The following is a 113,203-nucleotide window of genomic DNA, read 5'->3' on the forward strand; positions in this document are numbered from 1 at the left end:
TTGCCGTTGGCGGTGCCGCGGCTGTAGATATATTGGGCGATGTCGGACGAGCCGACGAAGCTCACCGCCTTGATGTCGTCATGGTCGAGGATCGCGTCGACCATCTCCTTGTCGCCATGGACGACCTGGAGGATTCCGTCGGGAAGGCCCGCTTCCTTCATCAGCTCGGCGAGGCGCACCGGCACCGACGGATCGCGCTCCGAGGGCTTGAGGATGAAGGCGTTGCCCACCGCGATCGCGACCCCGAACATCCACATCGGGATCATCGCGGGGAAGTTGAACGGGGTGATGCCGGCGACGATGCCGAGCGGCTGGCGCATCGAATAGACGTCGATGCCGGGGCCTGCGCCCTGGGTATATTCGCCCTTGAGAGCATGGGGGATGCCGCAGGCGAACTCGATCACCTCGAGCCCGCGCTGGACGTCGCCGCGGGCGTCGGCGACGACCTTGCCGTGCTCGGAAGCGAGGAGGAGGGCAAGCTCCTCCATATGCTTCTCGACCAGCTCCTTATATTTGAACATCACGCGGGCGCGGCGCTGCGGATTGGTCGCCGCCCAGGCCGGAAAGGCCTCCCGCGCCGCGGCCACGGCGCGCTCGAGATCCGCCGCATTGCCCAGCCGCACCCGCGCCTGCACCCCGCCATTGTTGGGATCGAAGATGTCGCCCTGCCGCTCGCCCGCCGCATGACCTGCGCCGGCGATGAAATGGTCGATGTTACGCATGCAATCGTCCTCGGGATCGAAGCTGTCGATGATGTGTGGCCCCTAGACCGGGCGTCGGGGAAATGCCAGTTGCTCGAACCATGAAGCTAGCATCCTTGAAGGACGGCCGCGACGGGCGGCTGGTCGTCGTCAGCGACGATCTCGCCTGGTGCGCCGACGCGCGCCACATCGCTCCGACCCTGCAGTCGGCGCTCGATCACTGGGCCGCGGCGGAGCCGCAGCTGCGGCTGCTCGCTCTGGATCTCGCCCATCAGGCGATCCCGCGCGAGCGTTTCCACGAGCGCCAGGCCGATGCGCCGCTGCCCCGCGCCTATCAGTGGGCGGATGGCTCGGCCTATGTGAACCACGTCGCCCTGGTCCGCCAGGCGCGCGGCGCGGAGATGCCGGAAAGCTTCTGGACCGATCCGCTCATGTACCAGGGCGGCTCCGACGAGATGCTGGCGCCGCGCGATCCGATCCCGCTCGCCGACGAGAGCTGGGGCTGCGACCTCGAGGCGGAGGTGGTGGTCGTCACTGGCGACGTGCCCCGTGGCGTCTCGCGCGAGGAGGCGCTCGGCCACATCCGGCTGGTCGGGCTGGTCAACGACGTCTCGCTTCGCAACCTCATCCCCGGCGAGCTCGCCAAGGGGTTCGGTTTCCTCCAGTCCAAGCCCGCCTCGGCGCTGTCGCCGGTCTTCGTCACGCCCGACGCGCTCGGCGACGCCTGGCGCGACGGCAGGCTGCACGGCGTGCTCAAGGTCGACCTCAACGGGCAGCCGTTCGGCCGGGCCGATTCCGGCGAGGACATGACCTTCGATTTCGGGACCCTGATCGCGCACCTCGCCAAGACACGCAATATCGGCGCCGGCACGATCGTCGGTTCCGGGACCGTCTCCAATCGCGACGCCGATGGCGGTCCCGGCAAGCCGGTCGACCGCGGCGGCCGCGGCTATTCCTGCCTGGCCGAGGTGAGGACGGTGGAGACGATCCTCGACGGCAAGCCGGCGACGCCGTTCCTCAAGCCCGGCGACGCGGTCCGGATCTGGATGGACGACGGGCAGGGCCATCCGATCTTCGGCGTGATCGAGCAGGAGGTGGTCGCCGCCTGAGCGGCACCCGCCGGCGTCACTCGGCGATGTAGCGCCAGGGCTGGTCGGCGGCGTCGCGGCGCCAGATCGTGAAGAAGGGGATGCTCGCCGGCTGGCCCTCGGGCGGCGGGGCGTTGGCGTGGATGGTGCCGATGCTGACGCCGAGATCGCCGCTGGCCGCGACGAAGCTCATCTCGGTGCTCCAGCGCAGCGGGCTGCTGCTGCCCTCGGGCATGCCGGCGCTGATCGCCTCGCGGCCGATGCGGAAGCCCGCACCTCCGGACATGTTCATCGCGTCGTCGCGGCCGAACTCGAAGAAGGCGGTTCGCAGCCCGACTTCCTGCGCGCGGTCGGAAAAGGCCTGCTCGGCGGCGGCGAGGCTGCGGCGGTGCGTCTCGACGTCCACTTCGCCGGTGACCGCCATGTCGGTGAAGCCGGGCAACGAGGCCGGCATCATCTCCGTGGAGACCTCACCGGCGGCGCGCGGCACCTGGCGATAGGCGACCACGCGCCAGCCTTCAGGGCGGCGGATCCAGTAAGAGAGATACTTGCGCTCGCGCCGGGCCGGATCGCCGGCGGCGAGCGTCGCGAAGCCGTAGGTGAAGCCGTGCATGCCGTCCGCCGAGATGCCGGCGCGCACCGGTGTCCAGCGAAGCCGTCCCTCCCGCCAGCCGGGGACGTCGCGGTAGACGGCGAGCACGGTCTCCCGTCCCGACACCAGCCCGCGCCCGGGGACCGGCACGACCACGGCGGCGTCGAACATGGCGGACAAGGCGGCGAGGGCATCCGCCGATTGGGCCGCCGCAGCGGAAAAGCCGCGGTCGGCGGCGAGCAGCGACTCGACGGCGGCCTGTGCATCCGCCTGCGCTTGCGCGCGGCCGGCGCAAAGCGACGAGAGCGAGATCAGGGCCAGGGTAGCGATCAGGTAGCGGAGCATCTCTTCACCTCGTGTCGAAGAGGTGAGCTATTGCGCCGTCCCGCTCGCGGCTCGGCGCTTTCGACGAAGGCGAAAGGCTGATCGACCGGGCGAAGGGCGGGTCAGTAGATCAGGTGAGCCCGTCGCTCTTCTTCCCAGGCCGCCTCGTCCGCGCCGGCGACCCTGTCGAGATCGCCCGGCGCGGCTTCGGGATCGTCGACCCATTCGCGCAGCAAGGGGCTGCCATTGATGACGTCGATGGCGAGCTTGTCGAACTCATATTCGTAGGGGAAGTCGCGCCAGAGCGGATAGTCCGGGTCGAGGCGCCGGATCGCCTTGAAGGCGAGCGCCTGCAGCCGCCACGGGCGGAAGGCGGCGTGATCGTAGGCGGGATCGTCGGTGTGGATCTGGACGCCCCGGCAGAGCGTGCCGACATGCTTGTGGAAGGTCGGCTCGAACCAGCATTCGCGCAGCCGGCAGCCTTCGAGCCAGTGCGGGGCGAGCCGGCGCATCTCGGCGAGCACGGCCGTCGCATCGATGTCCGGGGCGCCGAACAGCTCGAGCGGACGGGTCGTGCCGCGGCCTTCCGACAAGGTGGTGCCTTCGAGCATGACGGTGCCGGCATAAGCGCGCGCCATGCCGAGCGTCGGCGCGTTGGGGCTCGGATTGATCCAGGCGCGTTCGCCCAGCGGCCAGCCGAAGCCGGGCGCGGCCTCGGGCGCCCAGCCCTCCATGGCGATGACGCGATAGTCGACGTCGAGCTTGAAGGTCTCGATGAACCAATGGCCCATCTCGCCCAGCGTCATGCCGTGCCGCATCGGCAGCGCGCCGGCGCCGACGAAGCTCTCCCAGCCGGGACGGAGGGTGAGCCCCTCGACGGGCCGCCCTGCCGGATTGGGGCGTTCCAGCACCCAGACCGACTTGCCGTGCTGCGCCGCCGCCTCGAGCATGTAGAGGAGGGTGGTGAGGAAGGTGTAGATCCGGCAGCCGAGGTCCTGGAGATCGATGAGCACGACGTCGAACGTGCTCATCATCTGTCCGCTGGGACGGCGGACCTCTCCGTAGAGGCTGAAGATCGGGATGCCGAGCGCCGGATCGTCATAGTCCGGCGATTCGACCATATTGTCCTGCTTGTCGCCCCTGAGGCCGTGCTGCGGCCCGAACGCGGCGCTCAGCCGCAGGTCGCCGAGCGCCGCCAGGGCATCGAGCGCGTGGGTGAGATCGCGCGTCACCGAAGCCGGATGGGCGACGAGCGCGACGCGTTTTCCGGCGAGCGGCGCCCGCAGCTTGGGCTCCTCGAGGAGCCGGTCGAGACCCGTCTTCATGCCGGCCTTGCTGGCGCGAGTTGGAGCGCGAAGCAATCGGCATGATGGAAATCGGGCTTTCCGGGCGGGTGGCGAAGCGCCCAGAAGGTCCGTCGGCCGTTGCGCTCCTCGACCACCGCCGACAAGCCGATGCGCCAGGGCTCATGCGCGGCGAGCGCTCCCAGCTGCCCGAGCGGAAGGATCGCCTTCACCGTTCGCGTGGGACCGAAGCCGTGCTGGTCGGCTTCGACTCGCGGCGGCCGGATCCGGGCTCGCTCCATCCCCTCGCGATAGGCGCTGAACCGATAGGCGGCCCACTCGCCGGAGGGAGACAGGTTGAACTCATGATATTCGCGGGCGTCCTCGACCTTGAGGAACGCCTCGAAGCAGGTGTGCCGCCACAGCTCGTCCCTGAACATGTCGCCCCTCGCTTCCGGCAAGGGCGGCCGCGGCCATTCGAGCTGGCGGAAGTTCGCGGCGATCCTGAATTCCAGGCCGAGCCGGTGCCCGCCCATCCGGCCTATGTCGACGTCGATCGCGGACACGGCGCCCTTTTCACTGTCGGGATGAGGGACAAGCGAGACGAGCATCGTTCGCCGGTAGGCCGATCGCCTCCGCCCGATCAACCCACCGGTGCGACATTGTCGTCTGAATTGCGGTCCACGTAGAAATTGTAGGGATCGACCCCGGCATGGCTTGGCCGAGTCGCCGTGACGAAGCGCAGGACCTGGCGACCTGAACGAAGCGGCCGCCGCTCCATCAATAGGACGTTCGAGCGGTCGAAGGCGCCGTGGCCGGGCAGGGCGGTGAACAAGCCGATCTCGACCGGCTCCGCCACCCTGGTCTCGGTCTCGACGCCCTCGCCGTCCGCATAATATTTGCGCGCGTCGACGGTGACGGTGACGTCCCAGCGGCCGTCGGCGCGCCGCGTCGCGGTCGGCTGGTCGACCTTCAGATCGTAGACGGTGATCCGTTCGAACAGGTCGGTGATGAGCGCCTGCTGCTCCGGGGTGCGCGCCTCCTCGCGCAGCAGCCGGATCAGGTCCACGGACCTGGGATAGGGTGCGCCGCGGAAGCGGTAGCGTTCCAGCAGCCGGCGCAGCGCCCGGTTGACCGCTTCCTCGCCAAGCCGTTCCTGCAGCAGGTACATGACCACCGAACCCTTGCGGTAGTGGATGTAACCCTGGTTCTCGACCCGGGCGAGCGGCAGTTCTTCCACGCCCTCCTGGCCGCGGCTGCGAAGGTAGTTGTCGAGCTCGAACTTGAGGAAGCGGCGGATCTTGTCCTCCCCATAGAGCCGCTTCATCACCATCAGCGCCGAATATTGCGCCAGCGTCTCGGACAGCATCGTCCCGCCCTGCATGTCGGCGCCGATCAGCTGGTGCGCCCACCATTGGTGGGCGAGCTCGTGCGCGGTCACGTAGGTGACGTAATCGATCTCTTCGGGATCGCGGTTGTCGGTGACGAAGCCGATCGCCTCGGAATAGGGCATGGTGTTGGCGAAGGCCTGGGCGAAGGTCGCGTATCCGGGGAATTCGATGATACGCGCCTGATCGAACTGATAGGGGCCGAAGCTCGCCTGACAATAATCCAGGCTGTGCTGCAGCGCATTCAGCATGCGATCGGCGTTCCAGCCGTGGTCGGGATGGTGGAAAACGGAAAGCGTGACGCCGTCATGGACCCTCTGTGCCTCCGCATAGCGCGCGGACTGGATCGAGAAGAAGGTCAGGATCGGCGCATCGGAGATGAATCGCGCGGTGCGGCGCCCGTTCGCGGTTCGGTCGCTGACCTTGCGGCCGGGCGCGATCGGAACCTGGTCTGCCGCGGTCGACAGGGTGATGTCCGCGGTCGACCAGCCGCCGCCGAAATAGGACCGCCGCGTCGCGGACATGTCCTCGAGCCGCGCCGGGCGCAGCTCCGGCGGCAGATCGTACTTGCGACGGGTCGTGCGGTCGCTCAGCAGCATGAAGCGGTCCATGCCGATGGCCGGCGCGATCTCCATATTGTTGAGGAACGTGCCGTTGGGGACGAGGCGGGTATCGTTCCCGGAGTTGCGGAACCCGACCTGCTGGCGTCGCGTGCGGAAGCCGATCTGTCGCGTCTCTCCCGGCGCCATCGGACGATCGAGCCGGTAGATGCGATAGCCATATTCCTCGTCGTTCGAGGCCAGACGCGCACCGGGGAAGTCGATCGCCAGAATCTGGAGGTTGATATCGGGCCTGCGCACGTGGACGTCGCGGATCGGCTGTCCGGTCAGGTTGCGCAGCAGGTAGCGCCCGCGCACCTCCGCGCGAATATCGGCCGGATAGAGATCCACGTCGAAGACCGCGTGGGCGATCGAAGGCTGCGGTAGGTTCTCGTACCGCAGATACCTCCGCTCATATTCGGCGGCCATGCGCTCCCCATGATCCGAGGTCAGATAGGGGTTGAGCACGTTCGTGTTGTAGAAGATCCAGCCGCCTGTCAGCGCGGCGACCATGATCGCGCCGCCGGCGATCAGGCCCGGCGTTCCGCGCAGCCGCGCCGGCATGCGCCTGAGCCGCGGCTTCAGGCGGGTCTCGGTGCCGCGGCGCCAGAGCAGGTGGGCGAGGACCAGCAGGACGATGGCGATGGCGCCCCAATAGAGCCGGAACCACCAGGCGCCCTTCCAGTAGATGCCGGCCCCGTTCATGTCCGACAGCGGCTCGTCCGGAGTCTCGCCGTAGAGATAGAGATTGTGCTCGAGGCCGAGGCCCGAGAAGATCATCCCTGCGACGAGCCAGAGCACCATGATGCCCCAGCCGACATATTTGTTCGGGCTGAGCGACTGGACGAAGATCGACAGGATGGCGAGCAGCATCATGTCGTAGCCGCTCGGCAGGATGTACCAGAGGAAGTATTTGCCGAGCTCGAAGTCCGTATAGCCCTTGAGCATCTGGACGAGCATGCCCGCGGCGACGCTGACCAGCACCGTCGCCACCAGCACGAGGGCGACCGCGAGCGCCTTCGGCAAGGCGAAGGCCCAGTTCGGGATCGGCGTCGCGTCGATGATCTCGTGGGTCTTGCGATCCCGTTCGCGCCAGACCAGCTCCCCGCCATAATAAATGGCGATGATGACGGGGATGATGGAGAAGGTCCCCTCGAGGATCGGGATCAAAGTGAACGTCGCCGGGTAGGTCGGCGTCCCGTACATGACGCTGCCGAACCAGAGGGCGGTGACCGAGTTGAACAGGCCTAAAGCGAGCAGGACGGGAAAGGCCGGGCTCCTGAACACCTGGCGCATCTCGAACCGCGTGCGCGCGAGAAAGCGCGCGCGTGCGCTCGCGCCATTCTCCGCCGGTGGCGGCAGCGTCCCGGCAAGCGGGGGAGGCTCGGCCGCCAGTGCGCGCTCGATCGCGGCTTCCTTGCGCGCCTTGCGCTGCTGACGCCGGGACAGGCCCTTCTCGGCGAAACGAAACGTCCAATAGGCGACGGCGAGGAAGAGGAGCGCGATCCCGGTCCAGACCAGCCGGTTCCACAGGATGAAGCCGGCAAAGTCCGGCACCAGCGCATTGCGCTCGGCGGCCGTCCAGTAACGCGCGACCTGAGCGTAGGCAGCGATCCCAAACGGCTCTGTGAACGCGCCGATCGCCCGATATTCCGGGTTCTGCGCGAGGCTGGAATTTACGATCAGCCAGATGATCAGGAAGGCGACGACGCCGACATAGGTGGTCATCATCGACCGGGTTGCCGTCGCCAGCGCGAAGAAGACGGCGGAGGTGATCAGGATGTTGGGAAGGGCGAGAGCGAGGAGCGGCCAGGCGTAATAAGAGGCGCGGTTCGGACCCAGCGTCTCCGGGTCCAGCCAGGGCATGAGCGAGCCGAGCCAGATGCCGAGGGGCACGGCGAGGAAGCCGATCGCCGCGACCAGAAAGGCGCCGGCGAAGCGGCCGAACAGATAATCGAACTTGGTCACCCGAGTCGCCCGGACGATCGGGCCGAATCCGGTATCGTCGTCACGCACGACGACGTTGGCGACGAAGGCGGTGGTCACGAACATGTAGAAGACCGAGAAGGTCAGCATCGCCTGCGCGATGGAGAAGGGGCCGTTCTCGTGGGTGTTTCCGCCGGCGCCGCCGATCTGTACCTGCTCGCTCGCGACCAGGCCGAAGGTGAACAGGAAGAAGAGTCCCGCGGCGACCCAGAGAACGGGATTCTTCAGCTGGTAGCGCAGCTCGAAGCCGGCGATCCGGAGGAACATGGCGAACCTCCTCAGGCGGCGCGGCGCGACTGGACGAGCGTCGAGAAATAGACGTCCTCGAGGCCGCCGGAAGTCGGCGCGAAGCCGTCGCCGGGATCGGTATCGGCGAGGACATGGATGACGGTGCGGCCGGCAAACAGGCGGGTCGAGATGACCTCGTATCGCTGGCGATGTTCGTCGAGGGCGTCGCGGTCGATCGTCTTGGTCCAGATCCGGCCGCGGGTGCGCTCGACCAGCTCGGTCGGAGCGCCCTCCAGCCGGATCCGCCCGTCGGCGATCACCGCCATGCGCGGGCACAAATCGTGGACGTCCTCGACGATGTGGGTGGAGAGGATGACGACGACATTCTCGCCGATCTCGGCGAGCAGGTTGAGGAAGCGGTTGCGCTCTTCGGGATCGAGGCCGGCGGTCGGCTCGTCGACGATGATCAGCTCGGGATTGCCGATCAGCGCCTGGGCGATGCCGAAGCGCTGGCGCATACCGCCGGAGAAGCCGGCCAAGGCCTTGCTTCGCACCGCCCAGAGATTGGTCTGGTGGAGCAGCGCCTCGACCGTGGCCTTGCGGTCGCTCTTCCCGGCGATTCCCTTGAGCACCGCCATGTGGTCGAGCATGTCGTAGGCGGAGACGCGCGGATAGACGCCGAAATCCTGCGGGAGATAGCCGAGGGTGCGGCGCAGCCTCTCCGGCTCGGCGATGACGTCGATGTCGCCGAACCGAATCCGGCCTTCGCTCGGAGTCTGCAGGGTGGCGACGGTCCGCATCAGGGTGGACTTGCCGGCGCCGTTCGGCCCGAGCAGCCCGAACATGCCGCGTGGGATGGACAAGGTCACATGGTCGAGCGCCCGCGTGCCGTTCGCATAGACATGGCTGACGTCGTCGAGCTCGAGCATTTTGAGGTCCCCCGTAGAATCAGGGATATAGGTTAGCGTGCGTGTTAGGCATGTAAAGCAGTGATCGGCTCGCTCGGGCGTTTCGCAAGCGCCGACAACCGGGACGGGCCGTCTTTCGAAGGCTGATGTCGGGAACAGGACGGGACGCCCATCTTGCACGGCGCGACCCGACGGCGCAGAGGTCTGCGTCATGACCAGGCTCTTCCTCGCATTCTCCGCCGCCCTGCTCCTGACTCCTGCCGCTGCCGCGCAACGCAGCCGGCAGGCCCCATCTCCCGCCCCGCTTCGCGCGATCGCAGACGATGTCTCCGAGTCGAACCTGCGCGCCATCGTCGAGCGGCTGGTCGGCTTCGGTACCCGCCACACTCTCTCCTCGCGCGATCATCCGACGCGTGGGATCGGCGCGGCGCTCGACTGGACCGAGGCCGAGTTCGGGCGCTTCTCGCGCGAGTGCGGCGGCTGTCTGGAGGTCGTCCGCACCGGCGACACCGTCACCGGCCGCCGCGTTCCCGAGCCGACCCTCGTCGAAAATGTCGTCGCCATCCAGCGCGGCGCCGAGCGGCCCGACCAGGTCGTCATCATCACCGGCCATATCGACAGCCGCGTCACCGACGTCATGAACGCCACCGCCGAGGCACCGGGCGCCAATGACGACGGCTCGGGTACCGCCGCCGTGATCGAGGCGGCGCGGGTGCTGTCGAAGCATCGCTTCCCCGCCACCATCGTCTACGCCGCGCTCTCGGGCGAGGAGCAGGGACTCTATGGTGGCCGCATCCTCGCCGACTATGCCCGGGCGCAAGGATGGCACGTGGTCGCCAATCTCAACAACGACATCATCGGCAACAGCTGCGGCTCCGACGGCGTCTGCGACGACGATCACGTCCGCGTCTTCTCGGAAGGGCTGCGCTGGCAGGGCGGCGACGCCCTGCGGCCGCTGGTTCGCAGCCAGGGGGGCGAGAATGATTCGCCCTCGCGCAACCTGTCGCGCTATCTTTCGTCGCTGGCGGATCATCTCAGCCTTGCGCTCGACGTGCGCCAGATCTGGCGCAACGACCGCTTCGGGCGCGGCGGCGATCATACCGAGTTCCTGAACGCGGGCTTCCCGGCCGTGCGCCTCTCGGTCGCGGTCGAGAATTACAACCACCAGCACCAGGATCTGCGGACCGAGAACGGCATCGAATATGGCGATACCATCGACAAGATGGATTTCCCCTATCTGCGGCGGGTGACGCAGCTGAACGTCGCGGCACTCGCAGCGTTGGCGCGTGCGCCGATGCCGCCGGCCCCGCGGGTGGAAGGGGCGGTCTCGCCGGACACGACGATCAGCTGGGAGCCGGTGGCGGGCGCCTCCGCCTATGTCATCCGCTGGCGCCCGACCGACGAGGCCAATTGGGTGCACAGCCTGCGCGTGCCCGGCCGCGATACGTCCCACGTCCTGCGACGGGTCCGCGTCGACGATTACGTGCTCGGCGTGTCCGCCGTCGCCGCCGACGGGACGGAAAGCCCCGTTGCATCCGCCGTGCCGGGTGGCGCGTTCGGGCCCTACACACCTCCACCGGCACAGTAGGATCGGATGGCGAAGAAACCGGCCAAAGGCGGCCTCCCGAGCCGCGAGCAGATCCTCGATTTCATCCAGAGCTCGGACGAGCCGGCGGGCAAGCGGGAGATCGCACGGGCCTTCGGGCTGAAGGCGCAGGACAAGATCGCCTTGAAGGCCCTGCTACGCGACATGGCGGACGAGGGGCTGATCGATTCCTCGCCTGGCCGCGCCTTCCACAAGATGGGCGGTATTCCCAAGGTGACGGTGCTGCGCGTCGTCGACGTGGACGAGATGGGCCGCGCCTGGGCCGTGCCCGAGCGCTGGGAGGCGGAAGGCGAACCGCCGCGCCTCCGGGTAATGGAAAGGAAGGGCCGCGGTCCCGCGCTTGGCGTGGGCGACCGGATCCTGTCGCGGACCGAGGAGGACAAGCAGGGCTGGCTCGCCCATCCGATGAAGAAATTGCTCAAGGGGAGCGAACTCGTCTTGGGCGTCGTCCACCAGGAGGGCACGAATTACTGGCTGCGGCCGGTCGAGAAGAAGGAAAGGCGCGAGCTGCCGATCTCGGAGCTCGGCGACGCCGAGGCCGGCGATCTCGTCCTCGCCGAAAAGGTCGGCCGCCCGCCGCGGCTGGCGGCGCGGGTCGACACCCGGCTCGGCGATCCGTTCGCACCGCGCAGTTTCAGCCTGATCGCCATCCACAAGCACGGCATCCCGCACGAATTCCCGGAAACGGTGATCGCGGAGGCCGAAAGGGTCGCGAAGCTGCCGCTGGAGCCGGGGGAGGCCGCCCGCGAGGATCTCACCCACATCCCGATCGTCGCCATCGATCCCGCCGACGCGCGCGACCATGACGATGCGGTGTGGGCGGCTCCGGACGACGATCCCGCCAATACCGGCGGCTGGAAGGCGATCGTCGCGATCGCCGACGTCTCCTTCTACGTCCGTCCCGGCTCGGCGCTCGACAAGGAGGCGAGGAAGCGCGGCAACAGCGTCTACTTCCCCGACCGGGTGGTGCCGATGCTACCGGAGACCCTCTCTGCGGAGATGTGCTCGCTCAAGGAAGGCGAGGACCGCGCCGCCTTGGTCTGCCATCTCCAGGTCGCCAAGGACGGTCAGCTGAAATCCTGGCGCTTCAGCCGCGCGCGAGTCAGGATCGCCGCCAACATCGCCTATGAGGATGCGCAGGCGGCGATCGATGCCGAGGAGCGCCGGCGGCCGCCGAGCGCGGAGGCGCTGGAGGAGGCGGTCGAGCTCTCGTCCAGCCCGTGCTCCCTCTCCGAGGCGGATATGAACCAGATGGAGACAGCAGTCCCTTCCGAACTGGTCGAGACGGTTCTGAAGCCGCTCTGGGCGTGCTGGCGCGCCCTCTTTGCCGCGCGCGAGAAAAGAGGACCGCTCGAGCTCGACCTGCCGGAGCGGCGGGTGATGCTCGACGAGACCGGCCGGATCCTGTCGGTGGCGCCGCGCGAGCGGCTCGACGCGCACAAGCTCATCGAGGATTACATGATCGCCGCCAACGTCGCCGCCGCCAAGGCGCTCGAGGCGAAGAAGGCGCCGGTCATGTACCGCGTGCACGAGCCGCCGAGCCGGGAGAAATTGGTCGCGCTCAAGGACTATCTCAAGACCTTCGAGATCGAGTTCGCGCTCGGCCAGGTGGTCCGTCCGGCGACCTTCAATCGCCTGATCGAGCGCGCGCGATCCATGCGAGGTCTGGACCAGGACGAGGGGGACGAGCCTGCCTTCCTGCCCCAGGTCATGGAGCAGGTGCTCCGCACTCAGACCCAGGCTTATTATGCGCCGGAAAATCACGGCCATTTCGGGCTGGCGCTGGGATCCTATGCGCATTTCACCTCGCCGATCCGGCGCTATGCCGACCTGCTCGTCCATCGGGCGCTGGTGCGGGCGTGGCGGCTCGAGCCGGAGGCGACGGCGACCGGCCTCAGCGACCAGGAAGCCGAATCGATGGAAGTGACGGGCGAGCTCATCTCCAATTACGAGCGCCGCGCCATGGAGGCCGAACGCGACACGCTCGACCGCTATGTCGCCGCCTATCTGTCCGAGCATGTAAGCGAGCTGGTGGCGTGCCGGATCACCGGCGTGCAGCCGTTCGGCTTCTTCGCGACCGTCGAAGGGCTGGGCGGGGACGGCCTCGTGCCGGTCTCCACGCTCGGACGGGAATATTTCCGTTACGACGAGGCCGCCCAGACCCTGATCGGCGAGGAGAGCGGCGAAGTCTATGCCTCCGGCCGCAAGCTTACCTTGCGCCTGGCCGAGGCGGATCCGGTGAGCGGGAGCCTGCGCTTCGAAGTGCCCGGCTCGCCCGGCGGCGGACGCGGCCCCGGTGAGCGCCGCGGGCGCGGCGCCGAGGACAAGCCCCAGCGGCGGATGCAGGGCCGACGCGGCCGGCCCGGCAATATCCGCCATCAGGGACGAAAAAGATGAGGTTGCGTCCGGTCTTCCGTCGTCACGCCGCCCTCCGCGACGATATCGGGGACCTCGTCACGCGGCGGCCGGTGCCGGGGCCGGCGCTCCGTCATCTCGACCCCTTTCTCTTCCTCAACCATCACGGCCCGCAGGTCTATCCGCCGGGGAATCGCGGCCTCCCATTCGGCCCGCATCCGCATCGCGGCTTCGAGACCGTGACCTTCATCCTCTCCGGTGAGCTCGCCCATCGCGACAGCGGCGGGCACGAGAGCATCATCCGTGCCGGCGGTGTCCAATGGATGACCGCCGGGCGCGGCCTCGTCCATGCCGAGCTCTCGCCGCAGGCCTTCAAGGAGAAAGGCGGGCCGCTCGAAATCCTCCAGCTCTGGGTCAACCTTCCGGCGCGGCTCAAGATGACCGATCCGGCCTACGTCGGACTGGAGGCAGCGGACATCCCGCAGATAGCGGTTGCCGACGGGAAGGCGGCGATTCACCTCGTGGCCGGAGCGATGAGCGGGGTGAAGGGGCCGGTGCAGCCGCTCACCGACATAGCCCTGATGTGGATCACGCTCCAGCCAAGCGCCCGGCTCGACTTGCCGGCGCCGGAGGGCAAGACCATCTTCCTCTATGTGGTCGACGGCAGCGTCCGGTCCGGGGGCAGCGACCTTCCCGAGCATCATCTCGCGGAGATGGGCGATGGCGACGCGGTGCGGATCGAGGCCGACGAAAAAGCGACGATCCTGTTCGGTCACGGCACGCCCTTCGATGAGCCGATTGTCGCGCACGGGCCGTTCGTCATGAACAGGCCCGAGGAGATCCGCCAGGCGATCGAGGACTATCAGCAGGGGCGCCTCGGTGCCCTCTGACCGGGCCCTCGCGGCGAAGGCCGCTCAAATTCGCAAGCGCGATCAATGCGCGTTGACGGCGGCAGTCGCACCGAATTAGGCAAGCAACACAGCCACGGGGGGGGACGGATGCGCACGACTTTGCTGATCGCGGCCGCAGCGGCGGCGCTGGCGGCAGCAGCCGCCCCGCCGGCCATCGCCCAGACCGCGCCCGCAGCCGCGCCGACCCAGGGGCTCCAGGTCGAGACGCGCGCCTTCACCCTTTCCAATGGCCTGAGGGTGGTGCTGTCGCGCGATGCGACGGTGCCGACGGCGACGGTCGCCGTCTATTATGGCATCGGATTCCGCATCGAGCCGCGCAACCGCACCGGCTTCGCCCATCTCTTCGAGCATCTCATGTTCATGGGCTCCGAGAATGTGCCCCGCGGCGCCTTCGACCGGAACCTCTACAATGCCGGCGGCGTCAACAACGGGTCCACCCGCTTCGATTTCACGAACTATTTCGAGGTGGCGCCGTCCAACGCGCTCGATCTCATCCTGTGGATGGAGGCGGACCGGATGGCGCGGCCGGTGATCGACCAGGCCGTGCTGACCAGTCAGCAGGGCGTGGTCGCGAACGAGGTCAGGGTCAATGTCCTGAACCAGCCTTATGGCGGCTGGCCATGGATCGATCTGCCGATGCTCGCCAATGAGAATTGGCACAACAGCCACAATTTCTACGGTGAGCTGAGCGATCTCGAGGCGGCGACGGTCGCCGATGCGCGCGACTTCTTCGACAACTTCTATCGGCCCAACAATGCCGTGCTCGTCGTCGCCGGCGACATCGACTATGACGCCACACGCGCGATGATCGAGCGCTATTTCGGCCCGATCCCGCGCGGCGAGCCGGTGGTGCTCCCCGACATCAGCGAGCCGCGCCAGACACGCGAGAAGTTCAGGGTGCGGCGCGATCCTCTGGCGCCCCGGCCGGCTTATTCGATCGCCTATCACGTGCCGCCGCGCGGCTCTCCCGAATGGTATGCGATGGGCCTGATCGACCAGATGCTGGTCCAGGGGCAGGACAGCCGGCTCCACCGCCGGCTGGTCCAGGAGACCGGCATCACCGGCGAGGTCGACGGCGGCATCAATATCGGCCTGGGCAACATGTTCAACTATCGCGGCCCGATGTTGTGGACGGTCGCCTTCGTCCACGATCCGGGCCGGACGCGCGAGGAGATCGAGACGGCGATGGGAGCGGAGATCGAGTCGCTGCGGACCCGCCCGGTGACGGCCGGCGAGCTGGAGCGGGCGCGGACCAAGATGCGCAGCTTCCTCTATGGCCAGGTCGACAGCGGCACCCGTTTCGGCCTCGTCGACCTGCTCGCTTCCTATGCCCTGTTCGACGACGATCCGGCGGCGGTGAACCGGATCGAGGCCGGCTTCGCCGCGGTGACGCCCGAGCTCATCCAGCGTACGGCGCAGGAATATCTGCGCCCCACGAACCGATCCGTGCTCCTCGTCGAGCCGGCGCCGGCCCAGCCTGGAACAACGACGGGAGGCCAGCCATGATCGCCCTCAGGCTTGCGGCCGCCTGTGCGGCCTTGATGCTCACGGCGGCGCCGGCGGCCGCGGCCCAGCAGCCCTTTCCGCCGCAACCCGCAATCGGAACGCCGCGTCCCTTCACGTTGCCGGCTGCCGAGACCTTCCGGCTCGCCAATGGCCTGCAGGTGACGCTGGTGCCCTACGGAATCGCGCCGAAGGCGACGGTGAGCCTCAGGATCGACGCCGGCAATCTCAACGAAGGCGAGGATGTCTGGCTGGCCGATCTTGCCGGCGAGATGCTGCGCGAAGGGGCGGGCGGGCGCTCGGCCGAGGCGATCGCCGAGGCGGCGGCGTCCATGGGCGGCGAGCTCGTCGTCGGCGTCGGGCAGCTCGAGACCCAGATCGGACTCGGAATCCTCTCCGAGCATGCGGCCGAGGCGGTCCGACTGGTCGCGGACGTGGCCCTGCGGCCGGACCTGCCGGAGTCGGAACTCGAGCGCGTCCGCCAGAACCTGGCCCGCAACGCGGCGGTTGCGCGGTCCCAGCCCCAGCCGGTCGCCGATGCCGTGTTCGCGCGGGCCTATTACGGCGCCCATCCCTATGGCCGCCTGCTGCCGAGCGACGCGCAGCTCGCCGGCTACACGATCGACCAGGTGCGGCGCTTCCACCGCGAGAATTTCGGTGCTCGCCGCGCCCGGCTCTACGTCGCCGGCCGCTTCGACGCCGCTGCGGTGCGGCAGGCGATCGAACAGGCCTTCGGAAGCTGGCAGCCCGGCCCGGAGCGGCTCGCGCTTCCGCCCGCCCCTCGGCAAGGGCCGCAGCTGCTGCTCGTCGACCGGCCCGATGCGCCGCAATCGACGATCCGAGTCGGCTTTCCGGCTCCGGCCGCCGGGGCCACGGGCGATATCGACATGCGGGTGATGAACGCGCTGCTCGGCGGCGCCTTCACCTCTCGGATCACCCAGAATATCCGCGAGGACAAGGGCTACACCTATTCGCCGGGTTCGGGAGTCCAATATCATGCAGGCGAGGCGCTGTGGACGTTCCAGGCGGACGTCACCACCAGCGATACCGGCGCCGCCTTGCGCGAGGTGATCGGCGAGGTCCGGCGGCTGCAGAACGAGGCGCCGCCGGCGGACGAGACGGGCGGCATGGGCCGCTGGCTCGCCGGGACCTTCGTCCTTCAGAATGCGAGCGCGTCGGGGCTCATCAACAGCCTCGCCCAGCGCGACCTGCACGGCCTGCCTCCCGAGTGGCTGGAAGGCTTCGTCCCCGCCGTCCTCGACATCGACTCCGACGAGGTGCGCCGGATCGCCGCCGAGCGGCTGCCGCTCGACCGGATGACGATCGTCATCGTCGGTGACCTCGACTCGGTCAGGCCCCAGCTCGAAACCGTTCCCGAACTTCGTGCGGTCGACGCGGCGGTCGCCGACCCGGTCTGAACGACGCGCGGCCGCCGGAGAATGTTCGTCCGTCAGGATTGGAACGGACCCGTTCCTGAGTGAGTTGAGGATCCAGGAACGGAGAATCGCGCATGAATCGGACGATCAGCATCAGCCTTGGCGGCCTCATCCTTCTCATCATCATCATCGCCATCATCTTCTGAGGGCGGCCCGCGGCCCGTCGGGGCCAACGCCTCTCCGACAGGAGAGGAGCCAGGCCGGTGCCTACAGCTTCGGCAGGGTAACGCCTCGCTGGCCCATATATTTGCCGGCGCGGTCGGCATAGCTCACCTCGCAGGGCTCGTTGCCCTGGAGGAAGAGGAACTGGCAGGCGCCTTCATTGGCGTAGACCTTGGCCGGAAGCGGCGTGGTGTTCGAGAATTCGAGCGTCACGTGGCCCTCCCAGCCCGGTTCGAGCGGGGTCACGTTCACGATGATGCCGCAGCGGGCATAGGTCGACTTGCCGAGGCAGATGACGAGCACGTCGCGCGGCACCCGGAAATATTCCACCGTGCGAGCAAGGGCGAAGCTGTTCGGCGGGATGATGCAGATATCGGTCTTGCGGTCGACGAAGCTGTTCTGCGCGAAATCCTTCGGGTCGACGATGGCATTGTCGACATTGGTGAAGATCTTGAACTCGTCCGCGACCCGCGCGTCATAGCCGTAGGAAGAGAGGCCGTAGCTGATGCAGGCCTCCCGGCGCTGCGCCTCGACGAACGGCTCGATCATCGCGTCGGTGATGGCGCGCTCGCGGATCCAACGGTCGGACATGATGCTCATGGCTGCGCTGGATGCGGGGGGCGCCACGGCAGTGTCAAGGCCGCCGCGGCCGTGCGGACGCTGCTCAGCCGCCGAACTGCATCAGGATCAGCCCGGCTGCGAGGACCATCGCCGCCGCGATCCGGCGGCCGCCCAAGCCTTCGCCGAGAAAGTGATGGCCGAGCAGGGCGGCGATCACGACCGACGTCTCGCGCAGCGCCGATACCTTCGCCGCCTCGGTGAGGCTGAAGGCGTAGACCGCGGCCCCAAACGAGGCCACCGACAGGGCGCCGGCACTGAAACCCTGCCGCGCCACCGCCTTCAGCCTCGCGGGCAGGCCGGGCCTGCGCAGGAGCGCGGTCAGCGTGATCGGAATGCAGTCGAGCAGGAACAGCCAGATGATGAAGGTGATCGGCTCCGGCGCGATCCGGACGCCGCGGGCGTCGGTGACGTTGTAGACGGCGATCGCCGCCGCCGTCGCCGCCGCCCAGGCGATGGCGGCGACATGGGGGTGCTCGCGAAAGCCCACGCCGCTGGGAGGCAGGACGAAGGCGATAACCGCGACGGTGGCAAGGATCAGTCCCATCCAGGCCAGTGGCGCCAGCGCCTCGTCGAGGACGACGAACGCGACCAAAGCGGTGAGCAGGGGCGCCGCGCCCCGCATCATCGGGAAGACCAGCGAAAGGTCGCCCCGGCCGAGCGCATTCACCAGGCAGAGCTGGTAGATGAAGTGGGCTGGGATGGTCAGCCCCAGAGCGAGCCACGTGGCACTGTTCGGCGCCGGGATCAGGAAGGCGACCGGCAGCACGATCAAAGCGGCGCTGCACGATACCGCGGCACGCGTGACCAGGATGTCCGAACCCATCTTCACCAACATGTTCGCGGCGGCGAGGGTCACCGCCGAGAACAGGCTGAGGATGATCGCAAGCAGGGTATCGTCCATCCGTCGACTCGATTGCTCCGGTGAGGATCCGCTGCCGAGGCGCACGGGCAGTTCGTCCGTGCCCGCCGTGGTCGGGAAAGCGGCGGGCCGTCAACCCGGAGCGATAGCGGGGTGCGGCGTTAACGATTTCGGCCGCGAGCGTCCGCCCGGCCTTCCGCCGCCACGCGGACAGGCAGATTGCCTTGTCAATGGCGACGGTGCGCGCGACTAGCGGAAGCTCACCGCCAAGCGGGTGATCAGCTACGCCCATGGCCTCGAGGACATCGACGAGGGCCGGTCGCCCGCATTGCCTGCTCCGGAGATCGCCAAGATCCCATGGAACCTGCCGGACGATACGACCTTGCGGAGGTCGTCCCGGCGGTCCCCGCCGAGGCCCATCATCGGGACGTCGATCGCGGCTTCGCCGACGAACTGGCCGGGCCGCCGCAGGACGGGTCGCGGCGAGCCCAGTCCACGTCGCCCTCGAGCCGAACCGCAAGCAGGCGGCTGAGCAGGACGGCCAACGGGCGCCCCTGTCCGCGCGACCTGCTCCTCGCCCAACTGCATCCGAGTGTCAGGAGCTCTGGCGGAGGGCGGGGTCCAGAGATTGCACGATCGCGCGCAGTTGATCGTTGGTGAGACGGTCGAGCTGCTCGAGCGGGCTGATCGAGGGATCGTAGCCGCTTATCTCCTGCGGATGGGCCGCGATCCAGTCGGCCAATTGCGTGGCCAGGCGGCGATTGGCGATTCCGTGGCCGGTCGAGCCGCCGAACAAGGGCGAGAAGATGCTCGAGAGCGCCAGGCGCGGACTCTCCGCGAGAGCGATCTCCGAGAGCTTGGCACGATATTCCAGCTCCTCGTTCGAGAGCGCGGCTTCTCCGGTGAACTGGAGCTGGTCCAGCGCATGGCGACCCTCATGTGCGCCGATCGAGCTGCCGATCACCGCGTCGCTGAACGCGCGGCGGAAGGCGGGCGCGAATTCCGATCCATCGCCTACCCGCACGCGGACCCGAGCGGCAATGTCGTCGATGCCGGCGAGGCGCAGCCGGTCGCGCACGCCGGGGAGGTAGGAAATCGGCGCCGCACGGGCGATTGCCCGGTCCGATTCCCGCTTGATCTCGATCGCCTGCCGGAAGCGGTCGCGTGCCTCGCCGGGGCGGGCGAGCGCCAGCGCATTCTCGACCGTCACCAGGTAGCGCGGACGGACCTGGACTATGGTGGTGCCGTCGGCCGCCCAGCCGCCGGGCCCGGACGCGCCGTCCGCCAGCCAACCGGAGAAACTGTTGTGGATCATGTTGTCGATGGCGATGAAGCCGATCGAGCCGCGCCTGTCGCCCTGCTCGACGTCCATGCGCTCGTCGACGACCACGTGCCCGAGATGCAGGCTGGCGACGCCGTTGGTCCGGCCGATCACGCCATAGAGGTTGAAGAGGCGGCGAAGCGCTGGCCGCGGATCCTCGGCCACTTCGCCCGCTGCCGCAGCCGCGGCGCGGAGCCGCTCCCGTAGCCTTGCCTCATAGGCCTCCTCGTCGCCTGCCCCCTGCCGGGCATAATGGCGGTCATGCGCGAGTATGTCGGCGCGAAGGTCCTCGACCAGATCGAGATAGACCGAGATCGCTCGCCGCCGCGGCTCGTCCGCCGCGCCTTCCAGCAGCCGACGGTCGGCGACGAAGCGGCGCAGGTCCTCCTCGAAGCCGGCCCGCATCAGCAGCTCGGCAAGCTCCAGTCTCGCCTCGACCGAGGCGTCCTGCGCCAAGCCTGCGTGGAAGAGGCGGCTACCATCCCGGTCTTCGCCCCGAAGCGCCTGAGGAAGGCTTTCCGTCGCGGCGAGTCCCAGATAATTGCGCCAGCCTTCGAGCGCATTCCGCGCATCCGCGCCGAGCAGCCCGAGGGAGAGCTGCAGCCCGGAGGCGGCCGGTCCGGTCCGGACATCGGCGGGCAAGGCGTTCCAGGCCGCCACGGCATGGGCGAGCGCCTCGTCGCGCGCCGTCGGCTGCAGGTCGGCAGCGGCGCTGACCAGCGCCCTGACGCGCTCGGTGGCGACCCCCGGCTCGATGGCCAGGCAGCGCTCGGCCAGCGCGTCGATACCGGGCGCGGGGACGTGCCGGGCCGCCTCATCGTTGAGGACGCGCGCCAGGAGGAAGGCAGCGGGGCAGGGATCGGGATCCTCCGCCAGGCTCGTGCTCAGCATCGCGACCGCGGCTTCGGCCTCTCCGTCGACGAGCCAGGCGATCCGGGCCAGTTCCCGCCGGGCGATGGCCCGCTCCCGCGGCGGGGTCGCCGAATCGGCGGCCGCGGCCCGGTAGAGCGTCTCGGCCCGGTTGACGTCGTGGATGCCGTAGGCGGCGGCGGCTTGCTCGACCAGAGCCGGCTGGGCGCGCAGCGGCGCACCCAGGCCGACGACGGCGAGGAGGAGGGGCGCGATACGTTTCGATCTCATCGCCGCCGAGTACCGGCGCAACGTCGGCGGGTCTTGAACTAATCGGACAAGGTGGCCCTGGTCCCGCGCCGCCACGCCTTGGGCGGCCGCCCCGTCAGCGCGCGCACCGACCGGGTCAGATGAGCCTGGTCGGAGAAGCCGAAGCTGGCGGCGACGGAGGCCAAGGGCTGGCTTTCGAGCAGGATGGCGCGCCAGGCGGCGAGTGTGCGGGCGCGCCAGCGGAAACGCGCGGGCGCCAGGCCGAAGCACTGGCGGAACTGCCGCGTCAGGGTTCGTGTCGAAATTCGGTGCGCGGCGGCCCAGTGAGCGAGGGAAAGACGCTCCTCCTGCCGCATCGCAAGCGCCAGCCGATCGGGCAGGTCGGCCTCCGCCGGCGTCGCCTCGACGACGGCCTCGGACAGGATCGCGCTCGCCGCCTCGGGAGCCTCGCGAAGCGAGCGGACGAGGCCTTCGGGATCCGCCGTCCTCCCGCTGCGGCAGGCCAGGGCCGCAGCCAGCGGAAGCGGCACGTTGACGATCCCGGCGCCCCGTCCGTCGATCCAGTCGGCATGGCCGGAGAAGGGGGAGTGGACGAGCACGTGTCCGGCGGTCACGCGAACCCGGCCGCCGTCTCCGGCTTCCATATAGCCACCTTCGAGTACGATGGCCGCATAGCCCTCGTCGTGACTGTGCCAGGGGAGCCGGCAAGAGGGCGCGAGGCGCTGGATGGCCGTCGGGTCCACTTCTCTATTCGCGATAGTCGGCGAGCAGCCGCCCGCCGCAGCCAGTGAGTTCGCGGCCGCTGAGGCGAACGCGGACATTGTCCTGGTAGCGGCGGCCACGCGCGCCGGTGCAGGGACCGGGACGGCTTTCGATGGCGATGACCCTCGTGCCCTCGCCCGATTCCCAGGTGCGGACGCCGTCGACGGTGCGGGGAAGGGTGCGCGGCCACACCGCTTCGTTCACCCCTTCGCCGGCTTCTCCGCCGAGGCGCAGCACGATCCGGTCGTCGCCGATCGTCACCATCCAGAACGGATCCTGTCCGATCGCGGCGTAACGGACATTTTCGACCGGGGCGTAGGCGGTCGTGCCCGTCCGGCACCCGGCGATCAGGACAGGCAGGGCCAGGATCAGGGCGGGGGCCAGAAGGGCCGTTCTTCCGCGCATCGGCAATTCCCCTCCGTCTTCAGCCCACCTTCGTCGAGTCCGGTCCATGCTGACCGACCGCAGTCGTCGCCTGCTTGATATGCAGCACGCAGATGAGCGTGAACAGCCGCCGCGCGGTATCGAAATCCATGTCGATCTTGCCCTGGAGGCAGTCCCTGAGCAGCTCGGCCGAATCGTTGTGGAGGCCGCGCCGGGCCATGTCGATCGCCTCGATGCCGCGCGGATGCGCCGAGCGCACCGCTTTGAAATAGCTGTCGCAGATCGCGAAATAGTCGCGAATGGGCCGCCGGAACCGGGCAAGGCCGACCCGGATCGTGTCGAGCGGCTGGCCGGCCGAGTCGCGAAGATCGATCGCCAGCCGGTTGTCCTCGACCCGCAGCCTCACCCGGTATGGGCCCTCGTAGCCGACCGGATCGAAATGGTTCTTCTCGAGCAGGTCGAAGATGGCGATCCGCCGCTCCTGCTCGATATCCTCGTGCCGCCGGAGGATTGAGCGCTCGTCGAGCTCGATGTCGATGATGCGCTTCGTCTCCATCCGGCCCTGTTAGCGGGTGCGGCAACCCGCTGTCACGCGAGACTTTCCTTGCGGATCGAGGACCATCCACAGGCTTTTGCCCGCATCCGCTCACGACAAGTTTCGGGTAGAGCTACCGGATCGGCGCCCGGTGGCGTAGGGTCGCGTCACCATGGTTCAGCCGCTTGCCCTCGTCGAGACTCCCGCCCCCAACGCCCAGGCGCTTCCCCAAAATGTCGAGGCCGAGGCCGCCCTGCTCGGCGCCTTGATGATCGACAATCGCCTCGCCGAGGACATCCAGCTCAAGCTGCGCCCCGACCATTTCCACGAACCGCTGCATGGCCGGATCTACGAGCAGATCCTGCGCCTGCTCGACCGCAACATGATCGCCAGTCCGGTCACCTTGCGGCCGCTGTTCGAGAATGACGAGGAGATGAAGGAGCTGGGCGGGCCCGCTTATCTGGCCCAGCTCACCGGCAGCGGCGCCGCAATCATCGGCGCGCGCGATTTCGCCGAGCAGATTTACGACCTCGCTCTGCTGCGCGCGCTCGTCGGCGTCGGCCGGGAGATGGTCGAGAAGGCGCTCGACACCAGCGAGGAGGTCGAGCCCAAGGGTCAGATCGAGGCGGCCGAGGCGGCGCTCTATCGGGTCGCCGAGGAAGGCGGCGGCGAGGGCGGCGTCAAGAGCTTCGCCCAGGCGACGCGCATGGCCGTGCAGATGGCCGAGAAGGCGCTCAATTCGGGTGGCGGGCTCTCCGGCGTCACCACCGGGCTCGATTCGATCAACGCCAAGACCGGCGGTCTCCACCATTCCGATCTCGTCATCCTCGCCGGGCGCCCGGGCATGGGCAAGACAGCGCTCGCCACCAACATCGCGTTCAACGCGGCGCGGCGCTACGTCCGCGACCTCGAGGACGGCATCGCGGCGGACAAGTCGGCCGGCGCGGCGGTCGCCTTCTTCAGCCTCGAAATGTCGGCCGACCAGCTCGCCACGCGTATCCTCGCCGAGCAGTCCGGGATCAGCTCCGAATCGCTGCGCATGGGCAAGATCGGCCAGCAGGATTTCCGCAACCTCGCCCGCGCCGCCGCCGAGCTGGAATCGCTGCCTTTCTACATCGACGACACGCCTGGCCTGACCATCGCGGCGCTGCGCACCCGCGCCCGCCGGCTGAAGCGCCAGAAGGGCATCGGCATGGTCGTCGTCGACTATCTCCAGCTGCTCCAGGGCACCGGACGCAACGCCAACGACAATCGCGTCAACGAGATCTCGGAGATCTCACGGGGTCTCAAGACCCTCGCCAAGGAGCTCAGCGTGCCGGTGCTGGCCTTGTCGCAGCTGAGCCGCGCCGTCGAGCAGCGCGAGGACAAGCGTCCGCAGCTTTCGGACCTTCGCGAATCCGGATCGATCGAACAGGATGCCGACATGGTCTGGTTCGTCTATCGCGAGGAATATTATCTGACGGCCAAGCAGCCGGCCGACGACCATCCCGACTTTCCCAAGTGGCAGGAGGACATGAACCGGGCCTACGGCACCGCCGAGATGATCGTCGCCAAGCAGCGCCATGGTTCCACCGGCAAGGTCAAGATGAAGTTCGAGGCGAAGATCACGCGCTTCTCCGACCATGTAGACGCGGACTATCTGCCGGAGATGCGCGGCTAGTCTCCCGCGCCTTGCGACTCGCCAGCACCGCGGCTACCCCTCCATCCACGGCGGTGGAGGGCAGAATGACATTTCGTCTCAAGCTTTTGGCGGGAGTATTGGCAGTGGCGGGCATGGCCTCGATCGGTGCGGCGCAGGGTATGGAAGGTGCGGCGAAGGCCGATGCGGCGGCGCCGGCCGACGATCCCCACGCGTGGCTCGAGGAAATTGAGGGCGAGCGCGCGCTGGCCTGGGCGCGGACCGAGAATGCGCGCACCCTGGGCGATCTGCAGGCCGATCCGCGCTACCAGCGGCTCCACGACCAGGCGCTCGAGATTTTGCAGGCGCGCGACCGTATCCCGTTCGTCACGATGCGGCCCAGCGGTCTTTACAATTTCTGGCAGGACGAGACCCACGTCCGTGGCATCCTTCGACGGACCAGCCTTGCAAGCTATCGCACCGACAATCCCCAGTGGGAGACGGTGCTCGACATCGACTCGCTCTCGCAGGCCGAGAATGCGAACTGGGTCTATAAGGGCATCCAATGCCTGCCGCCGGAGGAGCGACGCTGCCTGGTGATCCTCTCCGACGGCGGCCGCGACGCCGTCGTCGTTCGCGAATTCGACCTGGTCGATGGCCGATTCGTCGAAGGCGGCTTCAACCTTCCCGACGGCAAGCAGAGCGTCACCTGGCTGGATGCCGACACGATCCTTGTCGCCCGCGAATGGGGGCCGGGAACGATGACCGCCTCGGGCTATCCGTTCGTGGTCAAGCGCCTTCGGCGCGGCCAGCCGCTCGAGCAGGCCGAGGAGGTGTTCCGCGGCACGCCCGACGATGTCTCGGCGTCGGCCTTCGTGCTCCGTGATGCGGCCGGCACCGTCCATGCCGTTGGCGGCATGCGCGGAGTCAATTTCTTCGAGCGGGAATATACCCTGCTGACCGATGGCGGTCCGGTTCGGCTGAACCTGCCGCCCAAGTCGGCGCCGGTGGGGATCGTCGACGGTCGCCTGCTCGTCGCGCTGCAGGAGCCGTGGGAGGCGGCGCCCGGCCTCGCCTTCGTCACCGACTCGCTCATTTCCTACGATCTCGAGGCGTGGAAGGCCGACCCCAACGGCGCGCGGCCGGCTTTGGTTTGGGCGCCGGGACCGCGGCAGACGCTCGACGGCTATGCGACGACCCGCGACCAGCTCCTCCTCACCATCCTCGACAATGTCCGCGGCCGGGCACTGGCGATGGATTATGAAGGCGGCCAGTGGCGCACCCGCACGCTGGACCTTCCGCAGAATGCCAGCATCGGCGTCACCGCAGCCTCGGACGAGAACGGGCAGGCGATGTTCGCCGTCAACGATTATCTGACGCCGACGGCCCTCTGGTTCTATGACGGCGCCACGGGCGCCCTCGAGACGATCAAGACGACGCCGCCGCGGTTCGACGCGTCCGGCCACGTCGTCGAGCAGCTCGAGGCGACCTCGCGCGACGGCGCCCGCATCCCCTATTTCCTGGTCCGCCCGCGCGAGATGCGGATGGACGGTTCGACCCCGACCTTGCTCTACGGCTATGGCGGGTTCCAGGTCTCCATGACGCCGAGCTATCTCGGCACCACCGGACGCCTCTGGCTCGAGCAGGGCAATGCCTATGTCGTCGCCAATCTGCGCGGCGGCGGCGAGTTCGGCCCCGATTGGCACCAGGGCGCGCAGCGCGAGAACAAGCAGCGTACCTGGGACGATTATATCGCCGTGGCGGAGGACCTCGTCCGCCGCAGCATTACTAGTCCGCGCCGGCTCGGAATCGTCGGCGGCAGCCAGGGCGGGCTGCTCGTCGGCACCGCGATCACGCAGCGGCCCGAGCTCTTCAACGCGGCGATCATCCAGGTGCCGCTGTTCGACATGCTTCGCTATCACACCATGGGGGCGGGTGCGTCGTGGATCGGCGAATATGGCGATCCGCGCATTCCCGAGCAGCGCGCCTGGATCGAGGGTTATTCGCCCTACCAGCGGCTGGTTCCCGGTCGAGCCTACCCGATGCCGTTCGTGCTGACCTCGACCAAGGACGATCGCGTCCATCCCGGCCATGGCCGCAAGGCGGCCGCGCGCCTCGCCGAGATCGGCCAGCCTTATTATTATTACGAGAATATCGACGGCGGCCACAGCGCGGCGGCCAATCTGCGCGAGACCGCGCGGCGGCTGGCGCTCGAATATACCTATGCGAGCAAGCGGCTGGTCGACTGACCCTCGTTCCTCCCCGCCGCGGTGCGGCGGGGAGGGGCTCAGCCCTCGATATTCGCCGGCACGGTGGGATCGGCAAGGCCTATGCCGATGCTGGCCCGAGCCGAATCCGCTTCCGAGCTGGTCACCGGATAAGCGCAATAATCCGCCGCATAATAAGCGCTCGGCCGGTGGTTGCCCGACAGGCCGATGCCGCCGAACGGCGCCTTGGATGGTGCGCCGTTGGTCGGGCCGTTCCAGTTGATCACGCCGGCGCGCACGCCCGCCCAGAAGCGGTCGTACAGTTCCGGCGCACCGCCGACGAGCGAGGCCGACAGGCCGTAGCGGGTCGCATTCGCTTCGGCGATGGCGCTGTCGAAGTCGGGGACGCGGACGATCTGGAGGACCGGGCCGAACATCTCGGCGTCGGGCCGGCGCTCGACCTCGGTCACGTCGATCAGCGACGGCGTCAGGAACGGCCGGTCGTCCTGCTTGCGGTCGAGACGCCGGATGGCACGCCCGCCCCGGCCCATCAGCTCGAGAAAGGTTTCCTGGAGATGGTCCGCCGCGTCATTGTCGATCACGGGGCCCATGAACGGTGCCGGATTGGCGTGGGGATGGTCGACGATCAGCCGATCGAGCAGCTTGGTGATCGTCTCGATCAGCTCGGCATGATCGCCGTCGCGGACGATCAATCGCCGCGCGGCGGTGCAGCGCTGGCCGGCGCTCATATAGGCCGACTGGACGGCGATAGCCGCCGCGGCATGGAGATCCTTGGCGTCCCAGACGACGAGCGGGTTGTTGCCACCCATCTCGAGCGCGAGGATCTTGTGCGGCGTATCGGCGAACTGGCGGTGCAGGGCAAGGCCGGCGCGGGCCGAGCCGGTGAACAGCAGTCCGTCGAGGCCGGCCTGGGCGGCGAGCCCCTTGCCGACCTCCGGTCCGCCCTGGACGATCCGGACGACGCCCTCGGGAACACCCGCCTCGTGATAGAGGCGGACGAGGAACTCACCCACGGCTGGGGTCTTCTCGCTCGGCTTGAACACCACCGCATTGCCGGCGATCAGCGCCGGAACGATGTGTCCGTTGGGCAGGTGGGCCGGGAAATTGTAGGGACCCAGCACCGCGAGGACGCCGTGCGGCTTGTGCCGAACGGCGACGCGGGCGCCCATCGCGCCTTCGAGCCGCCGTTGCGCGGTACGTTCCGCATAGGCCGCGACCGAGATGTCGACCTTGTTGATCACCGCCTCGACCTCGGTGCGCGCCTCCCAGAGCGGCTTGCCGGTCTCGCGGGCGATGAGATCGGCGAAGGGCTCTATCTGGCTGCGCGCGAGATTGGCGAAGCGGCGCAGCGTCTCCACGCGCACGGTGAAGGGACGGGCGGCCCAGGCCGGCCAGGCGGCGCGGGCGGCGGAAACCTCGGTCGCCGGGTCGCCTGAAAGCCCCGTCCAGAGGGTCTCGCCGGTCGCGGGCTCGAGAGAGGTCAGCGTGTCAGCCATCGCCTCCTCATGACGGGCGCGAAAGAATTTTCAAGCATTTGGGAACGGACCGGATAATGGGGCGCCCTGTGTGGCGCGGGAATCGCGCGGGCACAAGGACATGGATCATCCCGACGCCCGCATCGCCTCGCCCATCCGCCTGAGCGCGGCGATCTTGGCTTCGAGCGCGGACCAGTCGTCCGCCTCGTCGATCCGGGCCCAGATCGCCTCGACCTCGTCTATGTGCATCGAGCAGGGCTCGCCATCCGACCAATAGGGAAAAGCGAGCGCGCCGGGCCGCGCCTCGTGCCTGGCGACGAGCCTGCGGAAGTCGTCGAAAGGCTCCTCGCGGTAAGCGGATGCTGCCGGGCCGTCCGCACGAAGCGCACCGCCTCGCCAGTCGAAGAAGAAGCGGTCGATCCCGACGGTGCGGCGCGCAAGGGCGGTCTCGATCGCTCCGACCAGCTCTAGATCGTGCGCGAGCTCGCCCGGCACCAAGGCGAGCCGCGCGAACAGGGCATCCCGCAGCGCCTCCTGGAATCGCGACGGGAAGGAATCGAGGACCGGCGTCAGCGCCTCGGGCGGTGCCAGCGCGGTGAGCGATCGGGCGAGCTGGAGCAGGTCCCAATGGATCGCCTCGGGCTGCCGCCCGAACGAATAGAGGCCGGCATGGTCGAAATAGGCGGCGGTGAAGTGGCCGTCCCAGAAGGGCGTCCATCGCCACGGACCGTAATCGAAGCTCTCGGCGCTGATCGCGATATTGTCGCTGTTGAGGACGCCGTGGACGAAGCCGGCCGCGATGTAGGATGCGGCGAGCCGCGCCACGCCGGCCGCGACCCGATCCAGCAAGCGGATCGCGTCCGCCTCGTCCTCGTCGTTCGGCTCTTCGCCATAGAGGAAATGGAGGCAGTAGCGAGTCAGCCGCGCCATCTCCTCGGCCTGCTTGAAGAAGGCCAGCCGCTGGAACGTGCCGATCCGGATATGGCCGTGGCCGAGCCTCACGAGGACGCAGGCGCGAGTGGGGGAGGGCTCGTCGTTGCGTTCCAGCGCCTCGCCGGTCTCGACGAGGGAGAAGGTCTTGCTCGTCTCGACCCCCAGCGCCTCGAGCATTTCGGTCGCGAGCACCTCGCGCACGCCGCCCTTCAGGGTCAGCCGGCCGTCGCCGAAGCGGCTGAAGGGGGTCTGCCCCGAACCCTTGGTGCCGAGATCGAGCAGCCGTCCGGCCCCGTCGCGCAGCTGGGCGAACAGGAAACCGCGGCCATCGCCTATGTCGGGATTGTACACGCGGAACTGGTGGCCGTGATAGCGCAGCGCCAGCGGCTGCTCGAGATTGTCGGGGAGGGGGTCGAAGCGGGCAAAATGCCGGACCCATTGCTCGTCGTCGAGGTCTCCGAGGCCGACCGCCGGCGCCCATCGATCGTTGCGGAACCGAAGGAGGGCTTGGGGAAAATCGGCAGCCTCGACCGGATCGTAAAAGGCGTCTCCGAGATCGAGAATCGCTTTCGCGGGGCGATAGGGGGCGGGTTGCGGAAGCGTCGCCATCAGTCGATAGGAACCGGAAAAGGCGGGGAAACGGGCATGGCTGACTGGTCCGATGGCTATTGGTGGTCGAACGACGGGCTGCGGCTCCACTATCGCGAATACGGCTCCGACACGAGCCGGCCGCCGATCCTGTGCATTCCGGGGCTGACCCGTAACGCCCGCGACTTCGAAGGGGTTGCCGATCGTCTCGCCGGAGAGTGGCGGGTGATCTGCGTCGATCTGCGCGGCCGCGGCGAGAGTGCCTATGCCAAGGATCCGATGAGTTACGTCCCGCTGACCTATCTGCAGGACATCGAGGCGCTCGTCCGCGAGCTCGCTCTGGAGCGCTTCGTCCTGTTCGGCACGTCGCTGGGCGGGCTCATCACGATGCTGCTGGCGATGAGCGACAGCGGCAGGATCGCCGCCGCCCTGCTCAACGATATCGGGCCGGCGATCGAACCGCGCGGGCTCGAGCATATCCGCTCCTACGTCGGCAAGGCGCAGAGCTGGCCCACCTGGCTCCATGCGGCGCGGTCGCTGTCGGAAGCGCAGCGTGACCGCTACCCCGATTGGGACATCGACGAATGGCTGGTCTTCGCCAAACGCGTCTGCAAGCTCACGCCGAAGGGTCGCATCGTCCTCGACTATGACCTGCGCCTCGCCGAGCCGTTCAAGCTCCCCGGCGGGGAGGCCGGGGTCGATCTCTGGCCGGCCTTCCGCAGCCTTGCCGAGGTGCCGACCCTGCTCGTGCGCGGCGCATTGTCGGACCTGCTCAGCGCCGAGACCGCCGCGCGGATGCAGGCCGAGCATCCGTACCTCGAGCTCGTCACCGTGCCGGGTGTCGGTCATGCGCCGACGCTGGACGAGCCCGAGGCCGTGGCCGGCATCGAGCGGCTTCTGCACCGCGTGCGCTAGTCGCCCTTCGGCCGCAGCGACTCGATCAGTTCCAAATTCACTTCGGTCGGCATGGCGTCCACGATCTGGCGGTGGCGGGCCTCGACGGCGTCTCGCCATTCGCCATGGGTGATGCAGTAGAGGCGGTTCTCGCGGATCGCCCGGACCACCATGCCGCCGACCACGTCCGGCTCCATCCACAGGTCCGACACCCGGCGCTGGCCGAGCCGCTCGGCCGCTTCGCTGAAGGCGCGGCTCGTCGGGAAGCGGTCGGGGCGATTGCGGCCGAGCTCGTGGATCCGGCTCTTGATCGGTCCGGGGCAGAGCACGGTGACGCCGATGCCGTCCGGGGCGAGATCGTCCCGGATCGACTCGCTCAAGCCGATGACAGCCGCTTTGGCGGTGGCGTAGATCGCCATGAAGCTCGGCATCTGGACCAGCCCGGCAAGCGAGGCGGTGTTGACGACATGGCCGCCGCGACCTCCGGCCCGGATCCTCGGGACGAAGGCCTGCAGGCCGTTGACGACACCGCCGAGATTGACGGCGAGGCCAAAGTCCCAATCGGCATAGGTCGCTTCGCGCAGCGGCCCCTCGATGCCGATGCCGATGCCGATGCCGCTGGCGCCGCCCGTGACGAACGCCACCCGATCGCGAAAATCGTCCATGCGTCTTCCTCCCCGATGGCTTTGTCGGCCGATCCAGCGCCGCGCAAGGCAATCGCATCTTGGTCGTGCCTGCGCCATAAGCGGGCATGGCTGGCCCGGTGCGCATCCTCCACTGTCACTCCACCTTCTCGCTCGGCGGCAAGGAAGCGCGGGCGGTCCGGCTGATGAATGCGTTCGGCGATGCCGCCGCGCATGTCGTGATCAGCGCCATGCCGGACCGTCTCGGCGCGCGCGCCGCGATCGCGCCCGGCACCGACGCGACCTTTCCGGCCGATGCGCCGCCGCTCTCGGGCCGGACGACGCCGGCGCGGCTCTGGCGCCTGGCGCGCTACCTCCGCGGCTTCGATCTCGTCCTCACCTACAATTGGGGCGGGTTCGATGCGGTGATGGCTCGGCGCCTGTTTGGCGGGCCGCCGATCGTCCACCACGAGGACGGCTTCAACGAGGACGAGACGGCAAGGCTGAAGACCCGCCGCAACCTCTACCGGCAAATCGGCCTCACCGCCGCGCATCGGCTGATCGTGCCGTCACGGCGGCTGGAGGCGATCGCCCGCCACGCGTGGCGCCAGCCCTCTCGACGGGTCGTCCGGATCGCCAATGGCGTCGCGGTTCCCGATTACGCCGTGCCGCCCGAGTCCGAAGCCATTCCTGGGTTCGAGCGCCGGCCGGGTGAGGTGGTGATCGGCACGGTCGCCGGCCTGCGCGCCGTCAAGAATCTGCCGAGGCTCGTCCGGGCCTTCGCTGCGATGCGCCACCGGGAATCGCGGCTGGTGATCGTCGGCGAGGGGCCGGAAAGCGAGCGTCTCGTGCAGGCGGCGCGGGCGGCCGGCATAGACGGCCGGCTGCTGTTGCCCGGCTTCTTGGCCGAGCCCTGTCGCTGGATCGGCCATTTCGACATCTTCGCCCTGTCCTCCGACAGCGAGCAGTTTCCGATCTCCCTCGTCGAGGCGATGGCGGCCGGGCTGCCGGCGGTGGCGACCGGCGTCGGTGACGTCCCAGACATGGTGTCGGACGACAACCGGCCGCTCATCGTCGACCCGTCGGACGAGGCCGCCTTCGCCGCCGCGCTCGACAGCCTGGCGGATCAGCCGCGCCTGCGCCGCGCGATCGGCGCGGCCAATCGCGAGAAAGCGCGAGCCGAATATGACGAGACCAGGATGATCGCGGCTTATGCCCGCCTCTATGGTGAAGCCATCGGCCGTCCTGATGCGTTTCTCGGAATTGGATGACCTTTTTTGCCAGCCGACGGCAATGCGCTTATAGGCGGCGGATTGTTCTGGGAGGCATGATGTTCAAGGGTATCAGCCCGATCCTCTATGCGGGCCGTGAAGTGCTGCCGCTTATCGAGGGCGGAAAAGGCGTATCGGCTACCAACCATATGAGCTCGGGTGCCTGGGCGGCCGCCGGAGGGATCGGCACCGTCTCCGCGGTCAATGCCGACAGTTACGATCCGGAGGGGAAGATCATTCCCCAGATCTACCATGCCCTGACCCGGCGCGAGCGTCACGAGGAGCTGATCCGCTACGCGATCGACGGGGCGGCCCAGCAGGTCCAGCGCGCCTATGACGTCGCCAGCGGCCGCGGCGCGATCAACATCAACGTCCTGTGGGAAATGGGCGGCGCGCAGCGTGTCCTCCAGGGCGTGCTCGAGCGCACCCGCGGCCTGGTTTCCGGCGTCACCTGCGGAGCCGGCATGCCCTACAAGCTTTCGGAGATCGCGGCCTCCTACGGGGTCAGCTACCTGCCGATCATCAGCTCCGCCCGCGCCTTCCGCGCCTTGTGGAAGCGCGCTTATCACAAGGCGGCCGAGTGGCTCGGCGCCGTCGTCTACGAGGATCCGTGGCTCGCCGGCGGCCATAACGGCCTCAGCAACGCCGAGGACCCGCTCAAGCCCGAGGATCCCTATCCGCGCGTCAAGGCGTTGCGCGAGACGATGCGCGAGGGCGGCATTCCCGACACGGTGCCGATCATTATGGCCGGCGGCGTCTGGAACCTCAAGGAATGGGAGCATTGGATCGACAATCCGGAGCTCGGCCAGATCGCGTTCCAGTTCGGAACGCGGCCGCTGCTCACCCAGGAGAGCCCGATTCCCGAGGAATGGAAGCAGCGGCTGATGACGCTCGAGGACGGGGACGTGCTGCTGCATCGCTTTTCGCCGACCGGCTTCTACTCATCGGCCGTGCGCAACCGTTTCCTGCGGAGCCTGGAGGCGCGTTCCCATCGCCAGATCGCCTTCACCAAGGAGCCGCTGGGCGATCACGCCTTTCAGCTCGACGTCGGTGTCGGCAACAAGAAGAACTATTGGGTGACCAAGGGCGACCTGCTCCACGCGCGCGAATGGTTTGCCCAGGGCTTCACCGAAGCGATCAAGACGCCGGACGAGACCCTCGTCTTCACCACGCCGGAAGAGAAGCACATGATCCGCAAGGATCAGGCGGAATGCATGGGCTGCCTTTCGCAATGCGCCTTCTCCTCCTGGGCGGACAATGAGAAGAATACGACCGGCCGCCTCGCCGACCCGCGCAGCTTCTGCATCCAGAAGACGCTTCAGGACATCGCGCATGGCGGGCCGGTCGAGGATAATCTCATGTTCGCCGGTCATGCCGCCTTCCGCTTCAAGACCGATCCTTTCTATTCGAACGGTTTCGTGCCGACGGTGAAGCAGCTCGTCGAACGCATCCAGACGGGTTATTGACGGACCGCGCAGCGAGGGGAGCGCCATTGCCGAGATCCATCCTTGCCGTGCTGGCCCTGCTGGCGGCGCTGCTGTCGATCCCGTCCGCCGACGCCCAGCAGCGCCAGACGCCTTATTGGGCGTCGATTTCGTCGAGCCAGGCGCTGATGAGGACGGGGCCGGGCCGCAATTATCCCGGTACATGGCTCTACGTCCGGCCGAACCTGCCGGTCCGCGTCATCGAGGTCTATCAGGATTGGCGCAAGGTCGAGGATCCGAACGGCACCAGCGGCTGGATGTTCGTCCGGCTGCTGAGCGACACCCGAACCGCGATCGTGCGGGGCGACGCGCCGCGGCCGATGCACGAGCGTGCGGATCCGGCCTCCCCGGTGCGTTATCGCGTCGAGCCGGGCGTGGTCGGGCAGATCAGCCGTTGCGCCGAAGGCTGGTGCCGGCTGGAAGTGGGGCAGCGTGCCGGTTTCGTTCGCGCCGAGCATGTCTGGGGCGTCGATCCGCGCGAGACGGTCGGCTGAACCGATGGAAGACCTCACCTTCGACGATTTCCAGCCTCTCGAGAGCCGTTCGCTGCCGGTGGCGGTGGGGGACGAAGCCGTGCAGCTCCGGCTGGATTCGGTCGAGGCGCTCCCGGCTTCGGCCCGGGCGGCCGGCGCCTTCCGGCTCGAATTTGTCGGGCCGAGCCAACCGCTGCTGACGCAAGGCACGTACGAATTCGATCTCGGAAGCGAGCGCCGCGAGATCTTCATCGTCCCGATCGGCCTCGGCCAGGACGGCGCGCGCTACGAGGCCGTCTTCTTCTGAGCGGCTGAGGCGGGCTGCCGCGGCAGCCCGCGTCATGCGGTGCGGTCGGTCGCGGCCGGCGCCCATTCCATGAGAAGATGGATGCCCTTGTCCTCGGCGACGGTGAAGCCGAGTCGCTCGTACAGCCGCCGCGCGGGATTGTGGACGTCGACATGGATGGACACGCGCTTGCCCGCCGCCGCCGCGGCAGCCAGGATGTCGGTCAGCAGGGCGCCGCCAAGGCCTCGGCCACGTGCCCGGGGAAGCAGCGAGATGTCGATGATCCGGAACTCGCGGCTCCATTCGACGAGGTAGAGGCGGCCCAGCGGTTCCCCGTCCCGCTCCAGGATGAGCCATTCGGCGCCCTCGTAATGGGCCCGGTAATGGCGATGCTGGGCGTCGTGCTGGTGGGTCAGGAATGCGCGACGCATCTCTGCTGGCCAGCCGGTCGCGGCGAGCTCCTCCTCCCGGGTCGAGGCGTAAAGCGCCTCCACGAAAGGGAGGTCGGCGTCGGTCATGGCGCGGGCCGACACGGCGTAAGCTGCCGCTGAGCGCAGGGGAGGCGGCATCGCGACCGCCGCTTCAGTTGAAGAGGGCGACCATCCGGCCAGGCCGCGCGGAAGCGGAGAGGAAGAGCGGCATCGCGCCATATTCGGGATGGGAGACCGCATAGATGAGGTCGCCGGCCATCGACTTGCCGTCGAGCACATCGAAGACGGCAAGGAAGGCGCTTTGCCGGGTCACCTCCGCAGGCCGGTCTCCGGCTGACGGGAGCGGCTCGACGCCCGCGAGGCGCAAGCGATAGCCGCCGGCGGCGGCGAAAGTCGCGCCGACCTGCGCCGTCCATTCGTCTTGCTCGGCATGGACGAGGGAGACGAAGCGGCGGGTCAGCGGATTCGCGGCGAGGATGCGGCGGGCCCGATCGCTCCCCGTCGAACGGACGAGCGGGAGCGCGACCATCGCGGCGATGGCGGCACCGCCCAGACCGACGAGAAGGTTGCGGCGGGACGGCTTCAAGGCGCGCTGTTCCATGCGGTCTTTCTGCTTCTTGTCGAGATCAGGGACGCGGCGGAAACACGCCTTGCAACGCGATGATGAAGTTCATGGTCAGATAGGGCTGCATGTTGTTGTGCGGCTGGCTGCCACCCGCTGGGGCCAGTGCCTGCGGCGCCAGATTGGTGAACTGGGCAATGCTCGACGAATAAGCGTTGCCGCCGACGCTGCGCGCCAGGATGACGTCCGAAGACGGCGTGCCGAGCGCGGCAATGCCGTTATCGACCTGCATGCTATGGGTGTGGACGGGCATTTCGGACTGGAGGAGCGTGACCGACTGGACACCGCCGATCTCGCCTTCGAACCGTTCCGACAGCCCGGATCCCTGTCCGACGCCGACCACGCAGGATCCCTCGATGTCCGGAAGCGCGAAAGTGCTCTTGCCGTCGCCTCCGTACATCGTGCCGAGCAGCGAGAAGAGGGCCGTGTTCTGCGAGATCGGAAGCAGCTGTCCGTTGCAGAACGCCCAGCCCTTGGGGGCGAAGTTGTACGGGACGACCCGGATCTCGGCGACGAAGGGATCAGCCACTTGTCTCTCCTAGGTCTGGGACGGGAAGAGTCCGAACAATGAGATGATGTAGTTGATGACGATGAACGGCATCATGTTCTCATGCGGCTGGCTGCCGCCGACCGGCTGGATCGACTGCGGGTTCATCGTGCCTTCGGGCTCGCTCTGGCGGAACATCTGAACGGTTGGGTTGGCCGCGAGCACTTCGTTGGCCGGGCTCTGCGTCGTTCCGTTGGCGCTCGACGCCAGGAAGGCATGATTGTGGACCGGAATCTGGTTGGTGGTGAGGGTCACCTGCTCGACGCCGGCCGCCTCGCCGATGATGTAATTGTTGGCGCTGCCCGGCCCCTGGCCCTGGTGGATCGGAATCCGGCTGGCGAGATTGGGCAGAGCGAAGGTGCTCTGGCCATCGCCGCCATAGGTCGTGCCGATCAGTTGGAAGAGCGTCTCGTTCTCGGAAATGGGCAGGAGCTGGCCCTGGCACAGCATCCAGCCGGCCGGGGCGAAATTCCCCGCGAAGATCCTGATTTCGCCCACATAAGGCTGCGCCATTGCGTCGACCCCCTCAATTCGGCGATGGGAAGATGCCCTGCAGGGCGATGATCCAGTTCAGCACCAGATAGGGTTGCCGATTCTCATGCGCCTGGCTCCCGCCGACGTTGGTGATCGCCGCCGGCGCCAGCGCCACCAGGCTCGCGGCAGGGGCGTAACCGTTGTTGACGGAGGCGAGGAGATTGCCCGGCGGCGGCAGATGCGCGACGTTCGTGTTCGCATTCTGCGTCGTCGCCTGCATGAAATGCAGATGCTGCGGCATTTCCGCCTGCGTCAGCGTGTGCGTTTCCTGGCCGCTGGCCTGCCCGACGATGAATCCGGAGCCGGAATGGATCGGCGTACGACCACGAAGATCGGGCAAAGCGAAGTTGGTCTGTCCGTTGCCGCCGAATTGCGTGCCGAGAAGCGCGAACAGTGCTTGGTTCTGATTGATCGGCAGGAGAGCACCGCTGCAGAATGCCCAGCCCTTGGGAGGGAAGTTGAACGACGCCAGTCGTAACTCGCCCAGAAATGGTTCGGCCATCGGTAAATCCCCCCGATGCGGCAACCAGCCTTTACTGGCGATGCCCCCGCATTCACCTACTTAATCCTGTTCGACTCGATAAGCCATGCTGAAAAACGCTTCCGCTTGAGATTTCATCGGCGACTTGCCAACGGGGGCCATGACCAGGCTGAAATTCCCCCCGACGAATCTCCTCGACGGTGCCGCGCTTTTCCTGGATTTCGATGGAACTCTCGTCGAGCTCGCCGAAACGCCCGACGCGATCCTGATCCCGGAAGGGCTCACCCCGCTGCTCAACCGGCTCCACCGCAACCTCGGTGGACGGCTCGCCATCGTCAGCGGCCGCTCGATCGAGGATCTCGAGCGGCACCTCCCCTTGTCGGGCGTGGGCTATTCGGGTTCGCACGGATTGGAGTTGCGCCTGCCCGACGGCACCGGTTTGCCGCTGAGCGTTCCGATCGGCCTCGATGACGTGCGCGGCAGCGTCGCCCGATTCGCCCTCCGGGATCCGGGGCTTCTCGTCGAGGACAAGCCGGCCGGGATCGCGCTGCACTTTCGCCGGGCGCCGGACCAGGGCGAGGCCGTCGCGGACTTCATGAGCCATCTGGCGCAAGAGCGGGGCTGGGCGGTGCAGCGCGGCAATATGGTGGTCGAGCTGCGGCCGACCGGCGCTACCAAGGGCGATGCCCTTCGCGCCTTCATGACGGAACCGGGTTTCGCCGACGCGCGTCCTGTCTTTGTGGGCGATGATCTGACAGACGAGCATGGCTTCGAGGCGGCACAAGCGCTCGCCGGCGTGGGCGTGCTCGTCGGACCGGAGCGGGAGACGGCTGCGCGCTATCGGTTGCCGTCGGTGGCGGCCGTTGCGCAATGGCTGGCCGAGGCGGCTCGGGAGGCGGCGTGAAGACACTCAATCTGTGGCCGATCGGCAATTGCCAGGTCAGTGCCCTCGTCGATGAGCAAGCCGGCTTCATCTGGGGCTGCCAGCCGCGGGTGGATGGTGATCCTTTATTCTGTGGATTGCTCGATCCGAAGGGCGAGAGCGACATCCCGCGCGGGGAGTGGAGGATCCGCCTCGAGGACCAGGTCTCGGCGGAGACGCGCTATCTCAAGAACACGCCGATCGTCGTCACCCGGCTGACCGACGGCAGCGGCGCGGTGGTCGAGGTGTTCGATTTCTGTCCTCGTTTCGAGCGGGTCGGGCGGATGTACCGGCCCGTTGCCTTCGTCCGGATCGTCCGGCCGATCGTCGGCGTCCCCCGGGTCAGGGTCTGCCTCAATCCCGCCGTCGATTGGGGCGCGCGCGACGCGGAGCGGACCAGCGGCACCAACCATATCCGCTACCTGCTCAAGCCGCAGCCGCTGCGCCTGACCACCGACGCGCCGGTCATCCACCTGCTCGAGGGTCGCAGCTTCCGCCTCGAAAAGTCGCTCCATTTCTTCCTCGGTCCCGACGAGCCATTCGTCGGGGACCTCGTCCAGACGGTGTCGGCGATGCTGCACCAGACCGCCGACCATTGGCGCGAATGGACTCGTGGCCTCGCCATTCCGCTCGAGTGGCAGCGCAACGTCATTCGCGCCGCCATCACCCTCAAGCTGTGCCAGCACGACGAGACCGGCGCGATCGTTGCGGCGCTCACCACGTCGATCCCCGAAGCGGCCGATAGCGGCCGCAACTGGGACTATCGCTACTGTTGGATACGAGACGCTTATTATACGGTGCAGGCGCTGAACCGGCTCGGCGCGCTCGACGTCCTCGAAAGCTATCTCGGCTATCTGCGCAACATCGTCGACCAGTCCAAGGGTGGACATATCCAGCCGCTTTACGCGGTGTCGGGGGAGCCGAAGCTCGACGAAGGCGTGGCCGAAGGTCTGGCCGGCTATCGCGGCATGGGGCCCGTGCGGGTCGGGAATGCGGCCTATACCCAGATCCAGCACGATGCTTATGGCCAGATCATCCTGTCGAACACGCAGGCCTTCTTCGACGAGCGGCTGCTGCGCAAGGCGACCGAGGAGGATTTCGTCAGCCTCGAGAAGGTCGGCGAGCTGGCCTGGACTACCTATGATCGCCCTGATGCCGGCTTATGGGAGTTTCGCACCCGCACCAGCGTCCACACCTACAGCTCGGTGATGAGCTGGGCCGCCTGCGACCGGCTGGCAAACATCGCCGGCGAGCTCCGCCTGGACGAGCGTGCGCGGCTGTGGCGGCAGCGCGCCGAGAAGGTGCGCAAGGCGATCGAGAAGCAGGCCTGGCTCAAGGACGAAGAGCGCTTCTCCGCGACCTTCGGCGGCGACGAGCTCGACGCCAGCCTGCTGCAATTGCTCGACATGCGCTTTCTCGATGCTGCCGACAGCCGATTCATCAATACCTTCAATGCGGTCGAGAAAGGCCTTCGGCGCGGCGAGCACATGCTCCGATATGCCAGCGAGGACGATTTCGGTGCGCCGGAGACGGCGTTCAACTTCTGCACCTTCTGGTTCATCGAGGCGCTCCATCTCGTTGGCCGGCACGAAGAAGCGCGCGACCTCTTCATGACGACGCTGGAGCGGCTGACCCCCGCCGGCCTGCTGTCCGAGGACACGGACTTCCAGACCGGGGAATTATGGGGAAACTATCCGCAGACCTATTCGCTGGTCGGGCTTATCAATTGCGCCGGCCTGCTGTCCAAGCCGTGGAGTTCCGTCCGATGAGCCGCCTGATTGTCATCTCGAACCGAGTCTCGGCCCCGAAGGCGCGAAGCGCCGGCGGCGCTCAGGGTGGCCTTTCCGTCGCCCTCGCGGCGGCGCTGCGCGAATATCGCGGCTTATGGTTCGGATGGTCCGGCAACAAGACCGACGAGTTCACCGGCCATATCGACCTTCAGCGGCACGAGGGCGTCACCACGGCGACGATCGACCTCGAGGAACAGGACGTCGACGAATATTATAATGGGTATGCCAATCGCACCTTGTGGCCGCTCTTCCACTACCGGATCGACCTCGCCGAATATGACCGCAGCTTCGGCAGCGGCTATGAACGGGTGAACGAGCGCTTCGCCGAGACGGTGACGCCGCTGATCGAGCCCGACGACCTGATCTGGGTGCACGATTATCACCTGATCCCCCTCGGCATGCAGCTGCGCGAGCGCGGTCTCAAGAACCGGATCGGCTTCTTCCTCCACATTCCCTGGCCGCCGCAGCGCCTGCTCGTGTCGCTACCCTTCCACCAGCGGCTGGTGCGCTCGATGCTGGCCTACGACCTGATCGGCTTCCAGACCGAGGAATGGCTCGATTCCTTCCACCATTATATCGAGCGCGAGATGGGCGGCACCGTCGACGGCGACACCGTCCGCGTCGGCAACCGCACGATCAAGGTGGCCGCCTTCCCGATCGGTGTCGACGCGAAGGAATTTGGCGAGGCGGTACGCTCGCCCACCGCGAAGCAGGCGCACGAACGGCTGAAGCGAAGCGTCGAGGACAAGCATGTCATCATCGGCGTCGACCGGCTCGATTATTCGAAGGGGCTCGGCGAGCGCTTTCTCGGCTACCGGCGCTTCCTCGAGGAGCATGACGATTGCCGAGGCCGCGTCACCTTGCTTCAGATCGCGCCGCCGTCGCGAGGCGAGGTCCATACCTATGAGAGCATCCGCGAACATCTCGACGAGCTGTCGGGCCGCATCAACGGCGAGTTCGCGGAGGTGGACTGGGTGCCGATCCGCTACGTCAACCAGGGTTACCCGCGCGAGGAGTTGGCTGGCTTCTACCGCGCGTCCGAGATCGCCCTGATCACGCCGCTGCGAGACGGCATGAATCTCGTCGCCAAGGAATATGTCGCCGCCCAGGACCCGGAGGACCCCGGCGTCCTCATCCTTTCCCGCTTCGCCGGTGCGGCGCTGCAGCTCAAGGATGCCCTGCTCGTCAATCCGTACAGCAAGGACGAGATCAGCGACGCCGTGGCCAAGGCGCTGAACATGCCGAAGGGCGAGCGCATCCGACGGTGGCGGGCGATGATGGACAGCGTCGAGAAGGAGGATGTCGTCTGGTGGCGCCGCAACTTCGTCCGCGCGCTCCAGGGTGAGGAAGCGCCGCTGGGGGACGAGGATAAGCCGGCGGAGGCGGTCGGCTAGCGCCGCCGCCCCTCGTCAGCGTCACCGTCGAGAGAACGAAGTGCTAGCGGCAGCGCAGATCCTGGCTGCGCTCGACCTCGCGGCCGAGCAATGCGCCCAGCACGCCGCCGACGATGGTTCCGCCCGCGCGGCTGCGGCCGCCGTCGATCGCGCGCCCGAGCAGCGCGCCGGCGCCGGCGCCGATCACCAGGCCGGTGGTGCCGTCGCTGCGCCGGCAATAATAGCGGCCATCCGAGCCGCGATAGACCTCGTCCTGCGCGTTCAGCGGCCGCTCGTCGTAGCGCGGATCGTCGCGATAGTCGCGCGACGCGTCATAGTCGCGGGCGTATGCGTCATTGTCGTAGCGGCGATAATCCTGATCGCGCCGGACGGCCTCATCATAGCGCCGCTGCTCCCTCTCGAAAATGTCGCGTTCCTGCTCGAAGCGCCGCTGGGCCTGCTGCCAGCGATCCTCCTCGGCGCGACTCTGCGCGAAAGCGGGCGTGACGAAGGTGGAGGCCGTGGCGAGAGCCAATACGAGCAGGCATGTCTTCATGCGAGCATTCCCCGAACGAGATAGGCGGGCGCCGTGGCCACTTCGAACATGATGCGCATGTGCCGCAGACCCCCGCAGGTTTCCCCATCGCCCCCGCAATGCGAAGACGGCGCGCCTTGTCGCCAAAGCAAGCTGAACCCGGGCTGACGAGTCGGCGTCGATCGACCGGCTCTCGGCCCGACGCGATGTCAGTTCATCAGCTCGACCGTGACCGCGGTAGCCTCGCCGCCGCCGATGCAGAGCGAGGCTAGGCCGCGCTTCCGGCCGTGGCTTTCGAGCGCCGAGAGCAGGGTCGCCATGATGCGGGCGCCGCTGGCGCCGATCGGGTGGCCCAGCGCCGTGGCGCCGCCATGGACATTGATGATGTCGCGGCCGATGCCGAGGTCGCGCATCGCGATCATCGCGACGCAGGCGAAGGCCTCGTTGACTTCGTAGAGGTCGACGTCGCTCGCCGCCCAGCCTGCCTTGTCCAGTGCCTTGTGCATCGCCCCGATCGGCGCGGTGGTGAACTTCGCCGGCTCGTGGGCGTGGGCGGCGTGGCTGACGATCCGGGCCACCGGCTCGAGCCCGAACCTCTCGGCGACGCTCAGCCGGGTCAGCACCAAGGCGGCGGCGCCGTCGCTGATCGAGCTCGCATTGGCGGCGGTGATGGTCCCGTCCTTGGCAAAGGCCGGCTTGAGGTTCGGGATCTTCTCGGGATTGGACCTTCCGGGCTGCTCGTCGATGGCGATCGTCTCCTCGCCCTTGCGGCTCGTCACCGTGACCGGAGTGATCTCGCGCTCGAACGCGCCGCTGCGGATCGCGTCGTTCGCTCGGCGCAGCGACTCGATCGCATATTCATCCTGCGCCTCGCGGGTGAACTGATATTCGCGGGCCGCATCCTCGGCGAAGGTGCCCATGGCGCGGCCGGAATCGTAGGCGTCCTCCAGCCCGTCGAGCATCATGTGATCGTAGACGGTGTCGTGGCCGATTCGGGCGCCGGCGCGGTGCTTCTTCATGAGATAGGGGGCGTTGGACATTGACTCCATCCCGCCGGCGACGATGACGTCCGCCGAACCGACCGCCAGCATGTCATGCGCGAAGATCGCGGCCTGCATGCCCGATCCGCAAACCTTGTTGACGGTCGTCGCCTCGACCGAGCGGGGGAGGCCGGCGCCGAGCGCCGCCTGTCGCGCGGGCGCCTGGCCGAGGCCGGCGGGGAGCACGCAGCCCATGAAGATCTTCTCGACCGCCTCGGGCGCGACGCCCGCCCGCTCGACCGCGGCGGCCACTGCGGCGGAGCCGAGGGCGGTCGCGCTGGCGCCCGCCAGGCTGCCCTGGAAGCTGCCCATGGGCGTGCGCGCGTAGGAGAGGATGACGATCGGATCGGCGGCGGACATGCGGAAGCTCCTTGCTGGGCCATCCTTGTCGGAAACGGGCCTCGGTTGCGGGCTGCACATAGGCGCCGGGGCCGCCTTGTTCAAATCCGCGGGGCTCTGCTACGGCGCCCGCGACAGGAGACAGGATATGGCCGAAATGGGCCTCGATTTCGCTCTGGGCGAGATGGCGGACGCCATTCGCGAGACCACGCGCCGCTTCGCCGCCGATCGGATCGCGCCGCTCGCCGCCGAGATAGACGAGAAGGATTGGTTCCCGCGCGACCTCTGGCCGCAAATGGGCGAGCTCGGCCTTCACGGGATCACGGTCGAGGAGGAATATGGCGGCCTCGGCCTCGGCTATCTCGAGCATGTCGTGGCCCAGGAGGAGGTCGCCCGGGCCTCGGCATCGATCGGCCTCTCCTACGGCGCCCATTCGAACCTGTGCATCAACCAGATCCGGCGCTGGGCGAACGAGGCGCAGAAGAGCAGGTATCTGCCGAAGCTGATCTCGGGCGAGCATGTCGGCGCGCTCGCCATGTCCGAGGCGGGGGCCGGATCGGACGTGGTCGGCATGAAGCTGCGCGCGGACAGGGTGCAGGGCGGCTATGTCCTCAACGGCACCAAGTTCTGGATCACCAACGCCGCTTATGCCGATACCCTGGTCGTCTATGCCAAGACCGGCGAGGGCTCGCGCGGGATCACCACCTTCCTCATCGAAAAAGACATGCCCGGCTTCTCGATCGGCCAGAAGATCGACAAGGTCGGCATGCGCGGCAGCCCGACCGCCGAGCTCGTCTTCCAGGATTGCGAGGTGCCCGAAGAGCAGGTGATGGGTCCCGAGAATGGCGGCGTCGCGGTGCTGATGTCCGGCCTCGATTACGAGCGCACCGTGCTCGCCGGGATCCAGCTCGGCATCATGCAGGCCTGCCTCGACACGGTCCTTCCCTATGTCCGCGAACGCAAGCAGTTCGGGAAGCCGATCGGCAGCTTCCAGCTCATGCAGGCCAAGGTCGCCGACATGTATGTCGCGCTCAATTCGGCCCGCGCCTATGTCTATCAGGTCGCCCGCGCCTGCGATGCGGGGCAGACCACCCGCTTCGACGCCGCCGGCGCGATCCTCTATGCCTCGGAGAATGCGGTGCGCGTGGCGAACGAGGCGGTACAGGCCCTCGGCGGCGCCGGCTATACCAAGGACTGGCCGGTCGAGCGGTACATGCGCGACGCCAAGCTTCTCGACATCGGCGCCGGCACCAACGAGATCCGGCGGATGCTCATCGGCCGGGAGCTGATCGGCGCCGCCTGAGGCGCGTGGGGAGCGGGCCGGACCCGCTCCCGCTCCGGCTCGTCCGCGACGTCAGCCGCCTTTGCTCACCACACGCTCACCCGGTCGGCCGGGGCGAGATAGAGCGCCTGTCCCGGCCGCACGTCGAACGCATCGTACCAGGCCTGGAGGTTGCGGACGGTCTCGATCCGGTAGCGGCCGGGCGAGTGGCTGTCGGTGGCGATGAGATTGCGCAGCGCCGCTTCGCGCGCGCTCTCCCGATGGGCGCTGGCAAAGCCGAGGAAGAAACGCTGGTCGGCGGTCAGGCCGCCGATCACCGGCGCCGGCCGGCCGCCGAGCGAAGCGCGATAGGCATCGTAGGCGGCGGCGAGACCGGCGAGGTCGGCGATGTTCTCGCCGAGCGTCAACTCGCCATTGAGGTGGAGCCCGGCGAAGGGCTCATAGCCATCATACTGGCGGACCAGGGCTTGGCTCGCCTCGCGGAAATGTGCCATGTCCTCGCTCGTCCACCAATTGCGCAGCCGCCCCTCGGCATCGAATTCTGCGCCGAGATTGTCGAAGCTGTGGCTGATCTCGTGGCCGATCACCGATCCGATCGCCCCGTAATTGTAGGCAGGATCGGCGGTGCGGTCATAGAAAGGCGCCTCGAGGATGCCGGCCGGGAAGTTCATCGCGTTCTGCAGCGGCAGGAACACCGCGTTTACCGTGTGGGCGCCGAGCCACCATTCGCCGCGGTCGACCGGGCGGCCGAGCTTGCCGAGCTGGTGGCGATACTCGGCCTCGGCGGCGCGCCAGGCATTGCCGAAGGCGTCGTCGTCGCGGATCTCCAAACCCGAATAGCCGCGCCAACGCTCCGGATAGCCGATGCCGACGGTGACCGTCTCGACCTTGCGCCGCGCCTCGCGCAGGGTCTCGGGTGCCATCCAGGTAAGGCCGGTCAGGCGTCGATCGAAGGCCTGTACGATGTTGCGGACCATCTCGTCGACGTCCGCCTTGGCGGAGGCCGGGAAATGCCGTTCGACATAGATCTTGCCGACGGCGTCGACGAGCGCATTGCTGGTCGCCTGGATGGCACGGCGATCGAGCGGCCGCTGCTGCTGCTGGCCGGCGAGAACGCGGCCGTAGAAGGAGAAGCGCAGATCGTCATAGGCCTGCGGCAGCATGGCGGCCATTCGGCTCGCCGTGTGAAAGGCGAACCAGTCCTTCCACGTGTCGAGCGGCTCGCTGGCGACGAGGGCGGAGATGCCGCGGATCGGCTCGGCATGCCACGCGATGATCCGCTCCTCGTCCGCCAGCCGTGCGGAGCCGAGGAAGGCATCCCAGTCGATGCCGGGTGCGCGGGCCGCGAACTCGGCGCGCCCCCAGGTCTGGACGCGGTGCGGATCCTGCGCCGCCACCGCGTCGACATGGGCGCGGGCGATCTTGATCTCCAGATCGATAATCCGGGCAGCGCGGTCCTCGGCATCGGCAACGCCCATCAGGGCCAGCATCTGGCCGACATAGGCCTGATAGCCGTCGCGGACGCGCCGCATCTCCGGCGTCTCCGACAGATAATATTCCCGGTCCGGAAGGCCCAGCCCGCCTTGAAGCAGATAGGCGAAATTGCGGTTCGGCTCCTGCAGGCCCTGGGCGACGAAGACGCCGAAGAGATTCTCGGTGCCGAAGGCCGTGGCGTTCAGCGGATCGACATCGGCCCGCATGGAGGCGCCGAGCGCGGCGGAAAGGTCTCGGCGACTCGCGATGGACCGGATGCGCTCCAGATGCGGCCGGAGCGGGGCGATACCGCGGCGCTCAATCGCCGCACGATCCAGAAAGGCGGCATGATAATCGGCGATCCGGCGCGCGTCGGTGCCGGGGGCGGGATTGCTCCGCGACGCGCCGGCGATGATGTCGACGTTGCGCTGCTCGACGAGCATCGCGGCGGTCAGGAACGAACCGATCCGCGAACGGTCGGCCGGAATCTCGGTCCGCGCCCGCCAGGCACCATTGGCATAGCGGTCGAAGCCGTCACCCGGCGCGGCGTCGCGGTCGATCCCGGCGAGGTCGACGCCGACTCCGGAATGACCGGGGGCGGGCGCCGCCGTCGGCGATTGCGCGGAGAAGGCGGCGGTGGCGAGGCCGGTGGTGACGACGAGGACGAGGCCAAGGCGCGACAGACGGTGCATGGATGGGAAGTCCGCTTCTGAAAAGGAATGGCGGAGACTTAGGAGCTCGCTCATCTCCTCGCCAAGGCTTTCGACGCAGCGCTACTTCCCATCGACGGACGACGCGGCTACGCGATCACGGCCGGAGAGGGCAGGGCATGAACGAGGAGCCGACGGGCTCGGACGCGCCGCCGCCGAGGGCCGCTTGGGAGCGAATTGAGCGATGATCTTGGCCGAAATCCTCGAATGGTATGCGACGATCAGCGGCATCATCGCCGCCTTCCTGCTCGCCGGCGATTTCGGCCGGCGGGTGACCGGCTCCGGGTTCATCCTGTTCTGTACGATGAATCTCGCCTGGATCGGCTTCGCCTTGATGGACGAAACCGGCGGACTGGTGACCCAGAACGTCGTCCTCTTCTTCATCAACGCGTTCGGTATCTACCGCTATCTGATCCGCAAGCGCGCGCCGGGAGCGCCGGCATGACGATCCTGACCTCTTCCCTGGACGACGGCTCCGAGAATTATCGCCGATATGCCGCCCATAATCGCGCACTCGCCGAGGCGCTGCGCGAGACGGTAGCGCGTACGGCGCTGGGTGGCCCCGAAAAGCATCGCGAGCGGCACATCGCCCGCGGCAAGCTGCTTCCGCGCGATCGTGTCGAGCGGCTGCTCGATCCGGGTTCACCCTTCCTCGAGATCGGTCAGCTCGCCGCCGCCGGCATGTACAAGGACGAAGCCCCGGGCGCCGGCATGATCGCCGGCATCGGCCGGGTGTCGGGCCGCGAGACGCTGATCGTCGCCAACGATCCCACCGTGAAGGGCGGCGCCTACTTCCCGATGACGGTCAAGAAGCATCTGCGCGCGCAGGAAATCGCGCTGCAGAACCGGCTGCCCTGCGTCTATCTCGTCGATTCCGGGGGCGCCAACCTGCCGCACCAGGCCGAGGTCTTTCCCGATCGCGAGCATTTCGGCCGGATCTTCTACAATCAGGCGCAGATGAGCAGCCTCGGCATCAGCCAGATCGCGTGCGTCATGGGCAGCTGTACGGCCGGCGGCGCCTACGTGCCCGCCATGTCGGACGAGACCGTGATCGTACGCAACCAGGGGACGATCTTCCTCGGCGGTCCGCCTCTGGTCAAGGCGGCGACCGGCGAGGTGATCTCGGCCGAGGACCTGGGCGGGGCCGACGTGCATGGCCGTCGCTCCGGGGTGGTCGACCATGTCGCCGAGAATGACGACCATGCCCTCGCGATCGTGCGCGACATCGTCGCGCGCCTGAACCGGGTGAAGGCCGCCGATATCGATCTTACCGACCCGGTCGATCCGAAGCTCGATCCGGCGGATCTCTATGGCCTCATCCCCGACGACGTCCGTACCCCCTATGATGTGCGCGAGGTGATCGGCCGCATCGTTGACGGAAGCGACTTCCACGAATTCAAGCATCTCTACGGCTCGACCCTGGTCTGCGGCTTCGCCCGTATCTGGGGCATTCCGGTCGCCATCCTGGCCAATAACGGCATCCTCTTCTCGGAAAGCGCGCTCAAGGGCGCCCATTTCATCGAGCTCGCCTGCCAGCGGCGAACGCCCCTGCTGTTCCTCCAGAACATCTCCGGCTTCATGGTCGGCGGCAAATATGAGGCCGGGGGCATCGCCAAGGACGGCGCCAAGCTGGTGACCGCGGTCGCCACCGCCTCGGTGCCCAAGATCACCGTGCTGATCGGCGGCAGTTTCGGCGCCGGCAATTACGGCATGTGCGGCCGCGCTTATTCCCCTCGCTTCCTCTTCACCTGGCCGAACAGCCGGATCAGCGTGATGGGCGGGGAGCAGGCGGCGAGCGTGCTGGCGACGGTCCACAAGGACGCCGACAGCTGGACGCCGGAAGAGGCCGAGACCTTCAAGGCGCCGATCCGCCAGCGATACGAGGACGAGGGCAATCCCTATTACGCCACCGCGCGCCTGTGGGACGACGGGGTCATCGATCCGGTCCAGACCCGTGACGTGCTCGGCCTCGCTTACTCCGCCTGCCTGAACGCGCCCATCCCCGAGCGGGCGCAATTCGGCCTGTTCAGGATGTGACGGTGGGGGCGTGGCCCACAAATCCTCCCCGGAACGCGGAGGGGGACCGGCCCGCGCAGGGGCGTAGGGAAGGAGAGGCGGCGTTCCTGCCCGTCACCGCTTCCGACGCGCCGACACCCGCCGGCGGCTATTCACAGGCTGTCCGGCTCATCAACCCGTCGGAAATTCTGTTCGTCAGCGGCCAGGTGCCCGTCGACCTCGATGGGAAGACGCCTGCGGATTTCGCCGGCCAATGCCGGCTCGTCTGGCGCAACGTCGTGGCGCAGCTGCGCGCCGGCGGGTTCGGGCTCGACGACATTGCCAAGGTGACCACCTATCTGGCGAATCGCGACGATGCCGAGGAGAATGGCGCGATCCGTCGGGAAATCCTGGGCGAACGTGCGCCGGCGCTCACCGTGATCATCGCGACCATCTTCGATCCGGCCTGGTTGCTCGAGATCGAGGTCGTCGCGGCAAAGGGGGTTTCGTGACGTCCAGAACTTTTCAACGACTCACCTTACCCCTGCTGGGACGCGTCGCGCCGCTCGTGCTGCTCCTTTTTCTCGCCGTGCCTGCCTCGGCGCAGACGCCTGAGGAGGAGGAGCGCGCCGTCGTGGCCGCCGCACAGCGCCTGTTCGACGCGCTGGCGGTCAAGGACGAAGCGACACTTATGGCGGCGGTCCTGCCCGAGGGGCGGGTGTCGAGTCACGTCGAGCACGACGGCCGGGTCACGGTGCGGACCAGCAGCTGGACCGACTGGGCGGCGCGGCTGCCGCAGGTGCCTCAGCGCCTCGAGGAACGCATGTATTCGCCCGAGGTCAGGGTGCGCGGCACCCTCGCCACCGTCTGGGCCGAATATGACTTCTTCGTCGATGGCGCTCGTTCGCATTGCGGCATCGATTTGTTCGACCTTGCCAAGGTCGACGGCGAGTGGCGCGTGCTCAACATCAGCTTCACCCGCGAGACCGAGGGATGCCCCACGCGATGATCGCCTCACTCCTCATCGCCAATCGCGGCGAGATCGCCTGCCGTGTGATCCGCACGGCGCGGCGGCTCGGTATCCGGACCATCGCCGTCCATTCGGATGCCGACGCCAAGGCGCTCCATGTCCGCGAAGCCGACGCAGCGATTCATGTCGGCGCATCCCCGGCACGAGAATCCTATCTGGTCGGCGAGCGGATCATCGCCGCCGCCAGGGCCACCGGCGCGGAGGCGATCCATCCCGGCTACGGATTCCTGTCCGAGAATGCCGATTTCGCCCAGGCCGTGCTCGATGCCGGGCTGATCTGGGTCGGGCCGAAGCCGCACAGCATCCGCGCCATGGGCTTGAAGGACGCCGCCAAGAAGCTGATGATCGAAGCTGGCGTGCCGGTCACGCCAGGCTATCATGGCGAGGACCAGTCGGCGGAGCGGCTGAAGGCGGAGGCCGACTCGATCGGCTATCCGGTGCTGATCAAGGCGGTAGCCGGCGGCGGCGGCAAGGGCATGCGCAAGGTCAACGTGCCGGGTGACTTCGCCGAGATGCTCGAAAGCTGCCGGCGCGAGGCGGCCGCCTCGTTCGGCGACGACCGCGTCCTCATCGAGAAATATATCGAGCGGCCGCGCCACATCGAGGTGCAGGTCTTCGGCGACCACCACGGTAATGTCGTCCATCTGTTCGAACGGGACTGCTCGCTGCAGCGCCGCCACCAGAAGGTGATCGAGGAGGCGCCGGCGCCGGGCATGGACGAAGCGACGCGCGCCGCCGTCTGCGCGGCCGCGGTCAAGGCTGCGCGCGCGGTCGACTATGTCGGGGCGGGCACGATCGAATTCATCGCCGACGGGTCGGCGGGACTGCGCGCCGACCGGATCTGGTTCATGGAGATGAACACGCGGCTCCAGGTCGAGCATCCGGTGACCGAGGAGATTACGGGCCAGGATCTGGTCGAGTGGCAGCTGCGCGTCGCGGCCGGGGAGAGACTGCCGAAGCTCCAGGACGAGCTGGCCATCCAGGGCCATGCGATCGAAGCGCGCCTATATGCCGAGGACCCGGTTCACCAATTCCTGCCCTCGACGGGGCGCCTCGACCATTTCGTGCTGCCGCGCAGCGTGCGGATCGAGACCGGCGTCGAGGAAGGCGATCGGATCAGCCCCTATTACGATCCGATGATCGCCAAGCTGGTCGCGCACGGTCCCAGCCGCCAATGGGCGATAGACGAGCTGGTGAACGCGCTCGAGGCGGTCGAGGTCTGGCCGGTGAAGACCAACGCCGCTTTCCTCGCCTGCGCCGCGGCCGATCCGGATTTCCGCGCGGGCGAGGTCGATACCGGCTTCATCCCCGCCAAGCTCGATGAACTCGTACCCGATCCCGCACCTTCGGAGGGCGTCTGGAACATGGCCGCGGTCGCGACCCTCTCGGCCGATTTCGGCACGGCGGCCGATGAGGATCCGTGGACGGCACTGGGCGGCTTTCGCACGAATGCCGATCCCGTGCGTCGGGTCAGCCTCGATCATGGCGGCAAGGTGCGCACGATCGAGGCGGTGGCCGAGCTGGCGCTGGAAGGGGTGGCGACGGCGCAGGAGGGCTCCGTGCTCGTCTTCGCTGACGGCCAGGCCTTCGCTTTCTCGCTACCCGGGGCGGGCGGCGCCCGCGCCGGCGGCGATTCGCTCGACGGCGACCTGCTTTCGCCGATGCCCGGCCGCGTCATCGCCGTCGACGCGGCACCGGGCATGACAGTGGCCAAGGGCCAGAAGCTGGTCACGCTCGAAGCGATGAAGATGGAGCACAGCCTGACGGCGCCCTTTGCCGGCGTCGTCACCAAGCTCGACGTGGCCGAAGGCGCGCAGGTGACCGAGGGCACGTTGCTGGTGCGGATCGAAAGGAAGGAAGAGGCGTGAGCCCTTGGCTCCGTGGCCGCTCACCCTGAGCTTGTCGAGACGCGCCCCTTCTCCTTAGGAGCAGGAAGATGGGTCGGGCTTGAACAGGGCTCCGCCCAACGGATCCGAGTGGAGGACCATCGAACATGCCCGGCCGCTATTACGAGCAATGGACCCTCGGCGATCGCGTTCGCCATCAGCCGCACCGGACCGTCACGGAGACCGACAACCTCCTGATCTCGGCCCTGACCCACAATCCGCAGCCGCTCCACCTCGACGCCGTCTATGCCGAGGCGACCGAGTTCGGCCGGATCGTCGTCAACGGCACCTTCACCTTCGCCCTGCTGGTCGGGCTTTCGGTGGGCGACACCACATTGGGCACGCTCGTCGCCAATCTCGGCTACGATAAGGTCCGCATGCCCAAGCCCGTCTTCGTCGGCGACTCGCTACGCGCCGAGACCGAGGTGATCGGGCTGAAGGATTCGCAGTCGCGGCCGGAGGCGGGGATCGTCACCTTCGAGCACCGGATGTACAATCAGCGCGACGAGCTGGTCTGCGTGCTCGAGCGGACCGCGCTCATGCAACGGAGTCCCGAATGAGGATGCGCTCGCTCCTGTTCGTGCCGGGCGACCGGCCCGATCGAATGGCAAAGGCGCTCGGCAGCGGAGCCGATGCCCTGATCCTCGACCTCGAGGATGCGGTCGCGCCGGAGGCGAAGCCCGCGGCGCGGCAGGAAGTGGCCGATTTCCTTTCCCGCAACGGCCCGACCAATCTCTGGGTCAGGGTAAACCCGCTCGACAGCGGCGACATTCACCTGGATCTCCAAGCCTTGCTGCCGGCTCCGCCGCAGGGAATCGTGCTCCCGAAGGCGGAGGGAGGTGCCTCGGTCGGCGAGCTGTCTCGCCGGCTTGACGAGCGCGGCAATTACAGCATCCGTATCCTCGCCATCGCCACGGAGACCCCCGCGGCCATGTTTCAGCTCGGCACCTATGGCGGACAGGACAGGCTGGCGGCGCTGACCTGGGGCGCGGAGGACTTGCCGGCCGCGATCGGCGCTGCCGCCAGCCGCGAGCCGGACGGGCGCTTCACGCCGCCCTACGAGCTCGCCCGCTCGCTCTGCCTGTTCGGCGCCGCCGCCGCGGGCGTGGCGCCGATCGAGACCGTCTATCCTGCCTTCCGCGACCTGGACGGGCTCGCCGCTTATGGCGGCCGGGCGCGGCGGGACGGCTTCACCGGCATGATGGCGATCCATCCAGCGCAGGTGCCGGTCATCAACGCGGCCTTCACCCCCTCCGCCGACGAGATCGATCATGCCCGGCGAGTCCTCGCCGCCTTCGAAGCCAATCCGCAGGCGGGCGCGCTGTCGCTGGACGGGCGGATGATCGACCGCCCCCATCTCCTCCAGGCGCAGCGCCTCATCGCCGCCGCCGGGGAATGAACCCGGAGTTTATCTACCAGGGGATCGGGCTGGTCTTCGGCGCCATCCTCGGCAGCTTCGTGGCGACCCTGCTGGTCCGCTGGCCGCAGGGGCGCAGCGTGATCGCGGGGCGTTCGCGCTGCGATTCATGCGGCCGCAAGCTCGGCCCGGGCGACCTCGTGCCGCTTCTTTCCTATGCGGCGCTGCACGGCCGTTGCCGGGGCTGCGGCAACCGGATCGACCGGCGGCATCTCGCGGTCGAGCTGACCGCCGCGATGATCGGCCTGGTCGCGCTCCTCGCCCATCCGCTCCCGCTCGCGGCCATCTCCGTGCTGCTCGGACTGTGGCTGCTGCTCATCGCGGCGCTCGACCTTCAGCATCAATGGCTTCCGGATAGACTGACCCTGCCGCTGATCCCGCTCGGACTCGTCGCGGCCTGGGCCGGCTATGGCCCTCCGCTGGAGGAAAGGGCGATCGGCGCGGCCCTCGGATGGACGACGCTCTTCCTGATCGCTCTGTCCTACCGGCGGCTCCGTGGGCGGGAGGGCATGGGCGGGGGCGATCCCAAGCTGGTGGCGGCGCTCGGTGCTTGGCTGGGCGTGCTGCAACTGCCTTATCTGCTGCTGGGCTCCGGACTGCTCGGCCTGGCTTCCGTCCTGCTCATGAGGATGCGGGGCGATACGGTCACGGCGACCACGCGGCTGCCGCTCGGGACGTTGCTCGCCCTCACCGCCTGGCCGATCTGGCTGGTCGTCGCTGGCCGTTAGGGCGCTTTCCCGCGGCCAGTGCCGGAATCGGACACTCCGATCATGGCCGCTCTGCCGGACAAATTCCTGATCTGCCTCAATTTCGTCACACGGCATTCAGCCCCCGTCCATCTTCGGCCTGCTAGATGGAAATTCTGCGGGCGGCGCTTTTCCCTAGAGGCGCCGCCCCACCTTTTTCCGGCGCCGGCCTCGGCCCGCGCTTCCCCTCCATTCTCCCGCTTGCGCGCCGCTCCAAAAGCTGTGAACGTCCCGGCCGGGCGACTCTTCGGGGAAGGGATGCCGTTTCGGCTCTCGATTCAAGACGATGGGCCGGGTCACTGGGCGCTGATCCGTCCGCTGTCTGTCTCCAAAGAGTCACATGGCGGAAATAGTCGGGCCGCATGGCTCGCTGGGGAGGGGGAATCGGTTCGTCGATGCGTCTGCGCCCACCTCTGCGCGCCGACCGGCTGAGCCGGCGCCTGCCGCGCCTCACGGTCTATTCCATCGTCGAGCTGCTGTTGCTGACAGTGATCGCCGTGCAGGCGGCGCGGCTGGTCTGGGTGCTGGTCGCCCCGGTCGCTCCGATCGGCGACTATCGCGGCGCGGCCTCCCCGTCGCTGCCCAGCGGCGCCATTCTCGGCGAGTTCGATCCCTTTTTTCGCCTTTCCGGAGCCGGCTCGCCGGCCGCCGTCACGGCGCTCGATCTGAAGCTTCATGGGGTGCGCGAGGATCGCGCCACCGGCCGCGGGTCCGCCATCATCGCGCTTCCCGACGGCAGCCAGCGCAGCTTTGCGGTCGGCGAGGAGATCATCGCGGGCGTGACCCTGACCGAAGTCGGGCCGGAGAGCGTGACGATCAGCCGCAGTGGGACGCCCGAGCAGATCTTTCTCGACCAGTCGGACCCGGCACCGCCCGTCGCCGAGACGGGAGCGGGCGCACCCGTCGTCTCGCCGGCCGCGCCGGTCACCGCCGTTCCGTCCCCACCCACGCCCGTCCCGGGTGCCGCGCCGCAGCCGCAACGCATCGATGGCGCCGCGGTCCGGCTCCAGCCCCGCATCGCCAATGGCCGCGTCGACGGAATCGCGGTCGCTCCCGGCGCCGATGCCCAGGCTTTCCGCGCTTCCGGGCTCGAGCCGGGCGACGTGATCGTTGCGGTCAATGGACGGACGATCGGCTCGGTCGAACAGGCACGCGCCCTCGTCCGCCAAGCGGGCGGCTCGGCGACGCTGACCGTCAATCGCGGCGGCCGCGCCATCCCCCTGATCGTAAGGCTCAACCTGTGAAACGTTTCCTGCTTGCCCTCGCCCTGGTGCTGGCGCCGATGTCGCCGCTGTCCGCGCAATATGTGCTGAACCTGCGCGAGGCGGATATCCGCGCGTTCATTCAGGATGCGGCGCGGGTGACGGGCCGGACATTCATCATCGATCCGGCCGTGCAGGGCCGGGTATCGGTGGTGACCGAGCGGGCGCTGTCGCGCAGCGAGTATTTCGAGCTCTTCCTCTCGACCCTTCGCGCCAACGGCTTTGTCGCGGTCCCCGCCGCCGGGGGTGCCCTTCGCGTCCAGCCGATCGCCGGCGCCGCCTCCTCGGCGCCGGTAGGCGGATCGCGGCGCGGAAGCCCGAGCGGCTTCGTCACCGAGATATTGCGCGTCCGCAACATCGACGCCGCGGCGGCAGTCGAGACGCTGCGGCCGATGGTCAGCCGCGACGGATCGATCACCGCCGGCCGCAACTCGATCGTCGTCTCCGACTTTGCCGACAATGTCCGCCGGGTCCGCCAGGTCCTCGCCCAGATCGACGTCGACAGCGGCGTCACTCGGCTGGTCGGGCTCGACAATGCCGGCGCGCGCGAAATTGCCACGGCGCTGGGCGAGCTGGCGCCGGAAGGGGTGACGGTGGTCGCGGTCGACAGCTCCAACGCGATCGCCATACGCGGCGACGCCGGCTCGGTGTCGCAGCTTGCCGGGATCGCTGCCGAGCTCGACCGGCGTGCTGCCAGCGGCAGCGAGATCCGCGTCGTCTTCCTCGAGCATGCCGACGCCGAGCAGCTTCTCCCCGTGCTCCAGCAATTGCTCGGCCAGACGCCCACCCAGCCGACGACGACGCGGCGGGCCCGGCGCAGCAGCGCCAGCGGCGAAGGAGGCGGCGCGGCGATGCAGCCGGATCCGGCGGCTCCGGCGCCGATCGCCGCTGTCGCGCCGGCGGGCGCGCCGCCGATCGCTGCCCGCAACGCCGTCGTCACCCGGTTCGAAGGGGCCAACGCGATCGTCATTTCGGCTACGCCCGACGTCCAGCGCATGCTCGGCGAGGTCGTCCGGCAGCTCGACGTGCGGCGGCAGCAGGTGCTCGTCGAGGCGATCATCGTCGAGATCTCCGATACCGCCGCGCAGCAGCTCGGCGTTCAGCTCTTCCTGTCGGGGCTGCGCGGCTCGAACATCCCGTTCGCGGTCACCAATTACTCGAGCATCGCGCCCAATCTCGGCACCATCGCCGGCGCCATCGCCGCCCGTGAGCTCAGCGGCACCACGACCACAGTCACCACCGGCTCAGGCTCGACCACGACCACCACGACTGACGGTGGGTCCGATCTCATCGATGCCGCGGCAGCGGAGCTGGCGCGGATCAACGGCGGCGTCTTCGGCGGCGCGTTCCAGGCCGGCAACGCCATCTTCGGCGCGATCGTCAACGCCGTGCGCTCCGACAATCAGTCGAACATCCTGTCGACGCCGTCGATCATGACGCTGGACAATCAGGAGGCGCGGATACTCGTCGGCCAGGAGATCCCGATCACCACCGGCGAGGCGTTGTCGGAGAATTTCGACAACACCTTCCGCACCGTCCAGCGCCAGAATGTCGGCATCACCCTGGAGGTGCGGCCGCAGATCAATGCCGGCGGCAGCATCAAGCTCGATCTCCGTCAGGAAGTGAGCTCGATCGCGGGCCCGGTTTCCAGCGATTTTCAGGATCTCATCCTCAACAAGCGCGAAATCGAGACGACGATAACGGTGGACGACGGCGAGATCGTCGGCATTGGCGGCCTGCTCGACGACAATGAGCGGCGGACCTTGGAGCGAGTCCCCGTGCTGGGCGATATCCCGCTGCTCGGTCAGCTCTTCCGGTCGCGTGGGCGAGCCCGCGGGCGCACCAATCTGATGGTCTTCATCCGTCCGACCATCCTTCGCTCCGCCGCCGACGCCCGCGCCATGAGCGCGCGCCGCTACGGCTACGCCCGGGGCCAGCAGCTGCTCGGCAATCCCAATCGCGAGCCCTCGCTGGACGAGCTGGTCCGCGACTATCTCGGCACGGTGCCGCCCGGCACCGTCGTCGCCGCGCAGCCGCAGGACCAGGTGGTCGCCCCCGCCGAACCCGCCCCCGCGGAGACCGTGCCGCAATGACCGAATTGCCCGCCGCGGCGGGGCCGGCAGCGCACGGCCCAGGGGAGGCGGCGGCGCCACCGTCGCCCCGCGCGCTTCCCTATGGCTTCGCCCGCCGCCATGGCCTCGTCGCCACCGGCGAGGGGGAGAGCGGGCCGGAGGTCGCGATGCGCGAGGATGCGGACCCCAGGTCACTGATCGAGCTGAGGCGATTTCTCGGGCGACCCTTCGCGCTTCGGCGCGTCGACGCCGGCGCCTTCGATCGGCTGCTTTCCGATCTCTACGGCGCCGGGGCGGGCGTGGCCGCCGACGCGGCGGGATCGCTCGGCTTCGACGACGATCTCGGCCATCTTGCGGCGGCCTTGCCGAGCGCCGACGACCTGCTCGACACGTCGGACGACGCCCCGGCGATCCGGCTGATCAACGGAATCATCGCCGACGCTGTCCGCCAGGGCGTGTCCGATATCCATATCGAGCCCTATGAGACCGGTCTCGTCGTCCGCATGCGGATGGACGGCGTGCTTCGCGAGACGCTGCGGATGCCGCCCCATGTCGCACCGGTCGTGGTCAGCCGGGTCAAGGTGATGGCACGGCTCGACATCGCCGAGCGCCGTCTCCCCCAGGATGGCCGGATCGGGCTCACGCTCGGTGGCAAGCTGATCGACGTGCGCGTCTCGACGCTGCCGAGCCGGGCGGGCGAACGCGTCGTGCTGCGCATCCTCGACAAGGAGAATGCCGGAATCAGCCTGGAGATGCTCGGCATGGGCGCCGAGGCCGACCGGCTGTTTCGGGAGGCGTTGGCGGAACCCAACGGGATCGTGCTCGTCACCGGCCCGACCGGGTCGGGCAAGACGACGACCCTTTATGCCGGCCTCAAGCAACTGAACGACGGCAGCCGCAACATCCTCACCGTCGAGGATCCGGTCGAATATGCCGTCGACGGCGTCGGCCAGACCCAGATCAATCCGCAGGTGGGGCTCAGCTTTGCCGCCGGGCTGCGTGCGATCCTGCGCCAGGATCCGGACGTCGTCATGGTCGGCGAGATACGCGACCGCGAGACCGCCGACATCGCGGTGCAGGCGGCGCTGACCGGCCATCTCGTTCTGTCCACGGTCCACACCAATGACGCGGTCGGCGCGATCACCCGGCTGCGCGACATGAAGGTCGAGCCCTTCCTCATCGCCTCGACGCTGCGCGCCGTGCTTGCCCAGCGGCTCGTGCGGCGGCTTTGCGAGACCTGCCGGAGGCCCGTTCCGGCGGCACCGTCGCTGACCGACCTGCTCGGCATCCCGGCCGGCACGACGGTCTACGAGCCGGGGGGCTGCCCCGCCTGCGGCGGACTGGGCTATAAGGGCAGGATCGGTGTCTTCGAGGCGGTTAAGGTGGACGACACGATCCGCAGGCTGGTCAATTCCGGCGGCGACGAGAGCGCCATCGCCGCCCATGCCTTCCGAACCTCTCCGACGCTCGCCGCCGCCGCGCGCGCCTTGGTGCTCGAAGGGGGCACCAGTCCGGAGGAAGCGGTTCGAGTGTCGCGGCACGAGGCCGCCGATGCCTGAATTCGCCTGGCTTGGGCTCGATACGGCGGGCCGGGAGCGTCGCGGATCGCTGCGCGCCGACACGGCCGAGGCGGCGCGCGAGCAATTGGCTTCGCGCCGGCTCTACGTCGTCAAACTGGAGCCGGCGAGCGAGGGCGCCGGGGCGCCCCTGCTGTCGCGCGGCCTCGTCGCCCGACGCCGTCTCGGCGGCAAGCAGCTCACCTTGTTCACGCGCCAGCTGGCGACGCTCATCACCGTCGCCCCGCTCGAGGAGGCGCTGCGGACGCTGTCGCGCCAGGCCGAACGCGACGACGTGCGCAGAATCCTCGGTTCGGTTCATTCCGGCGTCGTCGAGGGGCGGCGGCTCGCCGATGCGATGGGACGCGAAGCGAAGAGCTTCCCGCCGCTTTATCGCGCGATGATCGCCGCGGGAGAGGGTTCCGGCACGCTGCCGCGCATCCTCGAGCGGCTGGCGGCGCTGCTCGAGCGGCAGGCGCAGGTGCGCGGCAAGATCCTGTCGACCCTGGCCTATCCGATCATCCTCGCCGTCGTGGCCGCGTTCGTCGTCTTCGCGCTGATGATCTTCGTCGTCCCCAAGGTCGTCGAGCAGTTCGAGAATGTCGGCCAGGAACTGCCCTTGCTGACGCGTCTGGTGATCGGGCTGTCCGAATTCCTCAGCGCATGGTGGTGGGCCCTGCTGCTGGCGCTCGCCCTCGGGGCCTTCCTCGGCGCGCGCGCACTGAAGGAGGAAGGGCTGCGGATGAAATTCGACGCCCTGCTGCTCCGGCTGCCGCTGATCGGCCGGCTGATCCGCGACCTTCACGCCGCCCGCCTGGCGCGGACCCTCTCGACGATGGTGGCGAGTCGGCTGCCGTTGCTGGAGGGGCTCAAGCTGACCACAGGAACCGTCCACAATCGCGTCCTTCGCGCCGCGTCGACCGAGATCGCCGAATCGGTCCGGACCGGCGGCAGCCTCTCGGGCGCCCTGCGCAAGGCAGGCGTGTTTCCGCCCTTGCTCGTCTATCTCGCCGCTTCCGGCGAGGCGTCGGGCCGGCTCGATCTGATGCTGGAGCGCGCCGCCGACTATCTGGAGCGGGAATTCGACGCCTTCACCACCACCGCCCTGTCGCTGCTCGAGCCGGCAATCATCATCGTCATGGGGGTGGTCGTCGCCCTCATCGTCCTTTCGATCCTGCTGCCCATCCTGCAGCTCGACGCGCTCGCCGGAGGTTATTGATGCGTTCCCTCAAGTCCGTGCTCGCCCGCCGCCGCCTCTCCCGCCGTCGCGGAGCGCGCGCGCGGCGCCGGGAAGAAGGTTTCTCCCTCGTCGAGCTGATGGTCGTGATCGTCATCATCGGGCTGCTCGCCACCATCGTCATCGTCAATGTCATGCCGGCGGCGGACCGCGCCGCGGTGACCAAGGCGCGGGCCGATATCGCCAATCTCGGGCAGGCGGTGGAACTCTACCGCCTCGACCACAGCCGCTACCCGACCGGCGACGAGGGGCTGCAGGCGCTCATCAGCGGCAATTACATACGCCGCCTCCCCGAGGATCCCTGGGGAAACCCCTATCGCTACAGCGCCCCCGGGCAGGACGGACGACCGTTCGCCATCGCCTCACTAGGCGCGGATGGGCGCGAAGGCGGCACCGGCGAAGATGAAGACATTGCCGACTGAAACCGACGCCTCAGCGCCGACCCTGCTGCTGCACGTCGATGCCGACGGCGCGATCGAGCGCTGGCTGCTGCTCGACTCGTCAGGGGTCGCCGGACGCGGTGCCGGTGATTCGCTGCCGGACCAGCCCTGGCGCTCCGTGCTCGCCGTCCCCGGCGAACGGGTGGCGATCCACTGGCTCGATCTGGCCGACGGGCTGGCGCCGGCCCAGGCGGCCGCCGCGGCCCGGCTGATGCTTGCCGACGCCAGCGCGGAGCCGCTCGCCGCCCTGCATCTCGCCGTCGGTCGGCCCGAGCGGGGACTGACCCCGGTCGCTCTGGTGCCGAGCGCGGAGATGGTTCGCTGGCTCGAACGCACTGCCGCCGCGGGCGTCGAGGCCGATTCGGTGGTGCCGACACCGCTCCTCCTCCCGGTGCCGGAGACCGCCCATATCGTCCGCTTGCGAGGGAGCGTCGGCGATTTCCGCGGCGCGGCCTCCGCTTTCAGCCTCGAGCCGGAGCTTGCCGCACCCCTGTTGGGCGACGAAGCCGTCGCCGAATATGACGAGGCGACGTTCGAAGGCGAGATCGCGGCCATCGTGGCGGCGCCGCCGATCGATCTTCGTCAGGGTTCGTTCGCCCGGCGGCGGCCATGGCGGCTGCAGGGCGGACACGCGCGCCGGGCCGGTCTTCTGCTGCTCGTGCTGGCCGTGCTCAGCCTCGCCGTTCAGGTCGCCACGATCCTCAGCTATACCTTTGCCGCCGACCGGCTGCGCACCGAGGCGGACGCACTCGCCGTCCAGGGCCGGGGTGGCGCGGCCGATGGAGGTCCAGGCTTCGCCGCCGCCGCCGCCGTGCTGTTCGACGCGGTCAGGTCGACGCCCAATGTCGAGCTGACCCGGATCGAGTATCGCCCCGACGGCAGCCTCGCCGCCACGATCATGCTCGACGCGCCGGCCACCCTCGACTCTCTGCGCGGCCGTATCGAGGCAAGGGGTTTCCGGGCCGTGGCCGGCGAGACCCGGACCGCGGGCGGTCGTCCGACGGCCGACCTCACGGTGCGGGCATGAACGCCGCGGTTTCAGCCTGGTGGCGCCTGCGCACGGCGCGCGAGCAGCGCCTGCTGCTCGTCATGTTCGCCCTCCTTGCGCTGGTCGTTGCCTGGTTCCTCGTCATTCGGCCGCTCGCCGACGCGCTCGACGAGGCGAAGCGCGAGCATGCCGATGCCGTCGCAGCCCTGGCCGAGGCCAGGACGCGCGCGGGGATGCGTTCGTCTCGAGCCCCGGTCGCGGCGCCGGTCTTGCCCGTCGATGCCTTCGTCAGCCGGACGGCCGGCGAGGCGGGATTTGCAGGCGCCCGGATCGCCGCCCAAGGCCCGCGCCAAGCGAATGTCGCGATCGACGCGGCGCGGCCGCAGGCCTTCTTCGCCTGGATCGAGCAGATGGAGCAAGGCGGGCTGGCGGTCGAATCGCTGCGGGCGCGGACCAATCCCGATCGCACTCTCGCCGTCGAGGTCGTGCTCCAGGCGAGGGTGCGATGAAGCGAGTCCGACTGCCGGTGGCGCGCGGTGTCTTCGTCGCGAGCGCCTTCCTCTTCGCGCTGATCGCGTTGCTGCCGCTGCGGCTGGCGCTGGACTGGATGGACCTTGGCCAACGAGGCTTGTCCGCCCGCGCCGCCAGCGGCAGCCTCTGGTTCGGAGCCTTGCAGGAGGCCGGGATAGGGCCGGTAGCCCTCGGAGACGTCAGCGCCCGCTTTCATCTGCTTCCGCTCTTCCTCGGCCGGGCCCGGCTGACACTGGAATCCGAGGACGAAGCGAACGGGATCAGAGGCGCGATCGTCGCCAGCCGGCACGGCTTCGCCTTCGACTCGGTCGACGGCACTCTGCGCGATGCATTCTTCCCGCCTTTGCCGTTCGGACGGATCGAGCTGGAGGATTTCAGCGCCGGCTTCGCGAATGGCCAGTGCGTCCAGGCGGGCGGCAGCGTCCGGGTCTTTGCGGGCGGCGACCTTGCCACCCTTGGTCTTGCGGCGGAGCTCGGTGGCACGCCGCGCTGCGAAGGCGCGGCCTTGCTCCTCCCGCTGGCCGGACGATCCGGCCGACTCGATGTCCGCCTGTTCGCCGATGGACGCTATCGACTCGACCTGCGCGTCGCCGCCGATCCTGCCATGGGTCAGCAGCTCGTCGCCGCCGGGCTGCGCCCCGTGCCCGGGGGGTTCGGCATGCGCCTCGACGGCAGCTTCTGACCGGTCCGGCGTTCGCCAGGGAGAAAAAGGCGGCGCGCGGCGTTTCCCGCCCCAATGCACATTTCCGTGCGAGCGTGGGGGCTTTCGCCTGGTGCCTCGATGAGGCGCCGGATGACACGGAGGCCAGATTATGAAGAACTATCTCGCGGCAGCCGGCGCGCTGCTGCTCGGCACCTCCTCGATCGCCATGGCGGCGGACGTCATGAAGACACCCGTCCAGGGCGGCGTCGAGGCTACCAAGGTGACCGATGTCGCCGCCGTCCAGAAGAGCGCGACGGTCGAAACGGCCGCGACGGACGGCCTCACCGACAAATCGCTCACCGGCAATTCCGCCTGGTCCGAAGAGGTGACCTCCGAAAAGGTCGATCCGACCAAGCTCACCACGGCCTCGTCCACCGACAGCTGGAACCAGAACATTCTCGACGATGCCGGCGGAGCGAAGATCCAGACCGCGGCCGCCGATAGCTGGTCTTCGGATCTCGCGAGCGCGAAATATTCCTCGCCCGGGACGACCGATGCCATGCAGACGGGTGTCGGCGGTCCGGCCGATCCGGACGGCAACCTTGCCGGCGCCGACCTGACGTCCCGTCCGGCCGCCCAGAATTATCCGCCCTGCGAACCCGGCCCCGGCGACGACCGCTGCATCCAGCTTTACGAGCGCGGCGTGCGCGCGCAGCTCGCCAGCTGGAATTCGGCGACCGGCGGACTTGCCGACGGCGCCGTGACGACGGCGATGGGCGGCCCCTATGAGCCGATCCAGCACCATTCCGACGCTTATGCCACCGGAACGTCGAACGCGTCCGGCTCGATGGCGAGCTCGAGCGCCAACGGTGACGGCATGATCGACGCCGGAATGGGCGAGACGGCCGAGCTCGGCACGGCCCAGGGCTATTCCAGCGAGGTAGCGGCCTTCGACGCCAGCGCCCATCAGGGCGTCGGCGGACCGGTCGAGGTCCAGTCGGATTACCCGGCCTGCGAGCCCGGCCCCGGTGACGATCGGTGCATCCAGCTCTATGAGCGCGGCGTCACCGGCGAGGCCAGCTGATCGCCTGACGACAGAATTGGCTCAGGCGTCCTCCTCCCCCTGGGACGTTGAGCCGGACTCGCCCGGCCGCTTATCGGCGGCCGGGCCTTCGTCCTCATTCGACAGCCAGGCCTCCAGCTTGCCGATGCTGCGCCGCAGCCCGGCGACGATGCGCCTCACCTGCGCCGGGTCGGCATCCGCCAGCGCGACGTCCGACAGCCAATAGGTCTCGCTCAGCCAGGCCTCGCCGCTGTCGCGATCGGGAATGGCGATACCGAGATAGGCTTCCTCCGCCTCGACCCACTGATCGCCGTCCGCCCGGACCGTGTGGAGGCGGATCTGCGCGCCTTCGCGGAAGTCGGCGCGGCACATCGCACGCGCCGTCTCCAGGAACGGTGCCACCAGCGCCCAGTCCAGCTTCGACTCGGCGAGCGTCTCATGGACGACGTTGAGCAACTGCTTGTGGACGAGGTTGTGAAAGTCGGCGGTGGTGAAGGACGAGTCGGCCATGGCCTTGGCGCTGTCGGAAGGACCGGTTGCGGTCAAGCGCCATCGGTCCACATCGCATAGCGGGCGAGGAGATCGCGGGGATCGTCGAGGATGAGGCGCGCGCCGGCCTCGATCAACGCGGGTTCGGGGAAGCCCCCGCAGCGCAGCGCGACGGCTCGGAGCCCGGCGGCTTCGGCGGCCTTCACGTCCCAGGGGGAGTCGCCGACGACGACGATCCGCCCGGGATCGACCGAATCTACCTTCTCGATCGCTGCGGCGAAGATGTCGGGGCAGGGCTTCGAATGCTCGACGTCGTCCTTGGAGGTGGCGGCGAAGATCAGGTCGCTGCTCCCGATCAGGTTCCGGTGGAAGTCGAGCTCGGCCGCCTTGGCGGAGGTGGCGAGCACGATCCGCACGCGGTCCCGGTAGAGACGCTCGAACAGCGGCCGGATTCCGGGAAAGGGAACCGCCCGCGGCAGATAGTCGCGTTGGAAGAGGGTGGACCGATAATCCTCGATCTGAGCTTGGCAACGCTCCACCAGCTCCGCCGGAAGAAGCGCGGGAATGAGATTGTCGCCGCCTTTCCCGATCTGGGCACGTATCTCGTCCACGGAGAGCTCGACTCCGAAATGACTGAAGGCCTGCTGCCAGGCGGCGGCATGGAGATCGTTGCTGTCGACGAGGGTGCCGTCGACGTCGAACAGGACGGCGCCGATCACCGGCCGGCCCTCCTGCGCTTCCCGCCGAACAGGGCCAGCAGGAGTGAAAGGAATGTGATGCGGGCCGCGACCGTTCCGGCCGACGGCGCCGGAGCGGGGGCGTGCATCGAAGCCGGCGCCCTTTCCGGCGCGGCCTCGTCCTCGGCCTCGCCGCTGCCCGCCTTGAGCTCGACAATGGCGTTGAGCTCGGCGCCGAGCAGGACGATGTAGGCGGTGAGGTACAGCCAGGTCAGGAATACGATCACGGCACCGAGCGACCCGTAGGTCGCATTATAGGTGCCGAAGTTGGAGACGTAGACGCCGAAGCCGGCCGTCGCCGCCAGCCAGACGATGGTGGCGAGGGCCGAGCCCGGCGTGATCCATCGCCATCGCGCCTCCGGACGGTTCGGCCCGTAGCGATAGACGACGGCCAGCATCAACACCACGAACGCGCCGGCGGTGCAGAAGAAGACGCCCTTGATCACATAGGAAGTGACGCCGCCGAGATCGGGCAGCAGCGCCTCGGCGAAGTTCATGGCGGCGACGGCGATGATGGCGAGGAACAGCACGATGACTGCTCCGCCGGTCATGACCAGGGCGATCAGGGTCCGCTTGATGAACCCGCGCGATTCCTCGACCTCGAAAACGATGTTGAGCGCGGTGATGATCGAGGCGGCCCCCTTGCTGGCGCCGTAAAGGGCGATCGCCATCGCCAGCAGCAGCGCGAAGCCGGTCTGAGTTCCGCTCGAGTCGGTCATCGACTTGAGCTGGTCGCCAATGATCTCCGCGGCGTTCTCGGGCATGATGCTGGTCAGCGTCTGCATGTGGCGGACCACGGACGCGGGCTCTGCGAAAAGCCCGTAGCTGAGCACGAAGGCGGTCAGCAGCGGGACGAAGGCAAGGAAGGCGTAGAAGGCGACTCCGGCGGCGATGAGGGTGAGATTGTCCTCGCCGGCGTCCTTCCACGTCGCGAGCAGGATATTCTTCCAGCCCTCCGGCGGAATGTCGGCGGGGCTATCGGCGCCGCTTTCCGGAGCTGGGGAGGCGGGATCGTTCACCACGATCCAAAGCCGCGGGCGCCACCGGGGTTCCATCCGCCGCCCGCGCTTTTCCGGCATGCCTGCGGATGCTAGTCGGCGGGTCATGAGCGCCGCCTGGACCTTCTCGATCGACCGCGGCGGCACCTTCACGGACATCGTCGCCCGGTCGCCCGATGGGCGGCAGTTCGTCCGCAAATTGCTGTCCGACGATCCCGGACGCTATGCCGACGCCGCGGTCGAGGGGATCGGGCGGATCCTCGCCGAGGAGGGAGGCACGCTCGGCACCGTACGGATGGGAACGACCGTCGCGACCAACGCCCTGCTCGAGCGCAAGGGCGAGGGAGTCGTCCTCGCCATCACCCGCGGCTTCGCCGATGCGCTCCGCATCGGGTATCAGGCCCGGCCCGAGATATTCGCCCGTCGCATCGTCCTGCCCGAGCCGCTTTATGCCGAGGTGGTCGAGGTAGAGGAGCGGGTCGGCGCCGACGGCGAGGTGATCCGTCCGCTGGACGTGCAGGCGGCACGCGGGGACCTGAAGGCCGCCTATGACCGCGGCAGGCGCTCGGTTGCGATCGTGCTGATGCACGGCTGGCGCTGGACCGAGCACGAGCAGGCGGTGGCGGCGGCGGCGCGCGAGATCGGCTTCACCCAGGTCTCGGTGAGCCATGAGGTCGAGCCGCTGATCAAGCTGATCGGCCGTGGCGATACCTGCGTCGTCGATGCCTATCTTTCTCCGGTGCTGCGCCATTACGTCGACCAGGTGGTGTCGGGCCTCGAAGCCTGCGCCGCCGACGCCTCCAAGCTGCTGTTCATGCAGTCGAACGGCGGCCTGACCGACGCTGCCGTCTTTCGAGGCAAGGACGCGATCCTGTCAGGCCCGGCCGGCGGCATCGTCGGCATGGCGCGGACCGCGGCCCAGGCCGGCTTCGACCGTATCATCGGTTTCGACATGGGCGGCACCTCGACCGACGTGTCCCATCATGCCGGCGCCTATGAGCGGACCAGCGAACGCCTTGTCGCCGGCGTTCGCGTTCGCGCGCCGATGCTCGAGATCCATACCGTCGCCGCCGGCGGAGGCTCCATCTGTCATTATGACGGAAGCCGCTTCCGCGTCGGCCCGGACAGCGCCGGGGCCGTGCCGGGCCCCGCCTGCTATCGCCGCGGCGGCCCGCTCACCGTCACCGACTGCAATGTGGTGCTCGGCAAGATAAGGCCCGACCGCTTTCCGCAGGTCTTCGGCCCGGGTGGCGACGGGCCGATCGATGCGGACGCTTCTCTCGCCCGCTGCGCCGAGATCGCCACTCGGGCCGGGATGGAGGCGCGGGCGGTGGCGGAAGGCTTCCTTCGCATCGCGGTCGAGAACATGGCCAATGCGATCAAGCAGATTTCCATCGCCCGCGGCCACGACGTCACCCGCTACACCCTGGTCTGCTTCGGCGGCGCCGGCGGCCAGCATGCCTGCCTGGTGGCCGATGCGCTGGGGATCGAGCGCGTCATGATCCATCCGCTGGCGGGCGTGCTCAGCGCCTACGGCATGGGCCTTGCCGACCGGATCGAGCTTCGACAGCGAAGCCTCGCCGGCGGCGATCTCGAGCCGGCGCTGGCCGAGTTGGCGGCGGAGGCCTGCGAGGCGCTTCGCGCACAGGGCGTCGCCGAACCCGAGGTGCGCCGGCGCGCGGCGCTGCGCTACGAAGGCAGCGATACGGCGCTCGAGGTCGAGGTGGGCGAGGGGATGGAGGCGGCCTTCGTCGAAGCGCATCGGACCCGCTTCGGCTTCGTCTCCGATGCGCCGGTCGTAATCGAGACGGCAATCGTCGAAGCGGTCGGTCCGGGCGAAGCGATCGATTCCGGCGGGGGCCGGAACGGGGACGATCCTGCCCCTTCCGATCCCTCCCCAGCGGGAGCCTATGACCGCGACACCCTGTCGCCGGGGGATCGGGTCGCCGGCCCGGCTCTCATCTTCGACTCAACCGCGACCACCGTGGTCGAGCCGGGGTGGCAGGCGCGGGTGGACGGCGTCGGCAATCTCATCCTCAGCCGGACGGTTCCGCGGGCTGCCGAGCGAGCGATGGGGACCGATGTGGATCCGGTCATGCTGGAGGTGATGGGCAATCTGTTCATGGCGATCGCCGAGGAGATGGGGGTTGCCCTTCAGAACACGGCCTCGTCGGTGAACATCAAGGAACGGCTCGATTTCTCCTGCGCTCTGTTCGACCGCGGCGGTCAGTTGGTCGCCAACGCGCCGCACATCCCCGTGCATCTCGGCTCGATGGGGGACAGCATCCGGACCGTCATCGCGGCGCGAGGGCTCGGCGACGGCGGGCAGCCGCGCGACGGACGGGGAATGCGGCCGGGCGACGTCTATGTGCTCAATGCCCCCTATCGTGGAGGCACCCACCTGCCGGACGTGACCGTGATCATGCCGGTCTTCCATGGCGGGGATCCCGCGCCGGCCTGGTTCGTCGCCGCCCGCGGCCACCATGCGGATATCGGGGGCATCGCCCCCGGCTCGATGCCGCCGGACAGCCGCGAAGTCCACGAAGAGGGCGTCCTCATCGACAATTTCCTCCTCGTCGACGAGGGACGTTTCTGCGAAGCGGAGCTGCGCGCCTTGCTCGGTTCGAGCGACTGGCCCGCGCGCAATCCGGACCGGAACGTCGCCGATCTCAAGGCGCAGGTCGCCGCCTGCGCCCGCGGCTCGAGCGAGCTCGGTCGGGTCGCGGCCGAGCAGGGCAGGGCGGCGATCGACGCCTATATGGCCCATGTCATGGCCTATGCCGAGGAGGCCGTCCGCCGGCTGATCGGCCGTCTCGAAGACGGCGACTTCCGCTATCCTCTCGACAATGGCGCAGAGGTCTGCGTCTCGATCCGAGTCGACCGCGAGGCGCGCGCCGCGACGGTCGATTTCAGCGGAACGAGCCCGCAGCAGCCCGACAATTTCAACGCGCCTTATTCGATCTGCCGCGCCGCCACCCTCTATGCCTTCCGGACGATGGTCGACGATGCCATCCCGCTCAACGACGGCTGCATGCGCCCGATCACGCTCGAGGTGCCGGAGGGCTCGATGCTCAACCCAGCTTATCCGGCGGCGGTCGTCGCCGGCAATGTCGAGACCAGCCAGGTGGTGACCGACTGCCTGCTCGCGGCAGCGCGGGCGCTTGCGCCGAGCCAGGGCACGATGAACAATTTCACCTTCGGCGATGCTTACCGGCAATATTATGAGACGATCGCCGGCGGCGCCGGCGCCGGCCCGGGTTTCGACGGCGCCAGCGCGGTGCACACCCACATGACCAACAGCCGGCTGACCGATCCGGAGATATTGGAGACGCGGTTTCCGGTGCGGCTGGAGCGTTTCGCCATCCGCCGCGGCTCCGGCGGCATCGGCGCTCATCGCGGCGGCGACGGCATCGAGCGGCACATCCGGTTCCTGGCGCCGATGACGGCGGGGATCCTGTCGAACCGGAGGCGGGTGGCGCCGCGTGGGCTCGCCGGCGGCGGCGACGCGCTCCCTGGCATCAATCGGGTGGTCCGCGCCGATGGCAGCGATCAATTGCTCGGCGCGACGGCTGCGGTCGAGATGGCGGCCGGCGACCTGTTCGTCATCGAGACGCCTGGCGGCGGCGGCTACGGCGCGCCGGGCAAAGGGGAGGATCATGGCTGAACGTTTCTATCTTCGTCCCACCGCGTTCGTGGACGCCCCCTTCGGCCATGACGGGCAGGTCGCCCGGCTGGCGGGGGGGCTGCTCTGGTTCTCGGCGGTCGAGATCGAGCATCTCGACGGCACAGTTCGGGCGCCGGCCAGGCTGGTTCCGGTGGCGCAGATCGAGGCGGCCCTCCAGGACCTCCCGGAATCGGCGCGGACGGCATGGCAGCGGCTTACCTCGCCGCGATCCGCGCTGCGGCTGCGTGAACGTGTGATCCGGCTCGACCAGCCCCAGGTCGCCGGAATCGTCAATATCACCCCGGACAGCTTCTCCGACGGCGGCGTCCATGCCGACGCCGAGGCGGCGCTCGCCACCGGCAGCGCCATGGCCGCCGCGGGCGCGGCGATCATCGACGTCGGCGGCGAATCCACCCGGCCCGGGGCGAAGCCGGTCTGGGAAGGCGACGAGGCGACACGGATCGTGCCGGTCGTCGAGCGGCTGGCGGCGTCGGGCACGGCGGTGTCGGTCGACACTCGCAAGGCCGCGGTGATGGAAGCGGCCCTCGCCGCCGGCGCCGGTCTCGTCAACGACGTCTCCGCCCTCACCTGGGAACCGCGGTCGGCCGAGGTCGTCGCGTCGGCCGGTTGTCCGGTCGTGCTCATGCATCATCAGGGGCCGCCCGAGACGATGCAGCAGAATCCCCGCTACGACCGGCCGGTCCCGTTCGAAGTCTATGACTGGCTGGAGGAGCGGATCGCCGAGGCGCAGGCGGCGGGGATCGATCGAGAGAATATCGTCGTCGACCCAGGCTTCGGCTTCGGCAAGAGCGTCCAGCACAATCTGCAGCTGATGAATGGCCTCGCCCTCCTCCATGGCCTCGGCTGCCCGATCATGCTCGGCGCGAGCCGCAAGCGCACGATCGGTGCGCTGTCCGGCGAGGCACCGGCGGACAAGCGGCTGGGCGGGTCGGTCGCGCTGGCGCTGAAGGCCGCCGAGCAGGGGGCGCAGATCATCCGAGTCCACGACGTGCCGGAGACGGTGCAGGCGTTGCGCGTGTGGCGCGGCCTGCGCGACGCGGCGCTCACCCCCTGAGCGCGCCGCGAATAAAATATCACTTTCTATCGAGACGTCGTTGTCGCTTGCCGCGGGCGATCTCGGTGGCGAGCGCCTCGAGCTTGGGCTCCCAGAAGGCGCGGAAGCGATCGAGCCACAGGTCGACTTCACGCAGGGGAGCGGGATCCACGGCATAGATGCGCTTCTGCCGCTCGGGCCGGACGCTGGCGAACCCGCTCTCGCGAAGCACCTTGAGATGCTGCGACACGGCCGGCTGGCTGATCCCGAATTCGCGCTGGACCACCTCGACGATGTCCCCCGACGCCTGCTCGCCAGCGGCCAGAAGCTCGAGGATCCGGCGGCGGACCGGATCGCCGAGAACATCGAAGGCATGCATCAGCCGGGCTCGCCCTCCTTGTGGCCGCTGCCGGTGTAGAAATCCGTCGTCCGGTCGGCCGCCGCCGCCGCCGCTTCGGGGTCGGTGCCGAACGCCTCGGAGGCGCGGCCCCAGCCCTGGCTGCTCTGACGGGCATAGTCGCGGTAATTGTCGCTCGCCGTCCATTCCGCCGACGCTTCGGGAGCCACGGAGGCACCGGTCTCGAGATGCAGGGCGAGACCGAGCAGCGCAAGGTCCCAGCCGACGCCGACAGCGCCGGGCCCGAACTGGTCCCAGAATTGGAGATACTGGTCGTCGACATGGCAGACATGCTCGAGCTCGAGGCGCGTGCTCTCCTCGGCTTCCTCGGTGAGGGTGACGAACACCCAGCTCGTGGCGCCTCCAAACTCCCAGGTCACCGCCAGGCGGCGCGGCGGCTCGCATTCGTTGATGGTGCCGCCGGCATTGCCCTGCAGCTGGTAGCGGCCGCCGAGGCGCAGCTCGCCGCTGATCGGCATGAACCAGCGCGGGATACGCTCCTCGCTAGTGAGAGCGTCCCAGGCATCGTCGATATCGGTGGGATAGTGGCGGGTGGCGAGAACGACCCGCGCCGGCCGGCCCTCATGCTCGCGGCTGGCGACTTCGCGGGTGACCGCGCCGATATGGCGTAAAACGTCGACATGCATGGTCCCGGCTCCTTCGATGTGGAACCGATATAGGCAGCAGCTTATATAAGTGCAAGCCTATATAAAGAATTCCCATTCAGCCGCCGCCGAGCAGCCTCTGCATATGGCCGATATAGGCGATCCAGGCATCGCGGCCGGATCGGCTGAGGCGGCAGAGCGTCTGCGGCTTGCGGCCGACGAAGCGCTTCTCGATCTCGACATAACCCGCTTCCTCGAGCTTGCGCAGATGAACCGAGAGATTGCCCTCATTGACCTGCGCGCGCTGCTGAAGCTCGGCGAAGCTGGCGCTGCCGGCACCCGACAGATAGGCCATGATCGAAAGGCGGACGCGGCCATGGATGACCTCGTCTATCTCCCGATAGTCGTAATCCCGATCGATCGAATCGCTCATCGGCGGTGCCTAGCGGGCGTGGCGGGCGGACCGAAGCTGGTGCGTTCCCCATCCGATTGAGATCAGCAGGACGCCGGCCGCGGTCGCCGGATACAAGGCGCCTTCGCCGATCAGCATGGCGGTGATGGCGGCGAAAACGAGCGACATCCAGGCATAGAGCCGTGCGCCGGAATCGTCGGCGGCCATGCCCGAGGCGGAGATGGCGATCGCATAGACGCCGAACCCGATCGGCGGCATCATCGCATAAAGCTGCCATGCCTCGGCGCCGCCGACCAGCATGCCCCGCGCGAACAGTCCCACCGAAAGCACCGTCAGGAACCCGCCGGCGAACAGCCAGACGGTCCTCGCCACCCGATTGCCGACGCTGAGCGCGCCCGGGCGTCCTTCCTGACGAACCTGGATGAGCGCCGAGCCGATCCAGGCGAGGATGACGAGGCCGAACCAGCTGATCGACAACGAGTAGCCGGGCCAGTTCAGATGCCGTTCGAGCACCGCCCAGTTGACGAGGAGCGCGATCGTCATCGCCACGCCCCACAGGATGAGATGCCAGCCGCCCAGAAGGGGCGCGTGCCGGCCTTCCTCGGCGATCGAGCGCAGCCGGGCCAGCTCTTCCGCTGTCATGTCCATGGCTTTCTCCTCAACGACCATAAATCATCGACAGCCGGAGCGCGGCGGGGCCGGTTCCGACCGACGTCTTCACCTGATCGAAGGTCGGCTCGGCGCGCAGCGTCTCTCCACTGGTCATCGACCAGCCGTCGAGCGGCTGATGGCTTTCGTCCTTGTCGAACTGGCCATTGCCGTTGTCGTCGTGCCAGATCGACACCGCATATTCGCCCGGAGGCACGTCGAAGCCGAAGCGGTGCGCGCCCGCCTGCGGCCGCTGAACCACCGTCCCGGCGGTTCCGCGCTGCTGCATGAACTGCTCGCGGTCCTGCACGGTCACATAGAGCGTCCCGCCCGTTGCGCGGACGCCCTCCACTTCGACCGTCAGGTTCGCGGCGACGGCCGGCGTCGCGAGCGCCACCAGAAAGGGAAGAGCGGAGAAGAGCCGGATCATGTGCACCTCCTTCATCGAGTCGTGTACTTGATATTTTAAAGTACACGACTGAGTCAAGAGAATTGGCATTTCGAGGTGGGGCGGCAGTCAGGAGCCCGCTGCGGCGACCCCTGCATCGGGCAGGCGGGACAACAACGCGTGGTCACGCCGGTAGGGATCTGACCCGAACCGGACGCCGTCGCCCGTCGGCAGGACGGTGAGGTAGGTGATGTAGACCGGCACCGGCTCGGGCAGGTCCACCCTCTGCTCGGCCGCTCCGCTCGGCTGTGGCGCGGTCCCGCCGAACAGCCAGCGGGCGAGCCGCGGCGCGTCCTCGAGTCGGACGCAGCCGGAGCTGATGCGCCGGTCTTCGTGACTGAAATGCTCTCGGAGCGGCGTGTCGTGCAGGTAGATGCCGAGATCGTTGGGCATCATGAACTTGACGGCGCCCATCATGTTGTGCGGACCGGGCCGCTGCCGCAGGTTCACGTAGCGCCGGCCCGAGGCGACAGCGCGCCAATCGACCCGGCGCGGCGACAGCGTCCGTGCGGATCGCGACCAGTCGGTCAGGACCTGAAGGCGCTCGCCCTCGATCGCGGCGGGACCGCGGCGCAACGCCTTGCGCGCCCGGTCGCGGATCAGGTCGGGAGGCAGGTTCCAATAGGGGTTGAGCACCGCAAAGCGCAGCAGCCCGGCCATGGCTGGCGTCTGCATGCCCACCTTGCCGACGACGACGCGCATGCTCCCGGTGAGCCGACCGTCCTCGACCGTCCAAAGGCGCGCCGAGGCCGCGTCGACAAGGATGTAACGGCCGCGGCGCACGGGAATGGCCCGGGCCCGCTCGATATTGGCGAGGATCAGCCGCTCATAATGAGCGGCGCCGCGATTGAGGGCAGCCAATGTTGCGGCATCGGGCCTCCCGGTCGCGGCGAGCCCATGCACGCGCTGGAAGTCGCGAAGCCGATCGGCGAGCGCGGCATCGGGGGCATTCTCGGCGACGCCGAGGCGGCGCCTGAGCCGTCGCGCCGTCTCCACTGCGGCGCCGTCCCGCAATTCCGGCTCCACGGGGATCTCGAACTGGGGTAATGCCGACCAGCGGCGCCGATAGACGTCGAGCCCTCGCCGCAGGCCATCGAGCGCCGGATTGGTCCGGCCGGCGCGCTTGAGCACATCGTCGAGCGGCATTGCGGCGGCCTCGTCCAGCCAAGCGCGAAGATCAAGGGGCTCGGGTGCCAGTTGGTCGTCGACGTAGCGCATCGTTACCAAGGCAGGCGTGGGGTGGATCGCGCGCAGATGGTCGGCGAAGGCCGCGGTGAGCAGGAGGTCGGCGCGCGCGAGCGCGTGCCGTTCGCCGCCGACCGCCGCCGCGACCGCGCGCCGCAGCTCTGCGGTCACCGTTCCGGTTTCGGTCGCCATCGCCAGAAGCCGGTACGCCTCCGGCCGCAGGCGCGAGCCGACTACCCAGAGCGGCCGGAAATCCCTCTCGAGATAGAAGCCCGAAATCTCCGGTCCGAGGTCGAGCGCCCGAGCCGGTTCCGGCGCGGCGACGGCCAACGCCGCGGGGGACCGGGACGGCAAGGATCCATAAGCGGCGATGGCGGCGAAGCCGCCGGCAAGGGCGAGAGCCCTGAGCAGGCGAAGGCGCTTGCGCATGGTGGTTCCGGCCCCGCTTACGCGAGGCCGGTCCGCTGGTCGACCAGCCCGCGAAGAGCGTCCCGATCTCGCACAGGCGTTCGCCGGAGCGTCGGATCGACCGCCTCCATTGGCGGTGCGCGATTAGAGGCTGGCGCCGTCGAACTGGCTGAGCACGAGCGCGTCGAGATCGACATCTTCCGCGCAGCGCAAGTTGATCTCGACCATGGGCCCGCTCGGCCCGACGCCCTCGGCAAAGGGTGCGCAGCCGCATGTCTTGCAGAACATGTGGCGGATGTTGCCGCTCCTGAAGGTGTAGACGCTGATCTCGTCGCGCGGCGTCTCCAGAGTGAAACGGTCGGGCGTGGTGAAATGGTGGACCGGTGCCTTGCGACGGCAGATCGAGCAATTGCAGGTCATCGCTTCGGCCGGCGGGTCCTCGTCCACCGTGTAGCGGACCTTGCCGCAATGACAGCTGCCGCTGAACGCCATGTCATCCTCCTCTTGAACCGGATCTCACTGCCCCGAGCGGCGGAAGACGGCCACCATCGGTCCGAGCGAATCATAGGCATCCTGCCGCTGCGCTGCCGGGTCCCAGAGGCTGGAGACCGCGCCGTCGAGGAAAAGTGCATCGTCGCAGCCGAGCGAGTCGCGGAAGAAGCGGGCGAAACGTCCGAAGGAGACCGGCTCCTCGCTGACGGCGAACCAGGCAATATGTGCATCATCGACGCCGACGCCGTTGCGGATGTGGAGCGACGGGCCGTTCGGCTGGATCCGCGGGTGAATCGCGCCGTCGCTGAGGAGAAGCGGCCCGGATTGTGTCGCCCATCGCGCCGATCCGGCCCAGTCCTCGCTGTCGACGATGGACGGAGTTCCGTCGTCGGCGACGGCGAAGACCCCGTTGGGCTTCATGTGGAAATTGCCCGGCCCCTCGCGGCGATTGATCGCGTGCCCTTCCACGGCATCGGCGACGTAGAGGCCGATGGGCCGCCCGGCTTCGTCATACATGCCCGCATTCATCGCGAAGAGGAGGTCCGCGGCGCGCTCCCCGAGATGCGCTTCCAGCCGATCGAAGCTGCGCAGCGGCCCCGCCTGATCTTCCACGAAGAGGGCGATGTCGTGCTCCCTCCTGTCATAGCGACAGGCGGTGAAGGCGCTGCCTTCGAACTCCCGCTGCTCGCAATGTCCGGCAACGATCTGCTCGCGCGCAGGTGTCGGCGATGGCGGCGCCGTCTCCTCGCCGCAGGCGGCGAGCGCGGAGATCAGGCAGAAGAGGGCGGGACGGGCGAGGATTCCTGCGACTCCCCGGCCTCGGGGGCGGCGTTCAGAGGGAATAACCGCCATCGCTGACGAGGCAGGCACCGGTCATGAACGCGGCCCGATCGGAAAGGAGGAAGGCGATCTGCTCGGCAATCTCCTCGGGGCGGGCGAAACGGCCCAGCGGCGTCGCCATCTGCGCCATCGCCTTGAAGACCGCGTCCTCCCCTTTCTCCTCGATCATCTCACGGATTTCCGGCACGTCGCGCCAGATCGGAGTCTCGACGCCTCCCGGCGCGATCGCATTCACCCTGATTCGGCTCGCCGCCCCCTCCTTGGCGGCAATGCGGGCGAGCTGGAGGACGCCGGCCTTCGAGGCGCCATAGGCGCCCACGCCCGGCTCCGCCTTTATGCCGGAAACCGAGGCGGTAACGACGATGGCGCCGCCTCGGCCGGCCGCCGCGATCGCGCGCATGGCGGCCTGGAGGGTGAGAAAGGCCCCGTCGAGGTTGACCGCCATCACCCGCCGCCAGTCCGCGAAGGCGAGCGAATCGATCGTTCCGCCGGTGGCGATACCGGCATTGACGACGGCATGGGTGAGGCCGGTGAGATCGGCCGAGGCCCAGAGCCTTTCATCGGACACGTCGCCGACCAGCATCTGGCGCTCGCAGGGGAGGGAGAAGGCGAAGTCCCGAAGCAGGTCCTCGTTACAGTCGCACAGGATGAGCTTCTTCGCCCCGTCGCTCGCGAGTCGAGTCGCGACGGCGGCGCCGATGCCGGAGGCAGCACCGGTGACGAGGATCACGCCATTGTCGAATTCGGACACGTGCCCCCTCTAGAGGCTGTCTCCCGCAGTTGGAACCGCCTTGTCGGTGGGCGCCGCATCCCCCGAACGTGGAAATTAGGACGCTAGCATATTGTGGACTTGACCCGGCTGGTGTGTTAGTACAGCATAACGCGATGAACGAAGAGCGCCCCGTCTATCTCCGCCTGCGCGATCGCATCGCCGCAATGATTCTCGATGGAAAGGTGGCGGACGGCGATCCGCTTCCGTCCGTACGCAGCCTCGCTGCCGACTTCGGAGCCAATCCGCTCACCGTTGCCAAGGCCTACCAGACCTTCCAGGAGGAAGGCTTGGTCGTCGTCCGGCGCGGGGTCGGAATGTTTGTCGCCGCCGGGGCAGCCGACCGACTCCGGAACGCCGAACGCAAGGACTTCCTCGATCATCGCTGGCCCGCGATCGTCTCCCATATGCGCCGCCTCCGCCTCGATCCCGAGGAACTGATCGACCGCGCCTTGGCCTGATCCGGCCGGGTCTCCGGCCCACTTGGATTCCGAGCCGGGCCAGACACAATCGACACACTTTCGGTGACGGCGCGGCATATCGGGGAAACAGCGCTGCGCCAGATGCAGGTGGTCCGCCGGCGCGGGGCTGCCCTTGCCCCCCCATAGGCCCCCGCCGGCGGCGATCATGTCTCTTTCGGCCTTCGCACCCTTGTCGCGGCGTACGCATATTTCGTCGATGAAACGACACGGCTCGCCGCGACTGACGTAGAGGGACCGCCATAGATTTCGAGCTGTCGAAAGGAAGTTCGACATGAGTCCGTTACGCGCTTTCCTGCTGTCCTTTGCCGCCGGCCTGGCGGTGCTCTTCAGCGGCCATGGCCTGGTCGACCTGATGGTCGCAGATCCGCCGTCGAACCGCATCACGGTCTGATCGGCTTGTCGCGGCTTGATTTCCCAGGCCAGGTGCCGCACGATCCTTCAAACCAGGCGCGGAGGTGAGAATGAGAGTTTCACCGGTCTTTGTCGCCGCGATGTCGCTGGCCCTGCCGACTGCCGCTTTTGCGGCGGGACCATCGGGTCCCGTGCGGACCGGGCCACCCGTCATTCCCTATCTGTGTCACGATGGTCGCGTGGCGAACGTCGTCTATGAGAATGGCAGCGACTATCTGCACGCGCGGGCCAAGCTCACCTATGACGAGCGCACCGTCGAGCTCGGCGCAGCGCCGACGCTCTACGGCATGCGTTATCGCAGCGCCGAGGCGCAGCCGGCGTTAGCCTGGTCGCTGCGCGGCGAGGAAGCCTGGCTGACCGAGTCACCCGACGAGGATGGCTATACCCGTGCCGAACGGGAGATCGCGCGCTGCGTGCGTCTTCGCGGGGGCCTTCCCGAAGAGGGTCACAGCGAGGATCACGGCGTCGACCACTGAACCGGCCCGATCGCCTCTCAGCGCCGACTGTGACCGATTTGCCGCACCGCCACTGCGGTTCAGCGTCAGGACATTGACTCCCCGTTAAATTACCGGCCGATGGCTCCTATGTGATCGTGCCGGCCGTCGAGGCCGCTTGAGTGGGTCGGGCTGGGATTTCGATGGTGAGCGACAAGAGTGGCCTATGGTTGGCCGGCTTCGGCGTGCTGTCGCTGGGGGCGGCGGTAGCGGCGCCGGCACAGGACGGCGACGGCAACGGCGTCATCGGTCCGCCGCAGCTCAAGGATTTCCGGCTGCCTCAAGGCGAACGCAGCGCACCTCTCGTGATCCCTCCCCCGACGACGGCGCCTTCCCAGCGCCCGGTCGAGCTGGCGCCGGCGCCGCCGCCCGCGGCCTCACCCTCGCCGACGCGGCCCGGCAACGCGGCCGCTCGGCGTCCCGCGACCGAGCCGGCCCGGCAGGCCTCGCCCGCGGTGCCGGGGACGAGCCAGCCGGTCGCGCCTTCGGCCGGAGCGTCGGGCCAGGAATCGGCAGACCGGATCCCGGAGGCGCAGACCGAGTCCGCTCCCGTTCCCATTGCGGATACGGTGCCTGAAACAGTGGCGCCGGCGCCCGTTGCTGCACCTCCGGCCGAGGCACCACCGGCGGCGCCGGATTCCGGCAGCTTCGGCTTTCTCGCTTATGCCGTTCCGGCGGCCTTGCTGGCGTTGCTCGGAATCGTGCTGGTTCGCCGCCGCCGACGCGTGGCCGATCAGGCGCCGGTGCCGGACGTGCGCGTTCCGGCGGCGGCGCCGCCCAAGCCGCGGCCCGATCCGATGCCGCGGCCATGGCTGGAGCTGACGCTCAAGGCGGAGCGGGCATCCTTCACGCCGACCGAGGCGGTCGTCCTGTTCGAGCTCGAGATCGCGAACAAGGGCAAGGCGCCGGCGCGCGACTTGCGCATCGACGTGAAAATGTTCAACGCCGGCGCCGAGCAGGACAAGGAGATCGGCTCCTTCTTCAAGACGGCGGGGCGGGAGACGACCAAGCTCAAGCTGCCGGCGGTCGAGGCCGGGGTTACCGGGGTCATCCAGGGCAGCGTCCGCATGGCCGTCGAGGACATCCGGGCGATGCGGCTCGACGAGAAGTTGCTCTTCATCCCGGTCGTCGCCGTCAATGCCCTCTACGACTGGGGCGAAAACCGCACCGGCCAGACCTCGCGTTCCTATATTGTCGGGCGCGAGCTCCAGGAGGCGAGCGAAAAGATGGGCGCGTTCAGGGTCGACCAGGGCCCGCGCGTGTGGCGCGCCGTCGGGCAGCGCGAGCACAGGCTGACCAAGCGGGTCTGATCATCCGCCGGCGGCCGGGATGGCCCGCCTCAGGCCGCGAAGGCTTCCTCCGATACGGCATAAAGCGGCGCAGCGCCGGCCATCGCCGAAGCCTTCCGGCCGATCGCCTCCGGGACGATCTGATCCAGATAGAATCGCATCGCGCCGCGCTTCATCGCCGCGAATTCTTCGGGAACCGGGTCCGCTTGGAGCGACGAGGCCTGGCGGATCATGAGCCAGCCGGCGACGGCCGTCGCGAGCATGGTGAGGAACGGATAGGAAGCGGCGAGGCGATCGTCTCCGTCCGCCGTCAGCAGCTGCTCGGCGACCTCGCCGCACGCGTCGATCAAGGCAACGATGGCGGGCTCCGCGCCTGAATCCTCACGCATTTCCGCGAGCAGGCGACGCAGGACGCCGCCGCCGTCCATGGCCAGCTTGCGGCCGACCAGGTCGGCCGCCTGGATGCCATTGGTACCTTCGTAGATGGGCGAGATGCGCGCGTCGCGATAGTGCTGGGCGGCCCCTGTCTCCTCAACATAACCCATGCCGCCGTGGACCTGGACGGCGAGGCTGGTCACCTCGACGCCGACATCGGTGCCATAGGCCTTGACCAGGGGCGTGAGCAGGTCGGCGCGGGCCTTGGCCTCGGCATCGCCGAGATTGCCGCGATCGATCCGCCCCGCCGCATAATAAGTGAGCGCGCGCGCCGCCTGGGTCAACGCCTTCATCCGCAGCAGCATTCGGCGCACGTCCGGGTGCTCGATGATTCGCGCCGGCCGGCCCTCGCGTGCGCCCTGGACCCGTTCGCGGGCATAAGCCACTGCCAGCTGGCTCGCCCGCTCAGCGATCGAGACTCCCTGGAGGCCGACATTGAGCCGGGCATTGTTCATCATCGTGAACATCGCTGCCATGCCCTTATTCTCGTCGCCGATCAGCCAGCCGACGCAACGATCCTCGTCGCCATAGGACATGACGCAGGTTGGCGCGGCGTGGATACCCAGCTTGTGCTCGATCGAGACACAGCGAAGGTCGTTCCTCGTCCCGTCGGCAAGGATCTTCGGAACGAGGAACAGGGATATGCCCCTGGTCCCCTGCGGCGCGCCCGGCACCCGTGCCAGGACGAGGTGGACGATGTTGTCGGCGAGATCATGATCGCCGAATGTGATGAAGATCTTCTGTCCCTTGATCCAATAACTGCCGTCGCCGACGGGGTCGGCCCGCGTCTTGAGCGCCCCGACATCGGAGCCCGCCTGAGGCTCGGTCAGGTTCATGGTTCCGGTCCATTCGCCGCTGACCAGTTTGGGGAGCCACGCTTGCTGGAGCTCCGGTGAACCGTGATGGAGCAGTGCCTCGATCGCGCCCGGCGACAGCATCATCACCAGCGAGAAGCCCATATTGGCCGAGCCGAGATCCTCCATCAGCACGGTGGCGAGGCTGAGGGGGAGGCCCTGGCCGCCAAACTCCGCCGGTGCCGACAGCGTGTTCCAGCCCCCTGCGACATAAGCCTGATACGCGTCGCGGAAGCCTGCCGGCAGGGTGACGCCGGCGCCGGACCATTTCGCGCCCTCGGTGTCGCCGAGGCGGTTAAGCGGCGCGAACGTCCCCCCCGCGAAGGCACCGGCGCCGTCGACGATCGCATCGACGAGGTCCGGCGTCGCCTCGGCGAAGCGCTCGTGCGCGGCCAGCGCGTCGATCCCGACAATGTGGCGGAGCAGGAATTTCTGTTCGTCGAGAGGCGGCGCGTAGGTCATGGCGATCCGGCGAAGTTGCGCAAAGGAGAGGGTGGCTATAGCCCGCCGCGATGATGGCGCAAACGAAGCTGCTTCCCTATGGCCGCGAGGCGATCGCCGAAGCGGCGCGGCTGATCGGCGAGGGCTTCCCAGTCGCCGTGCCAACGGAGACCGTCTATGGCCTCGCCGCCGATGCCACTGACGGCGAAGCCGTCGCGCGCATCTACGCCGCCAAAGGCCGGCCGTCCTTCAATCCCCTCATCGTCCATGTCGCGGATCTCCGCCAGGCGGCCCAGCTGGCGACTTTCGGAGAGCAGGCGCTGGCGCTGGCGCGTCTCTACTGGCCTGGGCCACTGACCCTCGTGCTGCCGCTGGCGAAGGACAGTCCGGTTGCGTCGCTGGTCACCGCCGGACTGCCCACCATCGCGGTCCGCTGCCCGGCCCATCCGGCGATGCGCGACCTGCTCGCCGCGACCGGAAAGCCGCTGGCGGCCCCGTCGGCCAATGCGAGCGGCCGGATCAGCCCGACCCGTGCCGAGCATGTCCTCGCAAGTCTCGGCGGCAGGATTGCGCTCGTGATCGACGCCGGCGCCACGAGCCACGGACTGGAATCCACGATCGTCGCGGTGGACGGCGACGCCCTTCGCTTGCTCAGGCCGGGGCCCATCGACCTGGGCCTGGCCACGGCCGAAGCCCAGCTCATCGAGGCGCCCGGACAGCTGGCCAGCCATTATGCGCCGGCCAAGCCGGTCCGGCTCGAAGCGAGCGAAGCAGCCGCCGACGAATGGCTGATAGGGTTTGGCGGCGTGGCAGGGGATTCGAGCCTGAGCGCCTCCGGCGACCTCGTCGAGGCGGCCGCGTCCCTGTTCGACCGGCTGCACGAAGCCGAGGCTTCGGACCGGAATCGCATCGCGGTGGCGCCGGTGCCGGGGGAGGGGATCGGGAGCGCGATCAACGACCGGTTGAGGCGAGCGGCAGCGCCGCGGTAGAGGCCGTTCCTCGCCGCGCACGCAGGGGAGGGGCATCGGCGCCAAAGAACCCCTCCACCAGGCTTCGCTTGGTTCCCCTCCCCACAAAATTGTGGGGAGGAAGGCGGGGCCTCATCCCTCCGCGGTCTGGTTCTTCAGCCTCGCCGCAAAGCTCTTGCGCAGCTTCTGAAGCTTGGGCGGGATGGTAGCCAGGCAATAGGGATTGCGCTGCCCTTCGCCCTCCCAATAATCCTGATGGTAATCTTCCGCGGGCCACCAGTCCGACAGCGGCTCGATTCGGGTGACGATCGGATCGGGCCAGTCGGCCTGGGCACGCTGGATGGCGCGCCGCGCCGCTTCTTCCTGCTCGGGCGAATGAGGAAAGATGGCGGAGCGATATTGGGTGCCGACGTCATTGCCCTGGCGATTGAGCTGAGTGGGATCGTGCGTCGCGAAGAAGATGTCGAGGAGCTCGTCGTAGCTGATCGCCTCGTCGTCATAGGTGATGCGGATGGCTTCCGCGTGGCCGGTGTCGCCGCCGCACACCTGCTTGTAGCTGGGTTCGGCGATGTGGCCGCCGGTATAGCCGCTGTCGACGGCGGTGACGCCGATCACGTCGCTGAAAACGGCCTCGGTGCACCAGAAGCATCCGCCCGCCAGGGTCGCCTGCTGGGTCGCCATGATCTTGCTCCTTTCCTCAGGTCGAGTTTCTCGGGGGCTCGGCGCGGGGCAGGGTGAAGCGGAAAACGGCTCCACCCGCCGGACGATTCTCCGCCCATATCTTGCCCCCATGCAGCTCCACGATCGTGCGGCTGATGGCAAGGCCGATCCCCATCCCACCGCTCTTGGTCGTCACGAAGCGAGAGAAAAGGGTGTCGAACTGCTCGGGCGCGATTCCGCCGCCGCTATCGGCGACCTCCACCTCGACCATCGTTCCGGCGGCATGGGTGCAGATGTCGATCTCGCGTCGCTCCGACCCGCCAATCGCCTCGACCGCGTTTCGGATCAGGTTGATCAGCACCTGTTGGATCTGGATGGGGTCGGCGCGGACCCAGGCGGCGTCGCGGTCGAGGTGGATCCTGTGACGGATCCCGAGCGCACGCGCGTCGACGAAGGCGACAACCGCCGCCTCGTCGATCAACGTCGGCAGATTCTGAGTCTGGACCGAGACGGTGCCGCGGGAAACGAGGTCGCGCAGGCGCCGAATGATCTCGCCGGCCCGATTGGCGCCGGCGGCCGCGGCCTCGAGCGCCTCGATCAGCTCCGCCTGCTTCGCCGGACCGGCGGCGGCGAGTCGCCTTGCGCCGCTGATGAAGTTGCTGAGCGCCGCCAGCGGTTGATTCAGCTCGTGGGCCAACGTCGAGGCCATCGTTCCCATGGCGCTGACCCGGGACACGTGGATCAGTTCGGCCTGCATGCGGCGGACCTCGGCTTCGGCGCGCTTGCGCGCGGTCACGTCCGCCATGGCGCCCACGGCGCGGCGAGGCTCGCCTTGAGGACCGCGGATGATGAAGCCGCGATCGAGCATGTCGGCATAGTCGCCGTCGTCGCGCCGGAAACGATATTCCTCAGACCAGAGGTTGCCGTCGCCGTCTATGGCCCCCCAGAAGCTGGCGAGGACCCGATCCCGCTCCTCCGGGTGGAGACGGTAGGCCCACCAGTCCAGCCGGCTCATTCCGGCTGAACCGGTATCGGCGCCCAGGATGACGGCGCTGTTCTCGCTCCACTCGAGCCGATCCCCCGGAATGTCATAATCCCAGACCGCCTCGCCGGTGGCCTCGATTGCCAGCCTGTATCGCCGATCGATCTCACGCCTGGACTGATCCGCCAGCCATTCGTCATGAATGTCCTCGCCGACTCCGTACCAGCGGGTGATGCGTCCTTGCTCATAATGGGGTACGGCTCGGACGCGGAAATAGTGATAGCTCCCGTCGCTGACCCGGAGGCGCACTTCGGCGGAATAGGGACTGCCGCGCGCGATCGCTTCCGCCATTCCCTCCATGAAGCTTTCGCGCTCGTCGGGATGAAGCGCACGGCTTGGGTCGTCTTCCGGGCTCAGGCCGGTGATCTCGAGGAATCGAGGACTGAGCGTTCGGCCGGTGCCGTCAGGACCGATCGACCAGACGATCTGTCGGGTCAGGTCAAGAGTGATGCGGTGCAACTGCTCGCTTTCGCGAAGCCTCCGCTCCGCCTCCCGCTGCTTGTCGATGTCCTCGGTCGATCCATACCAGCAATCGATTCGCCCCTGGGCGTCGCGCACGGCCATTGCCCGCGAGCGCAGGGCTCGCGTCGAGCCATCCGCGAAAAGCCCCCTGAACTCGACCTCGAATGGCTGGCCGGTGGCCAGGCTGCGATTCCACTGATCGACAAGGCGCTGGCGGTCCGAGGGATGCACTCGCTCGACCCAGCCGCCTTCGAGCGCGAGCGCATCCTCCATCCCGATGAGCGTGCTGAAGCCGGTCCCGACTTCGAGGAGATGGCCGGAAGGATCGGCGCACCAGACTAGCGACTCGGCGAGCTCCGCGGCATGGCGATACATCGCCTCACGGGCGCGAAGCGTCTCGAGCTCGGCGCGCAGGCGATCGATCTCGCTCGGCGCCACGTCGGGTCTCTCCCCGGCGAGATCGGCCTTGTCCGCGTCGGGCGGAGGCGAGGCCATGATTCAACCCTCGTCGGCGTTCGCGGGATCGACGCCTGCTTCGAGCGCGAGCGTGAGCGCTTCCGCGAGGCTCGCCACCTGGAGGCGATCCATCATATTGCCGCGATGCATCTCGACGGTGCGGAGGCTGATCCCCAGCCGGGCGGCGAGCTGCTTGTTGGACTCCCCGGCGAGCAGGCCGCGCAGAACGTCGGTCTCGCGCGCGGTGAGCTGGCCGACCCGATCGCGCGCCGCGCGCTTGCGCCTTCCGCTCGATTCGCGCTGGTCGAGCAGGGTGAATGCGTTGGCGAAGCAGGCGAGCAGCGCATCCTCGGAAAAAGGCTTCTCGATGAAGTCGATGGCGCCAAGCTTCATGGCGCGGACCGCGACCGGAACCTCGCCATGTCCAGTCATCACGATCACCGGCCAGTCGATCTCCCGTTTCGACAGCTCCGTCATGACGTGAAAGCCGTCCATCTGCGGCATCCTGAGATCGAGAAGAATGCAGCCCGGCTGAAGGTCGGGAATGGCGTCGAGGAAATCTTCGCCCGAAGCAAATGGATGGGAACGTATTTCGGAGGCGCCAAGCATGAAGCTCAGCGATCGGCGCACGTCACGATCGTCGTCGACGACGTAGACGAAGTGCGAACTCGTCGGGATTTTCTCGTTTTCTTCTGTCATGGCAGGCGCATCCAGATGACGCTTCGCCGGGAAAAGCGCAAGAGAGGCACACCTGCTCCGTTGGGCCGCACGCCCGCTTGTCCGGAACCTCTCCGCCGGGCGCCGGTTGAATGCCGCCGAGGGAGACTTGGGCGATGAACAGCGAAGAGGCGATCGGCCAGCCGAGCGATGTGGCCGCCGAGGACGGAGATGTGATTGTCGAGGGTCCTGACGGTGTCGCCGTGACCCTGACAGCCGAAGCGGCCGAGGAGACCGGCCGGCGGATGCTTCGGGCTGCCAGGGATGCCCGCCGTCAATCCGGCACGGGCAGCGATCCTAAAGTGCATGGGGATCCGGGAGACGCTGGCGCAGCTTGATCATGCCGGCCCATGGATCTTCGCGACCGGATACCAGCTTCGCGACGGTTCGAACGGTATAGCGGCCGGGATCGAGATCGGCATCGAGCGCGCCCCAGTCCAGCGGCAGTGCGACGGGAGCGCCGGGACGGGCCCGTGTGGAATAGGGGCCGACGGCGGTCGAGGTCGGATCGTTCCGAAGATAGTCGATGAAGATCCGGCCGACCCGCTCCGCCTTGGCGATACGGGTGAGATAGCGTGCCGGATCGTCGGCGGCCATCACCTCCGAGAAGGCCTTGGCCCAGCCCTTCACCTCGCGCCATTCGTGGACCGGATCTATCGGGACGACGACGTGCAGGCCCTTTCCGCCGGTCGTCTTGACGAAGCTGGCGAGGCCGAGCGCGTCCAGTCGCTTGCGCACCTCCAGGGCCGCCGCGACGACGTCGGCAAAGCCGAGACCTTCGTCCGGATCGAGATCGAAGATCACCCGGTCCGCCCGGTCCGGATGCTCGACCGTCACACTCCAAGGATGAATCTCGAGCACGCCGATCTGGACGAGCGCGACCAGGCCGGCGGCATCGCGGATGAAGAGATAGGGATTGTCGAAACCCGGCACTTTCACTTTCTCGATCTGGCGCGGAATTCCGGCGCCCGCGTGGCGCTGGTAGAAGCAGTTCTTCTGCCGCCCCGTCGGGCAGCGGACCATCGTGATCGGCCGCATCGAAACATGGGGGAGCATGACCTCGGCGACGGCCAGATAATGATCGGCGAGATCGCTCTTGGTGATACCCTGCTCCGGGTAGAGGATCTTGTCGGGGTTGCTGAGCCGCACCCCTTCGACGACCCGCTCGCTCATCGCGCACCCTCCAGCGACTGGATCAGCTCTCCGGGGCCGGCTTCGGGCTGAAGCTGGTCCATCCGGCATTGGCGGGGCGCCTTGTCCGGACGCCAGCGCAGGAACTTGGTGCCGTGGCGGAAGCGGTCACCGGTAATGTGGTCGTAGCGGACTTCGACGACCAGCTCGGGGCGAAGCGGCTGCCACTCGGCGGAACGTTCGGTGCTCCATCGACTGGGGCCTCCCGGCGCGCGCCCGGTGAAGCCGGGCGGTTCCACGATCGCCTCCAGCCTGGCGGTGAGCGAAGACTTCTCTTCCGCCGGAATTGCGGAGGTGAAGCCGACATGATTGAGCTTCCCGCTTTCATCGTAAAGCCCGAGCAGCAGGGACCCGATCCCGCCACCTTTGGCGGCATACCGAAAGCCGCCGACGACGCAGTCGGCCGTGCGCCTCTGCTTGACCTTGAGCATGGCCCGTTCGCCGGGTTCGTAAGCCGCGTCGCGACGCTTGGCGACGACGCCGTCGAGGGCGCCACCGGTGGAGGCGAGCCAGTCCTCGGCGATGGCGCGGTCCGTCGTGCATGGCGAAAGACGGACATCTTCCCGCGCCACTTGCTCGTGAAATTGTGCGAGTGCCGCCCGGCGGCTTTCGAGCGGGGAGCCGATCAAAATCTCGTCGCCGATCTGGAGGGCATCGAACAGGATGATCTGCGCCGGACTGGCCGCCGCAAGCTTGCGAATTCGACTCTCGGCGGGATGGAGACGCAGTTGCAGGGCGTCGAAGGAAAGAATGCCGTCGATCGGGATGACCAATTCACCGTCGAGCACCAAGCGGTCCCCGGGAAGCTGGCGTACGGCTGCCTCGATCTCGGGGAAGTAGCGCGTCAGCGGCCGCTCGGCCTTCGACTGGAGCTCGACCGCGTCTCCGTCACGATAGACGAGACACCGGAAGCCGTCCCATTTCGGCTCGAACTGCCAGCCCTCGTCGGTCGGCAGCGACTCGACCAGCTTCGCCTCCATCGGCGGCAACGGGCGATCGATCCCGAGGCGGTCGAATCGGGTCAGCGGGATCTCCATGGCATCGAGGCAAAGAGACGCGCGGGGTTCGACGCGGTTCCGGCACGTCTCATCGACAGCCTGAAAAAGACGTTAAGGATTGTTCCCTGAGATTGCGCCGAGACGCTTCAAGGCCGGGATGGGACGAGCCCAGGCTCTGTTCCTCCTGGTTGGAAGAATTGCAAAAAACCCCAGCTGGGATGTACCGGGGAGGGCGTTCATGATTTTGACGCGTAGGCAGATTATCGAGACCGGCGCCGCGACTGGCGCCCTTACCGTGCTGGCAAGCTCGCCCTTGCTCGCGCAGGTCGTGCAGCCTGCCGCCGCGACGGCGCCGCCAACATCGTCACCAACCGTTCCGGCGCGTCCCCGGGTCATGGTCGACCCGAGCGTCGACCCGCGCATCGTCACGCGGGCGCGCGCCGCCTTTGACCGGCACCGGTCGCAGATCGTCCACGGCGACATCGTCGGCATCGCCGACTTCACCAAGGTTTCAGCGGAGCCGCGTTTCTACCTGCTCGACACCAATAGCGGCGGGGTCACCCGTCATCTCGTCTCGCATGGTCGCGGCTCCGATCCGGCCCATACCGGCTTTCTGCAGCGCTTCTCCAACCAGATCGGCTCCGAAGCGAGTTCCGACGGCGCCTATCTCACCAGCCAATATTACCATGGCAAATATGGCCGCTCGATGCGCGTGCGCGGGCTCGATCCGTCCAACAGCAATGCGGAGACGCGGGCGATCGTCGTCCATACCGCCTGGTATGCGGAACCCGACGTCGTTACCCAGATGGGCCGCCTCGGGCGCAGCGAAGGCTGCTTTGCGCTGCCGCACCAGAGCCTTCAGGAAGTGCTCGCGCGGCTCGGGCCCGGCCGCTTCCTTTACGCGGACCGGCTCGCCTGATCCTTCTTTGAGACGTGCGGCGCCAGCGGCTTGACCGCCGGCCCGTGGATGACCGCGCCGTCGAGACCGAAGCGCGAGCCGTGGCAGGGGCAGTCCCAGGTCCGGTCCGTCTCGTTCCAGCCGACGATGCAGCCCATATGCGTGCAGACCGCCGAAACCGCGTGCAGCGCGCCGCCTTCGTCGCGATAGCCGGCGACATTGTGGCCGTCGACCTTGAGCACCGCGCCCTCGCCGGGACGCAAATCGTCGAAGCCGTGCGGCTTGCGTGAAAGGTAGCCGCCGACGAGGTCGGCGGCGACTTCCGCATTCGCCTTCAGGAAGTCCTTCGCACCGGCGATCGGCTTGATGCGCCGCGCGTCGAACAGGTCCAGCCAGGGATTGGCCCTGTCGGCAATGATGTCCGCCAGGAGGATCCCGGCGGCGGTGCCCATCGAAAGTCCCCACGCATCGAAGCCGGTGGCGACGAGGCAGGCGCCGGCGCCGCCGGACGACCAGCCGACGAAGGGTGCGTGGTCCATCGGCGTGTAATCCTCATTGGTCCAGCGATACTCCGCGGTCACGCCGAAATGCTCGGCGGCAAACCGCTCGATCTGCGCGAACGCCTGGCGTTCCTGGTCGACATGGCCGTGCTTGAACGTCGGCCCGGTGAAGATCATCCAGCTCCGGCCGTTCTCGTCGCGATGGCCGCGCAGAGAATGGTGGGGCGTCTCGACGCTGATGTGCATGCCCGCCGGCACGCGTGCCGGATCCGCCTGTCCCATGATCACCGGGTGCATGTGCGGGTGATTCTCGGCGTAGAAGAGGCCGGTTTGGCCGAGCGGCAGGTGGGTCGCCATGACGACATGCTTCGCCCGCACCGATCCGGCGTCGGTGGCGGCGCGGTCCTTGCCCCAGTCGATCACCCGGCTGCCCTCGAAGACATAGCCGCCATTCCCCGGCAGGGTCGCCGCGAGGCCCTTCACATATCGGGTGGGGTGGAATTGCGCCTGGTCGTCCCAGCGCATCGCGGCGAGCACGTCGAAGGGAAGGCCGGTATCGCGGGTCAGCGAAGCGGGGAGACCGAGCCTTCGCGCGAGCTCGACCTCCTTCTCGATCTCGGCGACGTGATGCTCCTCCTTCGTGTAGGTGAAGGCGGGCCGGCGCTCGAGGCTGCAGTCGATGCCGAGCCGGCCGGCGAGATCCACGACGGTGCGAAGGCCGGTCTCGTTGGCATCGGCATAATGCCGGGCGGATTCTTCGCCGAACTTCCGCTCGATCGTCGTATATTTGATATTGTGCTGGGACGTGACCTTGGCGGTGGACTTGCCGGTCACCTCCTCGCCGACCCGCCGGGCCTCAAGCAAGGCGAAGCTGAGCCCGCGCTCCTTGAGCTGGCTCGCCGTGGTCACCCCCACGATGCCACCGCCGATGATGGCGACATCGACCTCCAGATCGCCGGTGAAGCTCGGGAAGCCGCTCGCGGGCGCGGTGGCGTTCCAATAGGACTGTCGGCGGGCGGCTGCGGCCATGAGGTCTCTCCGGTGGGTGTTCACCGGGAGAACCAAGCTCGATTGCCGCTGTTCCAGCCCGCGCTCGCGGGCGCGACGGCTCAGCCGCCGATGCTGGCCTGCTGGGTGCCGGTGCCGGCGCCGCGGTTCAGCGCCTGCCGAACCGGAGCGTCGCGGCCGTAAATATCGGCATAGGTGACGATGTCGCCGTCATTGGTCGCGGCGGCCGTAAAATAGGCGATATAGACGGGGATCGGTGCCGCGAGCGGCACCGACTGCGTCTCTCCGGCCGCGATCGCGCGATCGATCGCCGCCCTGTCCCATTCACCCGCCGGGGCGAGGAGGTGGGCGGCGAAGTCGCGGACATTCTGGGTCCGGATGCAGCCGTGGCTGAACGCTCGAACCGGCCGCCCGAACAGGTTCTGCGCCGGCGTATCGTGCAGGTAGATGGCGTGATCGTTCGGCATCTCGATCTTGAGCCGGCCGAGCGCATTGCGCGGCCCCGGCGGCTGCCGGACGATCATCGTGCCGCCCTCGGTTCGGCGAACCTGATAGCCGGAAAAGCGCCCACCCATCTCGCGGATGATGCTCTGCGGCACGGTCCACCACGGGTTCATCGTCACCGCGGTCACCGAGGCGGTGAGCTGCGGAGTCGGCGTCCTCCGGGCGCCCACGACGGCGCGGTGGCGGGCGATCACACGACCGTCCTGGACGATGGCGGCCGTGAAGGCGGGCACGTTGACGATGACGTGGCGCGGGCCGAGATCGCGAGGCATCCACCGCCACCGCTCCATATTGGCGCGGATGAGCTGGCGCCGCGCTTCTTCGCTCTCCGGCGTCTGCGCCAGCGCCCGCTTGAGACCGACATATTGGGGATGCGTGGGAAGCAGGCCGTCCAGGATCGGTGCGACGCCGCCGCCGGCCGCCTGGGCCAGCAAGAGCTGCTGTCGGTTTCCGTCGAGGGCATTGTCGGGCATGTGCCAGTCGACACGGCCGTCGCCGCGGACGAAGCCGCCGCTGAGATCCGTGACGAGCCGCCTGAAGATCTCGTTCGCGGCCATCGTCAGCCGCGCCGGATCGCCGGCGTCGAGCGCCTGGCGAAGCCGCTCCGGCGAATAAGCTGAGGGATCCAGTCCCTCCTGCCCGATCGCCTCGACATAGCGAAGCAGTTCCTCGGCTGCGCCGCGGCGCCATTCCGCGACCGGGACAGGCATCGGTGCGGGGACCGGGGCCTGATATTCGAGGCGCGGCTCTGCCTGGGCAAGGGCTGTCTGGGCCGCCCCCGGCATGGCCGGTGAAGCGAGCAACAGGGCGAGCACGGAAAGCCGGATCGATCGGGTCATGCCCCGCTCATATAAAAAAGGGGCGGTTCGCGCCAGCGCTTTCCACGCCGGGGCAGATACCTGCCTCCCGGTTTACGGCATTGAAACTCCGAACTTTTCGCTCAACATAAACCTCGGATGAACAGGCCCCGTCGCCGGCCGTGCCGGTGCGGAGGAAGGCTCTCGTCGGGAGAGGTCAGGCGGTAGCCGGATTGCGGTGAACCCAGCCGAAATAGGCGCCGACCAAAGCGAGAAGCGCATGCAGCCAGATATCGTTTCCGTAGAGCGGGACCAGACCGAACATCGTGGAGAGGCCGGGGATGAAGCCGGCGACCGTCAGCACGGCGTAGATGATCGCCACTGCGCGGCCATAGTTGATCGAGCCGCCGAGCGACCTGGAAGCGACCAGGCCCCAGAGGCCGAACAGGATATGCACGGCATTGTGGAGCTCGTTGACAGGGAAGAGGCCGAGCAGCTGACCGCCATTGCCCATGACCGGCTCGTGCCCGTCGTGAAGCGGCTGCACGACGCCGGGGACGAAACCGAGGATGCCGACGGCGAGGAAGACGATACCGAAGGCCAGCGCGAATGTGCGAGTGCTCATGTCTGCTCTCCCTGATGTGACTGTTCTTACGCAGCACGATTCCGGCGCCCCCGAGGGTACGCTTTCGCCAGATGCATCGAAAGGCGTTTCGTTCCCGCAGCGGGGCCTGGCTGCGGTCAGGCGGGGTCGAGCAACCGGTCTTCCTCGGTCGCGGATCCGTCCGTGAAGCCGCTCCGCCGTGCCACCGTCGCCGTGGCGGCGACATCCATGCTGACATTGCCGACGGTGCGGACGAGATCCGGCAGGGTTTCGACCGCGATGAGCAGAGCGAGCGGCTCGATCGGAACGCCCATCGCCATGCAGATCGGGGCTATCGAGGTGACGAAGCTTGCCTGCCCTGGAATGCCGGCCGCGCCCATCGTCGTCGTCGCCGCCGCGGCCACGCCGATGGCGAGCTGCGCCGGGGTCAGCTCCATCCCGAACCAGTAAGCGATGTAGATGGCCACGGCGAGGTTCATCGCCGGCCCGGTCATCCTGAACACCGCGACCGCCATGGGCAGCAGCAGCCCGGAAGCGGCGACGGGCACGTCCAGCTTGTGAGCGGCGCGCAGCATCGCGGGCAGGCTGGCCAGCGACGACTGGGTGCTGAACGCGACCGCCTGGCTCGGCGCGATCGCGCGAGTGAAGCGCAATGGGGAGATGCGGGCGCCGACGGCCGCCACCGGCCAGGCCGCGAACCACAAAACGGCGCCGACTGCCGAAACGATCAGGACATAATGGAGGAGGGCCCCGAACGCCTCGCCGCCGGCGCGGGCGCCGACCACGTAAGCGAGCGCGAAGACGCCGATCGGGCCTATCCACAGGACCCAGCCGATCAGCACCAGCATGGTGTCGGCGATGGCACGGAAGAAGCCGACCAGCCGTTCGCGCGGCTCTTCGGGTAGCCGCGTCATCGCGAAGGCGAAGGCGAGAGTGAAGACGATCAACGGCAAGATCGCATCCTGGGCGGCGGCCGTGACGGGATTGGCGGGCACGATCGACTGCAGGAAATCCGCGAATCCGGGCACCTGGGCGACCGGCTGGCTCGTATCCAGTGCTGCGCGTAGCCGCGCGACCGACTCTGCCGGAAGCGGAAAGAGCTCGAGGAGCAAGGGCGTGAGCAGCGCCGCCACCAGCGCCGAAACCCAGAGCAGGAAGACGAAAAAGAGGAGCCCTCGGCCCGCCAATCGCCCGGCGCGAGCCGCCTCGGCCGATGCGGCCACGCCGGTGACGATCAGCGAGACGACGAGCGGGACGATCGTCATCTGCAGCGCGTTGAGCCATATGGCGCCGATCGGCTGGGCTATCCCGGTGCTTCGGCTCACCCATTCGGGGCCAAGGCCGATGGAGGCGATGCCGAGCCCGAGGCCGGCGACAAGGGCGAGGAGGATGCGGGTCGGCTGCGACATGGGGGACTGTGTATCGGTGCCCGACGGCGGGCGGAAGCATTGTTGCGACCCATCGCCATTCTTGGCCGGGCCTCGCGCTTTGCCGGGCGCCGCGCTATCAGGCGGCCAAAGGCCAATCTGCCGTAGGGGCTTAGCTCGCATGACACGCAAATTCTTCGGCACCGATGGGATTCGGGGCCGCACCAACCAGATGCCGATGACCGCCGAGATGGCGCTCAAGATCGGCCAGGCCGCCGGAGCCCACTTTCAGCGGGGGGACCACCGCCACCGCGTCGTCATCGGCAAGGATACCCGATTGTCCGGCTACATGATGGAGACGGCGATGATTGCCGGCTTCACCAGCGTCGGCATGGACGTGGTCATGGTCGGGCCGGTGCCGACGCCGGCGGTCGCTTTGCTGACCCATTCGATGCGCGCGGACCTGGGCGTGATGATCTCGGCCAGCCACAACAAATATGTCGACAATGGCATCAAGCTGTTCGGCCCGGACGGATTCAAGCTTTCCGACGAGGACGAGGCGGCGATCGAGGCGCTGCTCGATCAGCCGCCGCGCCTCGTCCCGGCGGAGGAGATCGGCCGCTCGAAGAAGATCGAGGACGCGCGGGGCCGCTATATCCACGCCGCCAAACAGACCTTTCCCGCCGATCTGCGGCTCGACGGTCTCAAGGTCGTGATCGACTGCGCCAATGGCGCCGCCTATCAGGTCGCGCCGTCCGCCCTCTGGGAACTCGGTGCCGAGGTCACGGCGATCGGCGTCGCGCCCAACGGCACCAACATCAACGAGGGCTGCGGATCGACCGATACCGAGGCCCTGCGCCGCAAGGTGCTCGAGGTGGGCGCGGATATCGGGCTGGCGCTCGACGGTGATGCCGATCGCCTGCTGGTGGTCGACGAGACCGGCAGCCTGGTCGACGGCGACCAGCTGATGGCGCTGATCGCCATTTCCTGGCATCGGCGGAATCGGCTGCGCGGCGGCGGCCTGGTCGCGACGGTGATGTCCAATCTCGGCCTCGAGCGCTTCCTGCATGGCCAGGGACTGCAGCTGGAGCGCACCCAGGTCGGGGATCGCTACGTGCTCGAGGCGATGCGCACGAAGGGCTATAATGTCGGCGGCGAGCAATCGGGCCATATCATCCTCAGCGACTATGCCCGGACCGGGGACGGCCTCGTCGCGGCGCTGCAGGTGCTGGCCTGCCTGATCGAGACGGAGCGGCGGGCGAGCGAGACCCTGACCCTTTTCGAGCCGCTGCCGCAGCTGCTCAAGAATGTCCGCTTCGAGGGAACCGCCCCGCTCGCCCAGCCGGACGTGCAGGCCGCCATTGCAGAGGGCGAGGCCAGGCTTGCCGGCCGGGGGCGTCTCGTCATTCGCAAATCGGGGACGGAGCCGCTGATCCGGGTGATGGCCGAGGGAGAGGATGAAGGGCTCGTCGCCGATGTGGTCGAGACGATCTGCGAAGCGGTGAGGGCGGTCTGATGGCGCTGGAGCTCAGGCCCGATTGCGAGCGCTGCGGCCGCGATCTGCCACCGGAAAACGCGGACGCCCGCATCTGCACCTTCGAATGCACCTTCTGCGCCGACTGCGTCGACGGCCCACTCGGCGGCCTGTGTCCCAATTGCGGCGGCAATCTCGAGCGCCGCCCGATCCGGCCCGCGCGCCTGCTCGACAAGCATCCGCCCTCGACGGTCCGCATGGGGCCGCGTTGACTCCCCCGCGCATCCTGATCGTCGCGGGCTCCGATTCGGGCGGCGGCGCGGGTATCCAGGCCGACATCAAGACGGTGACGATGCTCGGCGGCTTTGCCATGACCGCCGTCACCGCGATCACCGCGCAGAACAGCCTGGGCGTTCAGGCCGTTCATCGCATCCCGACGCAGCTGGTGCTCGCGCAAATCGATTCGGTTTGCGAGGATCTTGGCGTCGACGCCGTCAAGATCGGGATGATCGGGTCGGCCGAGACGGCAGCCGCGCTCGCTGATCGGCTGGCGCGGCTGGACGGGGTCCCGATCGTCTTCGATCCGGTGATGGTGGCGAGCAGTGGCGCGGAGCTTGCCGATGCGGCGACGGTCGCAGCGTTCGAGCGGCTGGCCGGCATCGCCACGGTCACCACTCCCAACCTGCCGGAGCTCGAGACGCTGTCGAGCCGACAGATCGCCTCGGCGAAGTCGATGGAGGCGGTCGCACTCGACTATGCCGGCACGATCGGCGCCGCGATCCTCGCCAAGGGCGGTCATCTCACGGAAGCGCCGCTCACCGATTTGCTCGCCGATCCGCGGGGCAGCGTGCGGCGCTGGACATCCGAGCGCATCGACACGCGGGATTCGCACGGCACCGGCTGCACCCTGTCCAGCGCAATCGCGACGGGGCTCGGCCGCGGCCTCTCCCTGGTCGACGCCGTCTCGCTGGCGCGCGATTATGTCCGCGCCTGCATGCTCGCAGCACCCGGCTTCGGGCATGGTCATGGGCCGATGGGGCACGCCCTTGGACGAGTGCCCGTCGAGGATATCCACAGGAAAGAATAGGATAAGCCCGCTTTCACTGGATCGCGGCAGCGCGGCTCAATAGGCTGCCGGCTATGGCGAGACCCTGCTTCAAGCTCGAGAAGGGACATCCGGACCCGGTCGCCGGGGTCGATGAGGCGGGATGCGCGCCGCTGGCCGGGCCGGTCGTGGCCGCGGCGGTGATCCTCGACCGCCACCGCTTTCCGCGCGGGATCGACGATTCCAAGGCCATTCCCGCAAAGACCCGCGAGGCGATCTATGCGCGGCTGCGGACGGTCGCCGTCGTAGGCGTGGGCATGGCCACGGTCGAGGAGATCGACCGTCTCAACATCTTCTGGGCCCGCATGCTGGCGATGGAGCGGGCAGTGGACGCGCTCGGCGTCGAGCCGGCGATGGTCCTGGTCGACGGCAATCGCTGTCCGAGATGGACGCGGCCGTCGGTCGCCATCGTCGACGGCGACGCCAAATGTCGATCCATCGCCGCCGCCTCGATCGTCGCCAAGGTCACACGCGACCGGCTGATGGCGGAATATGCGCGCGATTATCCCGGCTATGGCTGGGAGACGAACAAGGGCTACGGCACCCCGGAACATCAGCGCGCGCTCGAGGCGCTCGGCCCCACCCCGATTCACCGACGAAGCTTCGCACCGGTCCGACAGCTGACGCTTGAGCTCCAGCCGCAACTGCCGGCGGCAAACATCCGCGCGCATTGAGTCTTTCCGGCCACACCTACTTCCCCTTGAGTCGGCTTCGGCGGCGAGGCCACTAGATGTAGCGAAGGACTCCTTCCGTTCCGCTGTTGGTTGACGCGACGTTAACCCTTGCCCCTCATTGTCGCGCCTTGACCCGGGAGTCCGCCTGACTCAGCATGGTCGGCCTGGAAAAGAGGGGGCTGTCGATGGGTGTGGTGGGGCGTGTCGGAACGGCTGAGAGGCCGAAGGCCAGGGGCCGGGCAGCGTCGGATCGTGCCGAAACGGCGGCGGCCATGGCCGATCTGCCGATCGGGCAGATCCTGCAGGACGATTGCATTCGCGCGATGTCGCGCCTGCCCGACGGTTGCGTCGATATGGTGTTCGCCGATCCTCCCTATAATCTGCAGCTAGGCGGGGACCTGTTCCGTCCGGAGGGCAGCCGGGTGGACGCGGTCGACGACGATTGGGACAAGTTCGCGACCTTCGCCGACTATGACGGCTTCACCCGTGCCTGGCTCAAGGAAGCGCGTCGGATCCTCAAGCCCAACGGCACCCTGTGGGTGATCGGGAGCTATCACAACATCTTCCGGGTCGGCGCGGCCCTGCAGGACGCCGGCTACTGGATCCTCAACGACATCATCTGGCGCAAGGCCAACCCGATGCCGAACTTCCGTGGCACCCGCTTCACCAACGCGCACGAGACCCTGATCTGGGCCTCGCGCAGCGAGGATAGCCGATACACCTTCAACTATCGCGCGATGAAGGCGCTGAACGACGATCTTCAGATGCGGTCCGATTGGACCATTCCGATCTGTGCCGGCGGCGAGCGGATGAAATCGGATGGGGCCAAGGCGCACCCGACGCAGAAGCCGGAGGCCCTTCTCTACCGCGTGCTGCTCGCCTGCACCCGTCCGGGCGACGTCGTTCTGGACCCCTTCTTCGGCACCGGGACGACGGGCGCGGTCGCGCGCCGGCTCGGTCGCAACTGGATCGGCATCGAGCGTGAGACCCGTTACGTGAAGGTGGCGCGCGAGCGCATCGATTCGACGCTCGCCCTGGACGAAAGCGCGATGAAGGTGATGGCCTCGAAGCGCTCCCAGCCCAAGGTGCCTTTCGGCCTGCTCGTCGAGAACGGCCTGGTCGCCCCCGGATCCCTGCTCACCGATTCCCGGCGCAGGTGGCAGGCGCGCGTGCTCGCCGACGCATCGATCGAGCTGAACGGTCAGCAGGGTTCGATCCACAGGATCGGCGCCGCTGTGCAGGGCGCGCCTTCGTGCAACGGCTGGATGTTCTGGCACGTCGAGGCCGACGGCGCGCTGCAGCCGCTCGATACCCTTCGCCAGCATTATCTAGACCGGCTTGCGATCTGATGGCATCAGACCATCCGGTCTAGGGGCTTGATTTATCGCGTCGGATGATCCCATCCGACTGGAAATCGCTCTAACGGAGGGCGCGGCCTGAGTGGAACGGAGGGAGCCGGAGGGCTCAGCTTCGGCCATCATGGCGAAACGCATCCCATCCGGCCGCAAGCGCAGCGGGTGGACGATTCTGCGGCGGCGCGATCGGGCTCTGCAACGGTCCATGGGCCACGCGCACGAGCGATAGTCAGCTGGGATCATTGCGGAAGTGACGCGAGGGGCGAATGGCGGTCTGGAGGCGGGAGCATCGGTTCCCGTCCGTAGCGGCCGATGCCCGGTCTCCAGCGCTTCTCATCACCGGCGCGAGCGGCTAGGCCTGACCGGCATGAGCGCGCTCATCCTGCTGGTCGAGGACGACCCCGCCCTCCTGACGTTGCTCCAGGCGTCCGTCTCCTATGGCGGATTCACGTCGGAAAGCGTCGCGAGCGGCAGAGCTGCCCTCGACATTTTCCGGTCTCGATCGTTCGACGCCGTTCTCGTCGACCTGGGCTTGCCCGACCTCGACGGGGGCGAAGTGCTGCGCAAGCTGAGGGAGATGTCGGACGTCCCGATCCTCGTCGTTTCCGGCCGCGACAGCGAACGCGACAAGATCGACGCGCTAGATCGCGGCGCGGACGATTATATCCCCAAGCCCTTCCTTCCCGGCGAGCTGCTCGCCCGGATCCGAGCGGCGCTTCGGCGCCATCAGTCTCAAGGTGCGAGCAAAGAGGGCTCGTCTCCCGATGCGCGCGACCCGATCTGGGTCGGCGCGCTGAAGCTGGACCCTTTCCATCGCACCGCCGAATTGCGTGGCCGCACGACAGTATTGAGCGACGCGGAGTTCAAGATCCTGTGCGCATTGGCCACGAGCGGGGAGGACGTCGTCAGCAAGTCGGCGCTGCTGAAGACGCTCTACGATTCCGACGCGGCCGGGGAGACGCGGATCGTCGAGGTCTACATCTCCAATATCCGTCGAAAGCTCCGCAGCATCGAAGAGGAAGAGGTGATCTTCAACGTCCGCGGACGTGGCTGGAAGATCGTCATTCCCGCTACCTGAGCTCCAATTCACTGTCCGCGCCGCGACATGCGGTCGACAATTCAATTGGCGTTCGACGCGGTTCATCAGCACTATCCGGGACGTCCAGCCGGCTTGCTCCTGTCGCTGCAACGTCCTATCCGACGAAGAAGTCGTATTGGACGATCAACGTCCCCGGGCTCACCGCAGCGAACATGACCGCCGCGGCGGCACCGGTGCCGTCGGGATCGTAATAGATGTTGCCAGTCGCTTGATCGTAGAGGATGCGGTCGTCGGCCTCGAGCGCCGCCGTGCCGAGCTGGAAGGCCCCGCCGAGCGCCCCCCGGCCGGCCTCGGTGAACACATCCTCGTCGAGCACGAACCGGTCCTCGCCGCTTACGAAATCGTAGATCCGGCCGGTGTTCGAGGCGGCGGGCCGTGCGTTGAACACGAAGTCGTCCGAGCCGTCTCCGCCGATGAGCGTGTCGAGACCTGAGCCGCCGATCAACATGTCGTCGCCGCCGCCCCCTATCAGCAGGTCGTCGCCGCCATAGCCGGCCAGGTAATTGTCGCCGGCGTTGCCGACGATCTTGTTGTCGGACGCATTGCCGCGACCCGACAGGTCGCCGCCGCCGAGCAGGGTCAAGTTCTCGACGAAATCCGGCAACCTGTAGCTGATTGTCGTGAGCACGAGGTCCTTGCCACCGCCCGCACCTTCCACGACCACGTCGCCGTCATTGTCGACCCGGTAGGTGTCATTGCCGGCACCGCCCTCCATCGTGTCGGCACCCTTACCGCCATCGAGGAAATCCAAGTCGTTGCCGCCGGAGAGCGTGTCGTCGCCGACGCCGCCATCGAGCTGGTCCCGCCCAGCGCCGCCCGTGAGGACGTCGCTGCCGCCTTCGCCGAACAGCCGGTCGTTGCCGGTTCCTCCATCGAGCGAATCGGCACCGCTGCGCCCGAACAGCGTGTCCTTGCCGGCGCCACCGAACAATGTGTCGCTCCCATTCGTACCAATCAGCGCATCGCCGCCATCCACAGCGTGAATCGTCACGGTGACGGTGGCGGTGCTCCCATTCAGCAAGGTGTAGCTGAAGCTGTCGGTCGCCGAGCTGGGAGCGCCGGTGCCCGTGCCAGCCGGGAGGAGATAGTCGAACCGGCCATCAGGATTGTATGAGAAATTACCATCCGCGTTGACGCGCAGCCTCGCGCCCGACGGCAGCGTGAATGTCGAGCCGACGTTGCCGGCCTGGCCGTTGACCGTCGCCACGATAAGGGCCGGGCCGTCCGGATCGGAGTCGAAGCCTGATCCGTTGTCCGCGAACAGCGTGCCCCGGCTGACCCCGTTCTCCGTGACCGTGACCGCGTCCGGCTGCGCCACGGCGGGATCGTCGACCGGAATGATGTCGAGCGTGACCGTGCGACTGTCCTGCTGGGCGCCGCCGCTCCCGGCGTTGCCATTATCCTGGATGTCGACCGTGAGCGTCACGTCGGCCTCGGCATCCAGGTCGGTGGTGAAGTTCACGTTCGACCCGGCGATGAACGCGTTGATGTCCGCTACCGTCCCGTCCAGGGTCAGTACGCTCGCCGTACCGCCGACCGTGACGCCGCTGCCGCTCGTCGCCGTGAGGGTCCCCGAGGGCACCGACAGAGTCACGGAGACGGTGCTTCCGCCGACATCGACGTCGTCGAAGCTGATGCCGGTCAGCGCCCCGGCCACGTCCTCGATCACCGAGATGCTCACCGGAGCCGTGATCATCGGAACGTCGTTGACCGCGGTGACGTCGAGCGTGACGGTGGTGCTGTCGGTCAGCGCGCCTCCGCTCCCCGTATTGCCTCCGTCGTCGATGGTGACACTTAGCGTCACGTCGGTCGTCGAGTCTTGGGCCGTGGTGAAGGTCACGGCCGAGGCGGCGATGAATGCATTGATGTCGGCCACGGTACCGGTCAGGGTAAGCGCGCTGGCCGTGCCGCCGACCGTAACGCCGCCGCCGCTGGTCGCCGCAAGCGTTCCCGACGGCACCGACAGCGTCGCCGTGATGGCGGTGACGCCGGCGTCGACGTCGACGAAGCTTATGCCGGTCAGCGCGCCTGCCACGTCTTCGCTTACCGTTATACTCGCGGGCGCCGTCACCGACGGCGCATCGTTGGCGGCGGTGATGGTGAGGCTCGCCGTGTCGCTGGCCGCCGAGAAGGCGGTTGCGCCGCCATTCGTCCCGACGTTCACGACATCGCCTTCGGTGCCCGAGCTTCGGTCCCAGGCGCGGAAGGTGATGGCGTTCGTCACGGTTCCGTTGAAGTCCGGGTTCGGCCGGAAATAGAGCCGCGTGTCGGCGTCGGCTGCGAGCAGCAGCGCGGTCGCATCGGCCACGGCCGGCACGGCGGACCAGATGAGCCCGTCGTCGAGCGAGTAGAACCAATCGCCCCCAGTCGAATCGACTCCGGTCAGCGCGATCCCGGTGACGGGATCGTCGTCGGCGACATTGTCGAGGCCGCCGGCGACGGAATCGAGATCGACCAGTGCGCTCACCAGCGTGCCCACCACCCCCGATGGCGCCGCCGCGTCCTCGGCGAGGGCGTCGAGGACGACGGCGGCGTCGCTCAGCGTCGGCGCGTCGTTCACGGCACCGATGTCGATCAGGACGTTGGCGCTGTCGGTGCCGGCGAGTCCGTCATTGACGGTGATCGTGACGGTGCGCTGCAGCGTCGATGGATCGGTCTGATTGCTGTTGGTGTAGGTCAGTGCTCGGATCAGCGTCGTTGCCGCGGCCGGCGTCGCGTCCGTGGTGTCGAACGCAATGACCAGTGGTGTGCCGGCGGTGCCGTCGGACGTGATCGTTCCGAGCGCAACGCCCGCCACCGAGACGATGCTGCCGACGGTGATTCCCGCGGAGACGCTCACCGTCCCGGCGGTGCTGAGCGCGAGCACATCCTCGGCGGCAGCGTTGCCGGTGACGGCGACGGTCAGGCTGCCGCCGTTGAAGTTCGGCTGGTCGTCGGTCACGATCGCCGCCAGCTGCGGTGCGCTGGAATCGTCGAGCAGAATGGCGGTCCCGCCCTCGGTGAAGGCGGCGACGTCGCCGTCGAGATTGGTGAGGTCCGGCGGCGGGTTGGAGAGGAAGCCGAAGTCCAGCGTGTCGTTTACGTCGAGCTGCCCGGTGCCGTCGTCGTCGGTCTCGCCATCGTAACTGAGCGTGATCGTCTTGCTGAAAGCCGGCTGGCCGTCCGCGCGCACGCCATTATCGTCATTGTCGACATCATTGTCCGGGTCGAGTGGCTCGGCGGCGCCGAGCGACGAGATCTGCAGGCTCTCAAGCGCGCCTCCGCCCTGGAAATTGCCGAGGTCGACGCGAACGATGTAATTGCCCTGGGCGAGACTGGTGAAGCTGTAACTGCCGTTGACGTCGGTCGTCGCGGTGGCGATGGCGGTTTGGCTATCCGCGACATTGTCGTTATTCGCGTCGACGAGCAGCGACAGGTTGACATTGGCGACACCGGCTTCGGTCCCGTCGCGGCTGCCGTTATTGGCACTTCCGCCGCCCGCGCCATCGTCGCTCCAGATCGTGCCGGCGAGGGTCAGCGAGTCGACGTCGAGCGGCTCGACGGCGCTCTGCTGCGGCGTCCCGAGGCCGTCATAGGTGAATTCCGTAGAATTGCCGAATGACGGGATCACGCCATTGACGAAACTGTCGACGGTCGACCTGTAAACGATCCGGACCGCACTGCCTGCCGGCAGGACGGGAATAGCGGGCACGGCGACGACGAAGGCCTCATGCCCGGGATGCGTCAGGTCGGCGCCGACGAGGTCGTCGGCGCCCGGCAGCCGCCGTTCGCCGATAATGGCATGACCGTACATCAGCTCGTCGGCATGGACGCCGTTGAAATCGTCCGACAGCCCGATCTGGTGGCCTAGCTCGTGCATCAGCACGGTGAGCAGGTCCATACGGCCTTCGGCCGGTCCGTCGGCGTCGGCGCGCAGTCTCGTGCCGCTGCCGCTATACTCCGTGTCCTCGGCGGGACTGGTGTCGAGGAACCAGCCGTGGCCGGCCCCGTCGCTGTCGATCAGAATGGAGCCGGGCTGGCTCGAGCCGAGATAGAGGCCGGCCATGTGGGCGACGTCGATCGTGGTGGCGCGCATTGCCGCCACCTGCTCCGCGGTGGCGCCGGCCCCGATCCAGCGCTGGATCGCCGCTTCCACGAGATAATCGAGCTCGCCCCGGCTGAGCACGCCATCGTCGACGATGACCGGATGGACCGGCGGTTCGGGTTCGCCGAGTGGCGGCGGAGGCGGCGGCGGTGGCGGTGGCGGTGGTGGGGGAGGCGGAGCCGGCGTCTGGGTGCCGTCACCGCCGGGCGACGAGGTCCCGGATCCGTCGTCCGTCGGGTCGCCGCCGGGTGCCGGAGTTCCGGAGAGGATGGCGCCGGTCGGCAGGTCGGCTTCCGTCCCGTTCGGAGCCGGCTGGGTGAGATTGCCGGCGGTCGGGGTCACGTCGTCGGTGGAGCCCAGCACTCCGGGCGGGCCGCTGCTGCTATTGCCACGGCCGGCGAGATAGGTGGAGAAGTCGCCGCCAAAGCCCGGCAAGACTAGGCTGTCGTTCGGTCCGATCACGCCTTGCGCATAGACCCCGGAAATCCCCGCCGGCGTGGCGGTGTCGATGTTGAAGACATTGTTGTTGATGTCGGCGCGGATCGTGCCGAACTCGTTGGCGATGCCACCGGTGATGAGCGCGAGCGCCGTCGCGACGGCGCCGGCGACCTCGTCGACATTGTTGTTGTTGATCGTGGCCTCGACCACCGACTTCCCCGGTGTCTCCCCGCGCGTGGCGGCGATGTAGATAGCGGCGACGCCGCCGACGATGTCGCGGATCTGGTTGTTGGAGATGGTGGTGTAATGGGTCAGGCTGCCGGTGCTGCCCGCCAGCGGCTCGTTGCGGATGAAGATCGCGCTGCCGCCCTCGCTCGACCCGGTCGTTGCCTGTGTCGGATCGCCGGCGGGCCCGCCGCCATTGTTGGTGCCGACCGTGTTGTTGTCGATGAAGCCTCGGATCGTCCCGCCCGAAGTGCTGGTGAAGCTGGCGGCGATCACCGATCCCTTCGAGCCGGTGAACTGGTTGCCATGGATGTCGTAATCCACGGACCAGGCGCCGCCGCCGGCCTGGCCGCCGACGAGCACGCCGATGCCGCCGGCCGCCGCGATGTTGGGATGACCATTGTTGAATTGGCTGTTCTGGACCGTGATCTCGTGCCGGGACTGGCCGTTGGCGTCGGTCTGGATGGCGTCGCCGCGCCAGCCGGTGAACTGGACGCCGTCGACGAGCATGAACAATTGCGAGCTGCCGCTGGTCGACACCAGGATGGAATCGTTGCCGGAATTGGTCGTGCTGTTGTTGCCGAACACGGCCTGCTGCGCCGCCGTATCCCGCACGAACAGGTTGAGCGTTCCGCCGGTATTGACGATCTTGAGATTGTCCGAATAGCCGCCGGAGATATTGTTGCCTTCGAACAGGCCGACCCCGCCGAGGTTGGTGAAGTTGATGGCGCCTTCGTCCTCGGCGCCGTCGGTGTCGCCGTGCGTGCCGCCGACCGTCGAATTGCGCAGCGTGAAATTGTCGACGTCGGAGCCGCGGATCGCGAAATTCTGGTGGCTGCCGCTGAACGTCATGTTCGAGAGCGAGATGTTGTCGGTATTGTTCGCGTAGAAGCCGACGCCCGTCCCGTAGTTGAGGTCGGTGCCGCTGATCGTCCCGCCGATCGTGCCGCCCGAACCCGCCGTGGTCCCGGTGCCGGTGATGGTGAATCCGCCGTTGCCGGCATTGTCGAGGAAGATGGCGGTCGAGCTTCCACCCGTCTTGGTGACGCTCTGCAGAACGATGCCGCCGCTGTCCGTCTCGTCGAGATTGACGGCGCGGCCGGTACCGACCGACACGCTGTTGTTGCCGCCGCTGATGGTCAGGGTCGCGGCGGCGTTGGTCGCGTTGATGCCGGTGCCGCTGGTCGTGTCGATATCGAGGTTGCCGCCGCTGAAGGTGACGTTGGCGGCGCCGCTGCCGGTGAGACCGAGCGCGTCCGAGCCGCCGGTATTCAGCGTCTTCGTCGAACCCGAGAAATTGATCGCGCCGGCGGTCGTGCCGTCGATGAGGACGCCACTGTCCAGCCCACCCGTGGCGGAGAGGGAGCCGCCGAGATTGACGGTCCCGGTATGATCGCTGATCTGGACGACGTTGCCGGCCGTCGTCTTGGTCAGAGCTGCATTGACCGTGACCGCGCCCGTCCCCCCGGAGATGAGCAGCGCGTCGCCGCCGGGATCGTTGGTGGCGCCGATCGTGCCGCCCGAAACGGTCACGGCATTGGTGGCGCTGGTGACCGAGAGGCCGTTGCCGCCGACGCCATCTATGTCGACGCTGGTGAAGGTTACGGTGCCGTTGGCTCCGCTGAGCTCGATGCCGTCGCCCGAACTGGCGATGCTGGAATCGATCTGCGTGCCGGCGAAGCTGAAGTTGGCGCTCGATCCGCCGGAGATACGGATGCCGTCGACTCCGGCTGCCAGGCCGTCGATGTCGACGGTGCCGCCCGCGAACGTGCCGCCGGACACGCCGTCCAGATTGTCGATTGCGATGGCGGCGTTGCCGGCGACGGTGCCGCTGGTCAGGGCGCCGAATTGCATGCCGGCGGTGGATCCGTTGGCGATGTTGGCGATCGTTCCGGCCGCCGTCGTGATCGAGTTGTTGCCGCCGGTGACGTTGAGCGTGCCCCCGCCGGTGAAAGTGAGCCCTGTGCCCGTGCCGGTGGTGATGTCGAGGCCACTGCCCGCAGCGTTGAAATTGACGGTGCCGCTATTGTTGGTCACCGTCACGCCATTGCCGCCCCCGGCGCCAGCACTGATGAAGCTCTGGCCGGTAAAGCTGATCGTGCCGGCATTGCCGTCGAGCAGGATGCCGGCCTGGCCCGCCGCCAGCGCGCCCTCGGTGAGCGTGCCGGACAGGGTGACGCTGCCTCCGGTCCGGTCCTGGATCTCGACCAACGACCCGGACGGATTGGTCACCGAGGCGCCGATGCTGATGGTGGCGCCGCCGCCGGATCCCGCGGTGCCGCCGCCGGCCGCGCCGATCAGGATACCGGTGCCGGCGGACGTCTGAATAAGGCCGCCGTCGACGTTGAAGGTTCCGGTCACGCCTTGGAGGTGGATGCCTTCGCTCGTCGAACTGCTCGAATTCAGGCTATCGATGTCGACGGCAAGGGTGCCGCCCTGGTCGATGTCGATCGCCTTGCCGTTGCCGCCGATATTGGTGTCGGCGATGGTCAGCGAGCCGACGCTGCCATTGCCGTCCTGGATGGCGATGCTGCCGCCGACGCCGCCGTCGAGATCGATGCCTTCGATCGTGTTGTCGGTGGAGAGCGTGACGCCGTAATCGTCGAAGTTGATCGTGCTGTTGTTGGTGCTCGTGCCGATCGACAGGCCGTTGACGGAGAGGGTGGCGCCATCGCCGAACAGCTTCTGTCCGCCCTCGAGCGTGATTCCTCCGTCATAGGCGTCGGCACCCTGATCGTGGATGAAGATCGTTTCTCCGGCCGCGTCGACATCGTCGTTGGTGGTGCCGTCGCCGGTGACGCCGTTCAGCTCGGTGAGTTGGGTGAACGGCCTGAGATAGGAGCCGTCCGGGCCGCCATTCTCGCCGCCATAGCCCGAGTCGACGTACCAGACGACGTCGGTGATGTTGAAGGTCACCAGCGTCGAGCCGACGCTGGTCACGCCGTCGGCGTCGGTCAGCGCATATTCGAAGCTCGCGGTCGCGCCGGCGTCGAGTCCGGTGGTGGGGGTGAAGGTGTAGGTGCCGTCGCCATTGTCGACGAGGCCGCCGTTGGTGACGTTGGAAGTGCTGATCGTCAGGTTCGGCGTGACGTCGTCGGGATCGAGATCGTTGCCGAGCAACTGATTGAGGGTAAAGGTGATCGGCGTGTTGCCGGTGATGTTGAACGCATCGTCGACGCCGATCGGGCCGATCAGGACCGAATCGGGATCGATCGTAAGGCCGTTCTCCGTCTCGGTGACGATCAGGTTGTTTGCCGGATCCGTGCCCAGATTTTCCAGGATGATCGTGTGGAGAAAGACGTCGCCGGGATCCGCCTGACCGTCATTGTCGGCATCGCCGCCGGGCGCGAAGGTGCGCGCACGGGTCACGGTGATCGAAACGGGCATGTCCGCTATCCCCTTCCGAGCCGCTCAATCCTACCCGCAATGCGACTCCAGTCCTCCAGATGCCACAATTCAAGGAACAACCCAATTGAATAGAAGACATCGAGTCCTGCCCAAACGGGTAGCAGTCTCGCCCAAGAATGGGTGGCCGATCGTGCGATTTTATCTGACCGGGCCCGATGCTAGGCCGTCGACATGAGCATAGATCAGGAAGTTGATGCACGGCCGCCGTCGATCGGGCCGACACGCGCATGACCCAATATCTGCCACTTGCGGGTATCCTTATTGTCATCGTCGGCTTCGCGCTCAGGCTCAACCCGATGCTTGTCGTCCCCGTCGCGGCCCTCGCCACCGGACTGCTTGCCGGAATGGATCTGGTCGAAGTCGTCTCGAGCCTCGGCAAGGCCTTCAACGACAATCGGATCATCATCATTCCTTGGCTTGTGCTGCCGGTGATCGGTCTCCTCGAGCGCTACGGCTTGCAGCAACGGTCGCGCGCCTTGATCTCAAGTTTCCGCGCGGCGACGGCGGGGCGGTTGCTGCTGCTCTATCTGCTCTACCGCCAGATCATCTCGGCCATAGGTTTGCATTCGACAGCCGGGCATCCTCAGACCGTGCGGCCGCTGGTCGCCCCGATGGCCCTGGCCGCCGCGGAGAACCAGGCGGATCTCGATCGCGGGATGGCGGAGCGCGTGAAGGCGCAAGCCGCGGCGACCGACAATGTCGGCTTGTTCTTCGGCGAGGACATCTTCTTCGCGATCGGTTCCATCGTGCTGATCCAGCAGACATTGGCGGCGGCGGGCTATGCATTGCGGCCCCTCGACCTCGCTGTGTGGGCGATTCCGACCGCCATCGCCGCCTTCGTGATCCATGGATCCAGACTGCTCCTCATGGATCGGGAACTGCGGGCGATGGGTCGGGCGGCAGGGAAGCGGCGGCCGTGATATCCATCTCCTGGGTCTATGGCCTGGCCGGCCTGATGTTCGCCGCCTTTGCAATCCTGAGCGCTCTCGACCGCTCCAATCGTCGACGCTTCGGCAATGCCGCTTTCTGGGGACTGGTGGCGGCCAGCCTCCTGGCCGGGGATTTGCTCGGTGATTTCGCCAATGGCTGTCTTGTCCTCGGGCTGGCGGGGCTCGCAACCTTGAACCTGATCGGCCGGGGCGAGCCGGCGACGAGCGAGGCCGAGCGCGCCGAGGCCGGCGCCCGCTACGGCAACCGGCTCTTCCTGCCCATCTTGGTCGTCCTGCTCACCGCCGTGCTCGGAACCCTGATCTATCTCTATACGCCGATCGGCCGGTCCGGCCTGCTTCAGCCGAACAGGGAGACGTTCATTCTCCTCGCGGCGGGAGTTCTGCTCGCGCTCGCCATCGCCTTCGCCTGGTTGCGGCCCCCATTATTGGCGCCGCTTCAGGAGGGGCGGCGGCTTATCGATGCCGTCGGCTGGGCGGCCGTGCTGCCGCTGATGCTCGCGGCGCTCGGCGTGGTCCTGGCACAGACCGGCGTCGGCCGCACGATCGGGAGCCTGGTGGTCGCGGTGATCCCGCCGGACAGCCTTTTCCTGACGGTCGCCGCCTACGGGATCGGCATGGCGCTCTTCACCATTCTCACCGGCAATGCCTTCGCTGCCTTCCCAGTCCTCGCCGTGGCCATCGGGATTCCGCTGCTCATCCAGGGGCATGGCGGCGATCCGGCGGTCATCGGAGCGATCGGCATGCTCGCCGGCTTCTGCGGCACGCTGATGACGCCGATGGCGGCCAACTTCAATCTCGTGCCCGCCGCCCTGCTCGAGCTCGACGATGTCTATGGCGTGATCAAGGCCCAGGTCGCCACCGCCCTGCCGCTGCTAGCGGTGAACATCCTGCTCATCTACTTCCTCGCATTCTGACCGGGCCCGGGAGACCGCCATCCATGCCTCATCGGCTCACCGCCGACACCGCCGACCGCTTCGCCGAGATCGCACTCGGCCACGTCGCGCGGGAATATCCGCACAAGCTCGATCACGTCATGAGCGGGCCTGAGGACGTTTTGTCTCCGCGCGAGCTTCATCCGATCTTCTTCGGCAGTTTCGACTGGCACAGCTGTGTCCATGGCTATTGGCTCCTGCTGCGGACGCGGCGGCTCTTTCCGGGCCTGCCCTCGGCGAAGCGGGTCGAGGCCCTGCTCGACGCGATGCTGGTGCCGGACAAGGTGGCCGCCGAGCTCGCTTACCTGGACCGTGCCTATAGCGGCGGGTTCGAGCGTCCATATGGGTGGGCCTGGATGCTGGCGCTGCACCGGGAGGCCCAACACCATCCCGACGCTTGGGCTGCGCAGCTGGCGCCGCTGGCCGAAGTATTCGCCGAGCGCCTGCGGCTTTTTCTGCCGAAGCTCACTTATCCGATCCGGACGGGCACGCATTTCAACACCGCCTTCGCCTGTATTCTGGCGCTGGAATGGGCCGATCTGAACGATCCCGGACTGGCGGCGCTGATCCGTGAGCGGGCCCAGTTCTATTTTGGGGAGGATCGTGGTTGTCCGGGCTGGGAGCCCGGAGGGGACGACTTCCTGTCACCGGCGCTGACCGAAGCGCTGTTAATGCGGCGGGTACTCGGACGGGGTGCCTTTCGCGCTTGGCTCGATGGCTTTCTTCCCGAGCTCGGGACCGGCAGTCCCCGCTCCATCTTCATCCCGGCCTTCGTTTCCGATCGGTCGGACGGCAAGATCGCCCATCTCGATGGCGTCAATCTCAGCCGTGCCTGGTGCTGGCGCGGGCTCGCCGGCGCGCTCGACCCGGAGGTCGCGACGCTCGCCCTGCGGACAGCGGACGAGCATCTCGACGCCAGCCTCCCCAATGTCACCGGCGACTATATGGGCGAGCATTGGCTCGCCACCTTCGCCTTGCTCGCCCTGGCGCAAGGGGACTGATCGAGGCGAAGGCGATCACCAGCAGGAAGGCGGTAGCGGTCATAAAAATCGATTTCGCCGCTTCGGCGGCCGCCGGACGAAGGCGCCGGATTTGTCCAGCGCTGACTTGCCTCGTCTCGTTGTTCATGGTATGTTCCTATGGCTCTTTGACATGGTGAGGGACTGATTCCGTCGCGTCGGCTTGCGACGGGATGGCGTGAAGGCGTCGCGGCCCGTTAACCACGATTCTTCCGGTCCGGGCGCTCTCGAAAAACCACCGTGAAATCAGGATCTTGTGCCTAAGGGCGAAATCCAGGCGGCGGTCGCGATGCGTGGCCCGGCGGATCGCACGGAGCTTTTCCGCTGTCGCCATGGTTTACAAACCGTTACCGTTACCGAGTCGGAAATGGCGGGATTCCGCCAATGGTCCGCTTCTTGCTGGGATGGGTTCATGCTTGCTCGTATCGGCCGACTGTTCGTCATCAAGACCCGCTGGGAAGTCATCGCCGTCATTTATGCGCTGGCGCTCGGCTCGGTCGACCGCGGCCTTCACTATGTCGATAGTTTTCCTGGAGTCGGCGGCTGGCTGCTCTTCGCCGCCTGCACCGGCGTCGTCTTCATGGCCGGGGCGAAACTGTTCGACGCTGTCCGGGCGGAGACTACCGACCCGATCCATTCTGGCGGCCCTGCCGTCATGGCATTGCCCGCGTCGACGCGGGTCGGCGGGGCGAGACCGGTTGTCCGGCGCGGGAGCAGCTTTCTGCTTTCCCGTCCGCAGGGCAGCGATCGGGCAGAACCGGAGCCTCGACCGGATACGGCGATCGGTTGAGGTCGGGAACGGCGCGGCTCGCTGCGGGTTCTCGATCGAAAGGAGCCCAGCCATGTCCGATCAGTCGAAAGCCGAAAAGAGGACCGGAAGCCAGGGTGCCGGGCAGTCCGGCGGAGGCGCCTATCCCAACCCGCACACCGGCAAGCCGAGTTCCGGCAGGGACGGCTGGAACGGTCATGGCGGCCAGAGCGACATGGAATATCACGGCACCGGTCGGCTCGGCGCGAAGAAGACCGGCGAGAATGCCAATGCGCCGACCGGAAAAGCCGGCGCCGACGATCGCTGATTACCTGCGCATCCAATGAGGGCCTCGAACGGCTGAACGTCCCGGGCATGCGGCACGCCTTCGGCGCAGAAGATCGCGCGGCGGAATCTCGCGCTGTGCCGTCACCTTCGTAAACTTTCAACGCCCGTAGCGGGCTGATTCCGGCGCTCCCGCCAAGTAATGGGAAACTGCGCCAATCGGCGGCGACGCGACCTTGCTCCCATCAGCAGGCTGGTTGTCGAAAACCTCAGAAAACCGCCAGAAACGCGACTTGGCACGCCTCTTGAAACCGTGAGGGCACAAGCAATCACCAGGTTTCAAGGGAGCAGAACAATGGCCGACTTCACCAACTTCTACCGCAGCGCCACCGCAGCCGTCGGCGCGCTGATCGTCTCGGTCGCCTTCGTCAGCGCCGCGGTCGCGCCCGCCACGGTTGCCGGCCGCACGCCGGCGGCAACTTATGCGGCGGCGGAGGCGCCGGTCGAGGTCCCCGCCAAAGCCTGAGCTTCCCGAAGCGCGGGCTGCTTCCCCCGGAGCCCGCGCTTCCAACGGCGGCCGGGGACAGCCCACCCCAGAGCCCCGGCCGCCGCCAGATACTCGCATCGGAGCCAAGCATGAGCATCTTCTCCCGTACCCGCGACATCATCGCCGCCAACCTGCTCGACCTGGTCGAGCGCTCGGACGACCCGGCGAAGACGATCCGGGTCGTCATCCTCGAGATGGAGGAGACCCTGGTCGAGGTCCGCGCGTCCACGGCGCGCTCGATCGCCGATCAGAAGGAGAAGAGGCGCCAGGTCGCCCAGCTCACCGCGCTGCAGGACAATTGGACGGAGCGCGCCGAGCTGGCCTTGAGCAAGAGCCGCGAGGACCTCGCGCGCGCCGCCTTGATGGAGAAGGAGAAGCTCACAGCGCTCGCCGACACGCTGCGCGAAGAAATCGAGGCGATCGACGCGACGCTCCGGGCGTCGGAGGCAGACATCGCCAAGCTTCAGGCCAAGCTGCGCGAGGCGCGCCTGCGCCAGAGCATGATCTCCGCCCGGATCGAAAGCGCACAGAATCGCGCCCGGATGCGCGAGATGTATGCGGGCAGCCGGGTCGAGGACGCCTTCGCCAGCTTCGACTTGCTCGAGCGTGAGGCCGATCTCGCCGAAGGCCATGCCGAGGCGCTCGCCCTGGCGGCCCCGAAGACCCTCGAGGAGGAGATCGCCGAGCTGAAGGTCGCGGAACGGGTCGATGCCGAACTGGCCGCGCTGAAGGCGGCGATGAAGGAGGCCGCATGACGCTCCAGATTGACGGCGTCGACATGATCGGCGCGATCGAGATCGCGGCCTGGGTTGGAAGCATCGTAGCGATGCTGATCGTGGGACTGGTCGTCTACCTGATGGTCCGTCCGCCCCGCCGGGCGCGCGAGCGGCCGATGCGGGAACCCGAGCCGCAGGACGTCGAAGAGATGATGCGGCTGCTCGATCGGATCGAGCAGCGGCTCGAGGTGCTCGAACGCGCCGTCGAGACCGAGCCAGCCGGTGACAGGACATTGGAGAAAGCGGGCGAAAGCCGCGAAGCAAGGAGGCTGAAATGAGGGTGCGTCGCAAGAAGTTCGAGCTGGACCGCGATCAGGGCAAGCTGCTGGGCGTCTGTGCCGGCCTTGCAAACCATACAGGAGTCGATGTCACGATCATCCGCATTGCGCTGGTGCTGGTGACGTTGATGGGCGCCTTTCCGTGGACGCTCGTCGCTTATGGAGCGGCTGCCTTCGTCGCCCATCGGCAGGCGGCGCCGCGGTCCCGCTACGACCGGATCGCCCTTTCGGACGAGGGGCGTGAGCGCAGCCGGGCGCTGGAGCTCAGGATGCAGGCGATCGAGACCCACGCGGCCAGCGCCAACAGCCGTCTTGCTCGCGAGATCGAGGCCCTGCGCTGACGCGAAGCGACCGAAAATTCGGAGAATGGGAGGATAAGATGAATGAGTTGACGATGACCATCGCGCTGGCGAGCTTCGGCCTGGTCGCGCTGTCCATCCCGGTGCTCGCCGCTCTCAAGGGCTGGCAGGGTTGGCTCGAGATCAAGCGCATCGAACTTTCCAGCCAGCAGCGCCGCGAGCCGCCGAGCCCGGCGATGGAGCGGATCGAGATTGCCGACCTCAAGGAACGCGTCCGCAAGCTGGAATCGATCG

Annotated in this window: 103 protein-coding genes and 1 pseudogene (1 of these 104 cut by a window edge); 58 read left to right on the forward strand and 46 right to left on the reverse strand. The window is 67.8% G+C overall.

Features of this window, described 5'->3' with window-relative positions; genetic code table 11:
* Positions 1–722 (reverse strand): aldehyde dehydrogenase family protein (locus DDE10_RS05485; RefSeq protein ID WP_114951755.1); only part of this gene is annotated, 722 nt, incomplete at its 3' end.
* A gap of 80 nt (positions 723–802) precedes the next feature.
* On the opposite strand from DDE10_RS05485, the gene DDE10_RS05490 reads away from it, so the two are divergent.
* Positions 803–1,810: a fumarylacetoacetate hydrolase family protein gene (locus DDE10_RS05490; protein WP_114951756.1), complete on the forward strand. Its 1,008-nt coding sequence runs from the start codon at positions 803–805 to the stop codon at positions 1,808–1,810.
* Between the two features lie 16 nt (positions 1,811–1,826).
* Here the strand turns inward: DDE10_RS05490 and DDE10_RS05495 are convergent, their stop codons facing one another.
* The 5 genes from DDE10_RS05495 to DDE10_RS05520 form a co-directional block, all read right to left on the reverse strand.
* Complete coding sequence (locus tag DDE10_RS05495) at positions 1,827–2,726, reverse strand: Cif family virulence factor (RefSeq protein WP_162806348.1); 900 nt, start codon at positions 2,724–2,726, stop codon at positions 1,827–1,829.
* Positions 2,727–2,827: 101 nt separating this feature from the next.
* On the reverse strand, positions 2,828–4,030 hold the full coding sequence (locus DDE10_RS05505) for an exo-beta-N-acetylmuramidase NamZ family protein (RefSeq protein WP_114951759.1): 1,203 nt from the start codon (positions 4,028–4,030) through the stop codon (positions 2,828–2,830).
* Positions 4,027–4,554 carry a DOMON-like domain-containing protein gene (locus DDE10_RS05510; RefSeq protein WP_162806350.1) on the reverse strand — a complete coding sequence of 176 codons (528 nt, stop codon included), beginning with the start codon at positions 4,552–4,554 and terminating at the stop codon, positions 4,027–4,029. The genes DDE10_RS05505 and DDE10_RS05510 overlap by 4 nt, the downstream gene beginning before the upstream one ends.
* Before the next feature lie 77 nt (positions 4,555–4,631).
* Positions 4,632–8,228 (reverse strand): ABC transporter permease/M1 family aminopeptidase, encoded by a 3,597-nt coding sequence (locus DDE10_RS05515; RefSeq protein WP_114951761.1) that lies wholly within the window; start codon positions 8,226–8,228, stop codon positions 4,632–4,634.
* An 11-nt stretch (positions 8,229–8,239) separates the two neighbouring features.
* Positions 8,240–9,118 carry an ABC transporter ATP-binding protein gene (locus DDE10_RS05520; protein WP_114951762.1) on the reverse strand — a complete coding sequence of 293 codons (879 nt, stop codon included), beginning with the start codon at positions 9,116–9,118 and terminating at the stop codon, positions 8,240–8,242.
* 190 nt (positions 9,119–9,308) lie between these two features.
* On the opposite strand from DDE10_RS05520, the gene DDE10_RS05525 reads away from it, so the two are divergent.
* The 5 genes from DDE10_RS05525 to DDE10_RS05545 all read left to right on the forward strand — a co-directional run bounded on the left by DDE10_RS05525 (position 9,309) and on the right by DDE10_RS05545 (position 16,890).
* A complete protein-coding gene (locus tag DDE10_RS05525; RefSeq protein ID WP_114951763.1) occupies positions 9,309–10,685 on the forward strand; it encodes a M28 family peptidase in 1,377 nt (458 codons plus the stop codon).
* 6 nt (positions 10,686–10,691) lie between these two features.
* On the forward strand, positions 10,692–13,100 hold the full coding sequence (locus DDE10_RS05530) for a ribonuclease R family protein (RefSeq protein WP_114951764.1): 2,409 nt from the start codon (positions 10,692–10,694) through the stop codon (positions 13,098–13,100).
* Complete coding sequence (locus DDE10_RS05535) at positions 13,097–13,948, forward strand: pirin family protein (RefSeq protein WP_114951765.1); 852 nt, start codon at positions 13,097–13,099, stop codon at positions 13,946–13,948. The genes DDE10_RS05530 and DDE10_RS05535 overlap by 4 nt, the downstream gene beginning before the upstream one ends.
* Positions 13,949–14,056: 108 nt before the next feature.
* Positions 14,057–15,475, forward strand: a complete 1,419-nt coding sequence (locus DDE10_RS05540; RefSeq protein ID WP_114951766.1) for a M16 family metallopeptidase — start codon at positions 14,057–14,059, stop codon at positions 15,473–15,475.
* On the forward strand, positions 15,472–16,890 hold the full coding sequence (locus DDE10_RS05545; RefSeq protein WP_114951767.1) for a M16 family metallopeptidase: 1,419 nt from the start codon (positions 15,472–15,474) through the stop codon (positions 16,888–16,890). Before DDE10_RS05540 ends, DDE10_RS05545 begins: the two co-directional genes overlap by 4 nt.
* 225 nt (positions 16,891–17,115) lie before the next feature.
* On the opposite strand, the gene dcd is transcribed toward DDE10_RS05545, so the two are convergent.
* The 6 genes from dcd to DDE10_RS05575 form a co-directional block, all read right to left on the reverse strand.
* On the reverse strand, positions 17,116–17,670 hold the full coding sequence (dcd, locus tag DDE10_RS05550) for a dCTP deaminase (protein WP_114951768.1): 555 nt from the start codon (positions 17,668–17,670) through the stop codon (positions 17,116–17,118).
* Positions 17,671–17,734: 64 nt separating this feature from the next.
* The gene (locus DDE10_RS05555) at positions 17,735–18,592 is read right to left on the reverse strand and encodes a DMT family transporter (RefSeq protein ID WP_114951769.1); all 858 of its coding nucleotides are present in this window, start codon (positions 18,590–18,592) and stop codon (positions 17,735–17,737) included.
* Between the two features lie 553 nt (positions 18,593–19,145).
* Positions 19,146–21,011 carry a hypothetical protein gene (locus DDE10_RS05560; protein ID WP_114951770.1) on the reverse strand — a complete coding sequence of 622 codons (1,866 nt, stop codon included), beginning with the start codon at positions 21,009–21,011 and terminating at the stop codon, positions 19,146–19,148.
* Between the two features lie 38 nt (positions 21,012–21,049).
* Positions 21,050–21,733, reverse strand: a complete 684-nt coding sequence (locus tag DDE10_RS05565) for a helix-turn-helix domain-containing protein (protein WP_162806352.1) — start codon at positions 21,731–21,733, stop codon at positions 21,050–21,052.
* A gap of 4 nt (positions 21,734–21,737) precedes the next feature.
* A complete protein-coding gene (locus DDE10_RS05570) occupies positions 21,738–22,157 on the reverse strand; it encodes a hypothetical protein (RefSeq protein WP_114951772.1) in 420 nt (139 codons plus the stop codon).
* Between the two features lie 19 nt (positions 22,158–22,176).
* Positions 22,177–22,692, reverse strand: a complete 516-nt coding sequence (locus DDE10_RS05575) for a UPF0262 family protein (protein WP_114951773.1) — start codon at positions 22,690–22,692, stop codon at positions 22,177–22,179.
* A gap of 151 nt (positions 22,693–22,843) precedes the next feature.
* Between DDE10_RS05575 and DDE10_RS05580 the strand changes: the two genes are divergently transcribed.
* Complete coding sequence (locus tag DDE10_RS05580) at positions 22,844–24,331, forward strand: replicative DNA helicase (RefSeq protein WP_114951774.1); 1,488 nt, start codon at positions 22,844–22,846, stop codon at positions 24,329–24,331.
* A gap of 65 nt (positions 24,332–24,396) precedes the next feature.
* Positions 24,397–26,538, forward strand: a complete 2,142-nt coding sequence (locus DDE10_RS05585) for a prolyl oligopeptidase family serine peptidase (protein WP_114951775.1) — start codon at positions 24,397–24,399, stop codon at positions 26,536–26,538.
* Between the two features lie 38 nt (positions 26,539–26,576).
* On the opposite strand, the pseudogene astD reads toward DDE10_RS05585, so the two are convergent.
* Positions 26,577–28,022: pseudogene (gene astD / locus DDE10_RS05590) on the reverse strand (succinylglutamate-semialdehyde dehydrogenase); the annotation flags it as partial.
* Positions 28,023–28,118: 96 nt separating this feature from the next.
* The gene (locus tag DDE10_RS05595) at positions 28,119–29,534 is read right to left on the reverse strand and encodes a protein adenylyltransferase SelO family protein (protein WP_114951777.1); all 1,416 of its coding nucleotides are present in this window, start codon (positions 29,532–29,534) and stop codon (positions 28,119–28,121) included.
* Between the two features lie 36 nt (positions 29,535–29,570).
* On the opposite strand from DDE10_RS05595, the gene DDE10_RS05600 reads away from it, so the two are divergent.
* A complete protein-coding gene (locus DDE10_RS05600) occupies positions 29,571–30,428 on the forward strand; it encodes an alpha/beta fold hydrolase (RefSeq protein WP_114951778.1) in 858 nt (285 codons plus the stop codon).
* Here DDE10_RS05600 and DDE10_RS05605 read toward each other — a convergent pair.
* A complete protein-coding gene (locus DDE10_RS05605) occupies positions 30,425–31,072 on the reverse strand; it encodes an SDR family NAD(P)-dependent oxidoreductase (protein ID WP_114951779.1) in 648 nt (215 codons plus the stop codon). The two genes, DDE10_RS05600 and DDE10_RS05605, sit on opposite strands and share 4 nt — an antisense overlap.
* An 86-nt stretch (positions 31,073–31,158) precedes the next feature.
* Between DDE10_RS05605 and DDE10_RS05610 the strand changes: the two genes are divergently transcribed.
* Genes DDE10_RS05610 through DDE10_RS05625 form a run of 4 tightly spaced genes read left to right on the forward strand, consistent with a single transcriptional unit; the run spans position 31,159 to position 34,565 of the window.
* Positions 31,159–32,301 (forward strand): glycosyltransferase family 4 protein, encoded by a 1,143-nt coding sequence (locus DDE10_RS05610; protein WP_114951780.1) that lies wholly within the window; start codon positions 31,159–31,161, stop codon positions 32,299–32,301.
* A gap of 59 nt (positions 32,302–32,360) precedes the next feature.
* A complete protein-coding gene (locus tag DDE10_RS05615; protein ID WP_114952260.1) occupies positions 32,361–33,767 on the forward strand; it encodes an NAD(P)H-dependent flavin oxidoreductase in 1,407 nt (468 codons plus the stop codon).
* Between the two features lie 26 nt (positions 33,768–33,793).
* Positions 33,794–34,279 (forward strand): SH3 domain-containing protein, encoded by a 486-nt coding sequence (locus tag DDE10_RS05620; RefSeq protein WP_284734465.1) that lies wholly within the window; start codon positions 33,794–33,796, stop codon positions 34,277–34,279.
* Between the two features lie 4 nt (positions 34,280–34,283).
* Complete coding sequence (locus DDE10_RS05625; RefSeq protein WP_114951781.1) at positions 34,284–34,565, forward strand: DUF6916 family protein; 282 nt, start codon at positions 34,284–34,286, stop codon at positions 34,563–34,565.
* A gap of 32 nt (positions 34,566–34,597) precedes the next feature.
* Here DDE10_RS05625 and DDE10_RS05630 read toward each other — a convergent pair whose 3' ends face one another.
* The 5 genes from DDE10_RS05630 to DDE10_RS05650 form a co-directional block, all read right to left on the reverse strand.
* Positions 34,598–35,062 (reverse strand): GNAT family N-acetyltransferase, encoded by a 465-nt coding sequence (locus tag DDE10_RS05630; protein WP_114951782.1) that lies wholly within the window; start codon positions 35,060–35,062, stop codon positions 34,598–34,600.
* A 64-nt stretch (positions 35,063–35,126) separates the two neighbouring features.
* A complete protein-coding gene (locus DDE10_RS05635) occupies positions 35,127–35,576 on the reverse strand; it encodes a DUF6916 family protein (RefSeq protein WP_114951783.1) in 450 nt (149 codons plus the stop codon).
* Positions 35,577–35,601: 25 nt separating this feature from the next.
* Entirely contained in the window at positions 35,602–36,126 is a 525-nt protein-coding gene (locus DDE10_RS05640; protein ID WP_114951784.1) for a phage tail protein, read from the reverse strand.
* Between the two features lie 9 nt (positions 36,127–36,135).
* Positions 36,136–36,657, reverse strand: coding sequence for a phage tail protein (locus DDE10_RS05645; protein ID WP_114951785.1), 522 nt, complete (start codon positions 36,655–36,657; stop codon positions 36,136–36,138).
* Positions 36,658–36,670: 13 nt separating this feature from the next.
* Entirely contained in the window at positions 36,671–37,180 is a 510-nt protein-coding gene (locus DDE10_RS05650) for a phage tail protein (protein ID WP_114951786.1), read from the reverse strand.
* Between the two features lie 139 nt (positions 37,181–37,319).
* Between DDE10_RS05650 and otsB the strand changes: the two genes are divergently transcribed.
* Genes otsB through otsA form a run of 3 tightly spaced genes read left to right on the forward strand, consistent with a single transcriptional unit; the run spans position 37,320 to position 41,265 of the window.
* Positions 37,320–38,063: a trehalose-phosphatase gene (otsB, locus tag DDE10_RS05655; RefSeq protein WP_114951787.1), complete on the forward strand. Its 744-nt coding sequence runs from the start codon at positions 37,320–37,322 to the stop codon at positions 38,061–38,063.
* Entirely contained in the window at positions 38,030–39,850 is a 1,821-nt protein-coding gene (locus DDE10_RS05660) for a glycoside hydrolase family 15 protein (RefSeq protein WP_284734466.1), read from the forward strand. Before otsB ends, DDE10_RS05660 begins: the two co-directional genes overlap by 34 nt.
* A complete protein-coding gene (gene otsA / locus DDE10_RS05665) occupies positions 39,847–41,265 on the forward strand; it encodes an alpha,alpha-trehalose-phosphate synthase (UDP-forming) (RefSeq protein WP_114951788.1) in 1,419 nt (472 codons plus the stop codon). The genes DDE10_RS05660 and otsA overlap by 4 nt, the downstream gene beginning before the upstream one ends.
* A 43-nt stretch (positions 41,266–41,308) precedes the next feature.
* On the opposite strand, the gene DDE10_RS05670 is transcribed toward otsA, so the two are convergent.
* Positions 41,309–41,800, reverse strand: coding sequence for a glycine zipper 2TM domain-containing protein (locus DDE10_RS05670; RefSeq protein WP_114951789.1), 492 nt, complete (start codon positions 41,798–41,800; stop codon positions 41,309–41,311).
* Positions 41,801–41,988: 188 nt separating this feature from the next.
* Positions 41,989–43,179 carry an acetyl-CoA C-acyltransferase gene (locus DDE10_RS05675; protein ID WP_114951790.1) on the reverse strand — a complete coding sequence of 397 codons (1,191 nt, stop codon included), beginning with the start codon at positions 43,177–43,179 and terminating at the stop codon, positions 41,989–41,991.
* A 127-nt stretch (positions 43,180–43,306) separates the two neighbouring features.
* Between DDE10_RS05675 and DDE10_RS05680 the strand changes: the two genes are divergently transcribed.
* Positions 43,307–44,461 carry an isovaleryl-CoA dehydrogenase gene (locus DDE10_RS05680; protein ID WP_114951791.1) on the forward strand — a complete coding sequence of 385 codons (1,155 nt, stop codon included), beginning with the start codon at positions 43,307–43,309 and terminating at the stop codon, positions 44,459–44,461.
* A 65-nt stretch (positions 44,462–44,526) separates the two neighbouring features.
* Here the strand turns inward: DDE10_RS05680 and DDE10_RS05685 are convergent, their stop codons facing one another.
* The gene (locus DDE10_RS05685) at positions 44,527–46,605 is read right to left on the reverse strand and encodes a M13 family metallopeptidase (protein ID WP_114951792.1); all 2,079 of its coding nucleotides are present in this window, start codon (positions 46,603–46,605) and stop codon (positions 44,527–44,529) included.
* Positions 46,606–46,807: 202 nt separating this feature from the next.
* Here DDE10_RS05685 and DDE10_RS05690 point away from each other — a divergent pair, with 202 nt between their 5' ends.
* From DDE10_RS05690 to DDE10_RS05770, 17 genes are all read left to right on the forward strand, one after another.
* The gene (locus DDE10_RS05690) at positions 46,808–47,068 is read left to right on the forward strand and encodes a hypothetical protein (RefSeq protein ID WP_114951793.1); all 261 of its coding nucleotides are present in this window, start codon (positions 46,808–46,810) and stop codon (positions 47,066–47,068) included.
* Entirely contained in the window at positions 47,065–48,660 is a 1,596-nt protein-coding gene (locus DDE10_RS05695; RefSeq protein ID WP_114951794.1) for a carboxyl transferase domain-containing protein, read from the forward strand. The genes DDE10_RS05690 and DDE10_RS05695 overlap by 4 nt, the downstream gene beginning before the upstream one ends.
* Before the next feature lie 2 nt (positions 48,661–48,662).
* Entirely contained in the window at positions 48,663–49,130 is a 468-nt protein-coding gene (locus DDE10_RS05700; protein ID WP_284734467.1) for a RidA family protein, read from the forward strand.
* Entirely contained in the window at positions 49,127–49,627 is a 501-nt protein-coding gene (locus tag DDE10_RS05705; RefSeq protein ID WP_162806355.1) for a nuclear transport factor 2 family protein, read from the forward strand. Before DDE10_RS05700 ends, DDE10_RS05705 begins: the two co-directional genes overlap by 4 nt.
* Positions 49,624–51,516: an acetyl/propionyl/methylcrotonyl-CoA carboxylase subunit alpha gene (locus tag DDE10_RS05710; protein ID WP_114951795.1), complete on the forward strand. Its 1,893-nt coding sequence runs from the start codon at positions 49,624–49,626 to the stop codon at positions 51,514–51,516. Before DDE10_RS05705 ends, DDE10_RS05710 begins: the two co-directional genes overlap by 4 nt.
* Before the next feature lie 125 nt (positions 51,517–51,641).
* Positions 51,642–52,094: a MaoC family dehydratase gene (locus tag DDE10_RS05715; RefSeq protein ID WP_114951796.1), complete on the forward strand. Its 453-nt coding sequence runs from the start codon at positions 51,642–51,644 to the stop codon at positions 52,092–52,094.
* Complete coding sequence (locus tag DDE10_RS05720; RefSeq protein WP_114951797.1) at positions 52,091–52,933, forward strand: HpcH/HpaI aldolase/citrate lyase family protein; 843 nt, start codon at positions 52,091–52,093, stop codon at positions 52,931–52,933. Before DDE10_RS05715 ends, DDE10_RS05720 begins: the two co-directional genes overlap by 4 nt.
* Positions 52,930–53,679: a prepilin peptidase gene (locus tag DDE10_RS05725; protein ID WP_114951798.1), complete on the forward strand. Its 750-nt coding sequence runs from the start codon at positions 52,930–52,932 to the stop codon at positions 53,677–53,679. The genes DDE10_RS05720 and DDE10_RS05725 overlap by 4 nt, the downstream gene beginning before the upstream one ends.
* 413 nt (positions 53,680–54,092) lie before the next feature.
* Positions 54,093–54,941 (forward strand): type II secretion system protein N, encoded by an 849-nt coding sequence (locus tag DDE10_RS05730; RefSeq protein WP_162806357.1) that lies wholly within the window; start codon positions 54,093–54,095, stop codon positions 54,939–54,941.
* Positions 54,938–57,052, forward strand: coding sequence for a type II secretion system secretin GspD (gspD, locus tag DDE10_RS05735; RefSeq protein ID WP_432653708.1), 2,115 nt, complete (start codon positions 54,938–54,940; stop codon positions 57,050–57,052). Before DDE10_RS05730 ends, gspD begins: the two co-directional genes overlap by 4 nt.
* Positions 57,049–58,590, forward strand: a complete 1,542-nt coding sequence (locus DDE10_RS05740) for a GspE/PulE family protein (protein WP_114951800.1) — start codon at positions 57,049–57,051, stop codon at positions 58,588–58,590. The genes gspD and DDE10_RS05740 overlap by 4 nt, the downstream gene beginning before the upstream one ends.
* Positions 58,583–59,806, forward strand: coding sequence for a type II secretion system inner membrane protein GspF (gene gspF / locus DDE10_RS05745; protein WP_114951801.1), 1,224 nt, complete (start codon positions 58,583–58,585; stop codon positions 59,804–59,806). The genes DDE10_RS05740 and gspF overlap by 8 nt, the downstream gene beginning before the upstream one ends.
* Positions 59,806–60,246 carry a type II secretion system major pseudopilin GspG gene (gene gspG, locus DDE10_RS05750; RefSeq protein WP_114951802.1) on the forward strand — a complete coding sequence of 147 codons (441 nt, stop codon included), beginning with the start codon at positions 59,806–59,808 and terminating at the stop codon, positions 60,244–60,246. Before gspF ends, gspG begins: the two co-directional genes overlap by 1 nt.
* Positions 60,227–61,291: a type II secretion system protein GspL gene (gene gspL / locus DDE10_RS05755; protein ID WP_162806359.1), complete on the forward strand. Its 1,065-nt coding sequence runs from the start codon at positions 60,227–60,229 to the stop codon at positions 61,289–61,291. The genes gspG and gspL overlap by 20 nt, the downstream gene beginning before the upstream one ends.
* Positions 61,288–61,761 (forward strand): type II secretion system protein GspM, encoded by a 474-nt coding sequence (gene gspM, locus DDE10_RS23340; RefSeq protein ID WP_162806361.1) that lies wholly within the window; start codon positions 61,288–61,290, stop codon positions 61,759–61,761. The genes gspL and gspM overlap by 4 nt, the downstream gene beginning before the upstream one ends.
* Positions 61,758–62,465 carry a type II secretion system protein N gene (gspN, locus tag DDE10_RS05765; protein ID WP_114951804.1) on the forward strand — a complete coding sequence of 236 codons (708 nt, stop codon included), beginning with the start codon at positions 61,758–61,760 and terminating at the stop codon, positions 62,463–62,465. The genes gspM and gspN overlap by 4 nt, the downstream gene beginning before the upstream one ends.
* Before the next feature lie 130 nt (positions 62,466–62,595).
* A complete protein-coding gene (locus tag DDE10_RS05770) occupies positions 62,596–63,510 on the forward strand; it encodes a hypothetical protein (RefSeq protein ID WP_114951805.1) in 915 nt (304 codons plus the stop codon).
* 21 nt (positions 63,511–63,531) lie between these two features.
* Here DDE10_RS05770 and DDE10_RS05775 read toward each other — a convergent pair whose 3' ends face one another.
* Genes DDE10_RS05775 through DDE10_RS05785 form a run of 3 tightly spaced genes read right to left on the reverse strand, consistent with a single transcriptional unit; the run spans position 63,532 to position 65,734 of the window.
* Positions 63,532–63,999, reverse strand: a complete 468-nt coding sequence (locus tag DDE10_RS05775) for a hypothetical protein (RefSeq protein WP_162806363.1) — start codon at positions 63,997–63,999, stop codon at positions 63,532–63,534.
* 32 nt (positions 64,000–64,031) lie between these two features.
* Complete coding sequence (locus DDE10_RS05780) at positions 64,032–64,697, reverse strand: HAD family hydrolase (protein ID WP_284734468.1); 666 nt, start codon at positions 64,695–64,697, stop codon at positions 64,032–64,034.
* Entirely contained in the window at positions 64,694–65,734 is a 1,041-nt protein-coding gene (locus tag DDE10_RS05785; protein ID WP_162806365.1) for a YihY/virulence factor BrkB family protein, read from the reverse strand. The genes DDE10_RS05780 and DDE10_RS05785 overlap by 4 nt, the downstream gene beginning before the upstream one ends.
* An 85-nt stretch (positions 65,735–65,819) precedes the next feature.
* On the opposite strand from DDE10_RS05785, the gene DDE10_RS05790 reads away from it, so the two are divergent.
* Together DDE10_RS05790 and folP are read left to right on the forward strand one after the other, a co-directional pair.
* Complete coding sequence (locus DDE10_RS05790) at positions 65,820–69,377, forward strand: hydantoinase B/oxoprolinase family protein (RefSeq protein WP_284734469.1); 3,558 nt, start codon at positions 65,820–65,822, stop codon at positions 69,375–69,377.
* Positions 69,370–70,452 (forward strand): dihydropteroate synthase, encoded by a 1,083-nt coding sequence (gene folP, locus DDE10_RS05795; protein WP_114951807.1) that lies wholly within the window; start codon positions 69,370–69,372, stop codon positions 70,450–70,452. The genes DDE10_RS05790 and folP overlap by 8 nt, the downstream gene beginning before the upstream one ends.
* Positions 70,453–70,471: 19 nt before the next feature.
* Here the strand turns inward: folP and DDE10_RS05800 are convergent, their stop codons facing one another.
* From DDE10_RS05800 to DDE10_RS05840, 9 genes are all read right to left on the reverse strand, one after another.
* Positions 70,472–70,810, reverse strand: coding sequence for an ArsR/SmtB family transcription factor (locus DDE10_RS05800; RefSeq protein WP_114951808.1), 339 nt, complete (start codon positions 70,808–70,810; stop codon positions 70,472–70,474).
* Positions 70,810–71,475: an SRPBCC family protein gene (locus tag DDE10_RS05805; protein WP_114951809.1), complete on the reverse strand. Its 666-nt coding sequence runs from the start codon at positions 71,473–71,475 to the stop codon at positions 70,810–70,812. Before DDE10_RS05805 ends, DDE10_RS05800 begins: the two co-directional genes overlap by 1 nt.
* Positions 71,476–71,551: 76 nt before the next feature.
* On the reverse strand, positions 71,552–71,866 hold the full coding sequence (locus DDE10_RS05810; protein ID WP_114951810.1) for a winged helix-turn-helix domain-containing protein: 315 nt from the start codon (positions 71,864–71,866) through the stop codon (positions 71,552–71,554).
* A 9-nt stretch (positions 71,867–71,875) separates the two neighbouring features.
* Complete coding sequence (locus DDE10_RS05815; protein WP_114951811.1) at positions 71,876–72,493, reverse strand: hypothetical protein; 618 nt, start codon at positions 72,491–72,493, stop codon at positions 71,876–71,878.
* Positions 72,494–72,503: 10 nt separating this feature from the next.
* Positions 72,504–72,923, reverse strand: a complete 420-nt coding sequence (locus DDE10_RS05820) for a DUF2141 domain-containing protein (RefSeq protein ID WP_162806367.1) — start codon at positions 72,921–72,923, stop codon at positions 72,504–72,506.
* Positions 72,924–73,010: 87 nt separating this feature from the next.
* Complete coding sequence (locus tag DDE10_RS05825; protein WP_114951813.1) at positions 73,011–74,555, reverse strand: L,D-transpeptidase family protein; 1,545 nt, start codon at positions 74,553–74,555, stop codon at positions 73,011–73,013.
* A gap of 123 nt (positions 74,556–74,678) precedes the next feature.
* Positions 74,679–75,026, reverse strand: a complete 348-nt coding sequence (locus DDE10_RS05830; protein ID WP_114951814.1) for a GFA family protein — start codon at positions 75,024–75,026, stop codon at positions 74,679–74,681.
* A gap of 24 nt (positions 75,027–75,050) precedes the next feature.
* Positions 75,051–75,878, reverse strand: coding sequence for a phosphodiester glycosidase family protein (locus DDE10_RS05835; RefSeq protein ID WP_114951815.1), 828 nt, complete (start codon positions 75,876–75,878; stop codon positions 75,051–75,053).
* The gene (locus DDE10_RS05840; protein ID WP_114951816.1) at positions 75,859–76,617 is read right to left on the reverse strand and encodes an SDR family NAD(P)-dependent oxidoreductase; all 759 of its coding nucleotides are present in this window, start codon (positions 76,615–76,617) and stop codon (positions 75,859–75,861) included. The genes DDE10_RS05835 and DDE10_RS05840 overlap by 20 nt, the downstream gene beginning before the upstream one ends.
* Positions 76,618–76,751: 134 nt before the next feature.
* Between DDE10_RS05840 and DDE10_RS05845 the strand changes: the two genes are divergently transcribed.
* From DDE10_RS05845 to DDE10_RS05855, 3 genes are all read left to right on the forward strand, one after another.
* A complete protein-coding gene (locus DDE10_RS05845; protein ID WP_114951817.1) occupies positions 76,752–77,096 on the forward strand; it encodes a GntR family transcriptional regulator in 345 nt (114 codons plus the stop codon).
* A gap of 482 nt (positions 77,097–77,578) precedes the next feature.
* Positions 77,579–78,004, forward strand: a complete 426-nt coding sequence (locus tag DDE10_RS05850) for an MliC family protein (protein WP_114951818.1) — start codon at positions 77,579–77,581, stop codon at positions 78,002–78,004.
* Positions 78,005–78,168: 164 nt separating this feature from the next.
* Positions 78,169–79,332 (forward strand): hypothetical protein, encoded by a 1,164-nt coding sequence (locus DDE10_RS05855; RefSeq protein ID WP_162806370.1) that lies wholly within the window; start codon positions 78,169–78,171, stop codon positions 79,330–79,332.
* 29 nt (positions 79,333–79,361) lie between these two features.
* Here the strand turns inward: DDE10_RS05855 and DDE10_RS05860 are convergent, their stop codons facing one another.
* Complete coding sequence (locus DDE10_RS05860) at positions 79,362–81,062, reverse strand: acyl-CoA dehydrogenase (RefSeq protein WP_114951820.1); 1,701 nt, start codon at positions 81,060–81,062, stop codon at positions 79,362–79,364.
* Between the two features lie 53 nt (positions 81,063–81,115).
* Here DDE10_RS05860 and DDE10_RS05865 point away from each other — a divergent pair, with 53 nt between their 5' ends.
* Positions 81,116–82,030, forward strand: a complete 915-nt coding sequence (locus DDE10_RS05865; RefSeq protein ID WP_114952270.1) for an L-threonylcarbamoyladenylate synthase — start codon at positions 81,116–81,118, stop codon at positions 82,028–82,030.
* 111 nt (positions 82,031–82,141) lie between these two features.
* Here DDE10_RS05865 and msrA read toward each other — a convergent pair whose 3' ends face one another.
* From msrA to DDE10_RS05880, 3 genes are read right to left on the reverse strand one after another with little or no spacing between them, the layout of a single operon-like run.
* The gene (gene msrA / locus DDE10_RS05870; protein ID WP_114951821.1) at positions 82,142–82,690 is read right to left on the reverse strand and encodes a peptide-methionine (S)-S-oxide reductase MsrA; all 549 of its coding nucleotides are present in this window, start codon (positions 82,688–82,690) and stop codon (positions 82,142–82,144) included.
* A 16-nt stretch (positions 82,691–82,706) separates the two neighbouring features.
* Entirely contained in the window at positions 82,707–84,668 is a 1,962-nt protein-coding gene (locus DDE10_RS05875; protein ID WP_114951822.1) for a PAS domain-containing sensor histidine kinase, read from the reverse strand.
* A 3-nt stretch (positions 84,669–84,671) separates the two neighbouring features.
* Complete coding sequence (locus DDE10_RS05880) at positions 84,672–85,328, reverse strand: response regulator transcription factor (protein WP_114951823.1); 657 nt, start codon at positions 85,326–85,328, stop codon at positions 84,672–84,674.
* Positions 85,329–85,462: 134 nt separating this feature from the next.
* Between DDE10_RS05880 and DDE10_RS05885 the strand changes: the two genes are divergently transcribed.
* The gene (locus DDE10_RS05885; protein ID WP_114951824.1) at positions 85,463–85,684 is read left to right on the forward strand and encodes a hypothetical protein; all 222 of its coding nucleotides are present in this window, start codon (positions 85,463–85,465) and stop codon (positions 85,682–85,684) included.
* Here the strand turns inward: DDE10_RS05885 and ligD are convergent.
* Together ligD and DDE10_RS05895 are read right to left on the reverse strand one after the other, a co-directional pair.
* Positions 85,644–86,519, reverse strand: a complete 876-nt coding sequence (gene ligD / locus DDE10_RS05890; protein WP_162806372.1) for a non-homologous end-joining DNA ligase — start codon at positions 86,517–86,519, stop codon at positions 85,644–85,646. The two genes, DDE10_RS05885 and ligD, sit on opposite strands and share 41 nt — an antisense overlap.
* On the reverse strand, positions 86,516–87,574 hold the full coding sequence (locus DDE10_RS05895; RefSeq protein ID WP_114951826.1) for an ATP-dependent DNA ligase: 1,059 nt from the start codon (positions 87,572–87,574) through the stop codon (positions 86,516–86,518). Before DDE10_RS05895 ends, ligD begins: the two co-directional genes overlap by 4 nt.
* 199 nt (positions 87,575–87,773) lie before the next feature.
* On the opposite strand from DDE10_RS05895, the gene DDE10_RS05900 reads away from it, so the two are divergent.
* Positions 87,774–88,454, forward strand: coding sequence for a murein L,D-transpeptidase catalytic domain family protein (locus tag DDE10_RS05900; protein ID WP_284734470.1), 681 nt, complete (start codon positions 87,774–87,776; stop codon positions 88,452–88,454).
* Here DDE10_RS05900 and DDE10_RS05905 read toward each other — a convergent pair.
* The 4 genes from DDE10_RS05905 to DDE10_RS05920 form a co-directional block, all read right to left on the reverse strand.
* Complete coding sequence (locus DDE10_RS05905; protein WP_114951828.1) at positions 88,433–89,962, reverse strand: FAD-dependent oxidoreductase; 1,530 nt, start codon at positions 89,960–89,962, stop codon at positions 88,433–88,435. The two genes, DDE10_RS05900 and DDE10_RS05905, sit on opposite strands and share 22 nt — an antisense overlap.
* 80 nt (positions 89,963–90,042) lie before the next feature.
* A complete protein-coding gene (locus DDE10_RS05910; RefSeq protein ID WP_114951829.1) occupies positions 90,043–91,284 on the reverse strand; it encodes a L,D-transpeptidase family protein in 1,242 nt (413 codons plus the stop codon).
* A 175-nt stretch (positions 91,285–91,459) separates the two neighbouring features.
* Positions 91,460–91,867: a DUF4383 domain-containing protein gene (locus DDE10_RS05915; RefSeq protein ID WP_114951830.1), complete on the reverse strand. Its 408-nt coding sequence runs from the start codon at positions 91,865–91,867 to the stop codon at positions 91,460–91,462.
* 116 nt (positions 91,868–91,983) lie between these two features.
* The gene (locus DDE10_RS05920) at positions 91,984–93,255 is read right to left on the reverse strand and encodes a dicarboxylate/amino acid:cation symporter (RefSeq protein WP_114951831.1); all 1,272 of its coding nucleotides are present in this window, start codon (positions 93,253–93,255) and stop codon (positions 91,984–91,986) included.
* A 139-nt stretch (positions 93,256–93,394) separates the two neighbouring features.
* Between DDE10_RS05920 and glmM the strand changes: the two genes are divergently transcribed.
* The 6 genes from glmM to DDE10_RS05950 all read left to right on the forward strand — a co-directional run bounded on the left by glmM (position 93,395) and on the right by DDE10_RS05950 (position 98,899).
* The gene (gene glmM / locus DDE10_RS05925) at positions 93,395–94,729 is read left to right on the forward strand and encodes a phosphoglucosamine mutase (RefSeq protein WP_114951832.1); all 1,335 of its coding nucleotides are present in this window, start codon (positions 93,395–93,397) and stop codon (positions 94,727–94,729) included.
* Positions 94,729–94,959 (forward strand): DUF1272 domain-containing protein, encoded by a 231-nt coding sequence (locus DDE10_RS05930; RefSeq protein WP_114951833.1) that lies wholly within the window; start codon positions 94,729–94,731, stop codon positions 94,957–94,959. Before glmM ends, DDE10_RS05930 begins: the two co-directional genes overlap by 1 nt.
* A complete protein-coding gene (gene thiD, locus DDE10_RS05935) occupies positions 94,956–95,774 on the forward strand; it encodes a bifunctional hydroxymethylpyrimidine kinase/phosphomethylpyrimidine kinase (RefSeq protein WP_114951834.1) in 819 nt (272 codons plus the stop codon). The genes DDE10_RS05930 and thiD overlap by 4 nt, the downstream gene beginning before the upstream one ends.
* A 53-nt stretch (positions 95,775–95,827) precedes the next feature.
* The gene (rnhB, locus tag DDE10_RS05940; RefSeq protein WP_114951835.1) at positions 95,828–96,466 is read left to right on the forward strand and encodes a ribonuclease HII; all 639 of its coding nucleotides are present in this window, start codon (positions 95,828–95,830) and stop codon (positions 96,464–96,466) included.
* A 185-nt stretch (positions 96,467–96,651) separates the two neighbouring features.
* Positions 96,652–97,815: a site-specific DNA-methyltransferase gene (locus DDE10_RS05945; RefSeq protein ID WP_114952271.1), complete on the forward strand. Its 1,164-nt coding sequence runs from the start codon at positions 96,652–96,654 to the stop codon at positions 97,813–97,815.
* 373 nt (positions 97,816–98,188) lie between these two features.
* Positions 98,189–98,899, forward strand: a complete 711-nt coding sequence (locus DDE10_RS05950; RefSeq protein WP_114951836.1) for a response regulator transcription factor — start codon at positions 98,189–98,191, stop codon at positions 98,897–98,899.
* Between the two features lie 115 nt (positions 98,900–99,014).
* On the opposite strand, the gene DDE10_RS05955 is transcribed toward DDE10_RS05950, so the two are convergent.
* Positions 99,015–107,054, reverse strand: a complete 8,040-nt coding sequence (locus DDE10_RS05955; RefSeq protein WP_114951837.1) for a cadherin-like domain-containing protein — start codon at positions 107,052–107,054, stop codon at positions 99,015–99,017.
* A 248-nt stretch (positions 107,055–107,302) separates the two neighbouring features.
* Here DDE10_RS05955 and DDE10_RS05960 point away from each other — a divergent pair, with 248 nt between their 5' ends.
* The 10 genes from DDE10_RS05960 to DDE10_RS06000 form a co-directional block, all read left to right on the forward strand.
* Positions 107,303–107,995, forward strand: a complete 693-nt coding sequence (locus tag DDE10_RS05960; RefSeq protein ID WP_114951838.1) for a DUF969 domain-containing protein — start codon at positions 107,303–107,305, stop codon at positions 107,993–107,995.
* Positions 107,992–108,939 carry a DUF979 domain-containing protein gene (locus DDE10_RS05965; protein ID WP_114951839.1) on the forward strand — a complete coding sequence of 316 codons (948 nt, stop codon included), beginning with the start codon at positions 107,992–107,994 and terminating at the stop codon, positions 108,937–108,939. Before DDE10_RS05960 ends, DDE10_RS05965 begins: the two co-directional genes overlap by 4 nt.
* Positions 108,940–108,962: 23 nt before the next feature.
* Entirely contained in the window at positions 108,963–109,958 is a 996-nt protein-coding gene (locus DDE10_RS05970) for a DUF2891 domain-containing protein (RefSeq protein ID WP_114951840.1), read from the forward strand.
* Between the two features lie 274 nt (positions 109,959–110,232).
* Entirely contained in the window at positions 110,233–110,766 is a 534-nt protein-coding gene (locus DDE10_RS23980) for a hypothetical protein (protein ID WP_349356531.1), read from the forward strand.
* Between the two features lie 52 nt (positions 110,767–110,818).
* Positions 110,819–111,052, forward strand: a complete 234-nt coding sequence (locus DDE10_RS05980) for a hypothetical protein (protein WP_114951841.1) — start codon at positions 110,819–110,821, stop codon at positions 111,050–111,052.
* Between the two features lie 312 nt (positions 111,053–111,364).
* A complete protein-coding gene (locus tag DDE10_RS23345; protein WP_162806373.1) occupies positions 111,365–111,535 on the forward strand; it encodes a hypothetical protein in 171 nt (56 codons plus the stop codon).
* A gap of 110 nt (positions 111,536–111,645) precedes the next feature.
* A complete protein-coding gene (locus DDE10_RS05985; protein WP_114951842.1) occupies positions 111,646–112,311 on the forward strand; it encodes a PspA/IM30 family protein in 666 nt (221 codons plus the stop codon).
* Positions 112,308–112,610: a hypothetical protein gene (locus tag DDE10_RS05990; RefSeq protein WP_114951843.1), complete on the forward strand. Its 303-nt coding sequence runs from the start codon at positions 112,308–112,310 to the stop codon at positions 112,608–112,610. Before DDE10_RS05985 ends, DDE10_RS05990 begins: the two co-directional genes overlap by 4 nt.
* On the forward strand, positions 112,607–112,951 hold the full coding sequence (locus DDE10_RS05995; protein ID WP_114951844.1) for a PspC domain-containing protein: 345 nt from the start codon (positions 112,607–112,609) through the stop codon (positions 112,949–112,951). Before DDE10_RS05990 ends, DDE10_RS05995 begins: the two co-directional genes overlap by 4 nt.
* 38 nt (positions 112,952–112,989) lie before the next feature.
* Positions 112,990–113,203, forward strand: the 5' portion of a protein-coding gene (locus DDE10_RS06000) for a hypothetical protein (protein ID WP_114951845.1). Its footprint extends 20 nt past the window's final position; only the first 214 of its 234 coding nucleotides appear in the window; the start codon lies at positions 112,990–112,992; its stop codon lies off the right edge, out of view.

This window comes from Sphingosinicella terrae (assembly GCF_003347635.1).
GTDB lineage: Bacteria > Pseudomonadota > Alphaproteobacteria > Sphingomonadales > Sphingomonadaceae > Allosphingosinicella > Allosphingosinicella terrae.

Coding starts and splice junctions, on each gene's coding strand:
- DDE10_RS05560 (WP_114951770.1), bottom strand. CDS start 21,011: ATGAGATCGAAACGTATCGCGCCCCTCCTCCTCGCCGTCGTCGGCCTG.
- DDE10_RS05610 (WP_114951780.1), top strand. CDS start 31,159: ATGGCTGGCCCGGTGCGCATCCTCCACTGTCACTCCACCTTCTCGCTC.
- dcd (WP_114951768.1), bottom strand. CDS start 17,670: ATGAGCATCATGTCCGACCGTTGGATCCGCGAGCGCGCCATCACCGAC.
- gspF (WP_114951801.1), top strand. CDS start 58,583: ATGCCTGAATTCGCCTGGCTTGGGCTCGATACGGCGGGCCGGGAGCGT.
- DDE10_RS05915 (WP_114951830.1), bottom strand. CDS start 91,867: ATGAGCACTCGCACATTCGCGCTGGCCTTCGGTATCGTCTTCCTCGCC.
- DDE10_RS05900 (WP_284734470.1), top strand. CDS start 87,774: ATGATTTTGACGCGTAGGCAGATTATCGAGACCGGCGCCGCGACTGGC.
- DDE10_RS05860 (WP_114951820.1), bottom strand. CDS start 81,062: ATGACCTACGCGCCGCCTCTCGACGAACAGAAATTCCTGCTCCGCCAC.
- DDE10_RS05505 (WP_114951759.1), bottom strand. CDS start 4,030: ATGAAGACGGGTCTCGACCGGCTCCTCGAGGAGCCCAAGCTGCGGGCG.
- DDE10_RS05865 (WP_114952270.1), top strand. CDS start 81,116: ATGGCGCAAACGAAGCTGCTTCCCTATGGCCGCGAGGCGATCGCCGAA.
- DDE10_RS05685 (WP_114951792.1), bottom strand. CDS start 46,605: ATGCACCGTCTGTCGCGCCTTGGCCTCGTCCTCGTCGTCACCACCGGC.
- gspL (WP_162806359.1), top strand. CDS start 60,227: ATGAAGACATTGCCGACTGAAACCGACGCCTCAGCGCCGACCCTGCTG.
- DDE10_RS05615 (WP_114952260.1), top strand. CDS start 32,361: ATGTTCAAGGGTATCAGCCCGATCCTCTATGCGGGCCGTGAAGTGCTG.
- DDE10_RS05540 (WP_114951766.1), top strand. CDS start 14,057: ATGCGCACGACTTTGCTGATCGCGGCCGCAGCGGCGGCGCTGGCGGCA.
- DDE10_RS05715 (WP_114951796.1), top strand. CDS start 51,642: ATGCCCGGCCGCTATTACGAGCAATGGACCCTCGGCGATCGCGTTCGC.
- DDE10_RS05850 (WP_114951818.1), top strand. CDS start 77,579: ATGAGAGTTTCACCGGTCTTTGTCGCCGCGATGTCGCTGGCCCTGCCG.
- DDE10_RS05495 (WP_162806348.1), bottom strand. CDS start 2,726: ATGCTCCGCTACCTGATCGCTACCCTGGCCCTGATCTCGCTCTCGTCG.
- DDE10_RS05670 (WP_114951789.1), bottom strand. CDS start 41,800: ATGAAGACATGCCTGCTCGTATTGGCTCTCGCCACGGCCTCCACCTTC.
- DDE10_RS05875 (WP_114951822.1), bottom strand. CDS start 84,668: ATGGCCTCGCCTCCGCCCGACGCGGACAAGGCCGATCTCGCCGGGGAG.
- DDE10_RS05575 (WP_114951773.1), bottom strand. CDS start 22,692: ATGGAGACGAAGCGCATCATCGACATCGAGCTCGACGAGCGCTCAATC.
- DDE10_RS05530 (WP_114951764.1), top strand. CDS start 10,692: ATGGCGAAGAAACCGGCCAAAGGCGGCCTCCCGAGCCGCGAGCAGATC.
- DDE10_RS05810 (WP_114951810.1), bottom strand. CDS start 71,866: ATGAGCGATTCGATCGATCGGGATTACGACTATCGGGAGATAGACGAG.
- DDE10_RS05520 (WP_114951762.1), bottom strand. CDS start 9,118: ATGCTCGAGCTCGACGACGTCAGCCATGTCTATGCGAACGGCACGCGG.
- DDE10_RS05600 (WP_114951778.1), top strand. CDS start 29,571: ATGGCTGACTGGTCCGATGGCTATTGGTGGTCGAACGACGGGCTGCGG.
- DDE10_RS05825 (WP_114951813.1), bottom strand. CDS start 74,555: ATGCGCAAGCGCCTTCGCCTGCTCAGGGCTCTCGCCCTTGCCGGCGGC.
- DDE10_RS05680 (WP_114951791.1), top strand. CDS start 43,307: ATGGCCGAAATGGGCCTCGATTTCGCTCTGGGCGAGATGGCGGACGCC.
- DDE10_RS05625 (WP_114951781.1), top strand. CDS start 34,284: ATGGAAGACCTCACCTTCGACGATTTCCAGCCTCTCGAGAGCCGTTCG.
- DDE10_RS05635 (WP_114951783.1), bottom strand. CDS start 35,576: ATGGAACAGCGCGCCTTGAAGCCGTCCCGCCGCAACCTTCTCGTCGGT.
- DDE10_RS05970 (WP_114951840.1), top strand. CDS start 108,963: ATGCCTCATCGGCTCACCGCCGACACCGCCGACCGCTTCGCCGAGATC.
- DDE10_RS05955 (WP_114951837.1), bottom strand. CDS start 107,054: ATGCCCGTTTCGATCACCGTGACCCGTGCGCGCACCTTCGCGCCCGGC.
- folP (WP_114951807.1), top strand. CDS start 69,370: ATGGCTGAACGTTTCTATCTTCGTCCCACCGCGTTCGTGGACGCCCCC.
- DDE10_RS05835 (WP_114951815.1), bottom strand. CDS start 75,878: ATGGCGGTTATTCCCTCTGAACGCCGCCCCCGAGGCCGGGGAGTCGCA.
- otsB (WP_114951787.1), top strand. CDS start 37,320: ATGACCAGGCTGAAATTCCCCCCGACGAATCTCCTCGACGGTGCCGCG.
- DDE10_RS23345 (WP_162806373.1), top strand. CDS start 111,365: ATGGCCGACTTCACCAACTTCTACCGCAGCGCCACCGCAGCCGTCGGC.
- DDE10_RS05895 (WP_114951826.1), bottom strand. CDS start 87,574: ATGGAGATCCCGCTGACCCGATTCGACCGCCTCGGGATCGATCGCCCG.
- DDE10_RS05525 (WP_114951763.1), top strand. CDS start 9,309: ATGACCAGGCTCTTCCTCGCATTCTCCGCCGCCCTGCTCCTGACTCCT.
- DDE10_RS05815 (WP_114951811.1), bottom strand. CDS start 72,493: ATGGACATGACAGCGGAAGAGCTGGCCCGGCTGCGCTCGATCGCCGAG.
- DDE10_RS05885 (WP_114951824.1), top strand. CDS start 85,463: ATGAACAGCGAAGAGGCGATCGGCCAGCCGAGCGATGTGGCCGCCGAG.
- DDE10_RS05725 (WP_114951798.1), top strand. CDS start 52,930: ATGAACCCGGAGTTTATCTACCAGGGGATCGGGCTGGTCTTCGGCGCC.
- DDE10_RS05580 (WP_114951774.1), top strand. CDS start 22,844: ATGGTTCAGCCGCTTGCCCTCGTCGAGACTCCCGCCCCCAACGCCCAG.
- DDE10_RS05980 (WP_114951841.1), top strand. CDS start 110,819: ATGTCCGATCAGTCGAAAGCCGAAAAGAGGACCGGAAGCCAGGGTGCC.
- DDE10_RS05960 (WP_114951838.1), top strand. CDS start 107,303: ATGACCCAATATCTGCCACTTGCGGGTATCCTTATTGTCATCGTCGGC.
- DDE10_RS05740 (WP_114951800.1), top strand. CDS start 57,049: ATGACCGAATTGCCCGCCGCGGCGGGGCCGGCAGCGCACGGCCCAGGG.
- DDE10_RS05905 (WP_114951828.1), bottom strand. CDS start 89,962: ATGGCCGCAGCCGCCCGCCGACAGTCCTATTGGAACGCCACCGCGCCC.
- DDE10_RS05770 (WP_114951805.1), top strand. CDS start 62,596: ATGAAGAACTATCTCGCGGCAGCCGGCGCGCTGCTGCTCGGCACCTCC.
- DDE10_RS05830 (WP_114951814.1), bottom strand. CDS start 75,026: ATGGCGTTCAGCGGCAGCTGTCATTGCGGCAAGGTCCGCTACACGGTG.
- msrA (WP_114951821.1), bottom strand. CDS start 82,690: ATGGCGACCCAGCAGGCGACCCTGGCGGGCGGATGCTTCTGGTGCACC.
- DDE10_RS05930 (WP_114951833.1), top strand. CDS start 94,729: ATGGCGCTGGAGCTCAGGCCCGATTGCGAGCGCTGCGGCCGCGATCTG.
- DDE10_RS05730 (WP_162806357.1), top strand. CDS start 54,093: ATGCGTCTGCGCCCACCTCTGCGCGCCGACCGGCTGAGCCGGCGCCTG.
- gspM (WP_162806361.1), top strand. CDS start 61,288: ATGAACGCCGCGGTTTCAGCCTGGTGGCGCCTGCGCACGGCGCGCGAG.
- DDE10_RS05555 (WP_114951769.1), bottom strand. CDS start 18,592: ATGGACGATACCCTGCTTGCGATCATCCTCAGCCTGTTCTCGGCGGTG.
- DDE10_RS05945 (WP_114952271.1), top strand. CDS start 96,652: ATGGGTGTGGTGGGGCGTGTCGGAACGGCTGAGAGGCCGAAGGCCAGG.
- DDE10_RS05535 (WP_114951765.1), top strand. CDS start 13,097: ATGAGGTTGCGTCCGGTCTTCCGTCGTCACGCCGCCCTCCGCGACGAT.
- DDE10_RS05605 (WP_114951779.1), bottom strand. CDS start 31,072: ATGGACGATTTTCGCGATCGGGTGGCGTTCGTCACGGGCGGCGCCAGC.
- DDE10_RS05710 (WP_114951795.1), top strand. CDS start 49,624: ATGATCGCCTCACTCCTCATCGCCAATCGCGGCGAGATCGCCTGCCGT.
- DDE10_RS05595 (WP_114951777.1), bottom strand. CDS start 29,534: ATGGCGACGCTTCCGCAACCCGCCCCCTATCGCCCCGCGAAAGCGATT.
- DDE10_RS05630 (WP_114951782.1), bottom strand. CDS start 35,062: ATGACCGACGCCGACCTCCCTTTCGTGGAGGCGCTTTACGCCTCGACC.
- gspG (WP_114951802.1), top strand. CDS start 59,806: ATGCGTTCCCTCAAGTCCGTGCTCGCCCGCCGCCGCCTCTCCCGCCGT.
- DDE10_RS05645 (WP_114951785.1), bottom strand. CDS start 36,657: ATGGCGCAGCCTTATGTGGGCGAAATCAGGATCTTCGCGGGGAATTTC.
- DDE10_RS05660 (WP_284734466.1), top strand. CDS start 38,030: ATGGCTGGCCGAGGCGGCTCGGGAGGCGGCGTGAAGACACTCAATCTG.
- DDE10_RS05995 (WP_114951844.1), top strand. CDS start 112,607: ATGAGGGTGCGTCGCAAGAAGTTCGAGCTGGACCGCGATCAGGGCAAG.
- DDE10_RS05775 (WP_162806363.1), bottom strand. CDS start 63,999: ATGGCCGACTCGTCCTTCACCACCGCCGACTTTCACAACCTCGTCCAC.
- DDE10_RS05950 (WP_114951836.1), top strand. CDS start 98,189: ATGAGCGCGCTCATCCTGCTGGTCGAGGACGACCCCGCCCTCCTGACG.
- DDE10_RS05985 (WP_114951842.1), top strand. CDS start 111,646: ATGAGCATCTTCTCCCGTACCCGCGACATCATCGCCGCCAACCTGCTC.
- DDE10_RS05990 (WP_114951843.1), top strand. CDS start 112,308: ATGACGCTCCAGATTGACGGCGTCGACATGATCGGCGCGATCGAGATC.
- DDE10_RS05570 (WP_114951772.1), bottom strand. CDS start 22,157: ATGCGCGGAAGAACGGCCCTTCTGGCCCCCGCCCTGATCCTGGCCCTG.
- DDE10_RS05910 (WP_114951829.1), bottom strand. CDS start 91,284: ATGACCCGATCGATCCGGCTTTCCGTGCTCGCCCTGTTGCTCGCTTCA.
- DDE10_RS05585 (WP_114951775.1), top strand. CDS start 24,397: ATGACATTTCGTCTCAAGCTTTTGGCGGGAGTATTGGCAGTGGCGGGC.
- DDE10_RS05675 (WP_114951790.1), bottom strand. CDS start 43,179: ATGTCCGCCGCCGATCCGATCGTCATCCTCTCCTACGCGCGCACGCCC.
- DDE10_RS05515 (WP_114951761.1), bottom strand. CDS start 8,228: ATGTTCCTCCGGATCGCCGGCTTCGAGCTGCGCTACCAGCTGAAGAAT.
- DDE10_RS05650 (WP_114951786.1), bottom strand. CDS start 37,180: ATGGCCGAACCATTTCTGGGCGAGTTACGACTGGCGTCGTTCAACTTC.
- DDE10_RS05790 (WP_284734469.1), top strand. CDS start 65,820: ATGAGCGCCGCCTGGACCTTCTCGATCGACCGCGGCGGCACCTTCACG.
- DDE10_RS05490 (WP_114951756.1), top strand. CDS start 803: ATGAAGCTAGCATCCTTGAAGGACGGCCGCGACGGGCGGCTGGTCGTC.
- DDE10_RS05845 (WP_114951817.1), top strand. CDS start 76,752: ATGAACGAAGAGCGCCCCGTCTATCTCCGCCTGCGCGATCGCATCGCC.
- DDE10_RS05920 (WP_114951831.1), bottom strand. CDS start 93,255: ATGTCGCAGCCGACCCGCATCCTCCTCGCCCTTGTCGCCGGCCTCGGG.
- DDE10_RS05800 (WP_114951808.1), bottom strand. CDS start 70,810: ATGCATGCCTTCGATGTTCTCGGCGATCCGGTCCGCCGCCGGATCCTC.
- DDE10_RS05805 (WP_114951809.1), bottom strand. CDS start 71,475: ATGCATGTCGACGTTTTACGCCATATCGGCGCGGTCACCCGCGAAGTC.
- DDE10_RS05820 (WP_162806367.1), bottom strand. CDS start 72,923: ATGATCCGGCTCTTCTCCGCTCTTCCCTTTCTGGTGGCGCTCGCGACG.
- rnhB (WP_114951835.1), top strand. CDS start 95,828: ATGGCGAGACCCTGCTTCAAGCTCGAGAAGGGACATCCGGACCCGGTC.
- gspN (WP_114951804.1), top strand. CDS start 61,758: ATGAAGCGAGTCCGACTGCCGGTGGCGCGCGGTGTCTTCGTCGCGAGC.
- DDE10_RS05695 (WP_114951794.1), top strand. CDS start 47,065: ATGACGATCCTGACCTCTTCCCTGGACGACGGCTCCGAGAATTATCGC.
- DDE10_RS05545 (WP_114951767.1), top strand. CDS start 15,472: ATGATCGCCCTCAGGCTTGCGGCCGCCTGTGCGGCCTTGATGCTCACG.
- DDE10_RS05720 (WP_114951797.1), top strand. CDS start 52,091: ATGAGGATGCGCTCGCTCCTGTTCGTGCCGGGCGACCGGCCCGATCGA.
- DDE10_RS05690 (WP_114951793.1), top strand. CDS start 46,808: ATGATCTTGGCCGAAATCCTCGAATGGTATGCGACGATCAGCGGCATC.
- otsA (WP_114951788.1), top strand. CDS start 39,847: ATGAGCCGCCTGATTGTCATCTCGAACCGAGTCTCGGCCCCGAAGGCG.
- DDE10_RS05880 (WP_114951823.1), bottom strand. CDS start 85,328: ATGACAGAAGAAAACGAGAAAATCCCGACGAGTTCGCACTTCGTCTAC.
- ligD (WP_162806372.1), bottom strand. CDS start 86,519: ATGAGCGAGCGGGTCGTCGAAGGGGTGCGGCTCAGCAACCCCGACAAG.
- glmM (WP_114951832.1), top strand. CDS start 93,395: ATGACACGCAAATTCTTCGGCACCGATGGGATTCGGGGCCGCACCAAC.